The sequence below is a fragment of the Streptomyces sp. NPDC001492 genome, assembly GCF_053597275.1.
Window position 1 is genome coordinate 1 of the sequence record NZ_JBSFHW010000005.1, and the last position, 111,578, is coordinate 111,578.

Consider the following 111,578-nt stretch of genomic DNA (forward strand, 5'->3'; position numbering starts at 1 on the left):
CTGTTCACCGCCCTGCTGCTGTCGCTGCCCGGCTCGCCGATCCTCTACTACGGCGACGAGATCGGCATGGGCGACAACATCTGGCTCGGCGACCGGGACGCCGTACGCACCCCGATGCAGTGGACACCCGACCGGAATTCGGGCTTCTCGTCCTGCGATCCGGGACGGCTGTTCCTGCCGACCATCATGGACCCCGTCTACGGCTACCAGGTCACCAACGTCGAGGCGTCGATGGCCGACCCGTCCTCGCTGCTGCACTGGACCCGCAGGATGATCGAGATCCGCAAGCAGAACCCGGCCTTCGGCCTCGGGTCGTTCACGGAACTCCCGTCCTCCAACCCGGCGGTGCTGGCATTCCTCCGGGAGTACGGCGACGACCTGGTGTTGTGCGTGAACAACTTCTCCCGGTTCGCGCAGCCCACCGAGCTCGATCTGCGGGCCTTCGACGGGCGTCATCCCGTGGAGCTCATCGGCGGGGTGCGCTTCCCGGCCATCGGTGAGCTGCCGTACCTGCTGACCCTCGCCGGCCACGGCTTCTACTGGTTCCGGCTCACCCGAGTCGCATCCCGCATCGGCCGCCGTCCTCTGGCGTGAGGCGAGGAAAGGACGCGTCACCATGGCGAAGACCGCATCGCTCCGCCCCAGACCCAGCGTCGCCGCCGGGCCCATGGCCTCGCTCGCCGGGCTGCTGCGCGAGTGGTTGCCGAGGCAGCGCTGGTTCGCGGGCAAGGACCGGCCCGTCACGGACCTCGGTCTGCTGTCCATGACGGAGCTGTTCCCCGGCTGTCTGCATCTGCTGGTGCACACCGGTCAGAGCGGCCTGCCCGCGCCCAGCGGTGCCGCGCCCGCCGGTGACTGCTACCAGCTGCTGCTCGGCGTGCGCCGACACGCTTCGCCAAGGCTCGGACGGGCCCTGATCGGCAGGGCGGAGGAGGGTCCGCTGGCCGGTCTGACGGTGTACGACGCACTGCAGGATCCCCGTTCGGCGCAACTGCTCCTGGAGCGGCTGCGGCAGCCCGGTGCGGCGGGTCCGCTGCGCTTCGAGGCCGATCCGTCCGTGCATGTGCCGGCCGGGCTGGTGCCGCGGGTGCTGGAGGCCGAGCAGTCCAACTCCTCGCTGGTGTACGGCGACGAGTTCATCCTGAAGGTGTTCCGGCGCGTGCAGCCCGGCGTCAACCCCGACCTGGAGGTGCCGGGCGCCCTGGCCGGTCAGGGCTGCGGCCGGGTGCCGGCGCCGGTGGCATGGTTCCGTACGACGCATCCGCAGGAGGCGACGCTCGGTGTGCTGCAGCCGTTCCTGCCCGATGCCTCCGACGGCTGGGCGCTGGCCCTGCAGGCGCTCGCCGCCGGCGACGAGTTCACCGTGCAGGCCCGCGAGCTGGGCCGGGCGACCGCGGAGGTGCATCTCGCGCTGGCGGCCGCCTTCCCGGCCGGGGCACACGACGAGAGCGTGCGGACGGCGGCGGCCATGACCGAGCGCCTGGACGCCGCGGCCCACTGTGTGCCGGCGCTGCGCCCGTACGTGCCGCGGCTGCGCACCGCCTTCGGCGCCCTCGTCGCCTGCGATCCGGGGCCGCCCGCCCAGCGCATCCACGGCGACCTGCACCTGGGTCAGGTGCTGCGGGCCGGCCGGGACTGGTTCGTCATCGACTTCGAGGGCGAGCCGTCCCGCCCGCTCGCCGAGCGGCGCAGCACCCAGTCCCCGGTGCGGGACATCGCGGGCATGCTGCGCTCCTTCGACTACGCCGCCCGCCAGCGCCGCCCGTGGCGCCCGGAGTGGGCGCGCCGCTGCCGCGAGGCCTACTGCGCGGGCTATGCCGAGCGGGCCGGCTGGGACCCGCGCAAGAAGCACGGACTGCTGCGTGCCTATGAGACCGATCGAGCCGTGTACGAGGTCCTGTACGAAGCCCGGCACCGGCCGGACTGGCTCCCCGTACCGATGGCGGCGATCGAGCGTCTCGCCGTAAGAGGAGGCTGAACCCGTGGCCCTGCGTGACACCTCGCTCCCCGAGCCGTCCGGACCGCTCACCACCGGATGCGCGAGCGCGCCTGCCCTGGATCCCGGCGAACGAGAACGCCTGCTCACCGGCCGGCACCACGACCCGCACGCGCTGCTGGGCGCCCATCCGGTCCCGGGCGGCATCGTCTTCCGGGCGCTGCGGCCCTACGCCCGCGCGGTGAGCGTCGTCGTCGACGGCAAGCGGCGCCCGCTGGCCTCGGAGGGCGACGGCCTGTTCTCCGGAGTGCTGCCCCTCGACGCGATCCCCGAGTACACGCTGGTGGTGCGGTACGCGGACGGTGAGCACGAGACGGCCGACCCCTACCGTTTCCTGCCCGCCCTCGGTGAGCTGGACCTGCATCTCATCCGCGAGGGCCGGCACGAGCAGCTGTGGAAGGCGCTCGGCTCCGAGCCCATGGAACACGAGGGCGTGACGGGCACCCGGTTCACCGTGTGGGCCCCGAACGCCCAGGGCGTCCGGGTCGCCGGGGACTTCACCTGCTGGGACGGAACAGCTCTGCCGATGCGGTCCCTGGGCGCCTCGGGGGTGTGGGAGCTGTTCGTGCCCGGCATCGGCGAGGGCGCGCTGTACAAGTTCGAGATCACCTCCCGCTACGGCGGCCGTTTCCTCAAGGCCGACCCCATGGCGCGCTACGCGCAGGTCCCGCCGGACACGGCGTCGATCGTGCACGCCTCGCACTACGAGTGGGGCGACGACGAGTGGATGGCACACCGCGGTGACCTTCCGGTGCACGAGGCGCCCTTCTCGGTGTACGAGATCCATCTGCCCTCCTGGCGGCACGGGCTGACCTATCGCCAACTCGCCGAGCAGCTGCCGCCGTACGTGAGCGATCTCGGGTTCACCCACGTCGAGTTCATGCCGGTCGCCCAGCACCCCTTCGCCGGTTCCTGGGGCTACCAGGTCACCGGCTTCTATGCGCCGATGTCGCGGCTGGGTACGCCCGACGACTTCAAGTACCTGATCGACGCCCTGCACCGGGCCGGCATCGGCGTGATCATGGACTGGGTGCCCGCCCACTTCCCCAAGGACGACTGGGCCCTGGCGCGGTTCGACGGGGATCCGCTGTACGAACCGGGGGACTCGCGGCGGGCCGAGCACCCGGACTGGGGGACCTACGAGTTCGACTTCGGGCGTATCGAGGTGCGCAACTTCCTGGTGGCGAACGCTGTTTACTGGTGCGAAGAGTTCCACATCGACGGTCTGCGGGTGGACGCCGTGGCCTCCATGCTCTACCTGGACTACTCGCGCGACTCGGGCCAGTGGACGCCGAACGTGCACGGAGGGCGGGAGGACCTGGACGCGATGGCGTTCCTGCAGGAGATGAACGCGACCGTGTACCGGCGAGCACCCGGCGTGGTGACCATCGCGGAGGAGTCCACGGCGTGGGACGGGGTCACCCGCCCCACCGACAGCGGCGGGCTGGGCTTCGGCCTGAAGTGGAACATGGGCTGGATGCACGACTCCCTCGGCTATATGGAGCACGAGCCGGTGCACCGCAAGTACCACCACAACGAGATGACCTTCTCGATGGTGTACGCCTACAGCGAGAACTACATCCTGCCCATCTCGCACGACGAAGTGGTGCACGGCAAGCAGGCGCTGGTGTCGAAGATGCCGGGCGACTGGTGGCAGCGACGCGCCAACCACCGGGCGTACCTGGGGTTCATGTGGGCCCACCCGGGCAAGCAGCTCCTGTTCATGGGGCAGGAGTTCGCCCAGGGTTCCGAATGGTCCCAGGAGCACGGGCCGGACTGGTGGCTGGTGGACCCCGGCTACGGCGCCGAGCCCGACCATCGCGGGGTCCGCGACCTGGTGCGCGACCTCAACGCCGTCTACCGCCGCAGCCCTGCGCTGTGGCAGCAGGACACCCGGCCCTGCGGCTTCCAGTGGGTGATGGGGGACGCCGCCGAGGACAACGTCTTCGCTTTCCTGCGGTTCGCCACCGACGGCAGCCCGCTCCTCGCGGTCTCCCACTTCTCCCCCGTGGTGCGCCACGACTACCGCCTCTGGGCTCCCGACGAGGTGCCCGCCTGGCGGGAGATCCTCAACACCGACGCCATGCGCTACGGCGGCAGCGACGTCACCAACCCCGACGACGTCAAGGTGGAGGAGGGAAGGATCACGCTCACCCTGCCGCCGCTCGCCACGATCTGGCTGACTCCGTTGCTGTGACCGGCCAGGCGGGGTACTCGGTGCTCGTCCCAGCCGCAGCCCGGCCAGAGAAAGGCGGCCTCACGTGCGCACCGTCGGAGTGGAGGAGGAGCTCCTCCTGGTGGACCCGGAGACGGGCGAGCCCAAGGCGTTGTCCGCCGCGGTGCTCGCCCGTGCGGCGCGGGACGACGCCTGCGAGGGCGTGTTCGAGAAAGAGCTGTACAACCAGATGCTGGAGTTCAACACGCATCCCCAGTCCGACATGGCGGACCTGAACGCGGAGATCGTGCGCTGTCGCCGGGAGGCCGCCCGGCACGCCGGGGAGATCGGGTGCACGGTGGCCGCGCTCGCCACCTCGCCCCTGCCCGTCAGCCCCACCGTCACCAGGGGAAGCCGCTACCAGTGGATGGAGGAGCAGTACGGCATCGCCGTACAGCAGCAGCTCGTGCTCGGCTGTCACGTCCATGTCTCCGTCGACTCCGACGAGGAGGGCGTCGCGGTCCTCGACCGCATCCGGCCCTGGCTGTCGGTGATCTCCGCGCTCAGCGCCAACTCCCCGTTCTGGCAGGGCAGGGACACCCGCTACAACAGCTATCGCAGCCGGGTGTGGCAGCGCTGGCCGTCGGCCGGACCCACCGAGGTCTTCGGCTCGGCCGAGCACTACCACGGGCGGGTGGCGGACATGGTCGCGAGCGGGGTGATCCTCGACGAGGGGATGATCTACTTCGACGCACGTCTGTCCCGGCAGTACCCGACGGTCGAGGTCCGGGTCGCGGACGTCTGCCTGCACGCCGGCACGGCCGCCCTCGTCGCCACGCTCACCCGGGGTCTCGTGGAGACCGCCGCCCGGGAGTGGTGGGACGGCCACCCTCCCCTCGACCACAGCGTCAGCCTGCTCCGGCTGGCCGCCTGGCAGGCCGCGCGCTCCGGTCTCACCGACGAGCTGCTGCATCCCGTGACCATGCGGCGGCAGCCCGCCGAGAGCGTGGTGGGGGCGCTGCTGGAACACATCGGCGGGGCGCTCGCCGACAGCGGCGACCTGGAGCGTGCCCGCGAGACCTGCGTCCGGCTGCTCAAGGGCGGCACAGGAGCGCAGGTTCAGCGTGAACTCCTGGCGCGCAAAGGCAATCTGCGGGAGGTCGTCACTGGCTGCGTGCGCCACACCCAGGCCTGATCATCACGGATCCGCAACTTCGCAGGTTCCGGTCACCATCCGCACCCACCTGGGCTAGATTCGAGCACCGTCGACAACGGAACTCGTCGGCATGGTCACCCTCCGTACAGCTCAGGAGCAGCGCATGCGCGACTTCGCCCTCGCTCCCCCCACCGTCTCGCCCCTGACCGGCGGACTGGCCGACACCATTTTCGAGACGGCAGCTCACCACCCCACCCTGCCCATGCTCGCGCGCCGCCCCGCCCCGTCCTCCACCACGTGGGAGGAACTGACCGCCGTGGAGGTGCGGGACGAGGTGGTGGATCTGGCCAAGGGGCTGGTCGCGTCCGGGATTTCGCCGGGCCACCGCATCGCGATCATGGCGCGCACCCGGTACGAGTGGACGGTACTCAGCCACGCCCTGTGGGCGGTCGGTGCCGAGGTCGTGCCGATCTATCCGACCTCCTCGCGCGACCAGGTGGAGTGGGTCCTGCGGGACGCCGGCTGCGTGGCCGTGGTGGTGGAGGACGAACAGGCGGTGATGACGGTCGGCTCCGTGTGCGGGGCGCTGCCGCAGCTGCGCCACGTCTGGCAGTTGGACGCGGGGGCGCTGGGCGACCTGCGGGAGCGCGGCAGGTTCATCCCGCTCGCCACGGTCGACTCGCTGCGCCGCATCGTGCTGCCGGACTCCACGGCCGCCATCTGCTACACCTCCGGCACCACGGGCCGGGCCCTGGGCTGCGCGCTCAGCCACCGCAACCTGGCAAGCGCCTGCGACACGCTGCTGACGGGCTGGGGCCACACCGTGATCCCGCCGGGCGAGCGGCAGGCCTCGGTGCTCGCCTTCCTGCCCTTCTCGCACGTCTACGGCCTTCTGGTGCAAACCCTGTGCATTCGCGGCGGCATGGTGATGGCACACGAGCCCGACATGAGCGAGGAAGCGCTCTCGGCATCCCTGCTCTCCTTCCGCCCCACCTATCTGTGCGCGGTTCCCTCGCTCCTGGAGAAGATCTACAAGAACTTCCTGCGCGTCGCCCAGGAGGCGGGCCGCGGCGCGCTGTTCGAGCGGGCCGCGGACACGGCACGCGACTTCGCCGCGGCACTGGAACGGCAGCGGCTGGGCGGCGGTTCGGGGCCCGGTTTCGATCTGCGGCTGCAACACGCCCTGTTCGAGCGGACGGTGTACCGCAAGCTGCGCGCCGCGGTCGGCGGCCGGGTGATGCGGGCGACGTCCGGCGGCTCGCCCCTCAGCCGCGAACTGACCCTCTTCTACGAGGGCATCGGCATCTATGTGAACGACGGCTACGGCCTGACGGAGGCCGCCGGCGGCGTCACCGCGCAGCCGCTGGGCCGGGAGATGTCGGGCACCGTCGGGCAGGCGCTGCCGGGCAACGAGATCGCCGTGGCCGAGGACGGCGAGATCCTGGTCCGCGGTCCCTCGGTGTTCCAGGGCTACATCAACGCCGAGGCGGCGACGCGGGCCGTCCTGCGCGGCGGCTGGCTGGCCACCGGCGACCTCGGACGGATCGACGCGCAGGGCTATCTGACGATCACCGGCCGCAAGAAGGACATCATCGTCACCAGCAGCGGCAAGAACGTCGCCCCCGCCGCCCTGGAGCAGCGGTTGAGGATGCATCCGCTGATCCACCAGGCGGTCGTCGTCGGCGACAACCGGCCCTGTGTGGGGGCGCTGATCACCCTGGATCCGAAGTTCCTGGCGTACTGGCGCGGTTCCCTGTCGCTGCAGAGCGACATGCCGAGCCGGGAGGCCCGCGAGGAGAACGCGCTGCGGGAGGAGATCGGGCGCGCCGTGGCGGCGGCCAACAGTGCCGTGTCGCGCTCGGAGTCGATCCGGGTCTTCCGGGTGCTGCCGGAGCAGTTCGACATGTCCAACGGGCTGATGACGCCGTCCATGAAACTGCGCCGGGACGCGATCGTGCGGCACTACGCGTTCGAGATCGACGCAATGTACCAGGCACGCACCCGCGCTCCCCGGCAGACCGTGCCGGACGAACTGTCGAGCTGGGACGAGGCCGACAACGTGTTCCGCTGACCGCGCCGAACACAATCTCGCCACTTCCTGTGCAGCACGTGATCCAAAAGGTTCACTCCTGACCGGTGCGTTTCCGCACGCAGACGGGCATGGTGGTGCTCGACGCGTTCGTCTGCCTGCCGCACCCAGCTGGCGGAACGGCTGGGGCCGCGGTGGGATCGATGTGGTGCAAGCAGCGATCCAGGGCATGCGAAGGGCGTTGGATGCAGACCGCCTGGAGCCGCAGAGAGGGATGAACACCGTGACACGACCCAGGATCCTGGTGGTTGGCGCAGGTTTCGCCGGCGTGGAGTGCGTACGCCGGCTGGAGCGGAAACTCGCGCCCGACGAAGCGGACGTCACCCTGGTGACGCCGTTCGCCTACCAGCTCTATCTGCCGCTGCTGCCCCAGGTCGCCTCCGGCGTGCTGACGCCCCAGTCGATCGCCGTCTCGCTGCGGCGCAGCAAGAAGTACCGCACCCGGATCATTCCGGGCGGAGCCATCGGCGTCGACCTGAAGGCCAAGGTCTGCGTCATCCGCACCATCACCGACCGGATCGTCAACGAGCCGTACGACTACATCGTGCTGGCCACCGGCAGCGTCACCCGCACCTTCGACATTCCGGGTCTGACCGAGCACGCCTTCGGTATGAAGACCCTCGCCGAGGCCGCGTACATCCGCGATCACGTCATCGCCCAGCTCGACCTGGCCGACGCCAGCGACGATCCGGCGGAGCGGGCCTCGCGGCTGCAGTTCGTGGTGGTCGGCGGCGGCTACGCCGGCACCGAGACCGCCGCCTGTCTGCAGAAGCTCACGCACGCCGCGGTCAAGCGCTACCCGCGCATCGATCCGGCGCTGATCAAGTGGCATCTGATCGACATCGCCCCGAAGCTGATGCCCGAACTGGGCGACAAGCTCGGCCGCAGCGCCCAGGAGATCCTCAAGCGGCGCGGCATCGACGTCTCGCTGGGTGTCTCCATCGCCAAGGCGGGCCCCGAGGAGGTCACCTTCACCGACGGCCGGGTGATCCCCACCCGCACCCTGATCTGGACCGCCGGTGTCGTCGCGAGCCCGCTCATCGCCACGCTCGACGCGGAGACGGTACGGGGGCGGCTCGCCGTCAACGCCGAGATGAACCTGCCCGGCCACGACGGCGTGTTCGCGCTGGGCGACTCCGGCGCGGTGCCGGACAAGGCCAAGGACGACGAGTCGGCGATCTGCCCGCCGACCGCGCAGCACGCCATGCGGCAGGGCAAGCACGTCGCGGACAACGTCATCGCGACCCTGCGCGGCAAACCCCTGACGCCGTACGTCCACAAGGACCTCGGCCTGGTGGTCGACCTCGGCGGCACGGACGCCGTCTCCAAGCCGCTCGGCATCGAACTGCGCGGCCTGCCCGCCCAGGTGGCCGCCCGCGGCTACCACTGGATGGCTCTGCGCACCAACGTCGCCAAGGTCCGCGTGGCGACGAACTGGACGCTCAACGCCGTGGCCGGAGACGATTTCGTCCGCACCGGCTTCCAGGCCCGCAAACCCGCCACTCTGAAGGACTTCGAGTTCACCAACGCCTATATGACGCCGGAACAGGTGCGGGCCCATGTCGAGGAGACGGTCGGCAAGGAGACATGAGCCGGTGCGCGTGCCCCGGTCACGTCGTGCGATGCTGAGATCCGGATCATGACGTGAAGCGGGAGTGAGTACGGCGGCGTGAGGGCAGCGGAAGGGTCGGTCCGGGCACGGCTGCGCGATCTCGTCGCGGCCTCCGATCCCGGGTTGCTCCGGCTGGCCGCGGGCCTGAGAACGGTGGGCGCCATCGCCCTCACGCTGGCCGTGCTCTCCCTGCTCGGCGCCGACGTGCGCCATCTGGTGGCGGGCGCCATCGCGGCGATGGTCTCCACCTTCGCCATCCGGGAGAAGCAGCGCGGCCCGCAGGCCGTCACCCTCGCGCTGGGCCTTCCGGTCGCGCTGGCCTCCGTGTCACTGGGTGCGGTCCTGCACACCCGGGTGGTGGGCGGTGACCTCTTCTTCGTCGCGCTCATCTTCTGCGCCGTCTATGCCCGCCGCTTCGGCGACCGCGGCACCGCGCTCGGGCTGATCGGCTTCCAGGTCTACTTCATGTCCCTGTTCGTCGGCGCCACCGTGCCGACGCTGCCGCAGCTGTGGGCGGTCATCGCCGTCGCCTTCGCCTCCAGCGCCGTGGTGCGCTTCGCGCTCGTACCGGAGACGCCCGCGGGCATCCTGCAGCGGCTGCGGGAGGCCTTCCGCGCCCGGCTGGCGCAACTGGTCACCGCGCACCTCGCCCTCCTCGACGCCGGGCCGGACGAGATCGGCAAGGCACTTCAGGACGTACGCGACGGCACCGCCCGCCTCAACGAGACGGCCATGATGATCCAGGGGCGGCTGGAGGAGGGCACCGCCGACGAGGCCGTGGCCCGGCTCGTGCAGCGCCGCATCGCCGACGCCGAGATCGCCGCCGAACGCCTCGGACTGCTGCTGCTGACCGCCCGCAGCGCCGAGCGGGCGGACACACTGACCCTGCACCTGCCGGGCGCGCCCGTCCCGCCGGGCGGCCGGCTGCCCGTACAGGACGAGTCGACCGCGATCCTGCGCCGCGACCTGGAGGCGCTGCGCCTGCTGGTGCTGCGGCCCGTCTCCGAGGACCTGGGAACCGGCCTGGCCCAGCTGCGCAACCGGCTCCTCGGCTACCGCGACGAGGAGAACCTGCCGAAGGCCTCCCCCGCCGTCCAGGACGTCTTCCGCGGTGTCGGTGAGGCCGCCCGCGCGGTGCTCGGGCTGCGGATCGCGCTCGGCGACCCGCAGGACGACGCGGACGACACCCCGTCGACGGCCCGCTCGCGCGAGGAACTGGACGCGGAGGACGCGGCGATCGACGCGGGCGAGGAGGCCGCCGAGGAGGCGCCGAGGGGTCTGAAGCGGCCCACCACGCGCGCTGCCGTGCAGGTCGCGGTGGGATCGGCGCTGGCGATCGTCGGCGGTGAGTTCCTCTCCAGCCAGCGCTGGTACTGGGCGGTGCTGACCTGCTGGATCGTGTTCATCAACACCGCCTCGACCGGCGAGATCCTGGTCAAGGGCTACCGGCGGCTGCTGGGCACGGTGCTCGGCGTGGTGGCCGGTCTGCTGCTCGCGGCGCTGGTCGGGCACCACACCTGGACGGCGTTCGCGCTGGTGCTGCTGTGCGTGTTCGCGATGTTCTACACCGCCCCGCTGTCCTACACGCTGATGTCCTTCTTCGTCACCGCGGCGCTGGGCGTGCTGTACACCCTGCTGCACACCTACAGCCTGTCGGTGCTGGTGCTGCGGGTGGAGGAGACGGCGCTCGGGGCGGCCTGCGGGATCATCGCGGCGGCGTTCGTCCTGCCGGTGCACACCGACCGCCGTACCGACGACCTCCTGGTCACCACCCTGGAGCGGCTCGCCGACGTCACCGAGGCCGCCGTCGACCAGCTCAGCGGCGGGGACCCGGCCGAGCTCCTCGACAAGGCGCGCGACCTGGACCAGGCGCTGGCCGACCTGCGCACCGCCACCCAGCCGCTCACCCACCCGGTCACTCCGCTGCGGGCCCGGCGCAACACCGCCCGATACGTGGTGGCCCTGCTGGAGACCTGCGCGTACCACGCGCGTTCGCTGGCCGCGATGGCCGAGCTGTTGCCGACGCACCCCTCGATCGCTGCGGATCCGCGGTTGCGGCGGGCCGGCAAGCGCATCCTCGGCAACATCGGGGCGATCGCCGCCCGAGTCGCGGACGAGCGGGCCGCCGTCGAGGTCGAGACAGGGGCGAGCATCGCCTCCCTCCTGGAGGCCGACCTGCCCGGCGGCTCACGCTACGGCCGCATCACCGACCGGGTGCTACGGCATCTGCAGCGCCTCGACGAGGCGGTGGTGGGCCTCGCCCGGCCGCTGAAGGTGCCAGTGGCTACGCCGAAGCGGTGAGCGCGCCCCGCCCTCAGAAGTCGGTGGACAGACCGCTCACCTCGGCAATGCCGCGCAGCTCCTCGTCCTGGCGGTGCCGTTCCCGGATGTAGTCGGCGATCTCACCCAGCCGCACCGGGTCCGAGGCGGTGTCCGCATCGGTGATCACCCTGATCGGGCCGGTCCCCTCGAGGTCGATCTCGACGACCTCGTTGTCGAGCCGGCCGGTCACGGCGGCGGCGATGACCAGGGCGGCCTCGTCACGGACCTCCTGGGACAGCCCCTCCCCTTGGTCCTCGCCGAGCGCGAAGTCCACGGAAGGCATGCGCTGTTCCTCGAGCGCCCGCAGGACCGGTTCGACCACACCCAGCAGCTGCCGGAAGTCCTCCGTGTCCATCCGGGTGCGCAGGAGACCGAGGTAGAGGTCGACGGGCCGGTGCTCCGGTGGAAACTCGGATTCGTTCATCCGATTCGTGTTCCCCGTGTGGCGCGTGTCAGACCCTCTGCCAGCGAGCCAGCGCGAACGAGAACAGCCCGAACAGGGCGAGACCGGCTGCGACACAGGCGAGCAGCGACGGCCCGAGCGGAGTGTGGGCGAACGAGCGCAGCGTGTCGTCGAGCCCCTTCGCCCGCTTCGGGTCGTAGTCGACCGCGGCGCGCAAAGCGAAGGTTCCCGCGGCGGCGAACACCAGCCCGCGCGCCGCGCCGCCCGCCACGCCGGTGACATCCACCAGCCGTCGCGTCCATGTCGACATCTCACCCAGCTTGAGCTCCTCGCGGTAGTCACGCCGCACGGCCTGGACACCCATCCACACGCCCGCCACGACGACGCCGGCCCCTGCCGCGCCCACGAGCCACTGCCCTCCGGGCAGGTCGAGGACCCTGGCTGTGACGTCGCGGGACTGCACGTCACTCGACCGGCTGCCACCGCCGCCCGGGCCCGCCGCGAACGTCAGCACCGAGTAGGCGACCACCGCGTAGAAAACGCAGCGGGCGACCGCGAGCAGCCGCTTTCGTGGCGTACGGCCGTCCGGGCCGACCGAGCCGAACACGGCCTCCGACAACCGCCACACCGCCATGCCGGCCAGCCCGAGACCCAGCGCCCACAGCAGCACGGTGCCGAACGGCTGCCCGGCCAGGGTGGCGAGGGCGCCACCGCGGTCCGCCTGCCGGCTGCCGTCCCCGAACGCGATCTGCAGCGCCAGGACGCCGACCAGGAGGTAGTTGGCGCCGCGGGCGGCGAGCCCCGCCCGGGCGGCGCCCTCGGTCACCGAGCCGCGCGCCGCCCGCTCGGCCTCGAGCCTGCTCGTCCGCGCCATGGCACTGGAATTCACGGTCGCCTCCCGGACTCCGCAGGGCAGGTGTGCTTCTCGATGACCGGGCCGCCCTCCGCCCGGCCGGCGACCTGGACGTCGCCCCTGCGCGGTGTCACCGGATTCCGATCTCCGGCGCCGCCGATCGCGGCGGGGGTGCGGCCGCGAGCAGCCGGTGTGCCGCTTCCAGGGCCCGTGCCACGTTGCGTGTGCCGGTCGACACGCACAGGGTGTAGGCCAGGTCCTGGGCCCGTGGGCCGGCCCCGCCGCCGCGCTCGGCCTCCTCGGCCAGCGCGGTCTCGTACTCCTCGACAAGCCTGCGCAGGACGGCAGGATGAGGGATCAGCATCGGTCCTCCTCCTCGCTGCGGGCCGCTCAAGCCGCGGCCGCCCGCCCGTTGCCGGCCGCCTGCCCCAGCGCCTCGGCCCGCACCCGGGCGCAGCTGCGGCTGATGAGGCGGGAGACATGCATCTGGGAGATGCCGAACCGGTCGGCGATCCGGCTCTGTGTCATGTCCTCGAAGTAGCGCATGTAGAGGATGGCGCGGTCACGTTCGGGCAGACGCCGCAGGCCTTCCTTGGCGGCTTCGCGGTCGATCACGACGTCGTACGCGGAGTCCGCCGCGCCGAGGGTGTCGGCGAGGCTGTAGCCGTCCTCGTCGCCCGCGAGTTCGGCGTCCAGCGAAAGGGTGCTGAAGCTGTCGAGGGCTTCCAGGCCGGAGTTGACCTCGTCCTCGGTGAGCCCGGTGTGGGCGGCGATGTCGGCGGCGGAGGGTTCGGGAGTGCCCGGGGTCTGGGTCAGCTCACGGCGGGCCACCCGTACCTTGTTGCGGAGTTCCTGGATCCGGCGGGGCACCCTGAGGGCCCACATCCGGTCCCGGAAGTGGCGCTTGACCTCGCCGGTGATGGTGGGCACGGCATAGCTCTCGAACGCGCCCCGCTCGGGGGCATACCGGTCGATCGCCTTGACCAGGCCGAGTGCCGCGACCTGGCGGAGGTCCTCGATGGACTCGCCGCGGTCGCGGAACCGGCCGGCGATGCGGTGGGCCATGGGCAGCCAGGCCGTGACGAGTTCGTCGCGGACCGCCTCCCGCTCGGGGCCGTCCTCCAAGGTGACGAGACGGGCGAAAAGGTCCGCCGTGTCGGGGGCGTCGTCGTGCCGCCGCCGGGTGGGGGCGGTCGTCCGGGCCTGCTTGCCGGAAGTGCTGGTCGACATGTCGATAAGCATGCGGATTCGCTCCTGAACGAGGGGGTTTCAGGGACTTACCGCGGGAAGGCCGACGCCCGGACCGACTGGAGGGTCCAGGGCAGCCATGTCGCTCCCGCTGGCGCGCCTCCGGTCCGAAGCACGAACATCCGTATGCCCGGCGGTCGAGGGAACAAACACGGCCGCGTCCTGGGGGTTTTCAGTGGAAGGGGACCACGGCCGTGATGCACTTGCCGCCGGCCGGCAGTTCCGACACGCGCACGTCGCGGGCCAGCCGGCACACGATGGGCCAGCCGTGGCCGCCGACGCGGTGCCGTCGCCGTGGATCCGTGGGCAGGCTGGTCACCGGCAGCCGGTCGCTGCGGTCACTCACCGAGACGCGCACGCCCGATCCCAGGACGTCGACGCGGAAGTCCGTGACGCCACCGCCGTGCAGGATGGCGTTGGTCGTCAGCTCGGTGGCGACGAGGAGGGCGTCCCCGAGGGCTTCCTCGTCGCAATGGGTGTGGGTGGCCCTGCAGCGTTCCGTGACCGCCCGCTCGACCGCCCTGCGCGCCTCGGCGGGCCTGCACGAACACGGCGGTCCGGTCCGCTGCGCGCCCGGCCGCCCGAGGGCGGATTCGGTCCCGTGCTCCTCGCACATCGCTGGCTCCCCTGATCGGTGAAGAACCGGCCTCCTTGAGCGGGGGAGGGAAGCCGGACCCTGCCTCGCCCGCGGCCGCCGCAGTCCGGGCAAGCGCCTCTCGGACACGGCTCTCCCCCGCCCGTTCGCAGCGATTCCGCCTCCTGCTGCGCGGGCGCCGCAGGTCTCCTTGTTCGGCTCACCTGCGCAGGCCCGGCCAAACCTCCCGGCGGAAAGTACGTGCCCGGGCCATCGGGGGGTACGCGGATGTCATGACCGATGTCGTGGACTCAGACGAACTGCTGCGGCGCATCCGGCGTGCGCGGGCCTGCGCGCAGGAGGAGAAGCGCCGGTGGCGGGAGCGGGACGAAGGCCTGCGGGCGGACGAGCCCGAGGCTGCTCGCGAGGCCGCCGTACGGACGCTGGCCTATGAAGCCGTCCTCAGGGTGCTGGACGAGATCCTGACCCCGGGCAAAGCCGGCGGACAGGGCTGAGGACGGGCCGGGCGTCCGCTTCGACGGCTCGGTGTCCGCCCGGTTGGCGGTGCCCGATGGCGGGAACCCGGGTGCGTATGACAGTCGATCACAGCCGAGCGCCCATTCTGGAAGCCCTGGCGGAATACCACCGCCGCGGGCGGCTGGGGTTCACCCCGCCAGGTCACAAGCAGGCCCGCGGCGCCGATCCCGCCGTACGGGAGGTGCTGGGTGATGCCCCTCGGTGACGTACTGGCATCGGGCGGGCTGGACGACCGGCTCACCCGGGGGCGGGTGCTGGTCCGTGCCGAGGAGCTGATGGCCGATGCCGTGCACGCCGAGCACACGTTCTTCACCACGTGCGGCAGTTCGCTGTCCGTCAAGGCGGCGATGCTGGCCGTGGCGGGACCGCACGAGAAGCTGCTGATCGGCCGGGACGCCCACAAGTCGGTGGTGGCGGGGCTGATCCTCTCGGGCATCGAGCCCGTCTGGGTCGAGCCGCGCTGGGACCCGCTGCGCCACCTCGCTCATCCGCCGTCGGCGCAGAGCTTCGAGGCCGCCTTCGAGAGGCATCCCGATGCGAAGGGTGCACTGGTCACCAGCCCGACGCCGTACGGCAGTTGCGCGGAACTGCAGGCGATCGCCGAGGTCTGCCACCGGCGCTCCGTGCCCCTGGTGGTGGACGAGGCATGGGGCGCCCACCTGCCGTTCCATCCCGACCTGCCGACATGGGCGATGGACGCCGGCGCGGACATCTGTGTGACGAGCATCCACAAGATGGGCAGCGGGCTGGAACAGGGCTCCGTCTTCCACCTCCGCGGCGACCTCGTCCCGCCGGATCTGCTGAAGATGCGGGCCGACCTGTTGGGCAGCACCAGCCCCTCGGTGCTGATCTACGCCGGACTCGACGGCTGGCGCCGCCAGATGGCCCTGCGCGGCAGGGAGCTGATGAGCGGTGCGCTGGACCTCGCGGCCGAGGTCCGTGCCGGGATCGAGGAGATCGACGGGATGCATGTCAACGACCGCGAGGACTTCTGCGGTCCGGACCGGGCCGACGATCTCGACCCGCTGCCCGTGATCATCGACATCGGCGGGCTGGACATCACGGGGTACAAGGCCGCGGACTGGCTGCGGGACCAGCGGGCCCTGGACGCCCATCTGGTGGACCACCGCCGCATCGGCGCACAGATCACCCACGGAGACGACCGGGAGACGACCGGGGAACTGCTCACCGCACTCAAGGACCTGGCCCGCGCCGCGCCGGGACTCGGGCCGGGCCCGCGGGTGGATGTGCCGTCGCCCTCCGAGCTGCAACTGACGCAGGCCGCACTGCCCCGGGACGCCTTCTTCGGCCCCACGGAGAACGTGCCCACCAAGGATGCCGCAGGCCGTATCGCAGCGGAGATGATCACGCCGTACCCGCCCGGAATCCCGGCCGTACTGCCCGGCGAGCGGCTCACCGAGCCCGTTCTGCGCTATCTGCGCACCGGCCTGGAGGCGGGGATGTACCTGCCGGACCCCAGCGACCCGAAACTCGAGACGATCAGGGTCGTGGCGGCCGGTAAGGGGGCCAAGGAGTGAAACCGGTCACGTGACCCGCTTCTGGGCGGGTAAAACACCGGCAGATGGTTTACGGTTCATTCATACGTGGTGACGGAGTCGACCGTACCGTCCTCCGACGCCACCGCTTACGGCCCTGGCTGGCCTCCCCCGTCCAGCCAGGGCTTTTTCATGCCCTGGGGATTTCCGGCGGGAACTGCTGTCCGCCGAGGTGCTCGGGGCGTCGGCAGCGGCTGAAATGGGCGTAGGGAAAGCACCGGAACCGATCCCGGCGAGGAGCCCCGCGTCATGACCAAAGCGATAAAACTGCTGACCGCCCTTCCCCCGCCCCAGCGGCAGAGCCTGATGAGGCTCGCGCGGGAGGTCTCCTTCCCGGAGGACACCCGCATCTTCGAGGCGGGCGGCAGGGCCGACCGCTTCTGGGTCATCCGCTCGGGCGCCGTCTCGCTCGACCAGCGGGTGAACTCGCTGCAGCGGGTGACCGTAGCGAGCCTCGGCGCGGGCGATCTCCTCGGCTGGTCCTGGCTGTTCCCGCCGCACGAGTGGGACTTCGGCGCGGAGGCCTTCAGCCCCGTGCGCGCCTACGAGTTCGACGCGGCGGCGGTGCTGCGGCTGTGCGAGCAGGACACCCAGCTCGGGCTCGCGCTGGTGCGCAGCGTCGCGGAGATCCTCGCCCACCGGCTGGAGGTGACCCGGGGCAAGCTCATGGAACAGCACGCGGGCCGCGGGCGCAGCGTGCTCTAGAGCCCGTCCGGCAGGTCGGTCGGCTGTCGGACGCGCCTTGCGGCGGCGCCCAGCGGAGTGCGGCTGTGACACCGAGCGCCTGCGTCCCCGCCCTCGCGACAGTCGAGGAGCACAGCCAGAGCCCGCGACGCCGAGCTGATCCGCCGGACAGGCCCCGGGGTCAGATGCGGTAGCGGCGCAGCGCCGGGATCGCGGCGGTCAGGGCCAGCATCACGGCGACGACGAGGAGGCCGCCGCCCGCCACGGCCGTGCGCGGGCCGAAGGCCGAGCCGGCGGTGCCGTGCAGGACGTCGGCCAGGCGCGGTCCGCCCGCGACGACGACCGTGAAGACGCCCTGCATACGACCGCGCATCTCGTCGGTGGCGGCGGACAGCAGGATCGCGCCGCGGAAGACCATCGAGACCATGTCGGCGACGCCGGCCAGGGCCAGGAACGCGGCCGCGATCCACAGGTTGCCGCTCAGCCCGAAGCCGGTGATCGCCGCACCCCAGGCGACGACCGCGCCGATCACCATCCAGCCGTGCCGGCGGGCCCGGGAGAACGTGCCCGAGAACAGACCGCCGAGCACCGCACCGATGGGGATCGCCGCGAACAGCAGGCCGAGGGCGAGCCCTTCGCCGTAGGAGCCGTAGGTCTGGGCGGCGAGCTGCGGGAACAGGGCGCGGGGCATGCCGAGGACCATCGCGATGATGTCGGCGAGGAAGGACAGCAGCAGCACCTTGTGCCCGGAGATGTAGCGGAAGCCCTCCGCTATCTCCCGTACGCCCGCGCGTCGCTTCTCCGTGCCCGTCAGCGGCGGCAGGGAGGGCAGCTTGTAGACCGCCCACACCGTGACGCAGAGGGCGAGGGCGTCGATCAGGTACAGCTCGGGCAGGCCGATGACCGGGATCAGGGCGCCCGCGAGCAGCGGTCCGACCACCTGCCCGGTCTGCATGACCGTCGAGCCGAGGGCGTTGGCCGCCGGAAGCTGGCCCTCGGGGACCAGGCGGGCTATGGAGGCGTTGCGGGCGGGGGCGTTCAGACCCCAGAAGGCCTGCTGCACCGCCAGCAGCACCATCAGCGCGGCCACGGACTCGAGGCCCGTGAAGGCCTGGAGCCAGAACAGCAGCGAGGTGACGGCGATGCCGCTGTTGGTGATCAGGAGCAGCTTGCGGCGGTCCATGCTGTCGGCGACCGCGCCGCCCCACAGCGCGAACACGATCAGCGGCAGCAGCCCGGCGAGGCTTGCCGCGCCGACCCACGCGGAGGAGCCGGTGATGTCGTAGATCTGCTTGGGCACGGCGACCGCGGTGAGCTGACTGCCGACGGCCGTGACGATCGTCGAGGACCACAGCCGGCGGTAGGCCGGAATGCGCAGCGGCCGGGTGTCCATGGCCCAGCGGCGCCAGCCGCGCCGCGGCGGGTCGGCCGCGACCGGGTCCGGTGTCTGCGGTTCAGTACTGCTCTCGCTGGTGTCCACGGGCTTCCTGGTTGCTCGATACATCTTTCGGGGCCGGGGGTTCACTATCCCAGCCCCGCCCGAGAGTTCGGACCGCGGATGCCCCAGACGATGGCCGCCCAGGTCGGCCTTACGGCGCCGTCGACGGAGGTGCGGAGCGCTGGTCTGCCGACCAAGACCGAGGCGCACAGCAGGCCCATCGTCGTGATCGTCTTCTTGCCACCGCGTACGACGGCATCGCCGGCGGAATGGCCAGGACGAACGCCAGGAGCGGGATGATCGCCAGACCACCTGCCACTGCGTGGTCCTCGGCGCCGCGCGGCTCGGCTTCTCAGGCCCTGGCGACGAGCAGGCCGCCGAGCGTGATCATCGTCGCGGCGACGAGGCCGTCCAGGATCCGCCAGGCGCCCGGCCTGGCCAGGAAGCGGCCCACAGCGCGGGCGCCGAAACCGAGCGCGGCGAACCAGCACAGGCTGGCGAGGGCGGCGCCGAGGCCGAACGTCCAGCGCAGGGGCCCGCGGTGGGCGGCGATCGAGCCGAGCAGGAACACGGTGTCGAGGTAGACGTGCGGGTTGAGCCACGTCAGCGCCAGACAGGTCAGCACGGCCCGCCTGCGCGAGACCGCCGTCTCCCCCTCGGTCCGCAGGGCGCCGCCCGGCTTCAGCACCCGGCGGGCGGCGAGGGCGCCGTAGCAGAGCAGGAAGGCACCGCCGATCAAGCCGACCACGGTGAGTGCCTGCGGGTACGCCACCACCACCGCACCCACGCCGCCGACACCGAGTGCGATGAGGACGGCGTCGGACAGGGCGCAGATGCCGACGACGGCGAGGACCGCGTCGCGGCGGATCCCCTGGCGCAGGACGAAGGCGTTCTGGGCGCCGATGGCGACGATGAGCGAGAGGCCGGTGCCGAAGCCCGCGGCCGCGGCGGTCAGAGCGTTGGTCATGTCTTTGACGCTACGGAGTCGATCACTGCGCGTACAGCTAAAGATTCTTACGTATCATTAGCCGATGTGAAGACGGAGTTGACGGAGCTGCCCCTCGACCAGGTGCGGACGCTGCTGGCCGTGGTGGACGAGGGCACTTTCGACGCGGCGGCCGCGGCCCTGCATGTGACGCCCTCGGCGGTGAGTCAGCGGGTGAAGGCGCTGGAGCAGCGCACCGGCCGGGTGCTGCTGATGCGCACCAAGCCGGTGCGGCCGACCGAGTCGGGTGAGGTCGTCGTGCGGTTCGCCCGTCAGCTGACGCGGCTGGAGCGTGATGCGCGCGCGGAGCTCGGCATGAGCGGGGCCGGGGAGCCGACCCGGGTGTCGATCGCGGTGAACGCCGATTCGCTGGCGACCTGGCTCCTGCCGGCGTTGACGCGGGTGCGGCACGAGCCCCGGCTCTGTTACGAGCTGCGCCGCGAGGACGAGACGCGTACGGCCTCGCTGCTGCGGGAAGGCCTGGTGATGGCGGCGGTGACCTCGTCCGCCGAGCCCGTCACGGGCTGCAGCGTGCGCGCGCTGGGGCGGATGCGCTATGTGCCGGTGGCCAGTCCTGACTTCGCCCGGGAGCATTTCGACGGGCCGTTGACGGAGGCGCTGGCGGCGGCGCCGACGGTGGCCTTCGACCGCAGCGACGACCTGCAGGACGCCTTCGTGCGCAGGCTGCGGCACGGCAGGAGCGGAGCGAGTCCGGTCCGGCACTTCGTGCCCACGTCGGAGGGGTACGCCGAGTCCGTCGCGGCGGGCCTGGGCTGGGGCCTGGTGCCCGAGGTGCAGGCCGAGCCGTTGCTGCGGGCCGGGCGTCTGGTGCACCTCGATGCGGACCAGGCCCTCGACGTCCCGCTGTACTGGCAGCAGTGGAAGCTGGACTCCCCGGCGCTCGCGGCGGTCGCCGAGGCGGTGCTGGAGGCGGCTGCCCGGGCGCTGCGCGGCGGAGCCGTCCCGCGCCACTGACTTGCGTGATGCAATCGACGTACGATGGGGACGTGCTTCCTCGTACATACGAAGGTCAGGTCTGCTCGATCGCCCGGTCGCTGGAAGTGGTGGGTGAGCGCTGGACGTTGCTGATCGTGCGTGACGCACTGCGCGGCACGCGGAGGTTCGAGGACTTCCGCGCCGGCCTCGGCATCGCGCACAACGTGCTGTCCGACCGGCTGGGCAAGCTCTGCGAGGCCGGGATTCTCGAGCGCCGGCTCTATCAGACCCGCCCGGAGCGGTATGAGTACGTGGTGACGCCGGCGGGCTTGGACCTGTGGCCGGTGATCATGTCCTTGCTGCTGTGGGGGGACGGGCACCGGGCGCCGGAGGGGCCGCCGCTGGTGGTCCTGCACCGCGGTTGCGGCGGCCGGCTCCGGCCCGGGCTCACCTGCTCGGCCTGCGGGAAGCCGCTGGGTCCGTACGACTGCGAGATGCGGCCCGGGCCCGGTGCTCAGCCGGCGGGTGCCACGGTCAGTCCCGCGAGCCCCGCGTAGTAGGCGAACCTGAACGGGCTGAACAGCTGGTGCCGTTCGACGAGAGCGCGCAGGATCCGTCCGCGCAGCTCGGCGAGCGGCGCGTCGTCCGGGTGGCTGAGCAGGGCGCAGTCGACGATCCTGAGCGCCACGGCCGTCTCCCCGCGCGTCAGCAGTTCCTCGCCCGCCGCGGCGAACGCCTCGGCGCGGCCGCCGGCCAGCAGGTCCAGCGCCGCGGCCCACTGTCCCCGGCCGAAGGGGTCCACGCCTTCTCCGTCCGCCTTCCAGTAGCCGGTCCGCTGGTCGTGGACGCGCTGGATGAAGCCCTCGCGCATGACCAGGTACGGGAGGATCGCCGACGGATGCCCGCGCAGGAGCTCGGGAAGGTGGTCGCGGTCGAGCACGTCGGTCAGTGACCGGCCCGCGACGATGTCGGCCGCGACGACGGCGTGCAGATCCCGCAGCGCGGCGAGCAGACCGGGCAGCGCCTCGACGGTGAAGTTCTCGGTCAGCGGCGGGTGGCCGTGGATCAGCAGCCGGGGGCGCAGGTCCAGGACCGTCCGCAGTGCGTCGAACAGCCCCTCGGCCGAGCCTTCGGCGAAGAACGGCGCGCCGAGGTATGGCATGCACATGTCGCCGGTGAACACCACGCCCTCGTCGGGGAGTTGGACCAGGAGACGGTCGCGTGTCTCGCCTCCGGCGATGGGGATGAGGGTGAACCTCCGCCCGCCGACGGTCAGCGTCTCGGGCTGCTCGACGAGCCGGTCCGGCACGACGTGCGGACGGCGCTCCTGGCTGTCCGGCAGCAGGGCCGGGAAGGGCGGCGGGCTCACGGCCTGCAGCGCGAGTTCGTCGGGGAAGGCGGCCTGGGCGACGACCTGTGTCCCGGGGCCGGCGAGGGCTTCCAGGCCTCCGATGTGGTCGAAGTGTGCGTGGGTGAGGATCACATGAGTGATGGGCGCGGGGGTGACGGCCCGCAGATCGCGCAGGGCCGCTTCGACGTGCCGGGGGTGGCTCGCGGAGTCGATCGCCACGATGCCGTCGTCCGTGACGACGAACGCGAAGTCGGCGAAGTCATAGCCCTGGGCGACGTGCACGCCCGGCGCCATTTCCACCAGCCGTGGCGCGGTCATGCGCAGGCCGTCCTCGGTGCTGACCAGGTAGTCCGTGACGAGTGCCAGGTCGGGGGCGTGTCCGAGGCGCTCGCGCGCGGCCCGGGCCTCCTCGGTACGGCCCTGGCAGGCGTAGGCGCGGGCCAGGGCGGCGTGCACGGAGTGCAGGAACCCGGCCGGGAACTGGTCCCGTACGGCGAGCACGAACTCCAGGTCGGCGATCACCGTGTCGGCCCGGCCCGCGCACTCCGGGAGGTTCGCGAGGGCGGTGCCCCTGAAGTACTGCGGCAGCCCGAGACCGCGTTCCGCGGCCGCGTCGAGCCGGGCGATCGCCTTCTCGTCCGGTCCGTCGAGGCGGGTCTGGAAGACTCCCGCCAGGCTTTCGGGCAGGGCCGATTCGGGGCGTTCGGCGCTGAGCGCGGTGAAGTATGCGTACCCTTCGCGGAATTGGCGGGCTGCGAGCATCTGCTGGGCGAGCACGGCGGTCACACGGTCGGGAACGCCGGGCCAGCGCACGGCACGGCGCAGGGCGTCGGTCTCCTTCATGGCCTCTCCTTCAGCGACGTCATGGTGCTTCGTTCAGGGGCGCGGGCCGAGGCCGGGCAGCCTTCTCGGGTTCCGGTCGCGGCGCCCGGACACGGCCCAGGGCGAGTGAGACGAGGGCGGCGAGCCAGCCGGCGCCGGTGATCATGAGCCAGGCGTGGCGGAAGCCGCCGAGGGCCTCGGGTCCGGGCGTGCCGAGGAGGGCGACCAGGGCCGCGACACCGACGACGGCGCCCAGTTGCCGCAGGGCGGACGTCATGCCGATGCCGGTGGCGAGGCTCGACGGCGGCAGTTCCAGGACGGCGGCGCCGCCGAGGGCGGGCAGGGACAGGCCGACTCCGACGCCGGTGATGGTCGCCGCCGGGAACAGGACCGGCCAGTAGTGCGGTTGGGCCGTGGCGGTCAGGGCCGGCAGGAGCGGGCCGGTGCCGAAGAGGAGGGTGCCCGGCACGGCGGCGACGCGCGGCCCGTACCGGTCCGTGAGCCGGCCGGCCAAGGGGGCCATGAGGGCGGCCATCAGGGGCCCCGGTGTGACCGCGGCTCCGGCGCGCAGGACCGGCCAGTGCCACACAGTGGTCAAAAACAGCACGTTGCACAGCAGCGAGGCGAAGAACCCGGCGCCGAAGACGAACGTGCCGAGGGTGGCGACGGTGAAGGAGCGCAGGCGGAACAGGCCGAGGTCGGCCACCGGTGTGGCGTGGGCGGCGGACCGCAGGACGAACAGCGGCAGCAGTACCGCGGCGGTCCCGAAGGCGGTGAGCACCGCTCCCGAACTCCAGCCCCAGTCCGCGCCCTTGACGATGCCCAGTGCGAGGCCGCCCACGGCGCCCACCAGCAGCAGCGCGCCGAGAGCGTCGGGAACGCCCTCGGCCCGCTCGTCGCGGCTCTCGCGCAGCAGCCGTGCGGCCGCCATGAACGCGGGCAGGCCGATGACGAGGTTGACGAAGAACACCGCACGCCAGCCCTGCCAGTCCACCAGCAGTCCGCCGAGCGAAGGCCCCACTCCGGCGGCCACCGCTCCCGCCGCCGTCGACAGGGCGATCGCCGTGCCGCGCCGCTCGGGCGGGAACTCCGGCAGGGTCAGGCTCAGCGAGGTCGGCAACACGGTCGCGGCACCGAGTGCCTGCACGACGCGGGCCGCGACCAGGACCGGCACCGACGCGGCCAGGCCGCTCGCCACGGACCCGGCAAGGAACAGCAGCAGCCCGGCGAGGAAGAGCCGTCGTCGTCCGTACCGGTCGGCCAGGCGTCCTGCCGGTACGAGGGCGGCGGCGAACACCACGCTGTATCCGTTCAGCACCCACGACAGGTCGGCGAGGGAGTCGCGCGGGAACGACCGCCCGAGGTCGGTGAACGCGATGTTCACGATGGTGACGTCCAGCAGGGCCATGAAGACCACGGCCGAGGTGACGACGAGGACCTTCCAGCGACGCTCCATGTTCCGCCTCCGGCACCGAGCAGTCGATTGTTTGATGCAATCGACTCCACCGACTATAGAGACGTCACTTGCATCAAGCAATCGAGTGGCCGGATGACGTCAGGAACCCAGTGCCGCCAGCTGCGCCGCGGCGCTGTCCAGCAGCATCTCCAGTGCCGTCGGATACGCGCTGTCGACCATGCGGGCCGCCAGCAGGGGTGCCGCCTCGGCGATGCGCGGGTGGGTGGTGCGGGGCAGCCGGGCGTACGTCGAGCGCCACATCTCCTCGTCGGCGCGCAGCGCGGCGCTGGGCAGGGCGAGGGAGGCGGCATCGAGGGCGGCGAAGGCCAGGGTCTGGTCGATGAAGGCGTGGTAGATGCGCACCGTGTCCGGCAGCGGGAATCCGGCGGTGCGCAGCACGTCCAGCACGGCCTCGTCGGCGGCCAGTTCGTTGGCCCGGCCGGTGACCCGGCTGGTGGTCAGCACCGCGGCCTGCGGATGAGCCACATAGGCGCCGTGGATGCGCAGGCCGACCGAGCGCAGGTCGGCCCGCCACTCCCCCGTCGGACGCCAGCCGTCGAGGGCCTGCCCGATGAGCGCGTCGCCGATGGCGAGGGTGAGCTCGTCCATGCCGCGGAAGTAGCGGTAGAGGGTGCTGGGGTCGGCGTCCAGGGCGAGTCCCAGGCGGCGTGCGGTGAGGCCGGCGCTGCCGTGTTCGCGCAGCATCCGCAGCGCGGTCTCGACGATCAGCCGCTCGGACAGCACCGTGCCGCTCTTCGTGGGCCTGCGCCTGCGGCGCTTCTCCTCGGGCACCACCGGTTTGGGCATGACAACCTCCCGAGGCCCTTATGCCAACGCCATTGACCTTACGTGAACCGGCGGCGTTGTATCTCCGGCGGGGCCCCTCGTCATCAACCCTTAGGACAGGGAGATCTGTCATGCGTGTCCTGCTCGTGGGCGCCGGCGGTGTCGGCACCGCCATCACCCGGATCGCCGCCCGCCGTTCGTTCTTCGAGGCGCTGGTGGTGGCCGACTACGACCCGGCACGGGCCGAGGCGGCGGTCGCGGCCCTCGACGACGGCCGCTTCTTCGCCGCCCGTGTCGACGCGAGCGACGAGTCGGCCGTGGTGGAGTTGCTGCGCCGGCACGGCTGCGACGTGCTCCTCAACGCGACCGACCCGCGCTTCGTGATGCCGCTGTTCCGCGCGGCGCGCTCCGCCGGCGCCACCTACCTCGACATGGCGATGTCCCTGTCGCACCCGCACCCCGAGCGGCCCTACGCGGAATGCGGGGTCAAGCTCGGCGACGACCAGTTCGCGCAGGCCGAGGAGTGGACCGAAGCGGGCGCGCTGGCCCTGGTCGGCATGGGCGTGGAGCCCGGTCTGTCGGACGTCTTCGCCCGGTACGCCGCCGACGAGCTCTTCGACGAGATCGAGGAGATCGGCGTCCGGGACGGCGCGAACCTCACCGTCGACGGCTACGACTTCGCCCCGTCCTTCAGCATCTGGACCACCATCGAGGAGTGCCTCAACCCGCCGGTGGTCTACGAGGCCGGGCGCGGCTGGTTCACCACCGAGCCGTTCAGCGAGCCGGAGGTCTTCGACTTCCCCGAGGGCATCGGCCCCGTGGAGTGCGTGAACGTGGAGCACGAGGAGGTGCTGCTCGTCCCGCGTTGGGTGGACGCGCGCCGGGTCACCTTCAAGTACGGGCTGGGCCGGGAGTTCATCGAGACGCTGAAGACACTGCACCTGCTGGGCCTGGACCGCACCGAGACGGTGACCGTGCCGAGCGCGGCCGGGCCGGTCGCCGTCTCACCCCGGGACGTCGTCGCCGCGTGTCTGCCGGACCCGGCGACGCTGGGTGAGCGGATGCACGGCAAGACCTGTGCGGGCACCTGGGTTCGGGGCGTCAAGGACGGTGCGCCGCGCGAGGTGTACCTGTACCACGTGGTCGACAACCAGTGGTCCATGGCGGAGTACGGAAGCCAGGCGGTGGTGTGGCAGACCGCCGTCAATCCGGTCGTCGCCCTCGAACTCCTCGCCACCGGCGCCTGGTCCGGCACAGGCGTGCTCGGCCCGGAGGCGTTCCCCGCCCGCCCGTTCCTGGATCTGCTGACCGCCTACGGCTCCCCGTGGGGCATGCGCGAGCAATGAGCACCGTATCTGCGCGATTTCCGTCGTTTCACTCCCGCATCGACAGGTGACTCGAAACCGAGTAAGCCATTCGCGAGGGCACGTACGACTTCGATCGCAGGTGACATTTCATGGACGACTGGCGAGACCAGGCCGCGTGCCGAAACGAGGACCCCGAGCTGTTCTTCCCGATCGGCACCTCAGGCCCCGCGTTGTTGCAGACGGAGAAGGCGAAGGCGGTGTGCGCCCGCTGCCCGGTCCGGGAGCAGTGCCTTGAATGGGCGCTGGGCCACGGGGAGATCCTGGGCGTGTGGGGCGGCACCGGTGAAACGGAACGGCACGCCATGCAGCGCAGGCGCCGCCGGCGCGCGGGCGCCCGCAACGGTTAGGCCTGTACGGCGGCTCAGCCCTTCGGGGCCGGGCCGCCCGGCAGCCGTAGAGTGAACACCGCGCCGGCACCCGGTTCGCACTCGGCAACCGCCGTTCCGCCGTGGGCGGCGACCAGGTGACGGACGATCGGCAGGCCGAGCCCGCTGCCGCCGGTGCGGCGGCTGCGGGACTTCTCGGCACGCCAGAACCGGTCGAAGACGTGCGGCAGGTCCTTCGGCGCGATGCCCGTGCCGGTGTCGGTCACCGTGAAGACGACCTCGTCGCCGTCGCGGCGGGCGGCCAGGGTGACGGTGCCGTCGGCGGGCGTGTGCCGCAGCGCGTTGGAGACGAGGTTGCCCAGCGCCTGCCGCATCCGCACCGGATCAGCGTCGAGCCACGGGCTGCCGTCCTGTTCGGTGCGTACGGTGACACCGGCCGCGTCGGCGGCGACCCGGTGCGCGGCGGCGACCTGGTCCAGCAGTTCGTCGGCGCGCACCGGTTCGCGGTGCAGGCGCAGGGTGCCCGCGTCGGCGGCCGCGAGGTCCTGGAGGTCGTCGATGATGCGCTGCAGTACCAGCGCCTCCTCGTGCAGGGAGCCGAGCAGCGCGGGATCCGGGTCGACGACGCCGTCCCGGGTGACTTCCAGCCAGCCGCGGATGTTGGTCAGCGGGCTGCGCAGTTCGTGCGCGATGTCGCTGACCATGGCCTTGCGCTGGGCCTCCAGGCGGGCGCGCCGCTCGGTGAGGTCGTTGAAGGCCTCGGCGAGGATGCCCGTCTCGTCCCGTGTGGTCACCGGCACCCGTACATGCATGTCCGGCGGTTGCTGCGCCGCCTCGGTCAGCGCCCGCAGGGGCCGTACGAGCCGGGTGGCGACGACGGCCGTGACGGCGAGGGTGACGGCGAGGACGAGACCGGCCGCACCGACGATCTTGGCCTTGTTGGCCGGGGACATGTCGAAGCGGGGCGGGGTGGTGTCGTCGCCGCCGAGGTACAGCTCGGCCACGGGGGCGACATACGGGTCGAGTTGCGCGCGCAGGGCGTCGTCGCCGCAGGTCTGCGCCGTCTTCATCGCCTTGGCGTCGCCTTCCTTGGCGAACTTGGCGATGGCGTACCGGCTCACGGGGGCCTTGCCGGGGGGACTGAGCATGAGGTACAGCGGCCTGCCGAGGTTCAGGCCGTGTTGCTGCAGACAGGCGCGGGCGCCCCGGGTCAGCTCGTCGAGCGCCTTCTTCTCGGTGCCTGTGGGGTCGCTGAACAGCCCGTAGCCGCAGTCCGCGGTCGGATAGTCGGGGGCCGCGGTGCCGTCGGAGTTGACGATCATGGGGCGGCCGCTCGGGCTGTGCTCGACCTTGGTCTCGACACCGAACCGGCGGTAGCACGTCCGCTGTTTCTCCGCGAGCGCGTCCAGTTGGGCGCGCTCTTTCGCCGTGAGCCGGTAGGGGCCCACGGCCCGGGGATCGATCCCGCTGAGCTGCGCGCCGGTCTCGGTGTAGGTGTCGGTGTGCAGGGGGTCCACGGTGGCGGCCGCGCCGAGGGGCAGGGAGGTGCCCTTGCGTGCCGAGTCGGCGATGAGGGTGCGGTCGGCGGTGGTCAGGGCGATACGCCGGCCCATGGTGGCGGCCAGGGAGCGGACGGTGGCCCCGACCCCCTTCCAGTCGGGGTGGGTTGCCGCGTAGCCGCTGAGCTCCGCGAGGATCCGCATGTCGTCGGCGAGGTCCTGCCCCTGCTCCTCACGCAGGGCGCGCGTGGTGGTCTCCACCGCCAGCCAGGCCGTCGCCGCCACCGAGCACACCGCGATCAGCACCGACGCGATCAGCAGCCGCACCAGCATCCGCTTGCGCAGCGGGATGCGGCGCTTCACGGGCGGCCGCCGCTGAGCTTGTAGCCGACCCCGAACACGGTCAGCAGCCGCACCGGGCGGCGCGGGTCGGCCTCGATCTTCCTGCGCAGGTTCATGATGTGGACGTCGACGGCCCGCTCGGTGGAGGCCCGGTCGAAACCGCGGGTGCACTGCAGCAACTGCCGTCGGGTGAAGACCCGTTCGGGCTCCGCCACCATGGCGAGCAGGATCTGGAACTCGGCCGGTGTGCACTCCACGGGTGCGCCGTCGCAGCGCACCTCGTGCCGTTCCGGATCGACGGCGAGCCCGGCCGCGCGGACCACGGGATCCTCCCGCACGCCGGCCGCCCGGCCACTGCGCCGCAGCACGGTACGGATGCGGGCCATCAGCTCGCGCGGGCTGTACGGCTTGGTCATGTAGTCGTCGGCGCCCAGTTCCAGGCCGAGCAGCACGTCGTCCTCCTCGGACCGTGCGGTCAGCATGAGCACCGGTATGTCCTCCTCGCCCCCGCGCAGCACCCGGCACACCCCGAAGCCGTCGACCACGGGCAGCATCAGGTCGAGGACCACGAGGTCGGGTCTGAGCCGGCGGGCGGCGTCCAGGGCGGCCGCGCCGTCATGGACCACCGTGGCCGTGTGGCCCTCCGACAGCAGGGAGCGGCGTATGAGTTCGGCCTGCATCTCGTCGTCCTCGGCGACCAGCACATGTGCGCACACGCGGCGGATCCTAGGCGCTCAGCGGGCGAGGGACTTCGCGTCGCCCATGACGACGACGGGGTGGAGGGCGGGGTCGAGCGCGCGCAGCAGGTCCTTCATGTGCTGCTCCGAGACGCTGACGCAGCCGTGGGTGGGGCCGCCGTGGTCGACGTGGAACCATATGCCGCCGCCGCGGCCCGCGCCGAGGGGGCGGGTCCAGTCGAGGGGCGAGGTGCCGGGCTCGCGGTTGTAGTTGATGGCGATCACATAGTCGAAGGAGCCTGCGAGGGGTTCGCCTTCGAAGCCCGTGCCCGGTGAGGTGAAGGCACCGGAGCGGTGGTAGGGCAGCCGGGTGCCGGGATCGCCGAGCAGCCCGCCGGCGTCGGTGAGGCCGTACACGCCGACGGGTGAGCGCAGGTCGCCGCCCGTGTGGTGGTCGGACCAGCCCTTGAACGCGTTGTGCGCGGGCCAGCTCGCGCCGGCCCGCCAGCCGGCCGCGGTGCGCTCGTACAGCACGACCGTGGACTGCGGGGAGTTCCTGTCGCGTCCGGTGACGACGACTGCCTGACGGGCGTCACCGGGGATCGCGGCCGAGGTCTTCGGTCCCAGGCCGGGCAGGTGCAGCGGGGCGGCCTGGACGGACATCTGCGGCGAGGGCGGGGCGAGGGTGGCCACGTCCGGTGTGCTCGTCGTGGCCGTGGGGGCGCCGGACGGCTGTCCCGGCGAGGCCACTGCCCCGCCGCCGCATCCCGTGAGGAACAGGGATACGGCGAGCAGGGCGAGACGGGGTCTATTCATGATCACGGGTCGACTGTGACCGACACATGTGAGGAACTCGTCAGGTTCTAGGCTTGGTTCGGCTTCCCCGGACTGTACAGCCACGTGGTGAACAGATGGTCGAGGTCCTTGCCGGACTTGCGTTCCGCGAGGCGGACGAACTGCGCGGTCGTCCCGTTCCCGTCGTGGTGTTCGGCCGCCCAGGCCCGCAGGATGCCGAAGAAGGTGCGGTCGCCGACGGCGGTGCGCAGTTCGTGCAGGGCCATCGCGCCACGGGCGTAGACGGGCGTGCCGAAGATGTTCTTGCCGCTGCCGGGGTCGCCGGGCGGGAACGCCCACAGGTGGTCGCCGGCCGGGCGGGCGTAGAGGCTGTCGAAGGTCTCCTGGGCGCTGTCGCCGCCGTGCTGCTCGCTGTAGAGCCACTCGGCGTAGGTCGCGAAGCCCTCGTTGAGCCAGATGTCCTTCCAGGAGGTCAGCGACACGGAGTCGCCGAACCACTGGTGGGCGTTCTCGTGGACGAGGGTGCTCAGGTCCGGCGCCGAGTCGTACAGGGCGCGGGACTGGGTCTCCAGCGCGTACCCGACGTCCGGGGCGTGGTCCACGATCGACCCGGCGTTGCGGAACGGGTAGGGCCCGAAGAGCTTGCTCTCCCATGCCAGGACGGACGGCAGCTTCTTCAGGACGGGTGCGGACTCGGACGCCTCGCGCGGGTCGACGGCGTTGTAGACGCGGATGCCCTCGCGGGTGGTGTACTGCTCGACCTTGAACTTCCCGATCGTCGCGGTGGCGAGGTAGGCGGCCATGGGTTCGCACTGGCGCCAGTGGAAGGTGGTGTGCCCGTGCGCGGTCCGCTGCCGGACCAGCGCGCCGTTCGAGACGGCGGTGCGGTTCTCGGGGACGGTGACCGTGATGTCGTACGAGGACTTGTCCTTGGGGTGGTTGTTCGCCGGGAACCAGGTCATGGCGCCCTGCGGCTCCCCGGCGACGAACGCGCCGTCGTCGGTCGTTATCCAGCCGTCGGCCGAGCCGTCGGGGTCGGTGACCTGCTGGGGGATGCCTCTGTAGGTGACGGTGACGCGGAACGTCTCGCCCTTGTGCAGGGGGCGGTGCGGGGTGACGACGAGTTCCTGGCCGTCGCGGCGGTACTGCGCCCGGTCGTGGTCGACGGTCAGGCCGGTGACCTTCAGCCCCTTGAAGTCGAGGTCGAAACGGGTCAGGTCCTGGGTGGCGCGGGCGGTGAGGACGGCGGTGCCGTCGAGGTGACGGCTCGTCGGGTCGTAACGGAGGTTCAGGTCGTAGTGCTCGACGTGGTAGCCGCCGTTGCCGGCGAGCGGGAAGTACGGGTCGCCGGCGCCGGATGCGCCGCCGGTGCCGGCGGTCGCGGGCCCGGCGGCGGCGAGCAGTGCCGCGAGGGCGACCGGAACGGTCGCGGTCAGGGCCTCGCGGCGGAGGACGGTGGCGGGTCTGACGGGGCGTCGGCTGGGCTGCCTCACGTGCACTCCTGGGGGGTGGCCGATGATCATACGAATCCAGGTTATGGGCAGCCCGGCCTGCTTTCCTCCTCAATTGGGTCAAGTGATACGGCGTCATCCGCCGCCTCCGCACTACGCTCGACGCCACCCGCCACCCAGAAAGGCCCGATCGTGAGCGTTCGCGTGCGTCGCGTCTACGAACCGCCCGAGCCGGACGACGGGGTACGCGTCCTGGTCGACCGGCTGTGGCCGCGCGGCCTGTCCAAGGACGCCGCGCACGTGGACGAGTGGCCCAAGGCGCTCACCCCGTCGACCGAACTGCGCCGCTGGTATCACGCGGGTGAGGGGTCGTACGAGGAGTTCGCCGAGCGTTACGAGGCGGAGCTGGACGCCCCGGAGGCGTCCGAACTGCTTGAGCACGTCCGGGAGTTGGCGGCCAAGGGGCCCGTGACGCTGCTGACCGCGTCCAAGGAGCCCGAGCGGAGTCATGCCGAGGTGCTGGTCCGGCTGCTGGGTTCGCCTTCGAGGTAGGTCTCGGTGACGGCCAGCGCGGCCGCCATGATGCTCAGTTGCGGGTTCACCTCCGGGCAGCCCGGCAGCACGGAGGCGTCGGTGACGAGGACGCCGTCGACGCCGCGCAGCCGGCCCTCGGCGTCGGCCGGTGCCCGCTCGGGGTCGCCGCCCGCGGCTACCGTGCCGGCCGGGTGGAAGGCCGACAGGTGCAGGTCGCGTGGGGTGATCCCGGTGAGCAGCGCGTCGAGTTCCGGGAGGGTGCGGGCGCGCGGCGCCCGTGGGATGCCGGTGAGCACCTCCACGGCCCCGGCGGCGAAGAGGATACGGCCCATGGCTCGTACGGCCGTCATGAGCCGGGCGCCGTCGCGGGGGTCCAGGCGGTAGCGGACGAGGGTGCGGCCCCGGCCCAGGACCCGGCCCGAGGGCCGGTCGGCGATCATGGCGCCGAGGATCGCCAGCCGGTCGGCCTCCTCCAGTTCACGGCGCAGCGAGCGCCCGAGGCCGGGGAGGACGAAGCTGCTCATGCCGGGCGGGCTCGCGGTCGCCTCGATCAGGATCCCGCGGTCGTGCAACTCCTCGACGCCGGTGCTCTGCAGGACGCCTTCCCAGGACGTGACCGGTTCCGCGAAGCGGCCGGCGACGCTGGTGGCCGGGTGCACGCTGAGGTTGCGGCCCAGGCGGGGGTGACCGCCCAGGCCGCTGCGGCGCAGCAGCGGCGGGGTCTGCAGGGCGCCCGCGGCCGTGACGACGAGGGGGCTGAGGATCTCCAGTTCGCTGCCGTCCGCACGGCGGGCCAGGACGCCGGCCGCCCGTGGCGGGCCGGGGCGGTCGTGGTCGAGCAGGATCCGCAGCGCGCGTGCGCCGGTGACGATGCGGGCTCCATGGGCGCAGGCGTCGGGCAGCACGGACAGCTGCACGCTCTGCTTCGCGCCGGTGGGACAGCCCACCACGCACTGGCAGGAGCCCTTGCAGCCCGGTGCGTTGCGGCGCAGCGGACCGGCCCGCCAGCCGAGTCGTTCCGCGCCGGCCAAAGCGAGCAGGCCGTTGGCGCCGAGGACGTCGAGGGGCTGGGTGGCGACGCGCAGGGTGCGTTCGATCTCGTCCAGCCGTGCGGGAAAGCCGTCGGCGAGACGGAAGCCGTGACGGCTGGCCCAGCGCGCGAGGACACGATCCGGAGTCCGGTAGCAGGTTCCGGAGTTGACGACGGTGGTGCCGCCGACGGCCCGTCCGACCGGCAGCAGGAGCGGCGGATCACCCAGCGCCGCGGTCGCCCCGCCGTCCCGGTACAGGTCGGTGAAACGGTCCAGCGGTGCACGATGGCCGAAGGAGGCCGTGCTGTGGTGCTCGCCCTCCTCCAGCACGACGACGGCGAGCCCGGCGCGCGCGAGAGTACGGGCGGCGACGGCTCCTCCGGCGCCCGATCCCACGACGACGGCGTCCGCGGTGGCACGCGCGGGCCACTCCTCGGCCGGGGTGCAGTCCAGGGGCGGGTCCTCGGGCGCCGGCGGCGCCGACGGAACGGGCGTGCGCTCGGTGGCCGCGGCGAGCAGCACGGGGATCTTGAGGAGATCCAGCGCCGGTACGAGCCCGGGGCGCGCGGCAAGGGAGCCGAGCACCGTCTCGCGCTCGTCGGGAGCAAGGTCGGCCAGGCGGCGCCCGCTGTGCAGGACCGCGTACGCGTCGACCCCGGCGCAGGCGGCCCGCACTGCGCCCCGTACCGGAACGGGCAGCGCGCCCAGGAACGCGTCGAGCCTGCCGGGCACTCGCGCGAGCCACCCTGCGTCCCCCGCGTCCGCGAGCAGCGCGGCGACCGACCCCCGCCCGGTCACCGGTCCCCCACCTCGGCGTGCGCGATGCCCCGCAGCGTCCATGAGGCTTCGGAAGTGAGACGGGCCAAGAGGCGCCCGATGTGCACGAAAGCGTAGGCGTCGACAGCGGTGACGGCGGCCCGAACAAGAGCGGGCAGCGCGGACAGGAACACGTCGAGCCTGCCGGGCACTCGCCCGAGCCACCCTGCGTCCCCCGCGTCCGCGAGCAGCGCGGCGACCGACCCCCGCCCGGTCACCGGTCCCCCACCTCGGCGTGCGCGATGCCCCGCAGCGTCCATGAGGCTTCGGAAGTGAGACGGGCCAAGAGGCGCCCGATGTGCACGAAAGCGTAGGCGTCGACAGCGGTGACGGCGGCCCGAACAAGAGCGGGCAGCGCGGACAGGAACACGTCGAGCCTGCCGGGCACTCGCCCGAGCCACCCTGCGTCCCCCGCGTCGGCGAGCAGCGCGGCGACCGCCCCCCGCCCGGTCACCGGTCCCCCACCTCGGCGTGCGCGATGCCCCGCAGCGTCCACGAGGCTTCGGGAGTGAGGGCGGTCTGGTGGTCGCCCGATGTGCAGGGCCGCGTACGCGTCGACAGCGGTGGCCGCAGCGTGTTCTGCGGCGCGGGCAGCGCGGCCAGGAACGCGTCGCCTGCCGGGCACCCGCGCGAGCCACTCCGCGTCCCCGACATCGAAAAGCAGCGCGGCGACCAACCCCCGCCCGGTCACCGGTCCCCCATCTCGGCGTGCGCGGTGCCCCGCAGCGTCCATGAGGCTTCGGTGCGCCAGTGGCCCCACCAGCGCTCCAGAAGGATCTTCGCGTCGGCGCTCTCGCTGTTGCGGCAGACCGCGGGGGAGCCGTCCGGGTCGCGGTAGTCCAGGGCGAGGGTGCGCTCGGCCGGCTGGGTGACCTCGACGCGGATGCGGCGCAGCAGCGTGCGGCCGGTCACCGTCCAGTCGGGCAGCCCGAGGTGGGCACGGAACCGTCCGATGCCGAACAGGCCCACGGCGGATCGCTCCGCCCGGCGCGGCCAGGTGCGGCCGCGGTGCCGCAGGCGCAGGAAGACGAGCGGAGGCAGCCGCCGCAGTACGGGCCGCGTGGACACCGCTGCGATCACCTCGAGTACATCGCCGTCGCCCAGTTCCGCGTGGAGCCAGGCCCAGCGGCGGGCGTTGCCGTGGCCGTGGATGCGGGCGGAGGCGCCGGGGGCGCCGTGCAGGGTCAGCGTCTGCTTTCCGTCGCTGAAGGTTCCGTCGTACGTGGCCCGGGCGGCCGGAAGCATATGAGCGGCGGGGAGCAGCGGGTGCCACCAGGACCAGCGGGGAAAGGTGAACAGCGGCTCGGCCAGGGGCTGTTCGGCGAGGTCCCAGTGGAAGTCGCCGACGTTTCCGGTCAGTTGGCCCGGAGTGGCGGAGACACCCGGGGTTGTGAATCCGTGCGTGGGGTTCTTCCAGGGAGCGGGTCCGAAGCGGACGTGGCGGACTTCCCCGTCGGGTGGGAAGGCGGCGGCCCAGCCGTGTGCGTGCGGCGCGGATCCGTCGGCGGGCGAGACCAGTTCGTGGTGGAGCCAGATGCCGGTGCCGGTGGTGGGGTCGGTCAGCGTGGTGTACCAGACCTCGGTGCGGCCGGGGCTGCCGTCCCAGCGCGGTGCGAGGTACTGGGCGGGGTCCTCCTGCCGGGGAAAGCGGAAGCTCAGGAGGAAGGGCGCCAGGCCCGTGGTGACGGGGAAACGGAGCGTGCCCTGGCCGATCCGCGCGCTGTCCTCGTACAGCGTGAAGGGCAGTACGGTCATCGACTTCACCGGATGACGGGGCGTTACGGACTTCCAGCCGTCCAGGGTGAACGCGCGGCCGCCGGCGGTGAACGTCAGCCGGTAACGGATGCGGCGGCGGGCGAGGGGCGAGATTTCCACGTCGCCTGTGGCGTCCGGGTCGTCGGCCAGTCCGCTGACGCGGATACGGCCGCCGAGCCGGGCCCGGGTGGTGCGGTGCGGGCGCAGGACCTCGTCGGCCTCGGCCCGCAGGTCGAGGCGGATGCGGCGGACGGGGTCGCGGCCGTCGAGCCGGACCGTGCCGAGCATGGTCTCCCTGAACGAGGTGCCCCTCACGCCAGTCCCTCCAGCATGATGCGTTCGGTGTCGCGCAGATAGGCGTCGGCGGCCGTGTGGGCCCGGCCGCCGTCGCCGGACGTCACCGCCTCGACCACCGGGGCGAGTCGCCGGTGTGCGGTTTCGGCGTCGGTGAACGGCCCGCGCAGGGCGGCGCGGACGGGGAGGTAGGCGTTGAAGAGGGTGTTGGTCAACAGGACGTAGACCCGGTTGCCGGTCGCCCGGGCGAGGGCGCGGTGCACCTCGACATCGGCCAGCTGCACGGAGTCCGCGCCGTCCGCCTCCCGTACGGCCTCCAGGAGGCGCCGCAGTTCGGCGTGGTGCGCCCGGGTGGCCCGGGCCGCGGCCCGCTCGGCGATCAACGCGCCCACGGACCGCCGTACTTCGAAGATCTCGCGGACCCACTTCACATCGTGCCGCACGAGCATCGGCAGGAGGTCCGCGCCGCCGAGCCGGGCGTAGTCGCGGACCTTGGTGCCGACGCCGTGCCGGGTCTCCAGCAGGCCGGCCTGGACGAGGCGGCCGAAGGCGTGTTTGAGGGTGGTGCGGGTGACGCCGTACCCGTCGGCCAGCCGGCGCTCCGGGGGCAGGTAGCTGCCCGCCGGATGGCGTCCGGCCAGGATGTCCTCGCGCAGTCGGGCCTCGAGGACGTCCACGATCGTCTCGCGGGGCAGGGCCTCCACGGATGCCTCCTCGCACGGAAGGAGTGGATGAGTGGCTCAGCCACTGAAGCAGCGGAGGTGTCTGCGGGTCAATCCCCTTGCGCGTCAATCCGCTTGCAAGGGCGGACTGTTCACGTGAGGACGCGGCGGGGCGGCCGGGGAACGACCCCGGCCGCCCCGCCGCGCGTCCGTCGCTCAGGCGGTCTGCTTCGCCGCCGCCCGTCCGGCTGCTCGCCCGGAGAAGAGGCAGCCGCCGAGGAAGGTGCCCTCCAGGGCGTTGTAGCCGTGCACGCCTCCGCCGCCGAAGCCCGCGACCTCACCGGCCGCGTAGAGACCGTCGATCGGGTTGCCGTCGGCGCCCAGGGCGCGGGAGTCCAGGTCGGTCTGGATGCCGCCGAGGGTCTTGCGGGTGAGGACGTGGAGTTTGACCGCGATGAGCGGGCCGGCCGCCGGGTCGAGGATGCGGTGCGGGGTGGCGACACGGCCGAGGCGGTCGCCGATGTAGCGGCGGGCGTTGCGGATGCCCTGGATCTGGGAGTCCTTGCTGTAGGGGTTGGCGATCTGCAGGTCGCGGGCCTCGATCTGGCGGCGCAGGACGTCCGCGTCGAGCAGTGGCTTGTCCGTCAGCTCGTTCATCCTGGTGACGAGTTGCTCCAGGGTGGGTGCGGTGACGAAGTCGGCGCCCTTGCGCAGGAACGCGTCGACCGGGGCCGGGGCGCCCTTGCCCAGGCGGTTCTTGAGGACCGCACCCTTGTCCTTGGCGGTGATGTCGGGGTTCTGCTCGGAGCCCGACAGCGCGAACTCCTTCTCGATGATCTTCTGGGTGAGGATGAACCAGGAGTGGTCGTACTCCGCGATGTCCGGGGTGGTGCGCAGGTATTTCAGGGTGCCGAGGGTGTCGTAGCCGGGCAGGCAGGGGTCGGGCAGCCGGCGGCCCAGCGCGTCGAACCAGAGGGAGGACGGGCCGGGCAGGATGCGGATGCCGTGGCCGGGCCAGATCGGGTCCCAGTTCTGCAGGCCCTCGGTGTAGTGCCACATGCGGTCGCGGTTGACCAGGCGGACGCCGGCCTCGGCGCTGATGTCGAGCATGCGGCCGTCGACGTACGCGGGTACGCCGGTGACCATGCCGGTGGGCGGGGTGCCGAGGCGCTCGGGCCAGTAGCGGCGGACGATGTCGTGGTTGGCGCCGATGCCGCCGGTGGTGACGACGACGGCCCGGGCGGTGAGTTCGAAGTCGCCGGTGCGGTCGCGGTTGGAGGCGGCGCCCCGGGGCGAGCGGTCCTCGGCGAGCACCGTGCCGCGCACTCCACGGGCGGCGCCTTCCTCGATCACCAGCTCGTCGACCTGGTGGCGGTGGTAGAAGGTCAGCAGTCCGTCGCGGGCGGCCTGCTTGGCGTGGTCGACGAACGGCTCCACCACGCCGGTGCCGGTGCCCCAGGTGACATGGAAGCGGGGCACGGAGTTGCCGTGCCCGTCGGCCCGCAGGTCGCCCCGTTCGGCCCAGCCGACCGTCGGCAGAAGCTTGATGCCGTGCCCGTCCAGCCAGGACCGCTTCTCGCCCGCCGCCCACTCGACGTAGGCGCGCGCCCAGCGCACCGCCCAGGAGTCCTCGTCGTCGACCCGGTCGAACCCTGCGCTGCCCTGCCAGTCGTTCCAGGCCAGGTCGAAGGAGTCCTTGATGCCGAGGCGGCGCTGCTCCGGGGAGTCGACGAGGAACAGCCCGCCGAAGGACCAGAACGCCTGGCCTCCCAGGTTGGCGGCGTTCTCCTGGTCGACCAGCGCGACCCTGCGGCCCCGGCTGGTGAGCTCGTGCGCGGCGACCAGGCCCGCGAGGCCCGCTCCGACGACGATGACGTCCGCATCCATGGCGAGGGTTCCTTTGCTCGTTGGGTGGTCGGGTTGAGGGGGCTCGTTCGGAGATCTCATCGGGAGGTGTTGCTGCCGTCGGTCAGCAGCGCGGTGAGCAGTTGCTTGAGCCAGCCGCGGGCGCCGTCGACGTCCTTGTCCAGGAGCAGTTGGGTGGTGACACCGTCGTACGCGGCGACCACGGCGTGTGCCGCGCCGTCGATGTCGCCGAGCACGGCGGGCAGTTGGGCGAGTCCCTGCGCGCGGGCGAGCCGGTCGGCGACCGCCTGCCGCAGCCGCGCCCGGTGTTCCAGCAGGGTCTCGGCGACCTGCGGAGCGCGGGCGGCGTGCACCAGGAAGTCCGTCTTCACCAGCAGCCAGTCCAGGTCGAGGAGCAGTACTTCGGTGACGCGGTCGACGGCGGCGGGCACGTCCAGGTCCGGTCCGTCCAGGGCGAGGGCACCGGAGACCTGGTCCGCGATGAGGTCGGCGCGCTGCCGATAGAGAGCGAAGAACAGCTCGTCCAGGCTGTCGAAGTTGGAGTAGAAGGCTCCCCTGCTGTAGCCGGCGGCCTCGCAGACCTCCTCGATGGAGACCCGGCCGAAGCCCTTGGCGGCGAACACCGAGAACGCGGCGTCGAGGAGGTTGGCGCGGGTGCGGACCCGGCGCCTGGTCACGCGTGGGGCCGTTTCCTCCGTCGTCATCTCCGACCTCCGTTCGATACAGGAATGTATCCGATACATCGATGTATCGGAAGGCGGCCGACGTCATCCCACCCGAAGGAGATAGGAACAGATTTTCGAATATAGGAGTACGCTGGATCTGTGACCAGGCACCTCCAGGGCTCGCTCTTCGACCAGACCGACGAGCTGCGTCTCGGCTCCCTCGACGGGATCCGGCGGACGCACCTCGGCATGGGCGCCTGGATCGACGTCCTGCCCGGATGGCTCGGCGGCTCGGACACCCTGTTCGAACAGCTGGCCGCCGAGGTGCCCTGGCGTGCGGAGCGCCGCATGATGTACGACCAGGTCGTGGACGTACCCCGGCTCCTCGCGTTCTACGGTGCGCACGAGGCACTCCCCCACCCGGTGCTGGACGAGGCGCGCGAGGCCCTGTCCGCGCACTATGCCGACGAGTTGGGCGAGCCGTTCACCACGGCCGGGCTCTGCCACTACCGCGACGGGCGGGACAGTGTCGCCTGGCACGGCGACCGGATCGGGCGGGGCGCCCGCGAGGACACCATGGTCGCCATCCTCTCCGTGGGCGCACCCCGCGATCTGCTCCTGCGTCCGGTGCGGGGCGGCGAGAGCGTGCGGCGCCCGCTGGGGCACGGCGATCTCATCGTGATGGGCGGCTCCTGCCAGCGGACCTGGGAGCACTCCATCCCGAAGACCACACGCGCCTCGGGGCCGCGCATCAGCATCCAGTTCCGCCCGCACGGCGTGCAGTGAGGCGGAGAGGCGGCCGCTTCGGCTGCACGCAGAGGGCTGCCTCCGGCGGACGGTGCCGGAGGCAGCTCTCAATCCCTGGACTCGCAGATTGGCGGGGACCTGCCGCTTCCGGCGCAGGCGGGTTCTGCTTTGCTGGTGCTGTCGGGCAGGGATCTCACCACGCGGGGCAATCATGCAGGCAGACGTGCGGCACATCGCCGACGGCATTCACCTGGTACACGGCAGCAACACCAACTGGGTGATCCTCACCGAGGGCGACGAGATCACCCTGGTGGACACCGGCTACCTCGGCGACCGTGAGCAGCTGCTCGCGTCTCTGGCGGCGGTGGGCGGTGCACCGGAGGCGGTCGCCGCGGTGCTGATCACCCACGCGCACAACGACCATCTGGGCTCCGCCGAGTATCTGCGCAGCACCTACGGCACGCCCGTGTATCTCCACGAGGCCGAAGTGCCGCACGCACGCCGGGAGTTCCTGCAGCAGGTGACCGTCGGGCAGATCGTGATGAACAGCTGGCGGCCCGGTGTGCTGCCCTGGTCGGTGCACGCCCTTCGCTCCGGCGGCAGGGCCCATGTGCCGGTCGCCGCCCCGGAGCCGTTCCCGGCGGCGGGCCCGCTGGACCTGCCGGGCCGCCCCGTGCCGGTGCACACGCCCGGCCACACCGACGGGCACGCGGCCTTCCACCTGCCGGACGCCGGGGTGCTGATCTCGGGCGACGCCCTGGCCAGCGGCCACCCCACCTCGCGGATCCAGGGGCCGCAGCTGCTGCCCGACATGTTCCACCACGAGCGGGCCCGTGCCGTGGCCTCACTGGACGTCCTGGCCGCACTCGACGGCGAGCTGCTGCTGCCCGGGCACGGCCCCGTGCACCGCGGTCCACTGCGTGAAGCGGCACTTCAGGCCAAGGAGCGTGCCCTCTAAGGTGAGGTGACGATCACCCGCGAGGCAAGGACACGCACGCCATGGCACTGCAGATCAGCGCGACGAACCCGGAGCACCCCGCGCTCCTGCTGGCCCTGCCCTGGCATCTGCCCCTGGAGGAGTGGCCCGACGACTACCTCGTCCCGCTGCCGCGCGGCATATCCCGCCACGTCGTGCGCTACGCCCGCGCCGGCGACGAGGTGATCGCCGTCAAGGAACTCGCCGAACGGCCCGCCCTGCGCGAGTACGAGCTGCTGCGCGACCTGGACCGGCTCGGCATCCCCGCGGTGGACCCGCTGGCCGTGGTCACCGGGCGCTCCGACCAGGCGGGCGACCCGCTGGAACCGGTGCTGATCACCCGGCATCTGCGCGGCTCACAGCCGTACCGCTCGATGTTCGAGACCACGATGCGCCCGGCCACCATGCACCGCCTCATGGACGCGCTGGCCGTGCTGCTGGTGCGGCTGCACCTCGCCGGCTTCGCCTGGGGCGACTGCTCGCTGTCCAACACCCTCTTCCGGCGCGACGCGGGCGCCTACGCCGCCTACCTCGTGGACGCCGAGACCGGCGATCTGCACCCCCAGCTCAGCGACGGGCAGCGCGAGTACGACCTCGACCTCGCCCGCGTGAACATCAGCGGCGAGCTGCTGGACCTGGAGGCCTCGGGGGCGCTGCACCCGTCCGTCGACCCGGTCGAGTTCGGCATGGAGATCTGTGCCCGCTACGGGGACCTGTGGGAGGAGCTCACCCGCACGTCCGTGTACCCGGCGGGCAAGTACCACTACATCGAGCGCCGCATCCGCCGCCTCAACGAACTCGGTTTCGACGTGGCCGAGATGCAGATCCAGCACTCCTCCAACGGGGACACGGTCACCTTCGTCCCCAAGGTCGTCGACGCCGGCCACCACCAGCGCCAACTGCTGCGTCTGACCGGCCTGGACGCGGAGGAGAACCAGGCGCGGCGGCTGCTGAACGACCTGGAGAGCTGGATGGCCACCCAGGACGACTACGCGCCCGGCGACCCCCTGGCGGCCCGCCCCGAGGTGCTGGCGCACCGGTGGGTACGAGACGTCTTCCGGCCCACCGTGCGGGCCGTGCCCCTCGAACTGCGCGGCTCGATGGACCCGGCGGAGATCTACCACGAGCTGCTCGAACACCGCTGGTACCTGTCCGAGCGGGCGCAGCACGACATAGGGCTGGACACGGCGGTCGAGGACTACATCGAGAACGTGCTGCCCAAGGCGCGCGAGACCCTGGAGCCGGTCACCCCCGAGTGACTCAGGCGTGCGGGACCACGGCGACCGGACAGTCGGCGTGGTGCAGGACGCCGTGCGCCACCGAGCCGATGCGCGCGCCGACGGCCGTGCGGTGCGCGCGCCGCCCGACGACCATCAGCTGGGCCCGCGCGGCCACCGACAGCAGCACCTGGCCCGCGCTGCCCATCTCCAGGTGCTCGATCACGGGCACGTCGGGGAAGCGCTCCCGCCAGGGCTGCAGCGCGGCGGTCAGTGCCTTCGACTCGAACGGTTCCAGGCCGCCGGCCTCGTCGAGGAGGTGCGCCGAGCCTGGGCTGTACGCGAACACCGGCGGCAGCGTCCAGGCCCGCACCGCCCGCACGGTGGCGCCGCGGGCGGCCGCCGTCTCGAAGGCGAACCGCAGGGTGTCGGCGCTGTCCTCCGGTTGGCCCTGCTGGCCGACGACGACCTCCCGTCCGGCGGCCTCGGCCGTCGGCTGGTCGCCCGCGCGCACGAGCACCACCGGCCGCGTCGCTCCGGCGATCACCTGCTGCCCGACGGAGCCGAGCAGGAAGCCGACGACGGGCCCGTGCCCGCGTGAGCCGAGCACCAGCATCTCGGCCCCAGCGGCCGCGTCGAGCAGCGTGTCGACCGTCTCCCCCGCCACGACGTCCGTGGCGACGTCGAGGTCCGGATGGCGCGCGGTGACACTCCGGACGGCCTCGGCCAGGGCGTCCCGCACCCAGCCGGCCTGCGTGTCCGGGTCCGCCGCGTCGATCGCCTCGTACGGCTGGAAGCGCCAGGCCCGCAGCACGCGCAGCGCCAGCCCCCGGCGGACCGCCTCCCGGGCCGCCCAGTGCAGTGCCGCGATGCTCTCCTCTGTTCCGTCGACGCCTGCGGTGATCGGGCGGGTCATGCGGCTGCCTCCGAGTCTCGTGATCAGGTCACTCGGACCCAGTCTTCACTACGCTCCTGCCATGGCCTTGGAATGGGAGCAGGTGAACGTCGACGCGGCCGACGCCGTCGCGCTGGGACGGTGGTGGGCCGAGGCGCTCGGCTGGGTCGTGGTCAACGACGCGGCCGACGAGTTCGAGATCCGGCCCGAGAAGGACCGACTGCCGGGACTGATCTTCGCCCCGGTGCCGGAGGGCAAGACCGTCAAGAACCGCCTCCACCTGGACTTCCGTCCTGACGACCAGGACGCCGAGGTCGCACGGCTGCTCGCCCTCGGCGCACGGCGCGCGGACGTCGGACAGGGTGAGCAGTCGTGGGTGGTGCTGGCGGATCCCGAGGGGAACGAGTTCTGCGTGCTCTCGTCGAGACACCGCTGAGCGGCGGCCCCGCCGTATACCGGAGCGAAGCAGGACGATCGAACATACGATGGGCGGGAGCCGGCGTGGTGACCGCCCTGGCGACAGGGCTCGCCGGCCGCCGGTCCGACCACTCGGGGTGGGAGACGTATGGCACAGGCGTCCGACGCAGCGCGGACCGTCATCATGACCGTGGACGACGATCCGGGGGTCTCCCGGGCCGTCGCCCGTGATCTGCGGCGGCGCTACGGCGAGTCGTACCGGATCGTGCGCGCGGAGTCCGGCGAGTCCGCGCTGGACGCGCTGCGGGAGCTGAAGCTGCGCGGCGACCTGGTCGCGGTGATCCTGGCCGACTACCGCATGCCGCAGATGAACGGCATCGAGTTCCTGGAGCAGGCCCTGGACGTGTATCCGGGTGCCCGGCGGGTGCTGCTGACCGCGTACGCGGACACCAGCGCGGCCATCGACGCGATCAACGTCGTCGACCTGGACCACTATCTGCTCAAGCCGTGGGACCCGCCCGAGGAGAAGCTCTACCCCGTCCTGGACGACCTGCTGGAGGCCTGGCGGTGCAGCGACTTCCGGCCGGTGCCCAGCACCAAGGTGGTCGGGCACCGCTGGTCGGCGCGTTCCTCGGACGTACGGGAGTTCCTGGCCCGCAACCAGGTGCCCTACCGCTGGTACTCGGCGGACGAGCCCGAGGGCAGGCGGCTGCTGGCGGCGGCCGGGCAGGACGGGCAGCGGCTGCCGCTCGTGATCACCCCGGACGGGACTCCCCTGGTCGAGCCGGAGGCACCCGAGCTGGCCGCGCGGGTGGGGCTGGCGACCACGCCGGCGGCGGACTTCTACGACCTCGTCGTCATCGGCGGCGGGCCCGCCGGACTCGGGGCCGCGGTGTACGGCGCCTCCGAAGGCCTGCGGACCGTGCTGGTGGAGCGGTCGGCGACCGGCGGGCAGGCGGGGCAGAGCTCGCGGATCGAGAACTACCTGGGCTTCCCCGACGGCGTGTCCGGGGCACAGCTGACCGACCGGGCGCGCCGGCAGGCGGCGAAGTTCGGCGCCGAGATCCTCACCGCACGCCAGGTGACGGGACTCGAGGTCAACGGGGCCGCGCGGACCGTGCGGTTCTCCGACGGCTCGGCGGTCGCCGCGCACAGCGTGATCCTGGCGACCGGCGTGTCGTACCGGCAGCTCGACGCGCCGGGCTGCAGCGACCTGACCGGCTGCGGGGTGTTCTACGGCTCGGCACTGACCGAGGCGGCCTCCTGCCAGGGCCACGACGTGTACATCGTCGGCGGCGCCAACTCGGCCGGGCAGGCGGCGATGTACCTGTCGCGGGGCGCCAAGTCGGTGACACTGCTCGTGCGCGGGCCGGACCTGTCCGCGTCGATGTCGTACTACCTGATCCAGCAGATCAACGAGGCGCCCAACATCTCGGTGCGTGCCCGCACGGTCGTCGAGTCCGCGCACGGCTCCGGCCGGCTGGAGCGGCTCACCCTGCGCGACACGGAGACCGGCGAGACCGAACTCGTCGACGCGCAGTGGATGTTCGTGTTCATCGGCGCGGCGCCGCTGACCGACTGGCTCGACGGGACGGTGCTGCGCGACGAGCACGGCTTCATCCTGGCCGGGCCCGACCTGACCCCGGACGGGCGGCCGCCGGCGGACTGGGAGCTGGACCGGCCGCCGTACCACCTGGAGACCAACATTCCCGGCGTGTTCGTGGCGGGCGACGCCCGCGCCGAGTCCGCGAAACGGGTCGCGTCCGCCGTCGGAGAGGGAGCCATGGCCGTGATGCTCGTCCACCGGTATCTGGAGCAGTCGTGAGCGGGCAGGTCATGCCCTGCAGCCCGCAGGAGATCGGTTCGCTGTTCCTGTTCGAGAAGCTCACCCCCCAGCAGCTCGGGCGGCTGTGCAGCGAGGGGCGGGTGGAGCAGTTCGAGGCGGGGCCCGTCTACACCGAGGGCGAGCCCGCCACCTGCTTCTTCGTGATGATCGAGGGCACGGTCGTGCTGTCCCGGCGGGTCGGCGGCGACGATGTCGAGGTGACGCGCACCTCGCAGCCCGGCGTGTACTCCGGCGCCATGCAGGCGTATCTCGGGGACCGGGTGCGGCAGCTGTACAACAACTCCATGCGCGTGACGGAGCCGACGCGGTTCTTCGTGCTGCCCGCGGACACGTTCGCGGCCGTCATGCAGGAGTGGTTCCCGATGGCGGTGCATCTGCTGGAGGGGCTGTTCTTCGGTTCCAAGAGCACCCAGCGGGCCATCGGGCAGCGGGAACGGCTGCTGGCGCTGGGCTCGTTGTCCGCCGGACTCACCCATGAGCTCAACAATCCGGCGGCGGCGGCCGTGCGGGCCACCGCGACGCTGCGCGAGCGGGTCGCGAAGATGCGGCACAAGCTGGGTGTCATCTCCGCGGGCCCGTATCCGCGCGAGGCGCTGGCGAACCTCATCGAGGTCCAGGAGCGCACCGCCGAACTCGTCGCCAAGGCACCCACGTTGAGCCCGCTGGAGGCCGCGGACCGGGAGGACGCCCTCACCGACTGGTTCGACGACCACGGCATCCCCGACGGCTGGCGGCTCGCGCCCACGTTCGTGCAGGCCGGTCTGGACATCGACTGGCTGGACCAGGTCGCGGCGGACGTGGACCCGGAGATCCTGCCCGGGGCGATCGGGTGGCTCAACTACACGGTCGAGACCGAGCTGCTGATGGACGAGATCGAGGACTCCACGACGCGTATCTCGCACCTGGTCGACGCGGCCAAGCAGTACTCGCAGCTCGACCGGGCCCCGTACCAGAACGCCGACGTCCATGAACTCCTCGACAGCACGCTGCTGATGCTGTCGGGCAAGATCGGCTCGCGGATCGAGGTCGTCAAGGACTACGACCGCAGCCTGCCGAAGATCCCGGCCTACCCGGCGGAGCTGAACCAGGTGTGGACCAACCTGATCGACAACGCGGTCCACGCCATCAACAGCGCGGGCGGGGAAGGCACGCTGACGGTGCGGACGGCTCTCGACCACGACCGGCTGCTGGTCGAGTTCCGCGACACCGGGCCCGGCGTGCCGCAGGAGATCCGCGGCCGCATCTTCGACCCGTTCTTCACCACCAAGCCGGTGGGCGAGGGCACCGGGCTGGGTCTGGACATCTCCTGGCGGATCGTCGTCAACAAGCACCACGGCACCCTCCAGGTGGAGTCCGAACCCGGCGACACCCGCTTCCAGGTCCTGCTGCCCCTGACCGCGACGGACGACGACACACCGGAGGAGCCCGCATGACCAGTGCCGACGGAATCGACCCCGCCGTCCCGCCGAGCGGCAGCGGGTGCGTCGAGTGCGACGCGGCCGGCGGCTGGTGGTTCCATCTGCGGCGCTGCGCACAGTGCGGGCACATCGGCTGTTGTGACGACTCGCCCGCGAAGCACGCCAGCGCCCACTACCGGGAAACCGGCCACCCCGTGATCCGCAGTTTCGAGCCGGGTGAGGGCTGGTTCTGGGACTTCGACACCAACGAGCTGTACGAGTCGGGGCCCGACCTTGCTCCCCCGGTGAGCCATCCCGCGGACCAGCCGGCGCCGGGCCCTGCCGGGCGGGTACCGGCGAACTGGGCGGAGACGCTGCGCTGAGCGCTCCGCTGGGTAGGGCCGCGATGGCCCGTCGTTCGTCTGCAGATGCGTCGTGGCCGGTCGCGCAGTTCCCCGCACCCCTTTGGGGCGCGGACTTCAGCGAGGCAGTCTGGGCCCTGACCTCCCCTGTTTGCAGGTCTCGTTGTCAGTGCCGCGTGCCAGGATGGATCCGTGCCGCAGACCATGTTCACCACGCCGCTGATCGGCCGGGACGAGGAGATCGCCCGGCTCACCGGGATGCTGGAGCGTGCCCGGGGCGGGGAGGCCCGGGCCGTGCTGCTCGCCGGGGACGCCGGCGTGGGCAAGACCCGGGTGCTGGACGAGGTCGCGGGGCGGGCCGCCCGGGCCGGGATGACGGTCCTCACCGGTCACTGCGTCGACCTCGGTGACGTCGGGCTGCCCTATCTGCCGTTCACCGAGATCCTGGGCGCGCTGGCGGCCGACGAGCGGTTCGCGGACGCGCTGGCCCGGCATCCGGTGGTGGACCGGCTGCGCGGCGCGGGCGCGGAGGCGGGGCGGGACGAAGGGGACACCCCCACGCGCTCGGACAGTGGCGGAGGGCGGCTGCGGCTGTTCGAAGGCATGGCGGGGCTGCTGGCCGACCTGTCGGAGATCGCTCCGCTGCTGCTGGTCCTGGAGGACCTGCACTGGGCCGACCAGTCCTCCCGGGACCTGCTGCGCTTCCTGCTCAGCCGCGGCATCCTGCAGCGGCCGGCCGGTGGTGCGCCCACGCACCGGCTGGCGGTGTTCGCCTCGTACCGGGCGGACGACCTGCACCGCCGCCACCCCCTGCGCCCGCTCCTGGCCGAGCTGGTACGGCTGCCCGCCGTGGAGCGGCTGGAGCTGCGCCCCATGGCGGACGCCGAGGTGACCCGGCTGGTGCGCGCACTTCAGGAGGGCCCGCTGCCGGAGGCAACGGTCCGCGGCATCGTCGAGCGCGCCGAGGGCAACGCCTTCTACGCGGAGGAACTGCTCGCGGCCACGGACACGGAGGCGGGCGGCGTGCCCAGCGGCCTGGCCGACGTCCTCCTCATCCGTATCGAGCAGCTGTCCGACACCGCACAGCAGGTGCTGCGCACCGCCGCGGTCGCCGGGCGGCGTGTGGAGCACGACCTGCTGCGCGAGGCGGTCGGGCTGCCCGAGGACGAGCTGGAGGCGGCGCTGCGCGAGGCCGTCGGCCGCCAGCTCCTGGTCCCCGGTGACGCCGACACCTACGCCTTCCGGCACGCACTGGCTAGGGAGGCGGTCTACTCCGATCTGCTGCCCGGCGAACGGGCCCGGCTGCACGGCGCGTTCGCCCGGCTGCTCGCCGGCCGCGGGCACCCCGCCGAGAGCGCCGCAGAGCGCGCCCACCACTACCGCGAGAGCCATGACCTGGCCGAGGCACTCGCCGCCTCCCTGGAGGCGGCCGAGCACGCCGGCCGGGTGGGCGCGCCCGCCGAGGAACTGCGGCACCTGGAGACCGCCCTCGACCTGTGGGCGTCGGTGGACCCGGCGGCCCGGCCCACGGGCGACGGCATCGACCAAGTGACGCTCACACTGCGCGCCTCGGCGGCGGCCGCCCACGCCGGTGAGTCGCACCGCGCGGTGTCCCTCACCCGGGCCGCCCTCGCCGGCACCGGCCAGGACACGGACTCCGAACTCGCCGCCCGGGTCCGGTACACCCTGGCCGGCAATCTGATGAGCGTCGACAGTCTGACGGCCGCGTTCGCCTACAGCAGCGAGGCGCTCGCCATGATCCCCGCCGAACCGCCGACCCGGACCTGGGTGTGGGCGGCGGCCACGCATGTCATGGCGGCCCGCCACATCGGGGACGACGAGACGGCGCTGCGGGTCGCCCACGAGGCCCTGCACATCGCCGAGCAGCTGGGTGTCGCGGACGCGCAGGCCGACCTGCTCATTTCACTGGCGGTCCTGGAGGGCGGCGGCCGGCGCACCGTCGAGGGCCGTGAGCGGCTGGAGGAGGCCCGGGAGCTGGCCCGGCGGGCGGGGAACGCGCCGGTGGAGATGCGCGCCCTGTTCAACCTGGCCGTCGGCTGCTTCGAGGCGGGTGACCTCGAGGGCTGTCTGCCGTGGGTGACCGAAGGCCTGGAGCGCGCCCGCCGGGCCGGACTGCTGTCGTCGCCGTATCCGCTGGAGATGCGCTATCTGCATCTGCTGGTGCTGTACACGCTGGGCCGCTGGGACGAGTGCGTGCGGAGTGCGGCGGCCGACGCGGCCGTGCTGCCCTCGGCGGGCGGCTATGCGATGGGGCCGGCCCTGTATGTGGCGCTGGCTCGCGGGGACATGGGCGCCGTCGAGCGGGCGCGGGCCCTGCTGGAGGGGCCCTTCGACTGGATGGCCACGCTGGTCGCGGGCATCGCGCTGACCGAGGCGGCCGTGCTGCGCGGCGAGCCGGAGGCGGCGGTGGAGCGGACCCGGGCGACGGTCGCAGCGCTGACCGACGAGGCGGGACACCTCCCCTACGCCTCGGTGCGGTTCGCGGCGCTCGCCCTGACGGCGGTCGCCGACGCGGCCATGGAACTGCGCTCGTCCGGCGGCGAGTGGCACCGCTGGAAGGACACGGCGGACGAACTGGTCGAGCTGGCGCGGCAGTCGGCCCTGCACGGCGAGGACGGCACCCCGCAGGGGCCCGAGGGGATGGCCTGGCTGGCCCGCGCCGAGGCGGAGTGGCTGCGGACGGTGTCCGGGCCCGACGCGGCGGCCTGGGAGAAGGCGGTGACCGCGTTCGGCTTCGGGGACGTGTACGAGCGGGTCCGCTGCCAGATGCGGTTCGCCGAGGCGCTGTTGGTGGCCGAGCGGCGCGAGGAGGCGGCCGAGCAGGCCCGCGAGGCGCGAGCGGTGGCCGAGCAGCTCGGCGCGACGCCCCTGCTGGAGCGGATCGACGCTCTGATACGCCGCGGCCGTCTGGCCACCGCCGCGTCGGACGGGGAGCGCCCCTCGCCGCTGACCGCCCGGGAGCAGGACGTGCTGCGGCTGCTCGCCCGCGGCCGCAGCAACCGGCAGATCGGCGAAGAGCTGTTCATCACCGGCAAGACGGCCAGCGTCCACGTCTCCAACATCCTGGCCAAGCTGGGTGCTTCGAGTCGTACGGAGGCGGTGGCGATCGCCTATCGGCAGGGGCTGATCGCACCGGAGCCGACGGCATCGGGCTGACCTCAGCCGCCGGGGTGCCGGGCGGTGCAGTCGAGGCTCCTCAGGTCGACGGCGTCGGCCAGGGCCCGCATGCCCTGGTCATTGGGGTGCAGATGGTCGCCGCCGTCGAGGGCGGGACGGATGCGCTCGGGGTCGTACGGGTTGCGCAGGACATGATCGAAGTCGGTGACGGCGTCGAACTCGCCGCTGCCGCGGATGAACCGGTTCACTTCCCGGCGTACCTTCTCGCCCGCCGGATCCCATTCCGGCCAGCCCTTGTAGGGGGCGACGGTCGCGGCGACGACACACTTCCCGGCCGCGTGTACCCGCTGGACCATCTCGCGGTAGCCGGCGATCAGGTCCTGGGCGGTGACTTGGGTGTGGGCCTTGATGTCGTTGACGCCTTCGAAGAGGAAGACGGTGCGGACACCCGGCTGGGAGAGGACGTCGCGCTGCAGACGCTTCAGGGCGCTCTGGCCGCCGCCGTCCGCGAGGACCTGGTTGCCGGAGATCCCTTCGTTCGCCACGCCTTTGAGGTGGCTGCCGGAGGAGCGCAGCCGGCGGGCGAGGTAGTCGGGCCAGCGGCGGTCGAGGCCGGTGGTGGACTGCCAGCCGTCGGTGATGGAGTCGCCGAGGGCCACGACCGCTCGGGTGCCGGCGGGCGGGCGTACGGAGACGGCGTCCAGGTAGAACCAGGAGCCGGTCGTCTGCGTCCAGTGGTCGGCACCCTCCTCGGCGGTGTGGTCGCCCTCGCTCGTGTAGGACGTCTGCAGGGCCAGCCAGTGACCGGTCGCGGGTCCGGCCGCATCCGGTGAGTGGATGCTGACCGCGAGGTCGGTCGCGGCGGGAAGCCTGCCGGGCAGGGGGTCGCTGAGGGCGGCGGCGCCCGCGGGGACGGTGACCGAGCGGGCGCCGCCGAAGGTCAGCCGGTGGTTGCTGCCGGGGACCAGCCGGGCGCCCTCCTGCCGCCTACCGGCGTAGACGCTGTCGAAGGTCACGGGCCGGTTCCCGAAGGCGTTGGAGAGACGGATCCGCAGGTCGCTTCCGGCCGTACTGGTGTGGACGACGAGCCGGTAGCCGCGGCCGGCGACCGCGTCGTCCATGCGTTCGGCGCTCGCACCCCAGGTGACGACCTCACGGTGGTCCGCGGGAGCTCCCACCACGGTGAACGGGGGCTGCTCGTCGGTCGCGTGCACGGGGGTGGCCTGGATGGCACCGGCCAGCAGCAGGAGGCCGCCGAGTCGGCCGGCCCGGACGAAGCGGGCCGTCAGCGGGCGATGTGCTCCGGCGTGACGGAACCGCTCGGCGAGGTGGTCGGGGGACATCCACTCCTCCAGCCGGACGGGCTTTCGGGCTCACCTGCGGGAGATACAGCTGTCTGGGGGACCGGAAACGGTGGCCGGGCTTGCATTGTCGCACTTGAGTTCGGCCGCCGCAGGGCGGTGATGACCGGGCCCCTCACAAGAGGGTAGATGGGCCGGATCCGGGCGCCCCACCTGACAGGGGCGCCCGGACCGGTGTCACCGCCTCGCGGGTCAGCGGTGTGCGGCCGGGGTGTTGGCCGAGGTGACGTTGACGGCGGCCCAGGCCTGGTCCACCGTGTTGTACTCCGTGCTGTTGGCACCGTAGAGGTCCTTGGCCGCCTTCAGCGTCGCGTTGCGCGCGTCGTGGAAGTCGGTCGTGGAGACCATGTAGCGGGTCAGGGCCCGGTAGAAGATGGCCGTGGCCTTGGTGCGGCCGATGCCCTTGACCGTCGAGCCGTCGTAGGTCGGGGAGTCGTACTTGACGCCGCCGATCGTCTTCTGGCCGCTGCCCTCGGCGAGCAGGTAGTACGCGTGCGAGGAGACGCCGGAGCCGGCGTGCACCTCGGCGTCGTACGCCTCGGGCGCCCAGTAGTCGATGGTGCCCTCGAGCAGGTCCAGCGACGGGTGGTCGAGGCGGCGCAGGAACTTCTGGGCCAGGCCCATCTTCTCGCCGATGAGGTAGTCCGGCTTGTCCGACGCGTTGTTCGCGAAGAACTCGACGTTGGAGCCGAAGATGTCGGCGAGGGACTCGTTCAGCGCGCCCGGCTCGCCGTACTGGTTGCCCTCCGCGTCGACGCGGGTGGGCTCCAGCTTGGCGGTGGCGTCGACGACGCCGTGGGTCAGCTCGTGGCCGCTCACGTCCAGGGCGACCAGCGGCTTCTTGAACTGGTCGCCGTCGCCGTCGCCGTAGAGCATGCAGTCACAGACCGAGTCCCAGAACGCGTTGGCCACCTTGTTGCCGAAGTGGACCATGGCGCGGGCGCCCTTGCCGTTGTTCTCGATGCCCTTGCGACCGAAGGTCTTCTTGTAGAAGTCCAGGGTCTTGGTGATGCCGTACTGGGCGTCGGCGGCGGCGGTGTTGCGACTGGTGACCTTGCCGTTGCCGAAGACGTCGTTGCTGGTGGTGATCTTCTTGCCGCGGGCGAAGCTCTCCAGTTCCTGGCCCTTGGCGTCCCGGGTCTCGGTGCCCCAGCGGGTCGGGTCCTTGAGGAGGTAGGTGGTGCGGGCCGTGCGGGTGGTGGTCAGCGGGACCGTGCCGACGAAGAGGGACTTGCCGGTGCCGTGGGCCGTCGACGGGTAGCGGGTGGCAGCGGCCGCGGACGAGGTCGAGGCGGCCGCGAGTCCGGCCGTCTGCGCACCGGCGCCCGTGGCGGGGTCCAGCTTCTCGCCGCGCTCGCGCAGGGTGTCGAGCAGTGCGGGCGAGAGGAACTCGTCGCTGTCGGGCGTGTTGCTGCGCACCTTGCCGGTGACGGCGTCGATGACGACCGTCCGGGAGCCGCTGCCCTCGGCGGTGCCGCTGTCGCTGACCCGCACCTGGTAGGCGAGGGCGGACGCGCCGTCACGGGCGTCCACGACGAGTTCGGCGGTGCCGGCGTCACCCTTGGCGGCCGTGGCCGCCTTCTGCTGCGCCTCGGCGGCCGACAGCTTGGCCGCGGTGGCGGCAGCGGGCTTGACGGTGTGTCCGGCGGCCCGGGTGACGCCCGCGTACGCCAGCTGCCTGGTGAGGTGGACGACGAGGTCGCCGCCGAGCACCTGCATGCCCTGGTGTGCCCGGGTGAACCGGACGTGCCGGGCACCCTCCGGGTCGATCATGACGTCCTCGGCGTGCAGTTCGTCGCCCTGGGAGACGCCGGTCGAGGCGGAGTGGGCGAAGGCGGCGGCGCGGGCGGCGGCCACCACGGAGGTGGCCGAGGTGCCGGCGGTGGCAGCGGTGTGAGCCGTCCCCGTGGTGGTGCCGAAGGCGGTGCCGGCCAGGCCCGTGGCGGCCGTCGTCACGGCGACGGCAACCGCCACGCTGCGTATGTGCGGTCTACGCACTGATGAGGGTTCCTTCCTTGCAAGGCGGCCGGGATCACCAACCGCCTTGACGCATGGCGCCGTTGAGCGCCATGGGGGCTGGTCGGGCCCCGGAAAGAAACCCTTTCGGACGAGTCATGTCCATGTAAAGACTAAAATATCGCTTTCCGTGCGATATATGGCAATACTTTGCAAATCCACATCGCTCAGTGATCAGCGGGTGACCAACTGTGTGTCGACTGTGGAGATGTGACGACACGGAAGAAAGTTGCCTCACGTGAATGTGACTCATCTCGCATCCAAGGGCACGGTCCTGGGAACGGTCGTGCTCTCCCTGCTCGTGGTCCCCTCGCACGCCACGCCCGCCGTGCCGCTGCCCAAGCCCGACCTCGCCGGTCTTCAAGGACGCCTCGTCACCGCGCTGAAACAGGGTGCACCGGGCGCGGTCGCCCGGATCGACGACCACGGCAGCGTCGAAGGGGCCGCCATGGGCATCGCCGACCGCACGAGCAGACGGACGATCAGCACCGCGGACCGGTTCCGCATCGGCAGTGTCACCAAGACCTTCACGACCGTCGTGCTGCTGCAACTGGCCGACGAGGGCAAGCTGAGACTCGACGCCCCGGTCGACCGCTATCTGCCGGGGCTACTGCCGGACCGCACGATCACAGTGCGCGAGATCCTGGGCCACCGAAGCGGCCTGTACGACTACACGAACACCATGTTCGCGAAGACCGTCCCCGGCTTCGAGGAGGTCCGCGGCAAGGTCTTCACCTACCGTGAGCTGGTGAAGCGCTCGCTGTGGCACCCGCGCACCAGCGCGCCGGGCTCGTTCTCGTACTCCAACACCAACTTCGTCGTCGCCGGCATGCTCATCGAGAAGCTGACCGGCCACCCCGTACGCACGGAGTACGAGAACCGCATCTTCAAGCCACTGAAACTGCGCGACACCTTCTACGTCCACCCCAGCGCGCAGATTCCCGGCCGCCACGCCCGGGGCTATCTCACCCCGGACGAGAAGGACGCACCCCTGATCGACGCGACGGACCAGACGATGTCCTGGGCGCAGAGCTCAGGCGCGATCATCTCCACCACGCGGGACCTGAACACCTTCCTCTCCGCCCTGCTCGGCGGCCGGCTGACATCACCGGCGCAACTGCGGCAGATGGAGCGCATGGTGCCGGTCGGCAGCACTCAGGGGTACGGCCTCGGACTGGGGCGCCGCGACCTGTCCTGCGGTGTCTCGGTGTACGGGCACACGGGCGTCGTCCAGGGCTACTACACGTACGCGTTCGCCACGAAGGACGGCCGGCGCAGCTTCACGGCCGTGGCCACCACGTCCAACAATGTCGCCGTGCTCAACACGATGCTGAGCACCATGGAGTCCGCGTTCTGCGGCAAGCAGTCGAAGGCAGGGCGCGCCGCCCCGCCCGTGGAGCGCCGCGAGGACATCGCTCCCGGCATTGCCCGGGACTGAGCCGGCGGGAACCGCGCCGCCCCGGTGGACGTTGTCCGGTGGAGCCCTTGGGGGCGTGAGCGACGACACCGGGGCGGCGGGATGAGCGAGTTGGTGCCCGGGGGCAACATGCCCCTTCCGGACGGTGCCGTGACCGTCCGCGTACCCGGCCCCTTCGATGTGTCCGCGCTGATCGCGGACGACGGGGGCAGGGTCCGCGGCGACGCCGACTTCGTGTTCTACAACCAGCCCTCCGCGCCGGGCGCCCGACTCGACGGCGACACCCTCACCGTCGACCCGCCCAGGCTGCGCCCGGGAGCCACCCGGGTCACGGTGGCCGTCAGCCCGGCCGAACCCGGCACTGCGCTGGGCCTCCTGCCCGCGCCCACGCTCCATGTCTCGGCCCCGGACGGCCGTCCACTCGCCCGCTTCGCCCCGCCACGCCCCGGCGAGGAGACGGTGCTGCTGCTCGCGGAGATCTACCGGCGCGGCGGCGGCTGGAAGCTGCGGGCCCTGGGACAGGGATACGCCGACGGGCTGGCCGGGCTTGCGCGGGACTTCGGCGTGGACGTCCTCGACGAAGGCACTGGAACGGCGGCGACACACGGGGTGCAGCCCCGGTCCGCGGCACGAGGGGCACCCGGGGGCCGCGCCTCGGCCGCGAGACCGGGATCCCCGCCCACAGCGCCTGCCTCGCCGTCCCGACCCACTGCCCCGGCCTCGCCACGCGCCGGAGCCTGGCCGGCGTCCCCGACACCGCCCCTCCCCCGGGCCCGCCCCCACGCCGCCGCCCCGGCCGCGCTGAACTCCCCTGACCCCGAGGGCTTTCTCGGCCTGGTCAACTCCGCCCGTGCCGAAGCCGGTTCACCCCCCGTGGCCCTCGACGCCCGTCTGACGTCGGCGGCCCGCGCCCATGCCGGGGCCATGGCCTCGGCAGGCCGCCTCGGTGTCGAGGGCCGGGACGGCCTGTCCGTGTACCAGCGGGTCACGGCCGCCGGGTACACGTATCTCACCGTCGGCGAGCACCTGGTCTCCGGTCCGCGTACGCCCGCCGAGTTCGTCGAGTACTGCCTGAGCGAGGAGCAGTCCCGTCGCACCGTGTGCGACCCGGCCTTTGCGCATGCCGGCCTGGCGTACACCGGCGACGGCCGGTCGGGCGACATCTACTGGACCGCGCTGTGGGCCAGGCCGCTCACCCCGGGCGATCTGGCGCGGACGGCGGCCGAGGTCGTCGCCCTCACCAACCGGGAGCGCTCCGGCGCCGGTCTGCCTCCGCTGGCCACCGACCCCCTGCTGACCACCGCGGCGCAGGCGCACAGCGCGGACATGGTGGCCCGCGCCTTCTACGCGCACACATCACCAGAGGGAAGCCGGCCCTGGGACCGGGCCGCCGCCGCGGGGGCACGGCGGCGCTCGATCGGCGAGAACATAGCCTGCGGCCAGCGCTCCCCCGCCGAGGTCGTGGACAGCTGGATGAACAGCCCCGGCCACCGCGCCAACATCCTCAAGCCCGATTTCACCCACATCGGGGTCGGTTTCGCGGGCGGCGGCCCGGCGGGCATGTACTGGACCCAGCTGTTCGGCGCCTGACCACCGGAAACCGACCCTCCCCGTGATCTTGGCGGAACGGAATCCTCCGGGACAGGATGCCCGTATGAAGGGTTCCCTCTTTTCCAGCGAGCACATGGTCCAGCCGGCCACCGCGCCCGGCATGACGGTCGAGAACGCCAAGTGCATCAAATACGCGGTGAACGGCGACATGCTCGCCCGCCAGGGCGCGATGATCGCCTACCGCGGCAACCTCCAGTTCGAGCGCAAGGGCCAGGGCGTGGGCGGCATGCTCAAGCGCGCGGTCACCGGGGAGGGGCTGCCGCTGATGACGGTGCGCGGGCAGGGCGAGGCCTGGTTCGCGCACGAGGCGCAGAACTGTTTCATCGTCGAGGTCGACCCCGGCGACGAGTTCACGGTCAACGGGCGCAACGTCCTGTGTTTCGACGCCTCGTTGTCGTACCGGATCGCCACGGTGAAGGGCGCGGGCATCGCGGGCGGCGGCCTGTTCAACAGTGTCTTCACCGGACAGGGCCGACTGGGTCTGGTGTGCGAGGGCAATCCGCTGGTCATCCCGGTCTCGGCACAGTTCCCGGTGTACGTCGACACGGACGCGGTGGTTGGCTGGACGGCCGGTCTGCAGACCTCGCTGCACCGTTCGCAGTCCATCGGATCGATGCTGCGCGGCGGCAGCGGGGAGGCCGTGCAGTTGATGCTGCAGGGCGACGGCTACGTGGTCGTACGGCCGAGCGAGGCGACCCCGCAGAAGGCCCAGCAGCACTGACCCTCACCGAGTGATCGGCGCCTCAGGAGCAGGCTCTCCGGCGCCGACGACGTCTTGATCCCCAACAGGTGACGCCCTGGCCCCATGGGCCAGGGCCCATTTTCGGCAAGGCGTTCGCCCCGGAATACCAGTGCGCCCTGAACGCCCTCTCCGTGAACTCCTCGCTCACCGACGTACGGGCCGCCGGCGCGCGGGCGCACATCGCCGCGGTGGAGGCCGCTCTCGCCGGCCTGGCCCTGCCGGCACGGCCGGTGGAGGAGCTGCGGTCCATGCTGGAGTATCTGGTGCTGCGGGACCTGTGAGGCGGTGGCGGCGCCCGCTCGCGGGGCGCCGTCGCCCTTCGCCGGCCACGAGCGGCCAAAGCGTTTGACCCACGCCCTCTCCGACGGCAGGGTGCGAGACGGTGCGGGCCCTCGTCTCCCCCGTGCCGGGAGAGGTGACTGTCTTGATCGGGATCTCCGAGGTCGAAGCCGCGGCCGAGCGCATCGCCGGGCACGTCGTGCGTACGCCGACGCTGCCGAGCCCAGGACTGGCCGCGCTGCTCGGAGCCCCGGTCACCGTCAAACTGGAACTGCTGCAGCGCACCGGTTCGTTCAAAGCGCGCGGCGCGACGGCGAAGCTGCTGTCGCTGAGTGCCGGCGAGCGGGCCGCCGGAGTCGTGGCGGTCAGCGGCGGCAACCACGGGATCGCCCTCGCGGTCATGGCCGCCGCCCTCGATGTGAAGGCCACGGTGGTCATGCCGCGCTCGGCACCCGCCCGCGCGATCGAGATCGCCGAGTCCGCGGGAGCGTCGGTGCGGCTGACGGACACCATGGGTGAGGCGTTCGCGCTGATGGAACGGCTGCAGGAGGAGGGGCTGACGCTGGTCCATCCCTTCGACGATCCGGTGGTCGTCGCCGGACAGGGCACCGTCGGGCTGGAGTTCGCCGCCGACGCGGGTGAGGTCACCGACGTGCTCGTCAGCATCGGGGGCGGTGGACTGATCTCCGGCGTCGCGGCAGCGCTGCGGGACCAGCGGCCGGACGTGCGGATCTGGGGTGTGGAGACCGAGGGTGCGCAGGCCATGTCGCAGGCGCTGACGGCGGGCGGGCCGGTGCCTGTCGCCCTGTCGTCGATCGTGAGCACGCTCAGCGCACCGTCCGTCTCGCAGCTGACCTACGACCATGTGTCCGCGCTGGTCCACGAGGTGCTCGTGGTGCCGGACCGGGAGGCGGTGCGGGGCACGCTCGACCTCGCCGACCACGCCAAGGTGTGGGCCGAACCCGCGGCGGGCTGTCTGCTGCCCGCGGCCCGTCAGGTCCTGGAGCGGGCCGGTGAGGACGCACGGCTCGGACTGGTCGTGTGCGGGGGAAACGCGACGACCGGCGATGTCATGGGGTGGGCGAAAGGCTTCGGGCTGCGCTGAGTTTCCGGCCCCTTGGGCGCCGATGATTTGTGGATCCTTTGAACACACCCCGTCGCGCTCCCCGTACCTCTGTGAAAGGTGAGAACCAGGGGTACGACGAGGGATGGCCATGGTCAAGGCGCATGTCTTCACGCACGAGTTGGTCGCCGGAAGGTACCGGCTCGTCGATGTCGTCCACCAGGAGACGAACCGCATCTGCTGGTACGGCAAGGACGTCAATGTCGGACGCGCCTATCTCCTCACCCAGATCGCCCTCCCGGACGACCCGGACTCAGAGGCCGCCCCCCGGGCGACCGCCCGTGTCATCCGCATGTCCGAGACCATGGGGCTGATGTGTCCCGGCGCGGTCGCGACGGTCGTCGACGCCGTTGAGCAGGACGGCACGCTGTGGACCGTGACCGAGTGGATCGACGGGACACCCCTGAGCGAACTCGTCGCCCAGCAGGGCACGTTCAACTATGTGCGGGCGGCACGCATCGGGCTGGAGCTGCTCGATGTGCTGGAGGCGGCGCACGGCGAGGGCATCACCCACGGCGAACTCAGCCCCGGTCAGGTCTATGTGCACGAGCGGGGTGGCATCGTGGTCACCGGCTTCGGCCTGGCCGGCGCGACCCTGGCACCGAGGCTCTCCGCGCCGTCGTACGCCTCCCCCGAGCAGGCCCGTGACGAGCGCATCGGGCCGGCGGCCGACCTGTGGGCGCTGGGCGCGATCCTCTACACGATGGTCGAGGGACGCCCTCCGTTCCGGGACCGGGACCGGCCCGAGGCCACCTTGAAGGGCGTGGACCGACTTCCGCTGCGCACCCCGGTGCACGCCGGGCCCCTCACCCCCACCGTGCAGGGGCTGCTCCGCAAGAACTCCAGGGAACGGCTGACCCGTTCGGTGGTCCGCGAGGCCCTCACCCGCGTCCTGACCGAGGACCCCGACACGCTCTCGGCCACCGTGGCACGGCCCCGGTTGCGCGGGATGTACACCGCCGCCTGCCATGCCGCCCCCGGCTGGAGCAGACGCACCATGGCCATCGGCACCGCGCTCGCCGTGCTGACCGTGACGGCCGCCGTGCTGGCCGCCACCGATCACCTGCCGGGCACCGGCACATCCGCGACCGACACCGCGCCGCAGCCGTCGGTGTCCGCCACCGCGTCCGCCACGCCGACGGAGAGCCGCACCGAGGGCAAGAGCTCCAGCCCGTCCGCGTCACCCAGCCCCACGGCATCGCGGACGGCTTCCGCGCCCTCGCCCTCGTCCTCCCCGTCGGCCGGCGCGCTGCCGCCGGGCTTCCACCGCTACACCGCGCCCGAAGGCTTCTCCGTCGCCCTCCCCAAGGACTGGAAACGCGTGCACACCTCGCGCGTGGGCGACCTTTCGACCCGCGTGACCTTCGGCGCGGACGGCGATCCCCGCACCCTCGCGGTCACCTACAGCACCGTCGTGGGCCCCGACCCGGTGGCCGTCTGGCGCGACGACGTCGAGCCGCAGCTGGAGAAGGACGACGGTTTCCAGCGGATCGGTGAGATCAAGGCCACGACGTACCAGGGCCACAAGGCCGCCGACATGGAATGGCTCTCCGAGGCCGGCGGCACGCGGGTGCGCACCTTCGGGCGCGGTTTCCTGCTCGGCGGCGGCCGCGGGTTCTCACTGCGCTGGACGACTCCGGCCGCCGACTGGAACGACGCCGCCAACCGGCAGGCGCTGGACACCTTCCTGCGGACCTTCCGGGTGACGTCAGGCTGAGGTCCGGGGCGCGCGCAGGGCGCGCAGCGGGGGGCTGTGCAGCGGAGTGGTGTGCCATCGCGCTGTGAAGGTGCGCTCCGGCAGCGAACACGTCACGGTCAGCCGGTGCGGTGTCTCCAGGAACACGACGTCCACGGCGAGGGTGTCCGCGTCGGTCCATCCCCCGCTCACCGCGGTCGGCAGCGGATCGTCGGTGACCGTCCAGCCGTCCTCCCCCACCCGCAGGCCGAGTTCGTGCCCGTCCTCGGTCAGGCGCAGTGCCCAGCCGTCCGCGCCCCTTCTCACCCCGGCCGCGGTCAGCTTCGGCTGGTCCGCGCAGACGCCGCCGTACGGCGTGAACTCGGCGCCCGCCCAGTCCTGCGCCCGCTCCGGCGGTGCGGGCTTTCCCTCGGCCGGGGGCAGCGCGAGCCGCGTCAGCCGCTCCCGCAGGGCCGTGTCCTCGTGCTCGCGGCCGGGCAGCGGTTCGGGGCCGAAGGCCGGCAGAAGGTGCTGCCAGACAAGGTCGAGCACCTGCTGCATCTGCTCGGTCGCCGCCGTCGTCGCGATCACGGCGTCGTGCTCGGGCAGCACCAGGCAGAACTGCCCGTACGCACCGTCACCGCGGTAGCCGTGCCGGGAGGTCCAGAACTGGAAGCCGTAGCCCTGCTGCCAGTCCGACAGCGCACCCGCAGCCGTACCGTCGCCGTTGCCGATGTGCGGGCGCGTGGCCTCGGCCACCCATCCCGCGGGCAGCAGGCGCCGGCCCTCCCACACCCCGTCCTGCAGATACAGCCGACCGAGCCTTGCGATCGCGTCGGTGGTGGCGTGCAGCCCGCTGAAGCCCAGTTCGCGGCCGGCCCGGTCGCGCAGCCAGGCCGTCTCGCCCACCCCGAGCGGGTCCAGCACCCGCGGGCGCAGGTACTCGGTCAGCGACTGACCCGTGACGCGCTGCACGATCGCGGCGAGGGTGTAGGTGGTGGGCTGGTTGTAGGCGAAGACGGTCCCCGGTTCCCGCTCGGGCGGCAGCAGCAGGAAGCCGCGCACCAGGTCCGCGCGGTCGGTGGCGAGCGCCCGGTCGAGGGTCTCGGCCTCGTGCCCGCTGGCCATGGACGCCACGTGCCGTACCAGCATCGCGCGGCTGCGCGGGTCGGTGATGTCGGCGTCGAACTCGGGAAAGTACGAGATCACCGGGTCGTCGAAGCGCAGCAGCCCCTCACCGGCGGCGATCCCGGCGGCCGTCGCGGTGAAGCTCTTGCTGAGGGAGTACAGCAGGTGCGGTCGTTCACAGGTGTACGGCGCCCACCAGCCGGAGGCCACGAGCCGGCCGTGCCTCATGATCATCAGGCTGTGCGGCTCGATGTCCGGAGCGGCTTCGACGGCGTCGAGGAAGGCATGGACGCGGTGGCGTCGACGCCTTGGGCGGCGGGGCTGCCGACGGGCAGCGGGCGGGCGCTCATGAGGGCATCCTCCCCGCTGACCGGCGCTCGATCGAGGGCTGTTTTCCGCCGCCTGTACAGGGGACTCGGCGGCTATGGTGCAAATCGGATACACGATGATGACCGAGCAGGCCGGCCCCCGTGACCTCGTCGACCATCTGGTGCGGGCCGAGGGCGCCGGTTACGACTTCTCCGTGACCTCGGACCACTACTTCCCCTGGCTCCGCTCGCAGGGTCACTCGCCGTATGCGTGGAGCGTGCTGGGCGCGGCGGCCCAGGCGACCTCCAGCATTCCGCTCATGACTTACGTGACCTGTCCGACCGTCCGCTACCACCCGGCGGTGGTGGCGCAGAAGGCGGCGACGATGCAGTTGCTGTCCGAGGGCCGCTTCCGGCTGGGACTCGGCTCCGGGGAGAACCTCAACGAGCATGTGGTGGGCGGCGGTTGGCCGTCCGTCGACGTGCGCCACGAGATGCTGGAGGAGGCGGTGGAGATCATCCGGGCGCTCTTCAAGGGCGGCCATGTCAACCACCGCGGCACGCACTTCGACGTGGAGTCGGCCCGGCTGTGGGACCTGCCGGACGAAGCGCCACCCATCGGCATCGCCGTCTCCGGTGAGCAGTCCTGTGCCCTCGCGGGCAGGCTCGCCGACCTGGTCATCGCCACCGAGCCCAAGGCGGGCCTGCTGACCGCGTTCGACGAGCACGGCGGTGCGGGCAAGCCGCGCGTGGGCCAGCTGCCCGTGTGCTACGACCCCGACCGGGACACGGCGGTGAAGCGCGCGCACGCGCAGTTCCGCTGGTTCGGCAACGGCTGGAAGGTCAACTCCGAGTTGCCGCACCCGGATGCCTTCGAGTCGGCGACGCAGTTCGTCACCCATGACGACGTCGCCTCGTCGATCCCGTGCGGCGACAACCCGGACGACTTCGTGGAGGCCGTACGCCCGTACGCCGAGGCCGGCTTCGGGGAGGTCGCACTGGTGCAGATCGGCGGCGAGTCCCAGCCGGCGTATCTGGACTGGGCGGAGAAGACACTGCTGCCGGCGCTGCGGGACGCCTTCGGCTGATCGCGAAAGTCCGGCGGACGGGTCCGGATAGGCTGCCGGTCTGCACTTTTGCAGTCCGACCAGCTTTGCACAGGAGAGTCGTCCGTGACCCTAGCGATCGTCCCGTCCGAGTCGTCCCCCGCCCCGCTGTCCGACCTCGTCGCGCGGGACGCACGCGAGTTCGGCGTGTACGCGCGGACCGGAGGGTGGGCCTTCGGCCTGATGGTGGCACGCAGCGTACGGCCCGGCGGGCAGGGCGCACAGGAGACGCCGAAGGTGTCCGCGAAGGAGTTCGCGGAGCTGGCCGGGTGCTCCCCGGAGCGCGTCATGCGCTACTACAAGGCCTGGGACCGGGCCGCCGACGACGGCATGGTTCCGCACTTCGAGGCGCTGGCGCCGGGCCAGGAGGTGGAGCTGCCGGACGCGGACGTGTGGCTGAGCTACTACGTGTCCCGCAACAGCGCGACCTCCGAGCGCGGCACCGCCATCGCGGAGGCCGCCGAGGCGGAGGGCATCCGGCCGACGAAGGCGCTGGAGGTCGCCGAGAACCCCACCGCCCTGCGCGCCGCGATCCTCGCCGACCCCTCCACCGCCCGGGCGGCCCGCCAGGCGCTCCTCGACCGGGTCCGCGAGGACCCGGAACTGCAGGCCGAGTTGGCGCGGGACGTCGTCCGCACCGACGACCTGAAGAAGGCCGTCGCCACCGAGAGCCGAGCCGCCGACCGGATCGGCTACGTGCGGCAGATCGCCGAGTCGGGGCAGGTCAAGACCCCGGCGGGGCAGACCATCGACGCGCCGGTCGACCTGCGCCAGGAGGCCGAGCGACACCTGTCGCTCATCGACGAGCTCGAGGGCGACGAGGACACCGGCGAGTGGGCCAGCGAGGCCTACGACACGATGAAGTCGCTCGTCGCCGAGGCCGTGGAGGCCGATCCCGAACTGCGCGTGCAGGAGCGGCGGACGAAGTTCTACAGCAGTCTGCAGAAGGCGACGAAGGCGTTCGAGGAGCTGACCTTCGACGATGTGCAGGACTTCGTCGAGGACGACATGGTCCAGCGTCTGGAGGAGCTCCAGCAGGCCATCGTGATGTGCCTGAGCGCGCTGCGCGGCGACAAGGGCTGAGGAACACGGCCCGGGCGGGGCTGAGTAGCCGTACTCATGCCCTCGCCCACCCCCTCGGCCAGCATGGGGGCTTCCACGAGGAGGAGCCCCCATGACTGCTGTCCTGCACTCCGCCGTCCCGCGACGGCGGCTGCCCGCCCTGCTGGCCGTCGCCGTGGCACTGGGCCTGGCCGCCTCGGCCTGGGGTGCGCGCGATCGCACCACCTGGTTCCTGGAGACGGTGTGGGTGCTGGCCGGGCTGCCGCTGGTGGTGCTGACCTGGCGTCGCTTCCCGCTGACGAACCTGCTGTGCTGCCTGCTGGCCGCCCATGCGCTGGTCCTGGCGGTGGGCGGCCACTACACCTACGCGCAGGTACCGCTGGGCGACTGGGTGCGGGACACCTTCGGCCTGTCCCGCAACCCGTACGACCGTTTCGGCCACCTGATGCAGGGCTTCGTACCGGCCGTTCTGGTACGGGAGTTGCTCAGCCGTACCTCGCCGCTGCGCGGCAGCCGCTGGCTGGCGCCGCTGACCGTGTGCGCGTGCCTCGCCTTCAGTGCCGTCTTCGAGATGCTGGAGTGGCTGGCCGCGGTGACCGGCGGGCATTCCGCGGACGCCTTCCTGGCCACGCAGGGCGACGTGTGGGACACGCAGTGGGACATGTTCTGCGCGCTGATCGGCGCCACGGTCTCGGTGCTGGTGCTGTCCCGCCTGCACGACCGGCAGCTCGACGCTCTGGGTGTCACTCCGTATGGCGGTGGCGGGTCCACAGCGGCACCCCGTACCAGCACAGCACGTACCACGCGACCACTCCCGTGACGATCCAGGGCACGGCCCCGTTGTGGGTGGCGACCCGCAGGATCAGCAGCAGGGAGGAGGTCATGGTGGCGAGCAGGAGCGCCAGGCCGACGAAGGTCATCCGGGAGGCCCATTCGACGGCCTGCGGCTTGACCCGCCGCCCGGAGACCAGGCGGTGCAGGGAAACGGGCCCGATCAGCGCTCCGGTCGCGGCGGCGCCCAGCACCACGGTCACGATGTAGATGGTCTTGTCGGTGTCCTCCAGCGAGTCGTACTTCTGCTGGAACACCACGGTGAGCAGGAAACCGAACAGGATCTGCACCCCGGTCTGGGCGACCCTGACCTCCTGGATCAGCTCGCCCCACTTCCGGTCGGCCCTCTCCTCCTCGGTCTCGTGCCGCCCCCACTCGTTCAGGTCTGCTCTGCTGTTTGTGGCCGGCAAGGTTCCTCCCGGCTCGATCGCCCCGGATGTCTACCTGACCCGGGTTCCCTGTTCGCGCGGGATTGACCGGGCCGTGCGCAATCGGACCCGGTTTGGGCGATCAACAGGGGGTTACACGGAGCGCATGGCGCACGACGACCACCCTAGGAGTCCGACGACCATGTCCGGCAGCGAGCTCACGGTCACCGTCAGCGGCGGCACCGCCGCGGACGCACGCGCGGTCGTGCGGGTCCTGGAGCCCGCCTTCGGGATGCCGAAGGAGGAGCTTCCCGCCGACGACGAGGTCACCGTCCACACGGCGAGGTTCGAGCACGATCCGGCGGGCCGGCCGGCCGAGACCGCTCCCGTCGGCCATCTGTCCGGGGCGGTCACGCTGACCGTGCAGGGCTCCCCCGTGGCGGTGGCGCGGGCGCGCGAGACGCTCACCCACGCCTTCACGGCCCAGGACCAGGGCTCGGTCTCCGGCGACCAGGAGCAGGAATGGCAGCTGCTCCTGGAACCGTGAGCCGGCCGCCCGGGTCTACCAGCGGGCTTCCACCTGGTCCTTGATCCGGCGGTCGTAGAGGTCGCGGATCGCGGTGAGTGTCTCGTCCGTGAGCGGCGGGAGCTTGGCGGCGGCCGCGTTGGCGCGGGCCTGCTCGGGTGAGCGGGCGCCGGGAATCACGGTGGTCACGCCGGGCTGCTGCACGATCCAGCGCAGCGCGAGCTGGGCCGGGGTGTACCCCTCGGGCGCGAGCGCGGAGAACTCGGCGGCCGCCTCGACGCCCGTCGTGTAGTCGACGCCGGAGAAGGTCTCGCCGACGTCGAAGGACTCGCCGTGCCGGTTGTAGGTGCGGTGGTCGTTGGCGGGGAAGACGGTGTCCTTGGTGTACTTGCCCGACAGCAGACCGGAGGCGAGGGGGACACGGGCGATGATGCCGACGCCGGCCTCCTGCGCGGCCGGCAGGACCTCGCGCAGCGGCTTCATGCGGAAGGCGTTGAGGATGATCTGGACGCTCGCCACGTTCGGCCGGGCGATCGCGGTCAGCGCCTCGGCGCAGGTCTCCACGCTGACCCCGTAGGCCGCGATGCGCTCCTCCTCGACCAGGGTGTCCAGGGCGTCGAACACCTCGTCCGTGGAGTACACGGGCGTGGGCGGGCAGTGCAGCTGTACGAGGTCGATGCGGTCGACGCCGAGGTTGCGCCGTGAACGGTCGTTCCAGGCGCGGAAGTTGTCGAGGACGTAGTTCTCGGGGATCTGCTCGACGCGGCGGCCCATCTTCGTGGCGACCAGCACATGCAGGTCCGGCCTGCCGCTGAGGAACGCGGCGATGGTCTGCTCGCTGCGCCCGTCGCCGTACACGTCGGCGGTGTCGAAGAAGGTCACCCCCGACTCGGCCGCCGCCTCCAGCACCGCCAGGGCTTCCTTGTCGTCGACGTCTCCCCAGTCGGCTCCCAGCTGCCATGTGCCCAGACCGACGACGGATGCGTGCTGACCCGACCTACCGAATGTGCGCTCTTCCATGGGGGCAGTCTGTCATCCGTCACGCCTGTGCACGGAACCGACCGCTCCGGAGCGCCACCTGTGAAACATTCACTCGGACGAGTGATGGTATTGGACAGGAATCCTGTACGTGTCAACGGGCCCCTAGCGTGAAGCCGTGACTGATTGTTCAGCGAGCAACTTATCGTCCCGGTCGTCGGAGAACTCGTCGTTGAGCCGTCGCGGCTTCCTTGCCGGCGCGGCCGCGCTGGCCGCCGCCCCCGTGCTGATCGCGGCCGATCCGGCGGTCGCCGCGCAGGAGCTGCCGGACTTCCCGGCGGATGTCGCCCTGTACCGCTCGGCGTACCGCAACTGGGTCGGCGAGATCACCGCGGACGGGCTGTGGGCCTGTGCTCCGGCCGCCGCGGATCAGGTGGCCGAGGTCGTCAACTGGGCCTGGCGGCACGGCTGGAGGGTGCGTGCCCGGGGTTCCGCGCACGGCTGGTCGCCGCTGACGATCACCGAGGGCACCGGGTCGGACGCACCTGTGCTCCTTGTGGACACCGCCCGTCATCTCACCGGCCTCGCCCTGGAGTCGGCGACCGCGGTGCGCGCCGGCACCGGCGTCACGATGGAGGCCCTGCTCACCTACCTGGAGGAGCACGGCCTGGGGGTCGCCGCCGCGCCCGCTCCCGGTGATCTCACCCTGGGCGGCGCGCTCGCCGTCGACGCGCACGGCACCGCCGTACCGGCGCGAGGCGAGCAGCGGCTGCCCGGGCACACATACGGCTCGCTCAGCAATCTGGTGCTGTCGCTGACGGCGATCGTGTGGGACGAGGGCTCCGGTGCGTATGTACCGCGCACGTACGGGCGCGGCGAGGCGGACTGTGCCGCGCTGCTCACCCACCTGGGCCGCGCGCTGGTGACGGAGGTCGTGCTGCGGGTCGGCGCGAATGTCGATCTGCGGTGTGTGAGCCGTACGGACATCCCGGCCGCGGAACTCTTCGCGGCGCCCGGCGCCGAGGGGCGCACCCTCGCGAGTTACCTCGACACGTCGGGGCGGGTGGAGGCGATCTGGTTCGCCTTCACCGAGTTCCCCTGGTTCAAGGTGTGGAGCGTGGCGCCGACGCGGCCGCTCACCTCGCGGCATGTGACATCGCCGTACAACTACCCGTTCTCCGACAACGTCCCGACCGTGGTGGCGGACCTGGTCGGGCGGATGACCTCGGACGCGGCCTGGTATCTGGCTCCGGTGCTGGGCAACGCGCAGTACGACGTGGCCTCGCTCGGTCTGGTGGCGACGCTGTCCGCCGACATCTGGGGGCCGTCGAAGAACACTCTGCTCTACATCAGGCCGACGACGCTGCGGGTGACCGCGAACGGCTACGCCGTGCTCACCGCACGGGCCCAAGTACAGCGCGTGGTCGCCGAGTTCACGTCCTTCTACCGGGAGCGGCTCGCCGCGTACGCGGCGCTGGGCCGTTTCCCGGTGAACGGTTCGGTGGAGATCCGGGTGACCGGCCTCGACGACCCGGCCGATGCCGAACTGGACGGCGCCCGCGCCCCGTTGCTGTCGGCGCTGCGACAGAGCGACACGCACCCGGAGTGGGACACCGCGGTGTGGCTGGACGTCCTCACCCTGCCGGGCACCCCGTACGCGGAGGCCTTCCTGCGCGAGCTGGAACAGTTCCTGCTGCGCACGTTCGACGGGGAGCACGCGCTCACCCGGGTCGAGTGGTCCAAGGGCTGGGCCTACACGGACGAGGCCGCCTGGAGCGACGGGGAGGTGCTGTCCACGAAGGTGCCCGCGTCACTGGGCGAGGCGGCTTGGGGGCAGGCGGCCGGCACCCTGGACCGCCTCGACCCGCACCGCGTCCTCGGCAACGGGTTCCTGGACCGGTTGCTGAAGTGAGCGGTGCCGTTCTCGTGGTGCGGCCGGGGGCCGGTCATGTCCCGTGGGCCGACGACCCCGAGCGGTTCGTCGCTACGGCCGCGGGGTTGCTCCGCCCGGTGTGAGGTGCGCCTGCACCGCGGGTGCGTAGCGGGCCACGGTCTCCTCCAGCGCGGCGCCCCGCACATGAGCACCGCGCGCGATGCCGTACATCACCCCCAGGCCCAGCAGGTTCGCGACGGCCAGCTCGGCGCGCAGGCCCGCTTCGGGGCCGTCGAGGCGTTCGGTCAGTCGGTCGGTGACCTGGGTGCGGAAGTTGGTGCGCAGGATGTCGCCCTGTGCGCCGTGCAGGGGCGCGAAGACGATCCGCAGGAGCGGGTCGGCACCCTGCTGCGACTGGCTGACCAGCACATGACGCACCATGTGCCGGCCGAGTTCGTCCAGCGGCGCGTCCAGCAGGGCGTCGGCGTCGGTCTCGAAGGACATGACGCGGGCGAAGAGGGTGTCCTTGTTGCCGAAGTACTTCAGGATCAGCGGCGGGCTGACACCGGCCCGTTCGGCGACCGCCTTGAGCGTGATGTCGGCGTGGGCGTGCCGGGCCAGCAGATGGCGGGCCGCCTTGAGGATGGCCGCCTTGGTCGCCTCGGCGTCCCGCCGGGCGGGCGCGGAGGTGGTGGGGGGAGTGCTCACGGCTCTCATGCTCCCTCCAGCGCCTCGTCGTGGGGATCCCGGGTCCGCCCGCCGGCTCGGGGTGTCGCGCCCGTCGTCGCGTCACCGGGGATGGTCAGCGCCGCGGCACTGGCCGCCAGGGCGACCGCGCCGGCCATGCCGAAGGCGAGCAGATAGCCGTGCAGGGTGGGCACGGGAGCTCGGCCGACCAGGCTGGTGTGATGGACCAGCACGGCGGCGACGGCGGCGCTGGAGACGGCCTGGCCGATGGTGCGCATCAGGACGTTGACGCCGTTGGCGGAGGCCGTCTGCTCGGCGGGGACGGCACGCAGGATCAGGGTGGGCAGGGCAGAGTAGGCGAGGGTGGTGCCGGTGGACACGACCGTCGCCCCCAGGATGATCATCCAGAGGTCGCGGCTGTCGGCGATGCGCGCCGCATAGCCGCAGGCGATGACGGCGGCCCCGAGGGCGAGGGTGATGCGGGGGCCGCGGGCCGCGGAGATGCGGGCCGAGAGGGGTGAGAACAGCAGCATGGTGACACCGCCGGGCAGCAGACACAGGCCGGTCTGCACGATCGACAGCCCGAGCCCGTACCCGGTGGCCTCGGGCGCCTGCACGAGCTGGGCGGTCACCAGGGAGTTGGCGTAGAAGGCGAACCCGGTGAGCAGCGCCGCCACATGCGACAGGCCCACGCGCGGCCTGGAGACCAGCCGCAGGTCGACCAGCGGGCGTTCGGTGCGCAACTGCTGCCACCACCACAGGGCCAGTACGACGACGGCTCCGAGGAAGAGGCCGACGATGCGCGCGCTGCCCCACCCCCACTGCCCGCCCTGCGAGACGCCCAGCAGCAGACACACCAGCCCTGCGGCCAGACCCAGCGTGCCCGGTATGTCGAAGCGGCCGGGCTGCCGTACGGGCGATTCCTTGACCGCCCACCACACCGCCGTCACGCCGAGCGCGCCGAGGGCGCTGGTCAGCCAGAACATGGTGTGCCAGTCGGCGTACTGCACGACCAGCGCGGCGAGTGGCAGGCCCAGGGCGGCGCCGATGCCCACGGTGGAGCTCATCAGCGCCACCGCGGAGCCCCGGCGCTCCGGCGGCAGCTCGTCGCGCAGGATGCTGATCGACAACGGCACCACGGAGGCGGCGGCGCCCTGCAGGGCGCGGGCCGCGATGAGCACGACGATGTCGGACGACAGGGCGCACATCACCGAGCCGACGGTCATCAGGACGAGGGCCGACGTCAGCACCTTGCGCTTGCCGTACATGTCGCCGGCCCGGCCGAGCACGGGGGTGAGCACGGCGCCGGACAGCAGGGTCGCCGTGACCATCCAGGAGACCGCGCCCGCGGAGGCGCCCGTCAGCCGCGGCAGATCGGGCAGGAGCGGTACGACCACGGTCTGCATGACGGCCATGAGGATGCCGCCGAACGCCAGCACCGGAATCGTGAGCCGGTCACGGACCATCGGCACTCCAAGTGGTGGGGACCGGAAACAAGAGGTGAATGACGATTCACCATAACGGGTGAATGGCCATTCACCCAAGAGGAATCCTGCGCACGGCCGGCCTGCACCCCTTGATCACCGGTACGGATCACGTCAGTTCTGCGAGGTGAGACAGGCCACTTGCGGCGCAGGCGCCCGCGAAGGATCACCTCGAACAGGGGGCACTCGGGAAGAAATTCCCCGTTCCGGGGGCCGGTGCGCCCCCGTCTCGGCAAGATCCACTTCGTTCAATCTTGCATGACATGTACACAATTGTCCTGATCGTAGCCAACCACTCCCGGGGGATTTCTCCCGTGCGCCGTGGGGCCGATAGGCATTCCGGGTCGTCAACCGAACGAACCCAGGAGACCCCGTATGCCGGCCCTGACCCGACGCCGTGCGCTCACCGCTGCGGCCGCCCTCACCGCGGCCGCCGCCGCCCACACCGCCGCCGCGCCTGCCGCGAGCGCCGCGGACCACCAGCACCCCGGCTCGCCCGAGCCGTTCGACGAGGTCTACAAGGGCCGCCGGATACAGGGCGGGCCGGCCTCCGGTGGCGGCCACCACCACGGCACCGGCTACGCCGTCCTCGTCGACGGGGTCGAACTGCACGTCATGCAGAACGCCGACGGCACCTGGATCAGCGTCGTCAGCCACTACGCCCCGGTGCCCACGCCGCGCGCGGCCGCACGCGCCGCCGTCGACGAGCTGCAGGGCGCCCGGCTCCTGCCCTTCCCCGCCAACTGACCCGTCCCGCAAGCCCCTTGGGAGCACCCGCACCATGACCGTCCGCAAGAACCAGGCGAGCCTGACCGCCGAGGAGAAGCGGCGCTTCGTCGCCGCCGTCGTCGAACTCAAGCGCAGCGGCCGCTACGACGCCTTCGTCACCACCCACAACGCCTTCATCCTCGGCGACACCGACACCGGCGAACGCACCGGCCACCGTTCACCGTCCTTCCTGCCCTGGCACCGAAGATTCCTGCTGGAGTTCGAGAGCGCACTGCAGTCGGTGGACGCCTCGGTGGCGCTGCCCTACTGGGACTGGAGCACCGACCGCTCGCCGCGTTCCTCGCTGTGGGCACCGGACTTCCTCGGCGGCAGCGGGCGCGCCCGTGACGGCCAGGTGATGGACGGCCCCTTCGCCGCGTCCGCCGGCAACTGGCCGATCAACGTGCGGGTCGACGGGCGTACGTTCCTGCGTCGCCAACTGGGTGCGAACGTGAGGGAGTTGCCGACCCGGGCCGAGGTCGAGTCGGTGCTGTCCACGGCGATATACGACATGCCGCCGTGGAACAGCGCCTCGGACGGCTTCCGCAACCACCTGGAGGGCTGGCGCGGCGTGAACCTGCACAACCGGGTCCATGTCTGGGTCGGCGGACAGATGGCCACCGGGGTCTCCCCCAACGACCCCGTGTTCTGGCTCCACCACGCCTACATCGACAAGCTGTGGGCCCAGTGGCAGCGGCGCCACCCCGGCTCCGGCTATCTGCCGACGGCCGGAACGCCGGACGTGGTCGACCTCGACGAGACGATGAAGCCGTGGAACGACGTACGGCCCGCCGATCTTCTGGACCACACCGCCCACTACACCTTCGACACCGACTGACGGCCACAACCCGACGGTTTGCTCCGCAGGTCAGGGGTACCCGCGCCGGACGCAACCGATGTGACAGCGAAGGAGGGGTTCACCCGTGTCGCAGGTCGAGGAATCCATCGAGGTCGGCGTCCCGGTGCACACCGCTTACAACCAGTGGACTCAGTTCGAGACGTTCCCCGAGTTCATGAACGGCGTGGACCGCATCGAACAGCGCACCGACACGCTCACGCACTGGGTGACCAGCGTCAACGGCGTGCACCGCGAGTTCGACGCGGAGATCACCGAGCAGATCCCGGACGAGCGGGTCGCCTGGACGACCGTCGCGGGTCAGGCCCGGCAGGCCGGGGCGGTGACCTTCCACCGCCTCGACGACAACCACACCAAGGTCATGCTGCAGATGGACTTCCATCCGGACAGCATCACCGAACAGGTCGGCGACAAGCTGGGCTTCGTGAAGCGGCAGACCAAGGGCGACCTGGAGCGCTTCAAGAAGTTCATCGAGTCGCGTGGCCAGGAGACCGGCGAGTGGCGCGGCGTGGTCACCTGACCCGCGCCCGGTCCTGAACGGTGCGCCGTACGGCCCCGGCCCTAACCGGCCTGAGCCGTACGGCACTCCGGGTGTCCCCAGCCCTGCCCGTTCTTGGCGATGGGCTCACCGGCCGCGTAGGAACGGCCGCACAGGCAGCGGCCCGGGAACTTCGCCTTGATGGTGCGGGACGACGAGCCCGCACCCTGCCGGGACGCGGCCGGCTTGCGGCGCGGGGCGCTCGACTTCGGGGTGTCCGGGGAGGGCGGCGGCGCCGGTGAACCGAGGTCGCTGCCCGCGGGCTCCTGGACCTTGGCGGCCTGACTGGCGGCGCGGTCGGCGAAGTCGTTGAGCGGGTCGCCGTCGACCTGGTGGGCGGGCACGTAGCGGAATTCGACCGTGCGCCCGTCGAGCAGTGCGTCGATGCGGACGACCAGTTCCTGGTTGGCGACCGGTTTGCCGGCGGAGGTCTTCCAGCCGTTGCGCTTCCAGCCGGGCAGCCAGGTGGTGACCGCCTTCATGGCGTACTGGGAGTCCATGCGGACCTCGAGCGGGACACCCGGATCGGTCGCCGCCAACAGACGTTCCAGGGCGGTGAGTTCGGCGACGTTGTTGGTTGCCGTGCCCAGCGGCCCCGCCTCCCAGCGGGCCGGGGTCGTGGAGTCGTCGGAGACCACCCATGCCCAGCCCGCCGGTCCCGGATTTCCCTTCGATGCCCCGTCGCACGCGGCCACCACACGTTCACGCATGGCCTCGATCATGCCACGGGCGGGAGGGGACCTCGACCATCGTCCGAGAGGGGCCCTCGTGCCGTCCTAGACGTCCTTCGTCTTCGGCAGTTCTCCCTCGGTCCTCGTGATGTCGATCACCGAGAAGTTCGCGCCCTGCGGGTCGCTGATCGCCGCGAACCGGCCGTAGGGGCTGTCCATCGGCCCGAAGCGCAGCACACCGCCCAGCTTGGTGGCCTTGGCGACCGCGTCGTCGCAGTCCGGGACGACGAAGTAGAGATTGATGTAGGACGGCACCTCGGGCGGGAACTCGTCGCCCATCTTCATCCGGCCGAGGACCGTGGTGTCGCCGAGGTTGAACATGCGGAAGTCGACGTTGTCGTCGACGATCTGCTGCGCCGTGTACGGGAAGACGGCGCTGAAGAACGCGTCCGCCTTCTCGGGTTCACGGGTGAAGACCTCGGCCCAGCCGTAGGCGCCCGGCTCGGCGGTCGCCTCGAAGCCCTCGTGGGTGCCGCCCTGCCACACGCCGAAGACGGCGCCGCTGGGCTCGCGGGCGATGCACATGGTGCCGAACTCGCCGACCTGCATGGGCTCCATCACCACCTCGCCGCCGTTCTCCCTGATTTTGGCGGCGGTGGCGGCGGCGTCCGGTGAGGCGAAGTAGAGGCACCACTGCGACGGGGCGTCCTGGCCCGGCATCGGCGGGACGACGGCGGCGACCGCCTTGCCGTCCGCATAGGCCTGGGTGTAGTTGCCGTACTCCGACGACGCCTCGCCGAAGGTCCAGCCGAGGACGTCGCCGTAGAAGTTCTTCGCTCCCTCGACGTCGCCGAACATCGCGTCGGCCCAACAGGGGGTTCCCTCAGGTTGTACGGCCATGGCTGCGACCCTTTCCCGAATCGGCGGATGGTCCGTTTCCTCACGCTAGCCATGCATGCGGTGAAGCGCGCGCCGAATGCCCGGGTCCGTTTCAGACTGGACGGGCAGGCCCTCGGCACACTTTCGACGCGGCGGACGGGGTGCGGAATGGCGGACGGGACGATGCGCGCGTGGTCGGTGGTGACACCGGGGCCCGTCGAGGAGAACGGGCTGCGGCTTGTGCAGAAGCCGGTACCGGTGGCGGGCGACGACGAACTCCTCGTGCGCGTGCGCGCCTGCGGGGTGTGCCGCACCGACCTGCACGTCACCGAGGGGGATCTGCCGGTGCACCGGGCGGGCGTGACACCCGGGCACGAGGTCGTCGGCGTGGTGGCCGGGGCCGGGGCGGGGGTGTCCGGCTTCGCGACCGGGGACCGGGTGGGGGTGGCGTGGCTGCGGCGCACGGACGGCACCTGCGGGTACTGCTCGCGCGGGGCCGAGAACCTGTGCCCGTCCTCGCGGTACACGGGCTGGGACGCGGACGGCGGCTACGCCGAGTACACGACCGTGCCTGCCGCGTTCGCCCACCGCCTGCCGGATGCCGTCGACGACGTGGCGCTCGCGCCGCTGCTGTGCGCCGGGATCATCGGCTACCGCGCGCTGCGACGGGCCGCGCTGCCACCGGGCGGACGGCTCGGTCTGTACGGTTTCGGGGGAAGCGCCCACCTGTGTGCGCAGCTGGCGCTGGCCGAGGGCGCCACCGTGCACGTCATGACCCGCGGGGCGGCGGCGCGGCAGCTCGCGCTCGGCCTGGGCGCCGCCTCCGCGCAGGACGCGTACGCCACGCCGCCCGAGCCGCTGGACAGCGCGATCCTGTTCGCGCCGGTCGGCGACCTCGTGCCGGTCGCGCTGCGGGCCCTCGACCGCGGCGGCACCCTCTCGATCGCCGGCATCCACCTCAGCGACACACCGCCCCTGCACTACGAGAGCGACCTGTTCTACGAGAAACAGCTGCGCAGCGTCACCTCCAACACTCGCGAGGACGCACGCGAGTTCCTTGCGCTGGCCGCCCGGCACGGCGTCCACGCCACCACCCACACCTATCCCCTGACGCGAGCCGACGAGGCACTGCGGGACCTCAAGGCCGGGCGCTTCGACGGGGCGGCCGTGCTGGTGAACGACCTCTGGCGAGAGGTGTGACGGCGGGGGCGCACGGGGTGGGGCTGGGGGCGCGGGAGTGCGGAGGCTCCAGCACACTGCCTCGTTCGCCGGGTTTGCGTTACCACGAGGCGAAACCGCCCCCTTCGCGCCGTACCGGGGCATCCGCGGGGCTGTTTGCCTTGTACATGCGACGCCGGGCTGTCATCCATCGCGGCGTCGCCTTCATCTCCGACCACTCCGCTCACTCCTGTACGTCGCCAGGTACGTCCCCAAGGAGGGAATGTGTCCGCCCCCCAAAGCGCCACCGGACCCGACACCGACGAACCAGCCCCCGCACCCGACGGCGAGGGGCAGCTGACCAGTCTCAGCACCCAGGCGGCGCGCCAGCTCGCCACGACGACCAAGTCCGAACCGCAGATGCAGGCCATCAGCTCGCGCTGGCTGCTGCGGTCGCTGCCGTGGGTGGACGTCAAGGGCGGCACCTACCGGGTCAACCGGCGTCTGCAGCTGCGGATCGGCCGCGGGCGGGTGCAGTTCGAGCAGAACGGCGCCGACGACATCAAGGTCATCCCCGAGACCCTCACCGAGCTGCCGGTGCTGCGCGGCTACTCCGACACCGAGGTCCTCAAGGAGGTCGCCACCCGCTTCCGGGTCCGGCACGTGCGGGCGGGACAGGTGCTGTTCGAGGCCGGGCAGCGGGTCACAGAGGCCTATCTCGTCGTGCACGGCAGGTTCACCCGCTACACCGCGGGCAAGTACGGCGAGGAGGAGATCATCGGGGTCGTCACGGACGGCGACCAGATGGGCGACGAGGCCATCGGGCAGTCCAGCCCGCTGTGGCTGAGCTCGGTGCGGGCGGAGACGGCCGGCGTGCTGCTGGTGCTGCCCTGGGACGTGGTCACGGAGCTCACGGACCGGGTGCCGTCCCTCGCAGCGCATCTGGAGGCGTTCGCGGCGCGGCAGAAGCTGCCGATGAACCGCAAGGGCGAGGCGGACGTTCCCGTACAGGCCGGCCATGTCGGTGAGCCGACGCTGACCGGCGGCTTCGTGAACTACGATCTGGCGCCGCGCGAGTACGAACTGTCGCTCACCCAGACCGTGCTGCGCGTCCACACCCGGGTCGCCGACCTCTACAACAACCCGATGAACCAGACCGAGCAGCAGCTGCGTCTGACGGTCGAGGAGATCCGCGAGCGCCAGGAGTGGGAGCTGGTCAACAACCGGGAGTTCGGGCTGCTGCACAACGTCGACTACGGCCAGCGCGTCAGCACCTTCACCGGGCCGCCGACCCCGGACGACATGGACGAGCTGCTGGCCATGCGGCGCAAGACGAAGGTGTTCCTCGCCCATCCGAAGGCGATCGCGGCCTTTTTCCGGCAGTGCAACCGGCGCGGTCTGGTGCCGGGCACGGCGAGCGTGGAGGGGCACGAGATTCCCGCCTGGCGAGGCGTCCCGATCTTCCCCTGCAACAAGATCCCGATCAGTCGCGATCACACCAGCAGCATCATCGCGCTGCGCACCGGGGAGTCCGACCAGGGGGTGATCGGGCTCTACCAGACCGGTATCCCCGACGAGTTCCAGCCGGGCCTGAACGTGCGGTTCATGGGCATCGACACGGCCGCGATCATCCGCTATCTGGTGACCGCCTACTACTCGCTGGCCATCCTGGTGCCGGACGCGGCCGGGATCCTGGAGAACGTCCAGATCGGCCGGACGGCCGACTGAGGGTGGAGTACGCGATGAGCACGCCTGCCGCCTCGTCCCCGCTGCCGGGGCCGCCCAATCTGGCCCGCTCCGTGCGCACCCGGCGCGACGGGGCGATCCCCGGGCTCAAGTACCGGCAGGTCGCCCCCGCCGATCCGGCGAAGGTGGAGGAGGTCGACCGCAGGCTGGAGGCCTGGGCCCACGGCCTCGACCTGTTCCCGAAGGCGTGGGCCGGGGACTTCTCGGGCTTCCAGTTCGGCCGGGCCGTGGTGCTCCAGCATCCGGCGGCGGCCGATCTGGATCGCCTCACCGCCGCCGGTAAGTTCCTCCTGGCGGAGAACCTCGTCGACAGCTGCTACTGCGAGGAGGACGAGGGCAGGGGCGGCGCCCGCCGCGGTCTCGGCGGCCGGCTGATCCTGGCCCAGTCGGCGCTCGACCCCTTCCACAGCACACCCGCGCTGCAGGAGCAGTGGGCGCACGGAGTGCAGGCCGACGGACCGCTGCGCTCGTACCACTGGGCGATGAAGGACTACGCCGCCGTCGCCACCCCCAGCCAGACCAACCGGTTCGTGCACGACATGGCACGGCTGCACCTCGGTTATCTCGGCGAGGCCGCATGGGCGGAGATCCGGCACATGCCGCAGGTGTGGGAGTACCTGGTGATGCGGCAGTTCAACAACTTCCGCCCCTGTCTGTCGATCATCGACGCGGTGGACGGCTACGAGCTGCCGGAGGCCGTCTACGCCCGCCCGGAGATCCAGCGCATCACGGCACTCGCCTGCAACGCCACCACCATCGTCAACGACCTCTACTCCTTCACCAAGGAACTGGCGAGCGACCCCACCCACCTCAACCTGCCGCAGGTCCTCGCCGCCAACGAGCGGTGCGGGCTGAAGGCCGCCTATCTCAAGGCAGTCGAGATCCACAACGAGATCATGACCGCCTTCGAGGACGAGTCCGCCCTCCTGTCCGCCACCTCGCCCCTCGTAGAGCGCTACGCCCGGGGCCTGTCCGACTGGGTGGCCGGCAACCACGAGTGGCACGCCACCAACACCCACCGCTACCACCTGCCCAACTACTGGTAACGCCCGCAGTGCTGGCATCCCGTCAGACGCACCACGAGGAGTCCTAGTTGACCATCGCCCCCCACGCCGACACCAAGGCGGCACCGGTGCCGACCCAGTCCACGTACCAGAACCGCGTCGCGGACTACTGGAACGCCGAGGAGAACCCGGTCAACCTCGAACTGGGCAAGATCGACGACCTCTATCACCACCACTACGGCGTCGGCGACGTCGACTGGACCGTGCTCGACGAGCCCGACCCCGACCTGCGGCGGGCACGGATCACCACCGAACTGCACCGCCTGGAACACGCCCAGGCGGAGCTTCTCGCCGGTCACCTCGGCCCGCTGTCCGCCGCCGACCGCGTCTTCGACGCCGGCTGCGGGCGGGGTGGCGGCAGTGTCGTGGCGCATCTGCGCTACGGCTGCCACGCGGACGGCGTGACGATCTCCGCCAAGCAGGCCGCGTTCGCCAATGAGCAGGCCCGCAAGCGTGACATCGACTCCCAGGTGCGCTACCACCACCGCAACATGCTCGACACCGGCTTCGCCACCGGCGCGTACGCGGCGTCCTGGAACAACGAGTCGACCATGTACGTCGAGCTGGAGCTGCTGTTCGCCGAGCACTCCCGGCTGCTGCGCCGCGGCGGGCGCTACGTGGTGATCACCGGCTGCTACAACGACACCTACGGCCGGGCGTCCCGCGAGGTGTCCCAGATCAACGCCCACTACATCTGCGACATCCACCCGCGCTCGGAGTACTTCCGGGCGATGGCCCGCCACCGCCTCGTCCCCGTCCACGTCCAGGACCTCACGGCCGACGCCATCCCCTACTGGGAGCTGCGCCGGCAGGCGGACCACCTGGTCACGGGCATCGAGGACACATTCCTGACCGCGTACAAGAACGGCAGTTTCCAGTACCTGCTGATCGCCGCCGACCGGGTGTGATGCCCTCGCTCACGGCGTAGGGGCTCACCGTCGCCGGGGCGCACGTTCCGGCACGGGCCCGCGCGATCCATGCGGCATCCCCGCATCGCACGAGCCCGTGCCGGAACCCCCCGAGCGACCAAACCGCTGCCGCTTACTGACCTCCTGGACCTGCTGGAGCGCGCGGACGGCGCCTGAACTCACCCCGGTGTCTTCCGCCTTGGGCCCGCCTGTGCTTGCCTGGGGAGCCGTTTTCGGTTGCCGGGGCTGGAGTTGCCGTATGCGGAAGCCGTGGATCGTGGGGATGCTGCTGACCGGAGTGCTGCTGCTCGGCGCGTGCGGCGACCCCTCGTCCGGACCGGAGGAGGCACCGCCCTCCCCCGCCGTACCGGGAGCCTCCGCATCGACGACGCATCAGCAGGCCCCGGCCTCCCCGAACGCCCCTGCCGTGGCCCCGCGCGTGCTCTACCTCGGGGATTCCCTCGCGATGGAGGCCCAGAACGTGCTCGGGCAGGAGCTGCGCCGCGACCTGAGGGCGAAGTACACGAGCGCTCCCTACTCGGGCACCACCCTGTGCGACTACCTGGCGGGCACCGGGGCGAAGTCGCTGGTCCCGGACGCGGACAAGGCAGCCGCACTGGTCCGTGCGCAGCATCCGGACTACGTGGTCATGCAGTTCTGGGGCAACGCGTGGGGCTTCACGTGGTGCATGGACGGCATCACCTACAACGCCTCGCAGCACAGGTACTTCACCCGCTACAAGGCCGACCTGCAACGGCTCACCGAGCAGATCGCCGCCGCGGGCGGCAGCAGACGTCCGCGGATCGTGTGGGTCCTGCAGGGCCCGGACCCGATCACGCCCGACCGGGTCCGGCGTGTGAACCGGATGTACGAGCAGCAGGCCGCCGCCTCGGGCGACCTCGTCGCCGACGCGGGCGCGACGGTGAGCCCCGCCGGGGCCCGCTACACCTGGTCCCAGTACCTGCCCTGCACGGCCTACGAACACGCACACCGCGACTACTGCACCCAGCCGGACCGCGACCGCACCGCCCTCCACCTCGACAAGGACTATCTGCACTTCTGCCTGGCGCCGACGACGTCCACGCCGAAGCCGTGCCCGGTGCGCTCCCCGGGCATCCTGCGGATCACCCGCGAGATCACGCGGGTGATCGGGGAACAGGCCCGCACGCGGTGAGCCGGTTGCTGCCGACCTGTTCCTCACCCCACGGGAGCGGCCCTCACTCGCCCGCGTAGGCCCGCTCCAGGGCGGCGATGTCGAACTTGCTCATCGCCATGAACGCCTTGGTCGTGCGAGACGCCTTCTCCTGGTCCGCGTCGCTGATCATGTCGATGAGCTTGTCGGGGACGACCTGCCAGGACAGGCCGTACTTGTCCTTGAGCCAGCCGCAGGGGCCGGGCTCGCCGCCGCCCTCGGTGAGCTTGGCCCAGTAGTAGTCGATCTCCTCCTGGTCCTTGCAGAAGATCTGGAAGGAGATCGACTCGTTGAACTTGAACTGCGGGCCGCCGTTGAGCGCGACGAACTTCTGGCCGTTGGCCGTGAACTCCACCGCCAGCACCGAGCCGGCGGGGCCCGCGCCTCCCTCGACGTTGCGGCCGACCCGGCCGATGCTGGAGTTCTTGAAGATCGACACGTAGTAGTGCGCGGCCTCCTCCGCCTGGCCGTCGAACCAGAGACACGTGGTGAATCCGTCGGTGGTCATGAGCACCTCCTGGGGCGTGGAACGCGGTCACCTGTATCGACTGATCCTCACCGCGGAACTCATCGGTCGGACGGCCGATTGACCCGGGTGGCCGCATGCCCGTACCGAACTAGGCTCGCGGCCATGACGTCTTCGCCCGCAGAGACCGCGGACAGCGGCATCCGGCCCTTCCGCATCGACATCCCGCAGAGCGACCTCGACGACCTCCACGAACGCCTGGACCGCACCCGCTGGCCGGACGAGCTGCCCGGCACCGGGTGGGCCTACGGCGTGCCGGCCGACTACCTGCGCGAGCTCCACCACTACTGGCGCACCTCCTACGACTGGCGGGCCGCCGAGGCGCAGCTCAACGAGTGGCCGCAGTTCACCACCACGATCGACGGCTCGAACGTCCACTTCGCCCACGTCCGCTCCCCCGAGCCGAACGCCACACCGCTGATCATCACGCACGGCTGGCCGGGGTCGATCGTCGAGTTCCTGGACGTCGTCGGGCCGCTCGCCGACCCCCGCGCGCACGGCGGCGACCCGGCCGACGCGTTCCACGTCGTCGTACCGAGCATCCCGGGGTTCGGGCTGTCCGGTCCTGCCGCCGACACGGGCTGGGAGGCGGGCCGGGTCGCCGACGCCTGGGCCGAGCTGATGCGACGGCTCGGCTACGAGCGGTTCGGCGCGCAGGGCGGCGACTGGGGCGCCGCCATCTCCCGCGAGCTGGGTCGCGCGCACCCGGACCGGGTGATCGGCGTGCATCTCAACCTGCTCCCGGGCGCGCAGCAGGCCACCGAGCCCACGCAGGAGGAGCTGGACGGGCTCGGCACCGAGGAGCAGGAGCGGGCACTGCTGTCCTGGCGCCGGTGGAGCGAGTGGTCCCGGGAGGGCACGGGCTACGCCGTCCTGCACGCCACCCGGCCGCAGACCGTGGCGTACGCGCTCAGCGACTCACCCGTGGGGCAACTCGCCTGGATCGTGGAGAAGTTCCGGGAGTGGACGGACTCGGCGCTGCTGCCCGAGGAGGCCGTGGACCGGGACCGGATGCTCACCAACGTGATGCTGTACTGGCTGACCGGGACCGCCGGTTCCGCCGCCCGCATCTACTACGAGCGCGCCCATGCCACGGGCCGTGTCGCCCGGCCGGCCGAGCCGTCGACCGCACCCACCGCACTCGCCCTCTTCCCCGCCGAGCTCCAGATCCCGCTGCGCCACAAGGCGGAGCGCACGGAGAACATCGTGCGCTGGACGCAACTCGACCGCGGCGGGCACTTCGCCGCCATGGAGGAGCCCGACCTGCTGGTCGAGGACGTGCGGGCGTTCTTCCGGCAGCTGCGCGAGAAGGGCTGAGAGCCGGCTCTGCCCGTGGCGAATCTGCCACGGGCAGAGAAACCGCATGCGGGGCGAGGGCAGGGCCAAGAGTGGAGTCGACGGCATCACCGCTCGACGGGAGAGACCATGACTCCACTCACCACGCTCGCGCCCCGCGCCGAGGAGGGCGACACCCCGCCCAGCCGGCTCGACGACCATCTCGCGGCCCAACTCCTCGGCCAGCGCATCGTGTTCCTCGGCACCCAGGTCGACGAGGTCTCCGCGAACCGGGTCTGCGCACAGCTGCTCCTGCTGTCCGCGGAGGACCCGCGCACCGACATCAGCCTGTACATCAACAGCCCGGGCGGCTCCGTGCACGCGGGCCTCGCGATCTACGACACGATGCGTCTGATCCCCAACGACGTCTCGACGCTCGCCATGGGCTTCGCGGCCAGCATGGGCCAGTTCCTGCTGTGCGGCGGCACACCCGGCAAGCGGTACGCGCTGCCGAACGCGCGGATCATGATGCACCAGGGGTCGGCGGGCATCGGCGGCACCACCGCCGACATCGAGATCCAGGCGGAGAACCTGGAGCACACCAAGCGGACCATGGAGCGGATCATCGCCGAGAACACGGGCCAGAGCCCGGAGACCATCGCCCGGGACGGCGACCGCGACCGCTGGTTCACGGCCGAGGAGGCCAGGGAGTACGGCATGGTGGACCGGGTCCTGGAGTCCCTCGCGGACGTCCGCCCGGCCGCCTCGAAGCGACGGATGGGGCTGTGACATGGGGAACTACACGATTCCGTACGTCGTCGAGCGCACCGCGCACGGCGAGCGCTCCTCCGACGTGTTCAGCCGGCTGCTGTCCGAGCGGATCATCTTCCTCGGCACCGAGATCGACGACGGGGTGGCCAACGTCGTCATCGCGCAACTGCTCCATCTGGAGTCGTCGGCGCCGGAGAACGAGATCTCGGTCTACATCAACTCGCCCGGCGGCTCGTTCACTTCGCTGATGGCGATCTACGACACGATGACCTTCGTGCAGGCACCGATCTCGACGGTCTGCGTCGGCCAGGCGGCCTCGACGGCGGCCGTGCTGCTGGCCGCCGGGGACCCGGGGCGGCGGATCGTGCTGGAGCACGCGCGCGTGCTGCTCGGACAGCCCGCCGCCGGCGGCAGCCGGGGCATGATCTCCGACCTCACACTCCAGGCCAAGGAGATGGTCCGGATCCGCTCCCAGGTCGAGCAGGTGCTGGCCCGGCACACCGGGCACGACATCGCGACGCTGCGCGCGGACATGGACCGCGACAAGGTGTTCACCGCCGAGGAGGCGGTGGCCTACGGGCTGGCAGACGAGGTGCTGAGCCGGCGCCTCGCCACGGTCTGAGGCACCGGCCGCAGGCGTCCCTCAGGCGGCCAGGCAGAGTCCGTCGTACTGCGAAGCGGACGTCCGGCGGCTCCTGTGGGACTGCCGGCCGGCGATCCGCACGAGCTCTCCCTGCGCCCGTGACAGCAGGTCGCCGAGGCCCAGCCCGAGGGCGTGGGCGGCGGCCGCGAGGACCTCGGAGGAGGCCTCCTTGCGGCCGCGCTCCACCTCGGAGAGATACGGCATGGAGATCCGGGCCTCGTCGGCCACGTCCTTCAGGGTGCGCTCCTGGGCGAGGCGTTCCCGCCGCAGGACGTCGCCGACGAGGTCCCGCCACAGGGGTTCCCTGGGCGGCGAAGGCGCGGCGGCAGGTCGCTCGCCCTGCGGGCGGCGCAGCGGAATGACATCGGCTTCGTTCGGCGCTCGGCTGCTCACTGTCTTAGATTCCCCCGCCCCGATGGGAAGAGATCGGCATTCCGCTCTGGGTGGAATCAGCGGCGGGGTCCACGGCGACGGTGGGACCCGTTCCGGTCGCGTGCATGCCCCGGCGCAGAACGGGTACGCGCATACAGCGGAGCACAACGCAGGCAGGACCAGGACGCAGACAGACGTCGAACCTTGACTTGGTGGGAGAGGAAATGGACACCGCCGTGGAACGGTCGGAGGCTGAGGTCGTCGAGAAGACCGCCGGGACCTGCACGGGTGATGGACCACTGCCGGGGATCGCGGAGCCACGCACCGTGGCTCCGCGTGACGCACGGGAACTTTCCCGTCAGTTCTTCCAGCGCCTCTCGGAGCTCGAGGAGGGCACGCCCGAGTACCAGTACGCACGCAACACCCTCATCGAGATGAACATCTCGCTGGTGCGGTTCGCGGCCGGGCGGTTCCGGGGACGCGGCGACGACATGGAGGACATCGTCCAGACCGGGATGATCGGCCTGATCAAGGCGATCGACCGGTTCGAGCTGTCCCGTGAGGTCGAGTTCACCTCGTTCGCGCTGCCGTACATCGTCGGCGAGATCAAGCGTTTCTTCCGTGACACCACCTGGGCGGTGCACGTGCCGCGCAGGCTGCAGGAGCTGCGTGTCGAGCTGGCCAAGGCCCGCGAGGAACTCGCCAGCCGGCTGGACCGGGAGCCGACGGTTCCCGAGCTCGCCACCCTGATGAACATCCCCGAGGGCGAGGTGATCGAGGCGCAGATAGCGTCCAACGGCTACAACTCCTCGTCCCTCGACGCGGCGCTGACCGGCGACGGGCCGGAGGGCGGCGAGGCGGTGCTCGCCGACTTCATCGGTGTGGAGGAGGACGGACTGCGGCTCGTCGAGGACTTCCAGTCGCTGGCCCCGCTGATGGCGGAACTCGGCGAGCGCGACCGCCAGATCATCCACATGCGGTTCGTGGAGGAGGCCACGCAGGCGGAGATCGGCGAACGGCTCGGCTGCTCGCAGATGCATGTGTCCCGGCTGATCAAGCGGATCATCGCGCAACTGCGCAAGGGAATGCTGGGCGAACTCGGCTGCGCATGAGGGGCAGCCGGTCGCATCCGTGACCGCCCGCGGCCGCCGGTACGGCGGCCGCGGCTTCATGCGCGGGTCAGGCTCACCACGGCGGACACCCGCTTGCCGACGGGGACCCGCTCCACGACGACCTGCCTCGCCAGGACATGGACTATCTCCAGGCCGTGCCGGCCGACGCGCTCGGGGTCGCGAGGGAAGCGGCGGGGCAGGGCCGCGCTGCTGTCGTAGACGGACACCGTCACCGCGGTGTCCGTGCCCTCGAGCTCCAGGATGTACGGCCCATTGCTGTGCCGGTCCGCGTTGGTGACCAGCTCGCTCACGACGAGCAGCACCTCGTCCTCGGCGCGGTCGTCGATCCTGGCGCACCATTCGGTGCGGAGCCGGCCCACGAAGTGCGCGGCGAAGGACCGGGCCTCGGCGATGCATCCCGGTTCGCCGGTGTAGTGCGCCGCCCGCCGTATCGGTTCCACGGGCACGTCGAAACCAGTCGGTATCACTGCCCCGCCCACGTGCTCGATCATGCATGTCTCTCTCGGAAGCCGGCCTGGCCGGACGCTGCTGCATCAGTGCTGCTACCCCGAGCCGCGCCCGGCAGTCCCCCGTCCGGGCCGATGTGTCCGCTAACACGCGGAACGCCGGTCATGTGGTGCTCGGCTCCGGAGCACTGTACGTCCCGGTGTCGCCGGGTGACTCCGGTTCGGTCGTTCCGGGTTCGCTGGAGGGTGACTCGGAACTCGGCGTTGGGGTGGAGGGGGAGGTCGACGTCGGCGGGCAGGGGGTGCCGGCGACCACGCCGGGCGAGGATGCGCAGGTGGAGGAGGACGACGACGAGGGTGCCGTCGGCGTGGACACGCTCACCGAGGGGGAGGGCTTGACCGGCGGCTCGACCCGGTGGTCGTGGCGGCCGGTGTCGCCCCGGTGCCGGGAGATCCACTCGGCGCGGTCGGGGTCGTAGAGGACGAAGACGTTGATGATCTGCGGTGCGGGGGTGACCACGACGACGTTCGAGGGCCGGTACGACGGCCAGCTGTCACCGGTTTCCTTCGGGGTGGTCTGCTGGGCGACGGGCGGCGTCAGCGGGTTGCCGCAGGCGCAGCGCACGCGCGGGACGCCGTGGCCGTCGACGAGGACGGCGGTGCCCGCCTGCAGAACGGCCTGGTAGCTGGTGGCGGCGCCGTCGCGGTAGCCGTGGTTGGTGACGCGGGTGTCCATGCGCAGTTGCACGGGGGTGAGCGCGCGGAGGTAGGCCGGGACCCCGGAGGGTGCGACGCCGGCGACCGAGGCGAACGCCGTGTTCTTCGGCGGGGCCGCCTGGAGGGCCTTGATCTGCCGCTCCACGTCGCAGCTGGAGACGTTGCGGGTGCCGCCGTACAGTCCGGGCGCCCCGCCGCCCACCGCCCGTACCGCGTTCGCGGGCGCCGATCCGGTGGCCGGAGAGGCGGGGACGGCCGGGGCGGAGCTGTGCGTGGCCGTCGACTGGGTGAAAGGGTCGGGGCCGGTCTTGCCCGCGGCCTGCAGGAAGACTTCCCCGCCCTTGCCGGAGCCGCCCCCGGCCCGGCTGAAGACGACGGCCAGGACCACGGCGGCGACCACCACGGTGGTCAGTACGGCGACACGCGGTGCGGACCTCCACCAGGGCCGGCGGGGCGGCGGCGTAGGGGTGCCGCCGCCGCTGCCCGGTGGCTGCGAGGGTGGGCCCGAGGGCGGTTGGGAGGGGCCCGAGAGCGGGCCGGAAGGGGGGCCTGTGGGGCGTCCGGAGGACGGCGGTTCGAGGCTCACGAGCACTTCTTCCCGATGCGGTTTCCTGCGACCTGCCCCGAGTTGGGCCGCTTTCTTACCTGCCGCCACCATTGTGTGCTCCGGTGCGGTGCCGCTCGCAAGCCGACGCGGACGGCCCTCCCGGCGGGCGGGGCACGCGGGCGCTGCTTAGCGTGGCGAGGGTGAGCCCGCGAACCCCCTCCGCCCCGGCCCTCGCCCGCCACGGCTGGGTGCAGGCCCTGGCCGGGGTGCTGGCCGCGCTGGTCGTCATGGGTGTCGTCGCCGGCCTGGGGTTGTGGGCGGCCGGGGCTGCGGATCTCCCGGACGGCGCCTTCCCCCGGGTGGTCGCGGCGACGGTGGTGACGGCCGTCGGCGGCACGATCGAGCTGTCGGGTAACGCAGGCGCGCTGGCCCGGTCCGCGGCCGGCATGACGGTGATCCCGCTGTCGGTGACGCTGGCCGGGGCGCTCGTCCTCGCGGCGGGTTTCCTGCGCCCGTTGCGCTACCGGGCGGTCGCCGGCGCCCCGGAGCTGGCCGGGTGGGCCGCCCGGGTGGCCGTGGTGTGGCTGCTGGCGCTGCTCGGCCTGTCCCTGGGCGCCCGCCAGACCTTCGCGGTCGACATCGGCAACGGGACCCTCGGCGACATCGGCGACCTGTTCGGCGTCGCGCCGAAGGTCGGCTTCAAGGCGGATGTGCCGCTGACCCTGTTCTTCGGGGTGCTGTGGCTGGTGGGGGTGCTGCTGCTGGCGCTGCTGGTCTCGCGCGGGGCGCCGCTGCCGGGGCGGCTGCTGCGCTTCCAGGAGTCGGTGCGGCCGGCCGCGTACGCCATGGTCGTGCTGCTGCTCGCGTGCGTCGTCCTGGGCCTCGTCGTGGCACTGGTCGTCGCGGTGACCCGCGGCCACTCCGCGGAGACGCTGGCGGTGATCCTGCTGGGTCTGCCGAACCTGGTCTGGCTGGCGCTCACGCTCGGTCTCGGCGCCACCTGGACGGGGCGGGTGCGGGGACCGTTCGGACTGCCCATGCCGCATGTGCTCGACGAGGTGCTGCGCACGAAGGAGGTCTCCACGCTCAACCTCCGCACGCTCGCCGGGTACGACGGGCGGGTGTGGTGGCTGGTGGCCGTCGACGCGGTGCTGCTGCTGGCCGCCGCGTTCGTGCTGGCCGCGCGCTCCCCGGCCCGGATGCGGGCCTGGCAGCACGCCCTGCACATGGCCGTCGCCCTCGCGCTGACGGTGCTCATGATCTGCCTGGTGTGCCGGATCGACGCCCACTACGGGCTGTCCCTGCTCGGCGTCGGAAACCTGGGCGGGGGCCTGTCCGGGGACCTGTTCCTCAGGCCGAAGGTGTGGACCGCGCTGGGCTTGGCCGTGCTGTGGGGGCTGGTGACCGGTTTCCTCGGTGCGCTGCTGGCCCGGCCGGTGCGGCGTCGGGGGAAGACCGAAAGGGAGTGGGAGTCATGACGGCTTCCGTGGCAGTGTCCGATCAGTCGAGGTGCCCAAGGGAAGGGAACGCCATGGCGCTGGCTCTCGAAGACCGGCTGGCCGTCACCGAGTTGATCGCCCTGCACGGCCATCTGTTCGACAACGGGGAACTGGAGCGCTGTGACGAGGTGTTCACCTCGGACGTCGTCTACGACCTGTCGGACTTCGGCCAGGGCGAGGTCACCGGGCTCACCGCCGTCAAGCAGGCCGCGCTGGCGCTCGGCGCGAAGAACCCGGTGGCGCACCACGTGACCAACGTGGTGATCGAGGAGGTGGCCGACGGCCGGGTTCGCGCCCGGTCCAAGGGGTTGGGGATCATGACGGACGGCTCGTGCGGGTCCGTGACGTACGAGGACGTCGTGGTGCGCGTCGACACGGGCTGGCGCATCTGCCGGCGCAGGATCGTGGCCCGCCGTGTACCGCTGGGCGGGCTCGGTCAGGAGCCCTGAGCGGGTCTGTCGAAATCCCCGACGGCACATGACCGCACAGCCCGCGAAGCGCTCAGCTCCGGCCCCGGAAGACCGGCTCGGCCCAGCGCGGTGGGGGCTCGGGGCGGTCCTGCTCCGCGCGTACGGCCCGCAGGTCCACCTCCGTCGGCGGGTGGCCGGTAGCCGGGCCGGCGCCGGTCACGGCGCCGCGCAGGGCGGCGACGAACGCGAGGCAGGAGGCGTGACGCTCGTCCGGGCCCTTGGCCAGGGCCTTGGCGAACGCGGTGTCGACGGCCGGGGCGAGGTCGGGGCGGAAATCCGTCAGCGGCGGCGGCTGGTCGTACTGGTGGGCCCACAGCAGGGCCATGTCGTCATCGCGGCGGAAGGGAGGCCGGCCCGCCAGGCACTCGAACACCACGCAGGCGAACCCGTAGACGTCGCAGCGTCCGTCGACGGGCCGGCCGGAGATCTGCTCCGGGGCCACGTAGTCGAGGGTGCCGACGAACTGGCCGACGGTCGTGAATCCGGTCAGGGACAGGGACTTCTTCGTCAGGCCGAAGTCGGTGAGGTAGGCGTGCTCGGGGTGGTCGCTGTCGGTGCCGCGGGCGACCAGGATGTTTCCGGGTTTCACATCCCGGTGCACCAGCCCGTGGTCGTGGGCGGCATCCAGCGCGGAGGCGATCTGCGCCGCGATGCGCACTGCGGCCACGGGCGCGAGCGGGCCCCGCCGGTCGAGGAGATGACGCAGGTCGCTGCCTTCCACGTAGCGCATGGCGATGTACAGGACACCGTCCGTCTCGCCGGCCTCGTAGACCGGCACGATGTGCGGGTGGTCGATCGCGGCGGCGGCCCGGGACTCGTGGGTGAAGCGCAGGCGGAAGGTGTCGTTGCGGGCGAGTTCGGGGGCGAGCAGCTTGAGCGCGACCGTGCGGTCCAGGCGCAGGTCGCGGGCGCGGTAGACGACGGCCATGCCGCCGCGGCCGATCTCGCGCTCGATGCGGTAGCCGGCGACCTGCCGGCCGATCAGTTCGGAGGGCCGGCCCGAGAACAGGCTCGTGTCACGGGCCATCGGGGGTCACGACCTGCGTGGGGGCATGGCCGGAGCCGGCCGCTGCGGCACGGGGTCCGTCGTCGGTGGCGTATGTGCTCAGGTGCTTCCCGTCGCCGTACACCCAACGCCCCTGCTCGGTGTCGTACAGCCACACGGACTCGCCGTCGACGACGATCCCGATGCGCAGTCCCTGCGTACGGCCGCGGAAGGCCTCGCCGTCGAGGCCGCCGCGGGCCAATTCCTCGACCGCGCTGCGGTAGCGGGCCAGGGTCTGTTCGGTGCGGGCGAGCAGGGGGCGCGGGTCGGCGGTGCGGCCCTGGGGGCCGCCGGTGGCGGGCGGGTCCTGGGGTACGGCGACCAGGCAGCGGCCGTCGACCCAGGCGGCCCAGCCGTTGGCACACAGCACGTGCGCCCAGTCGCCGCGCCGCTCGACGAGCTGGACCGGCAGCAGCGGGTCGAGGGGGACGGTGGGGCGGGCCGGGTCGGGGTCCTCCCAGGCGGGCATGCCGTGCTGGGGGACGACGTGGGTGGGCCGGAAGCCGGGCGTGGCCATCACGACTTCCGCATCACGGCGGGTTCGTGGCGGCGCAGCAGCCGGGAGACGGCGAAGCAGAAGACCGCCGAGAGCACCACCAGCATGGCGATGTTCAGCAGCCATACCCCGGCCGAGTGCTTGAACAGCGGATCGCCGGTGAGGTCGCCGGGCACGATCCGTGCCAGGCCGACGGTGCCGGCCATCGCGCCGAGCGCCCACCGGGAGGGCACGAGCCAGGACAGCTGTTCCAGGCCCGGCACTCCGTGCAGCTTCAGGAGGGCGCCGCAGAAGACGACCTGGACGATGGCGAGCAGCACCAGCAGCGGCATCGTCACCTCCTCCTTGCGCACCAGTGCCGACACCAGCAGCCCGAGCGTCATCGCCGTGAACGCCAGCAGGGCGACGGCGACGGTGATTTCGACAAGGGGCGGCATCAACACGCCTTCTCCGCCAGGCGCATTGAGGTCGACGCCCAGGAGGGCCACCAGGGTGAGCACCACGGCCTGCAGGACGGTGATGGTGCCCAGGACGACGACCTTCGACATCAGGTACGCCGATCTGGACAGACCCACGGCCCGTTCGCGCCGGTAGATGGTGCGTTCCTTGACGAGTTCGCGCACGGCGTTGGCAGCGCCGGTGAGGACTCCGCCGACGCACAGGATGAGCAGCGCGTTCATCGCGGTCTCCTGTGTGAGCTTGCTGCCGGCCAGAGCGCGGGCCATGGCGCCCATCACGAACGGCAGGGCGATCATGATGGCGAGGAAGGTGCGGTCGGCGCCGAGGGCGGCGGCGTAGCGGCGCACCAGCGTGCCGAGCTGGGCGCCGCGGCTGCGGGGCCGGGCGGGCGGGGTGATCACGACCGGTCCCGAGCGGGGGACCCGGGGCTGGGCGGTGGCTTCGGTGATGTAGTGCCGGTGGAAGGGCGAGAAGCGGTAGTCGCCGGCCCAGTCGCGGTCGTCGTGCTCGAAGGCCTCGAAGGCCTCCGGCCACTGCTCGAAGCCGAAGAAGGCGAGGGCGTCCTCGGGCTGGCCGTAGTAGGCGATCCTGCCGCCGGGTGCGAGCACCAGGAGGCGGTCGCACACGTCGAGGCTGAGCACGCTGTGGGTGACGACGATGACGGTGCGGCCGTCGTCGGCGAGGCCGCGCAGCATGTGCATCACCGAGCGGTCCATGCCGGGGTCGAGGCCGGAGGTGGGTTCGTCGAGGAAGAGCAGTGACGGCTTGGTCAGTAGTTCCAGAGCCACGCTGACCCGCTTGCGCTGTCCACCGGACAGGCTGTGCACCGGCTGGTCGGCGCGCTGCTCGAGGCCCAGTTCGCGGATGACCTCGTCGACCCGGGCCCGGCGCTCGGCCTTCGCGGTGTCCTGCGGGAAGCGCAGCTCGGCGGCGTAGGACAGGGCGCTGCGGACGGTCAGCTGGGCGTGCAGGATGTCGTCCTGCGGGACCAGTCCGATGCGCTGGCGCAGCTCGGCGTAGTCGCGGTAGAGGTCGCGGCCGTCGTAGAGCACGGTGCCGTGGTCGGCGGGCCGCTGCCCGGTGAGGGCGTTCAGGAGCGTGGACTTGCCGGCGCCGCTCGGGCCGACGACCGCGAGCAGGCACTTCTCCCCCACCGGGAACGACACATGGTCGAGCAGGGTCTTGCGGCCCTGGTCGACGGCGACGGTGAGGTCCTGCACGTCGAGGGAGATCTCGCCGGTGTCGACGTACTCCTGCAACTGGTCGCCGACCAGGCAGAACGCGGAGTGGCCGATGCCGACGATGTCGCCGGGGCCGATCGGGGCGGCGGTGACGGGCGAGCCGTTGAGGTAGGTGCCGTTGTGGCTGCCGAGGTCGGCGATCTCGTAGCTGCCGTCGGGCAGGGCGCGCAGTTCGGCGTGGTGCCGGGAGATCACGAGGTCGTCGATGACCAGGTCGTTGTCCGCGGCACGGCCGATGCGGACGGTGCGGGTGGGCAGCGGCCGTACGGTGGTGGGACGGCGGAAGGTGCCGGTCAGGCCGGGCATCGACACCGCGGAGGGGCGCTCGGGGACCGGTGTGGGAGGGCTGACGAGGACGGCGCAGGGGCCGTCGGAGGGGTTGCCGAAGCGGATGACGCTGCCGGGGCCCACGCCCCGCTCGTGGATGCGGCGGCCGTCGGCGAAGGTGCCGTTGGTGCTGTTCTCGTCCTCGATGGTCCAGTGGTCGTCCTCGGGGCGCAGCACCGCGTGGTGCCAGGAGACCCGTGCGTCGTCGAAGACGACGTCGCTGAGCGGGTCGCGTCCGACGTGGTAGTCGCGACCCGGGCTCATCACCGTGGAGCCCGCCTCGGTCTCCAGGACGAGTTCGGGCGCAGTCGGCGCCATCGGCCGCTCTGCCATGAAGAGAATTCTACCGATTCGCCCACATCTGCGCCCGGCGTGGCGGCCGCCGCAGCCGCTCAGCCGACGGGCAGGACGAGCGCCGGGATGGTCCGCTGCATGCGCAGGGCGTCGACGGACTCGGCCAGCAGCTCGTACTCGGTCGTCTCGTCACTGGTCGCGATCCGCACCAGGCGGCCCGCGGCCAACTCGTTGGCGACCAGCTCCTGTTGGGCGAGGTTTCCGCACCACGAGCGCAGTACGGCCGGCACGTCGGGCACGGTGTCGGCGACGGGGACGAGCGAGCTCGGCGGGAAGTGCTCCGCCTCCGGCCGGGGGTCGAGTCGGTCGGCGATCCAGTTCGCGCGATCGCGCAGCCACCACAGAGCGAGGGCGAGCGTGGGAGCCCGGTAAGTGCCTAAAGGCACACCGATACGCTCGCCTCCGCAGGTCCCGTAAGCCGTGAGATGGCATAAGAACTCGTCGTGCACGTTCGCTCCCCCGCTGCTCGCCTGCCGGCCGGCCTCGCTTTCGGTGCGGCTCATGTGCTGTGCGTGATGGCGTCTTCGCTCGCCGTGAAGTCCCTTGACTGTTGAGTATGTTCACTACTGAACCACTGTCACCATGACTTTCCAGCCAGTCTCCTGGCATATTCACAGGGGCAGTTGGCCGAAACCCTGCGAATGCTGCATTACCCCAGGGGTAATCGACGGTCCCGCACGCACCGGGCATGGTGGCTGTACCGGGTCGCCGCAACCGCGAATCCGGGTTCTGACCAGCAGCTACGACCTCGATGGAGGCTGATTTCCCATGTCCGCGAACACCGACCGTCACGAGAACGCCGTCGCCCGCTACTTCGAGGCCTGGAACGCGGGCGAACCGGAGGCACTGGCGAAGGCGGTCGCCGCCGCCTGGGCGACGGACGGCACGTACACCGACCCCCTCGCCGCCGTCGGCGGCCACGACGAGATCGCAGCCCTGATCACCGCGGCGCACGCACAGTTCCCTGGTTTCGCCTTCCGGCTGACCGGCGCCGTGGACGGCCACCACGACACGGCGCGTTTCTCCTGGGAGCTGGTGAGCGAGGCCGACGGCTCGGCGCCCGTGGCCGGCTTCGACGTGATCACGCTGGACGCGGACGGCCGTATCCGCTCGGTGCTCGGTTTCCTGGACCGGGTGCCCGCCGGGGCGTGAGCCGCACGATGAGTTTCCGCGCTCGCGGCGGTCTCTTTCGGTGCATGACCACCGCGAGCGGAGGAGCAATCATGACCACGACCACCGAGCTGGACGAGGAGTTCACCGCCGTCCTGCGCAAGAGTCCGAGCGACGGCGGCTGGACCTGTCTCGTCTGGCCGAGGAGCGTCGAGTTCTTCGGCACCCGCGGGCTCGTCAAGGTCCGCGGCACGATCGACGGACACCCCTTCCGCAGCTCGTTCATGGCCCTGGGCGACGGCACCCACAAACTGCCGGTGAAGGCCGACCTCCGCAAGGCCATCGGGAAGGGCGAGGGCGACCGGGTGACCGTGCACCTGGAGGAGCGGCTCAGCTCCTGACGGCCTCCCGGCGCCGGGCCGAGCAGCCAACGCGCTGCCCGAGCCGCGGCGGCCGACGCATGGCCGCGTCGTACGGCAGCGGGCCGTCCTCCCGGAGGCGGCGGCCCGCCTCCGGGAGGACGGCGAGCGTCCTACGGCTTGATGATCGCGTCGATGCGCGCCAGTTCCTCGGCGTCGAAGTCCAGGTTGCCGGTGGCCGCGACGCTGTCCTCGATCTGCTGCGCGCTGCTCGCACCGACCAGCGCGGACGTCACCCGGCCGCCACGCAGCACCCAGGCCAGGGCCAGCTGGGCGAGGGTCTGGCCGCGGCCCTTGGCGATCTCGTCGAGCGCGCGCAGCCTGCCGACCAGTTCCTCGGTGACCGCGTCCGACTGCAGGAAGGGGCTGTCGCCGGCCGCCCGCGAGTCCTCCGGGATGCCATCGAGGTAGCGGGAGGAGAGGAGGCCCTGCTCCAGCGGGGAGAAGACGATGGAGCCGACCTGGAGCTCGTCGAGGGCGTCCAGCAGGCCCTCCTGCTCGGGCCGGCGGTCCAGCATCGAGTAGCGCGGCTGGTGGATCAGCAGCGGAGTGCCCAGCTCACCGAGGATGCGGGCGGCCTCGCGGGTCTGCTCCGCCGAGTAGTTGGAGATGCCGACGTACAGCGCCTTGCCCTGCTGGACCGCCGAGTGCAGGGCGCCCATCGTCTCCTCCAGGGGAGTCTCCGGGTCGGGGCGGTGCGAATAGAAGATGTCGACGTAGTCCAGGCCCATCCGCGCCAGGCTCTGGTCCAGCGAGGACAGCAGGTACTTGCGGGAGCCCCACTCGCCGTACGGGCCGGGCCACATCAGGTAGCCGGCCTTGGTGGAGATGACCAGTTCGTCGCGGTACGCGGCGAAGTCCGCCTTCAGGAACTCACCGAGCGCGGACTCGGCCGCGCCGGGCGGCGGGCCGTAGTTGTTGGCCAGGTCGAAATGGGTGACGCCGAGGTCGAAGGCGCGGCGCAGGATGGCCCGCTGGGTCTCGACCGGACGGTCGGGACCGAAGTTGTGCCACAGGCCGAGCGAGATCGCGGGGAGCTTCAGGCCGCTGCGTCCGGTGCGCCGGTAGGGCAGGTCCGCGTAACGGTCGGGGTGTGCGGTGTACAACGCGACTCCAGAGGGGTTGGCACACGGTTTCCCGGTTCCCGGAACATGACAGGAAGCCGGCACCCCATATCTTTCGCGACCTGCGAGCAGTGGTCCAACAGGAGAATGCGATGGGATTGAGCGGATAGGCTTCTCAATTATGGAACTGCGCCATCTCCAGCACTTTGTCGCGGTCGCCGAGGACCAGCATTTCACCCGGGCGGCGGAACGGCTGATGGTGTCCCAGTCGGGGCTGTCGGCCTCGATCCGGGCGCTGGAGCGGGAGTTGCAGACCCCGCTGTTCGTACGGACGACCCGCAGGGTCACGCTCACGGAGGCGGGGCGGGCGCTGCTCGGCGAGGCGGAGCGGATCCTGGCGCAGGTGCGGTCCGCGCACGAGGCGGTCGCCGCCGTACAGGGCGTGCTGCGCGGCACGCTCGCGCTGGGCACCGAACAGTGCATCGCGGGCGTGCATGTGGCAGGGCTGCTCGCCGCGTTCCGGCGCCGGCATCCGGATGTGGAGATACGGCTGCGGCAGGCCGGCTCGGGCGCGCTGGCGGAGGAGGTCGCGGCCGGGCGCCTGGACCTGGCGTTCGCCTACCGGACGCAGGCGGACACCGACCAGCTGCGCTCGGTGTCGCTGACCGGCGAGCCGATGACGGTGCTGTGCCATCCCACCCACCGTCTGGCGACGGGCGGTGCGGCGGTGACGCCGGAGGAGCTGGGCGGGGAGGTGTTCGTGGACTTCCACCCGGACTGGGGGCCGCGCCGCACCACCGACAGCGCCTTCGCTGAGGCGGGCGTACGGCGCACCGTGGCACTGGAGGTGAACGACGTGCACAGCCTGCTGGACCTGGTGGACGAGAACCTCGGCATCGCGGTCGTGCCCCGGCACTTCCGGCACAAGCGGGAGGCGCTCACCGCCCTGCCGGTGAAGGGCACCGGCGAGGCGGTCTACGAGACGGTGGCGCTGCTCCCGCCGCCGCAGGCGACGAGCCCTGCGGCCCGGGCGCTGATGACGCTTCTGGAACAGGGCACGCACGACGGGCCGTAATGCGCGATGGTGGATGCATGCATGCCAAGGACATCCTCATCGACGGGTTCAACCGCATCCAGGAAGAAGTCCACGCAGCCGTCGAGGGCCTCGGCCCCGACGACCTCAACGCCCGCCCCTTTGAGGCGGGCAACTCCATCACCTGGCTCGTCTGGCACCTCACCCGGGTCCAGGACGACCACATGGCCGACGCCTTCGGGCTCGACCAGGTGTGGCTCGCCCAGGACTGGGAGAAGCGCTTCGGGCTTGACCTCCCGCGCCGCGACACCGGCTACGGACACAGCTCCGCCAGGGTGGCCAAGGTTCGGGTCGACTCCGGCGACCTGCTGACCGGCTACTACGACGCCGTGCACGAGCAGTCCCTCGGCGCCCTGCGCGAGCTGGCCGCCAAGGATCTCGAGCGCATCGTCGACGAGAACTGGGATCCGCCGGTCACCCTGGGCGTGCGGCTGGTGAGCGTCCTGTCCGACGATCTTCAGCACGTCGGACAGGCGGCCTATGTACGGGGGCTGCTTCAGAGCGCGGCGTCGTAGCCCGGCAGGACGACGTCCTCGATGAGGGCGTTGCGCTCGTCGAAGGGGATGAACGCGCTCTTGAGGGCGTTGACGGTGACAGTGCGCAGGTCCTGGAGCGTCCAGCCCGCCTGTTCCACCAGCAGCGCCATCTCGCGGGTCATCGTGGTGCCCGACACCAGGCGGTTGTCGGTGTTCAGCGTGACGCGGAAGCCGAGGTCCTTCAGGGCCGTGATGGGGTGCTCGGCGATGGAGGTGGCGCAGCCGGTCTGCAGGTTGGAGGTGGGGCACATCTCCAGCGCGATCCGGCGATCGCGCACCCAGCCCGCCAGCCGGCCCAGCTTGCCGTCGACGATGTCCTCGGTCAGGCGCACGCCGTGGCCGATGCGCTGGGCGCCGCACACCTGCAACGCCTGGTGGATGCTGGGCAGGCCGTGCGCCTCGCCGGCGTGGATGGTGAACGGCACGCTCGCGCGGCGCAGGTGTTCGAAGGCGGCCAGGTGGTCGGCGGGCGGGAAGCCGTCCTCGGCGCCGGCGATGTCGAAGCCGACCACGCCCGCGTCCCGGAAGGCCACCGCGAGGTCGGCGGCCTCGCGGACCCGGTCGAACATCCGCATCCCGCACAGCAGGGTGCCCACGCGGACCGGGGTGCCCGCGGCGGCCGCCTTGGCCATGCCGGAGGCGAGGCCTTCCTGGACGGTCTCGACGACCTCGGCCATGGCCAGCCCGCCGGTGGTGTTCAGCTCGGGGGCGTAGCGCACCTCGCCGTAGACGACGCCGTCCGCGGCCAGGTCGAGGACGTACTCCTCGGCGGCGCGCAGCAGGCCCTCGCGGGTCTGCAGCACGGCCAGGGTGTGCTCGAAGGTGGCGATGTAGCGCACCAGGTCACCGGAGTTGGCGGCCTCGACGTACCAGGCGGCCAGCTCGCCGGGGTCGGTGGTGGGCAGGGTGTGCCCGACCTCGGCCGCGAGTTCCACCAGGGTGGCGGGGCGCAGGCCGCCGTCGAGGTGGTCGTGCAGGACGGCCTTGGGCAGGCGGCGGATCACATCGGCGTCTATGCGCGTAGCAGACATGGCGGGGTCTTTCCTTGGGCGGTGGTTCGAAGCGGCGGGGAGGAGATCGTCAGTCGGCGGGCTGGAGCAGGTCCCAGCGATTTCCGTACAGGTCCTGGAAGACGGCGACCGAGCCGTAGGGCTCGTGGCGCGGCTCCTCCAGGAACGTCACGCCCGCGGCGAGCATGCGGGCGTGGTCGCGGGCGAAGTCGTCGGTGTGCAGGAAGAAGCCGACGCGTCCGCCGGCCTGGTCCCCGACCCTGGCGCGCTGCGCCTCGTCCTTGGCGCGGGCCAGCAGCAGGGCGCTGCCCGCGGCCTCGGCGCCGGGCTGGACGACGACCCAGCGGGAGCCGTCGGGGCGGGGCGTGTCCTCGACGAGCCGGAAGCCGAGGGCCTCGGTGTAGAAGCGGATCGCCTCGTCATAGTCGTCGACGACGAGGGTGACCAGGGCGATGCGTCTCATCGGGGCCTTTCGCGAGGTCGGAGGGTGGTTGACGGGTGAGGTTATACGTAAAACCTCGGGTACGCCAGTCGGCCCCTGTCACTGCCTTCGTCTACAGTTCAGTAGACCGTCTACATGTCTGTAGTCACTCGGCGGCGGCATGCCGTCGCGCCCGCACCGGCCACAAGAAAGGGGCAGCCCACCATGACCACAGGGCCCCGTGCACACCCCCACGCGAGCACCCCGGTGGGCCGCTTCGCGATACCGGCGCTCCTTCTCCGCCCCAGCCCCACGACGGAAGAGCCCCGCCATGAACCCCCGACCTGTGAGGACCACCGCCGATCAGCAGCCGCGACCGCCCCGGCGACCTGGCACCTTCGCCCTGCTCCGGCGCCGTCTGGGCGCGGCGATCGTCCTGGCCTACGCGGCCGCGGCGCTGCTGCCCGCTCCCGGCCTGTGGCTGCGCCACCCGCACTCGATCGGCATCCCACATCTCGCTGAACTCTCCCTGAGGACGCCGCAGTTACTCCTCGCGCTCGTGCTGTTCAGCGCCGGCCTCCAGGTGCCGCTGTGTGAGCTGCGGCTGCTGCTGAGGCGCCCGGCCGCGCTGGTCGCCGGGCTCGTGCTGCACGTGGTGGCGCCGTTGTTGATCGTCCCCGGCGTCGCTTTCGTGCTGCGGCACTCCCCCGACCAGGACGGCGGCAGCGGCATGGTCGCCGCCATGATCCTGATCGTGGCGATGCCGGTGGCGGCCGGGGCGACGGTGTGGACCGCCAAGGGGGACGGCGACCAGCCGACGGCTGTCGGACTGGTCCTGGCCTCCACGCTGGTCAGCCCGCTGACGGTGCCGTTGACCCTGGCGGTGCTGTGCCCGCTGCTGCGCGGCGAGTACGCGGGCCGGCTGGCCGACGCGGCGCAGACCGCCGGGCACGCCTTCGCGCTGACCTCGGTCGTACTGCCCTGCGGCGCGGGCCTGCTGTGCCGGCTGCTCCTGCCCCGGCGGGCGTCGGAGGGGCTCGTCGGCGCCGCCGTCGCCATGGCTCTCCCGGCCTCGCTGCTGCTGACGTATGTGAACGCCAGTGGCGTGCTGGGGCCGTTCCTGCGTCATCCGCGCCCTGCGCTGCTGGCCGGCGCGCTGGCCGTCGCGGCGACGGTGTGCGGGCTGTCCTTCGCGCTGGGGCGGACCGCCGCCCATGCCCTGCGGCTGGATGCGAGAGCCGGCGCGTCCGTGACGCTGGCCTGCGGAATGAACAACAGCAGCGCCAGTGCCGTGCTCATCACCACGACGCTGCCCGACCGTCCGCACATCCTGCTGCCGGTGCTGGCCTACGGGCTGCTGCAGAAGGTGGCGGCGGGGCGGGTGGTGCGCGGCTTCGGCCCCCGGAGAGGAGGAGGCCCACGGACTTAGGACCGCGGCCCGAGGTGCGATCCGGGGCGCGCCGGTAGCGTCCCGGGCATGAAGATCACCGAGCCGCCCCGCAGCGCCGAGCAGCGCAAGCAGGACGTACTGGCCCGACTGGCGCGGGAGTCGGACATCTGGGTCGCCACCGCCGACGAGGGCGGGCTGCCGTGCCTGGTGGCACTGTGGTTCGCCTGGGACGGGGAGTCGGTCTGGATGTCCACGCGGATCACCAACCCCACGGGACGCAATCTGCGCGACGGCGGGCGCACCCGGCTGGCCTTCGGCGACACGCGGGACGTGGTGCTCGTCGACGGGGACGTGGAGACGTTCACCGGGCAGGACGTGCCGGCCGCGGCGGCGGACGCGTTCGTGGCGAAGACGGGGTGGGATCCGCGCAGGGGCAGCGCGTCGTACGCCTTCTTCCGGGTGCGGCCGCGTGGCGTGCAGGCCTGGCGTGGAGAGCATGAGCTGCCCGGGCGGCATCTGATGCGGGACGGCGTGTGGGCGGTCTGAGGCGGCTCGGCACAGCGGCTGAGGGGCCCGCCCAGGGGCCCCTCGGCCTCAGTCGGCCTTGCTGTGCAGGGCGTTGAGCCGCTCCAGCTCGTCGGCGGTCAGGCGAAGCGCTCCGGATGCCACGTTCTCGGCCAGGTGGTCGGGGTTGCCGGTGCCGGGGATGGCCAGGACGTGCGGTCCCTGGTGCAGCGTCCAGGCGATGCGGACCTGGCTGGGGCTCGCGTCGTGGGCGCGGGCGACGGCGAGCACTTCCTCGTCGTAGGTGGTGCTCGCGCCCTTCGCCCCGCCCTCGCCCGCGACGGCGAAGAACGGTACGAAGGCGATGCCCTGCTCGCCGCAGAGACGCAGGACTTCGTCGGTGGCGGGGTCGCGGCGCTCGAGCCCGTACCGGTTCTGCACGCACACCACCGGCGCGATGGCCTGCGCCTCGGCGAGGTGGCGGGGTTCCACGCCGGAGATGCCCAGATGCCGGATCAGCCCCGCCTCGCGCAGTTCGGCCAGCGCGCCGAAGTGCTCGGCGATCGAGTCCTGCTCGGTGCGGCGGAGGTTGACGACGTCGAGGTGGTCGCGGCCGAGCTGGCGCAGGTTCTCCTCCACGTGACCGCGCAGCTGGTCGGGACGGGCCGGACTGTCCCACTCCCCCCGGTAGTTGCGGTAGGGGCCGACCTTCGTGGTGATGACGAGTTCGTCGGGGTACGGGGCCAGTGCCCTGTTGATGATCTCGTTGGCGGACCGCAGCTGGGAGAAGTAGAACGCCGCGGTGTCGATGTGGTTCACGCCGAGCTCGATGGCCCGGTGCAGCACGGCGATCGAACGCCCGCGGTCGCTGGGTATCCCGTGATGGAAGGCGGCGCTGCCCGTCAGCCGCATCGCTCCGAAGCCGACGCGGTTGACGGTCAGGTCGCCCAGTTTCCACGTACCCGCGGCGTCCGCGAAGATCGTTGGGGAGGTCATCGGGGGAGTTTCACACAGGCGCGCCGCCCCGACGCGGGGTCTTTGCGGATACGTGTACGAAGTCGAGGGCAACGGTCGACAGGAGAGGCGGTCAGCTCGCGCCCCCTTCGCCCGGGTCGCCGCCCTCGCCCGCTCCCGTGTAGGCCGCCGTGGTCCGGTCCGCGGCCTCACGTGCCGTTTTCTCGTCCTCGCCGCCGGCGACGTTCGCCGTGTACCAGGCTTCGCTGCTGGACGTCATGAAGCGACGGCCCTCGTCCGAGCCCATCCAGGCCATGAACTTCTTCGGGTCGACGGCCGCGCCACCGCTCCCGAGGTGCAGGGAGAGCCCCCGGACCATCAGGTCCCATCCCACGCCGACCGCGCCCGGGCCGAACTCCGCCCACTTCGTGTCGTCGACATGGGCGATGTGCTCCAGCTGGAAGCGTGTGCCGCCCTCCTCGGAAGTCAGGTGGAGCTCGATCCAGCTGACCTCACCGCCGTACTCCCAGGTCGCGGAGAAGCTCTTGGGCGGGTCGCAGCGCTCGATCACACCGCCCGCATTGCCCTCGAGCTGATAGCGGCCCCCCAGCCGCAGCTCTCCCGTCACGGGCAGGAGCCAGCGGGGGATGCGCTCGGGATTCGTACAGGCGTCCCAGACATCGTCGAGCGAGGCGTCGTAGGTGCGGGTCACGGTCACCACACGTGCTTCGCCCGCCTTGAAGGTGCGACGGCCGACCTGCCGGCGCACGTCACTGATGTCATGGGTCACGTCGGTCATGGGTGCTCCTCGGGGTTCTCGTCGGCATCCCGGAGCCGGCGCGCGCGTTTGCCGCGCGCCAGCTCGGTGGCCAGGGCGTCCAGATGCGGGGTCCAGAAGCGGCGGAAGCGGTCGAGCCAGGCGTCTATGTCCTGCAAGGGCTCGGCATTGACCGCGTACAGCCGCCGGGTTCCTTCGGGGCGGACGGTCGCGAAACCGTTCTCCCGCAGCACCTTCAGATGCTGTGACACTCCGGGCTGCGAGATCCCGAACTCCTCCCCGATGACCTCGCAGAGCGCTCCCGAGGTCATCTCCCCACCGGCCAGCAGCTCCAGGATCCGCCGGCGCACCGGGTCCCCGAGCACATCAAAGGCGCGCATCCCGACACTATATCAGCCACTACTTATATAAGCAGCAAACGATACTGTGCCCGCGGAAAAACGCCCGGCCGCGTCGCACGGCCGGGCGTCCTCCGCGCCGGATTCAGCTGAGCGGCTTCTGCAGCACCGCCTTGCGGTGGCTGAACGTCTCGATCGAGTAGCGGCCGTGGTAGCTGCCCATGCCGCTCTCGCCCACTCCGCCGAACGGCAGGTCGGAGACGGTGAGATGGGCCAGCGGCAGACCGTGGCCAAGGCCTCCGGAGGACGTCTCGGCGGCGATCCGGCCTCGGGTCTCCTCGGACTCGGAGAAGACGTACAGCGCGAGAGGCTTGTCGCGGTCGTTGATGAATTCGATCGCCGCGTCCAGGTCCGGCACGGTGACGATCGGCAGGATCGGCCCGAAGATCTCCTCCTGCATGACGGGCGACTTGGGGTCGACGTCGGCCAGGACGGTCGGCGCGATGTACTTCGTCGTACGGTCGCTGCCGCCGCCGACCACGACGCGGCCCGAGTCGAGCAGGCCGGCGAGCCGGTCGAAGTGCCGTTCGTTGACGATCCGGCCGTATTCGGCGGAGGCCGAGGGGTCGCTGCCGTACAGCGCCTCGACGGCGCGGGTGAACGCGGATTCCAGGGCGGCTGCGGTGGCCGGGTCGGTCAGGACGTAGTCGGGGGCGACGCAGGTCTGCCCGGCGTTGAGGAACTTGCCGCGGGCCAGCCGGTCGGCGACGACGTCGAGGTCGGTGTCGCGGGCGACGAACGCCGGGGACTTGCCGCCGAGTTCGAGGGTGACCGGAGTGAGGTGCTCGGCGGCGGCGCGCATGACGATGCGGCCGACGGCGCCGTTGCCGGTGTAGAAGATGTGATCGAAACGCTCGGCCAGCAGAGCCGTGGTCTCCGGGATGCCGCCCTCGACGACGGCGACCGCGTCGGTGTCGAGGTAGGCGGGCAGCAGACGGGCGAGCGCGGCGGAGGTGGCGGGAGCCAGTTCGCTCGGCTTGGCGACCACCGCGTTGCCCGCGGCGAGGGCGCCGACCAGCGGGGCGAGCAGGAGCTGGGCAGGGTAGTTCCAGGGGGCGATGACGAGGACGACGCCGAGCGGGTCGTACTGCGTCCAGGCGCTCGCGTCCGCGCCGAGGTGGGCCGGGACCGGGGCGGCTTCCGGGCGCAGCCAGTCGGCGAGGTGGTCGAGGGTGTGGTCGATCTCGCGGATCGTGAAGTCGATCTCGGTGCGGTGGGCCTCGGTGGAGCTCTTGCCGAGATCGGCGTGGAGGGCGGCGGCCAGGTCGGGTCCGTTCTCGCTGAGCATCTCGCGCAGGCGGCTCAGCTGCGCGGTGCGCCACTCGACGGGCTTGGTGCGGCCGGTACGGAAGGTGGCGCGCAACCGGGCCACGACGTCGGCGGGCTGCTCGGGGGTGGAGTGGTTCACGATGCCTCGCTGCTGGAACGGTCAGGGTCAGGTGTATATGGCAACCTTTCATACACCAAAATAAATCCCGCCGCCGGAGGACTACTTTGCGCGGCGGGCCCGTCACACACGGTCGAGCCCGTCATGCGCCGCCGAGTTCCTGCCGCCGCCGTTCCAGATAGACGCGTTCCGCCTCGCTCTGCGCGTGCGCGATGGCCGCCTCGTACTCCCCTGCCGCCTCGGTGTCGCGCCCCAGGCGGCGCAGCAGGTCGGCACGGACGGCATGGAAGACGTGATAGCCGTCGAGGTCCAGCGCGTCGACGACCTCCAGGGCTTGACGGGGCCCCTCGGTCTCGGCCAGGGCGACCGCCCGGTTCAGGGCCACGACGGGGCTCGGCGCGAGGGCCAGAAGCTGGTCGTACAGCTGGCGGATCTGGCCCCAGTCGGTGGCGTCGGCGGTGGGCGCGTCGCTGTGGACGGCCTGGATGGCGGCCTGGATCTGGTACGGCCCCGGCTGGTTGCGGCGCAGACAGCGGCGCACCAGTGACTGTCCTTCGGCGATCAGCTCCCGGTCCCAGCGTCCGCGGTCCTGCTCCGGCAGCGGTACCAGCGCGCCGTCCGCGTCCAGCCGGGCGGGGCGGCGGGAGTCGACGAGGAGCATCAGCGCGAGCAGGCCGGTCACCTCGGGCTCGTCCGGCATCAGCTCGGACAGGAGGCGGCCGAGGCGTACGGCCTCCGCGCACAGGTCGGGACTGCCGCCATAGCCCTCGTTGAAGATCAGGTAGACCACGGTCAGGACGCCCTTCAGGCGGTCCGGGAGATCGGCGTCGCGGGGCACGCGGTAGGGGATGCGGGCGTTGCGGATCTTGGCTTTGGCGCGGACGAGGCGTTGGGCCATCGTCGGCTCCGGCACCAGGAAGGCGCGTGCGATCTGCGGCGTGGTGAGGCCACCGAGCAGGCGCAGGGTCAGGGCGACCTGCGCCTGGGGGGCGAGCGCCGGGTGGCAGCAGGTGAAGATCAGGCGGAGCCGGTCGTCGCGCACGGGGCCCTCCTCGGCCGGGGCGTCGGGGGTGTGCAGCAGGGCCGCCTCGGCGTGGCGGGCCTCGCGGGAGGACTCGCGGCGCAGCCGGTCGATCGCACGGTTGCGCGCGGTGGTGATGATCCAGCCGGCCGGGCTCGGCGGCACACCGGTCTCCGGCCAGCGCCGCACGGCCGTCGTGAAGGCGTCCTGCACCGCTTCCTCTGCGAGGTCGATGTCGCCGAGGAAGCGGACGAGGACGGCGACGGCGCGGCCGTACTCCGCGCGGAAGACGGCCTCGACGTCGACGGGAGCAGACATCACTCCTCGGCCTGGTGCATGAAGGGCCGCACCTCGATGGGCAGGGTGGTCGCCCAGGTGGCCTTCCTGCCCCATTCGAGGGCCGCGTCCAGGTCGGGAGCCTTGATCAGACAGATGCCTCCCAGGTACTCCTTGCCCTCGGCGTACGGCCCGTCGGTGATCAGGACGTCGCCGTCACTGGGCCGCAGCACGGTGGCCGTCTCGGGGCCGTGCAGCCCGCCGGCGAAGACCCACGCGCCGGCCTCGCGCAGTTCCGCGTGGAAGGTGTCCAGCTTGCGGACGATCTCCGCCATGGCCTCGGGCCCGGGCGGCGTTCCGTCGGTCGGGGTGATCACGCTGAGCAGGTAGTACTGCATGACGTCCTCCTTGGCGTCGTGTCGTTCTCTCACCTCCTACACGAACGGCACACCCCCGGATCGACACCGCGCACGACGACCTCGGGAGAATCTTCCGCATGACCGCCGCACCGCACCCCCTCGTTGCCACCGCCCGCGCCCTCGCCGACGACCTGCTCGCTCCGAACGCGGCGCATGTCGACCAGGAGGGGGTGCCCGCGAGCCATATCGAGGCCGTCCGACGGTCCGGGCTGCTGGGGGTGAGCGCACCGCCGCAGTTCGGCGGCGCGGGCGCTCCCGACTCGGTGGCGCGGGAGGTCCAGGAGATCCTGGCCGGGGCGTGCTGCTCGACCTGGTTCGTGCAGACCCAGCACCACACACCGGTGCGACTGCTGGCGAGGTCCGAACTCCCGGTGCGGGAGCGGCTGTTGCGGCCCCTTGCGTCCGGCGAACTGCTGGCCGGGATCGCCTACGCCCATGTCCGCGCCTTCCCCCGGGTGCCCGTGCGGGCCACAGCGGAGCGGGACGGCTGGCGGTTCGAGGGCACCGTCCCCTGGTACACCGGCTGGGGCCTGAACGATGTGATGCTGCTCGCGGGCGTGACCGACTCGGCAGAGATCGTGTTCGCGTTCGCCGACGCCCGCGAACAGCCGGGGCTGCGCGCCTCGGAGCCGATGCGGTTGGCGGCGCTCACCGCCGCCCGCACGGTCTCCCTGGAGCTGGACGGCCTGCGGTTGCCCGAGGACAGCGTGGTGCTGCGCACCCCCCGGGAGAAGTTCGCCCTCGTCGACCTGCCCCGCAGCACGAACACGTCTCCGGCCGTCTTCGGGGTGGCGTACGCCGCGCTGCGCGTGCTGGAGGACGCCGGCGAGACGGAGGCCGCCCAGGGGTTGCGCGGCCGCCTCGACGAGGTGCGGCGGCAGGCGTACGAGCTGGCGGACCACCCCGTCCCGCACGAGCACGTCGCACAACGGCTGGCGCTCAAGACGCGCTCCTACGACCTCATGCGTGCGGCCACGACCGCGGCGGTCGTGGCCGGGGGCGGCCGCACCATGGACGTACGCCATCCTGCCCAGCGGCTGGCCCGCGAGGGGATGTTCCTGCTGGTGCAGGGGCAGACGTCGGTGGTGCGGGAAGCGCACCTCGCCGCATTGGCGTCGGCTCGGTAGAGCCGCTCTAACTCGCGAACGGCACCGGCGCCGACGGCACCGCCTCCCTCTCGAACGGATGCCGCCACAGCCCCTGCGCGGCCAGGCGCGGCAGCACGCCCTCGCCGAACCAGTACGCCTCTTCCAGGTGCGGGTAACCGGAGAGCACGAACTCGTCGATGCCGAGGGCGTGGTACTCCTTGATCCGCTCGGCGACCTCCTCGTGGCTGCCGACCAGGGCGGTGCCCGCGCCGCCCCGCACCAGGCCGATGCCGGCCCACAGGTTGGGGTGGATCTCCAGGCCGTCGCGGTTGCCGCCGCCGTGCAGGGCGAGCATCCGCTGCTGGCCCTCGGACTCGCTGCGGGCGAGGCCCGCCTGGACGGACTGCACGGTCTGCGGGTCGAAGCCGTCCAGGAGCCGGTTCGCCTCCGCCCACGCCTGCTCGGAGGTGTCGCGGGTGATGACGTGCAGCCGGATGCCGAAGCGCAGGGTGCGGCCCTCCTTGGCGGCGAGCCCCCGGATCCAGGCGATCTTCTCGGCGACCTGGGCGGGCGGCTCGCCCCAGGTGAGGTAGGCGTCGACGTACTTGGCGGCGATCTCTCCGGCGATGGGCGAGGACCCGCCGAAGTAGACCTCGGGGACCGGGTCGGGCACCCGGGCCAGCTTCGCGTCCGCGACCTGGAGGTGCTCGCCGTGCAGGTCGACGGTCTTGCCCTCCCACAGCCCCCGTACGATCTCCAGGAATTCGCCGGTACGGCGGTAGCGGTCGTCCTTGTCGAGGAAGTCGCCGTAGGCCCGCTGCTCGTGGCTCTCGCCACCGGTGACGACGTTGAGCAGGAGCCGTCCGCCGGACTGCCGCTGGAAGGTGGACGCCATCTGAGCGGCCAGCGTCGGTGAGACGAAGCCGGGGCGGAAGGCGACCAGGAACTTCAGGCGCTCGGTGTTCTGGCTGACCATCGCGGTGGTCAGCCACGCGTCCTCGCACCAGGCGCCGGTCGGGGTGAGTGCCCCCACGAAGCCCAGGTCCTCGGCGGCACGGGCGATCTGGCTCAGATAGGCCACCGTCGGTGGCCGGTCCCCGCCGGAGGAGGTGGCGGGGGTGCCGTGGCCGCCGCCGACGACGTGCCGGCTGTCGCCGTTGGTGGGCAGGAACCAGTGGAAGGTGAGGGACACGTGGGGTCTCCGATCAGAGGTGTCGCTGGTGTCGCTAGAGGAGGCCGTGGCGGGGCGGCCGCGTGCCGTTGAGGACGTAACGGCCGATGTGCTGGATCTTCCAGCGGGTGGGGTCGTGCAGGGTGTGGGTGCGGGCGTCGCGCCAGTGGCGGTGCAGGTTGAGGGAGTTGAGGGCGGAGCGGGTGCCGGAGACCTCGAACAGGGCGCTCGCCGTCTCCACGGCCGTCTGCGCGGCCTGCACCTTGGCCGCGGCGACCGCGATGGACGCCTCGGCCGCCGTGTCGTCGGTGAGATCGGCGTGTGCCGCGTCCACCGTGCGGGCGGCCTCCCGCAGGAGCGCCTCGGACGCCCGTACCTGCAGGGCGAGTTCGCCGAAGCGTTGGATCAGCAGCGGGTCCTCGGCGGCCGTGTCGACGCCGCTCTCGAACCAGGGCCGGCTCTTCGTCCGTACGAACTCGGCGGCCTCGGCGAGCGCGCCCGCGGCGATGCCCGCGTCGATCGCTGCGTGCAGCAACTGGGCGACCGCGCCGTGGAGTTGCGGGCCCTCGAAGGTGAGGTGGTGCGGCAGCACGCGGTCCCCCGGGACCGGGACGCGTTCGAGGCGGACGGTGCCGCTGGCGGTCGTCCGCTGGCCCAGGCCGTCCCAGTCGTCGACGACCGTGACGCCGGGAGCGTCGCGCGGGACGTACGCGACATGGAGCTTGTCCTCCTCGGCCCGGGCCAGCACCGGGATCCAGTCGGCGAAGAGGGCGCCGGTGGAGTAGTGCTTGACGCCGGTGAGGACGTAGGAGCCGTCCGGCTGCGGTGCCAGCCGGGTGCGGATGTCCTGGACGTGCTTGGTGCCCGCCTCGGACTGGGCGTTGCCGAAGCGGCGGCCGGCGAGGAGCTCGGCGAAGAAGAACTTCCGCTGCTCCTCACTGCCCTGACGGCGGATCACATTGACGTAGGCGAAGTGGCTCTGCGGGATCTGGGCGAGGCTGCCGTCGGCCGAGGCGAGCAGCCGGAAGATCTCGGCGAGGGTCGCTGCGGTGACGTCCGCGCCGCCGTGCTCGGCGGGGACGGTGACCGCGAGCAGCCCGGAGGCGGACAGCCGGTCCAGCTCCTCGCGCGGGAGCCGGCGTTCGGTGTCCCGGGCGGAGGCGCCGGCGCGGAACTCCTCGGACAGGGCGGCCGCCACGGCGAGGGCCTCCGCGTCGTCGGCGATGACATGGGCGGACATGGCGCTCAGCTCGCCGCGGCCAGGAGCGGGACGCGGCCCAGGGCCGTGGAGAACTGGTCGACGACCTGGGCGAGGGCCTCGGTGGCGGACGGGGCGACGCTCAGCGAACCGTCCTCGTGCACGGTGATGTCCTTGTCGAGGGTGAACCAGCCCTGCACGATGTGGCCGGCGCCCATGGAGGACAGGACCGGGCGCAGCGCGTAGTCGATGGCCAGGACGTGGGCGGTCGAGCCGCCGGTGGCCAGCGGCAGCACGGTCTTGCCGGTCAGTGCGTACTGCGGGAGAAGGTCGAGGAGTGCCTTGAGGACCCCGGAGTACGACGCCTTGTAGACGGGGGTGCCGACGACGACACCGTCGGCCCGCACGAACAGTTCGGTGGCCGCGACGATGGCGGGGTGCTTGAAGTCCGCGCCGAGCAGGGCCTCGGCGGGGATGGTGCGCACGTCGAGCGGGATCACTTCGTGGCCCTGTGCGATCAACCTCTTGTCCAGGTGACGCAGCAGGCGGTTGGTGCGGGAGGAGGCGGAGGGGCTGCCGGAGACGGACAGGACGGTGGCCATGGGTCCTCTTTCGGGGATGCGCCGGGATGCGCTGGGAAGGCGTCCTCAGGCGAGGAGGGGGGCGCCCGCACGGCGGCGGGCGCCCTGGGGAAGCGGTCAGGAGTACCAGGTGGGTTCGGGCAGTTCGCCTTCGAGGACCCAGCGGCCGACCTCGCGCCGCTTGTAGGCGACGGGGTCGTGCAGGGTGTGGGTGCGGACGTTGCGCCAGAACCGGTCGAGGCCCTCGGAGGTGGCGGTGGAGCGGGCGCCGGTGACCTCGAAGATGCGGTTCGAGATCTCCAGGGCGACGTCGGTGGCGCGTGCCTTGACTGCGGCCACCCGCACCTCGAAGTCGCCACGAGTCCGCTCCGTGACGGCGTCCGGGTCGTCGTGCAGCTTCTGTCCCTCGGCGGCGACGGTGTCGGCGAGGGCCTCGGCGGCCCACAGCTTCGCGGTGAGGTCGCCGTAGGTGTCGATGACGTACGGTTCGTCGACCGCGCGCTCGTGGCCGCCGTGCAGCCAGGACCGGGACTTGGTGCGGGTGTAGGTGGCGGCCGTCTCCAGCGCGCCGCCCGCGATGCCCAGGTAGAAGTTGACGAAGACCAGCTGGATGGTGGGGACGTTGAGCGTGTTGTAGGTGCGCGGCTGGAACTGCTTGTCGACGTAGCCGGCCGCGGAGGACCAGGGGGTGCGCACCCCGTCGAGGGTGACGCCGCCGCTCTCGGTGAGCCGCTGGCCGATGTTGTCCCAGTCGTCGTGGAAGGTCAGGCCCTCGCTGTCGGAGGGCACGATGGCGAACACATGGTTGTCCGTGCCCTCCAGGACGCCTTCGAGGACGGTGACGTCGGAGACCTTGCTGCCGGTGGAGAAGGACTTGCGGCCGGTGAAGACGAGGTCGTCGCCGTCCTCGGTGACGATGACGTCCTTGTCGCGCGGGTTGACGGCTCCCCCGAAGAACCAGCGGCCGCGGCTGGCCTCGGCCTCCACCTGCTCCCACTGTTCGCGGGTGCCGACCAGACGGGCGGCCCAGAACCACAGGTAGTGGTAGCCGAGGAGCTGGCCGATGGAGCCGTCGGCCTTGGCGACCTCGCGGACGACGCGGTAGGCGGTGGGCCAGTCCTGGCCTGCGCCGCCGTGCTCGGTGGGGCCGAGCAGGGTGACGAGGCCGGCGTCCTTCAGGAGCTGGACCTCGGCGTACGGGGTGGCACCGGCGCGGTCGCGCTCTGCGGCGTCGGTGGCGAGGACGGCGGCGACCTCGGCGGCGCGGGAGATCCAGTCCTGGGCGGTCCGGGGGGCGGGGAGTGTGGTCCAGTCGGTGGGCGTGGCGATGCTCATGCTGATGACCTCTTCTCGCGGTGGCGGCCGGTCAGGCGTGGACGGGGACGGACTCGAGGTCCGCGTCGGGCAGTTGGGCCTCCAGTTCACGCACGAGCGGCAGCACACGCTTCCCGAAGTACTCGACCTCCTCGTGGTAGTGCAGGAAGCCGAGCAGCAGGAGGTCCACGCCGAGCTGCTTGTAGGCGACGATGCGCTCCGCGATCTGCTCGGGAGTGCCGATGAGCCCCGTACGGAAGCCGTCGTTGTACTGCACCAGGTCCTCGAAGGAGGAGTCCTGCCACATGCCCTTCTTGTCGGCGGTGGACTGTCCCGCCTGCTTCACCGCGGCGCCGAAGCCCTCGACGGCCTCGGTGTCCGCCTTGGCGACGATCTCGCGGAGCGTGTCACGGGCCTCGGCCTCCGTGTCACGGGCGATGAGGAAGCCGTTGAGGCCGAACTTCGGTGCCTTGCGGCCGACTTCGGCAGCCGCCTTGCGTACGTCGTTGATCTGCTCGGTGACTCCGTCGAAGTCCTTGCCGTTGGAGAAGTACCAGTCGGAGACCCGGCCCGCCATCGCGCGGGCCGCGGTGGAGTTGCCGCCCTGGAAGATCTCCGGGTGCGGCCGCTCGGCGGTGGTCAGGGGCTTGGGCTTGAGGGAGAAGTCGCGCAGCCGGTAGAAGTCACCGGCGAGTTCGGTGTGGTCCTCGGTCCAGATCTGACGCAGGGCGCGGAT

The 111,578-nt window shown here is 71.7% G+C and carries 105 protein-coding genes and 3 pseudogenes (1 of these 108 running past the window's edge); 55 read left to right on the forward strand and 53 right to left on the reverse strand.

Features of this window, described 5'->3' with window-relative positions; genetic code table 11:
• The 7 genes from ACWC1K_RS07730 to ACWC1K_RS07760 all read left to right on the forward strand — a co-directional run.
• The coding region (locus ACWC1K_RS07730) for an alpha-glucosidase C-terminal domain-containing protein (RefSeq protein ID WP_450829349.1) at window positions 1-594 on the forward strand (594 nt) is incomplete at its 5' end.
• Window positions 595-616: 22 nt separating this feature from the next.
• Window positions 617-1,978, forward strand: coding sequence for a maltokinase N-terminal cap-like domain-containing protein (locus ACWC1K_RS07735; RefSeq protein WP_450829350.1), 1,362 nt, complete (start codon window positions 617-619; stop codon window positions 1,976-1,978).
• Between the two features lie 4 nt (window positions 1,979-1,982).
• On the forward strand, window positions 1,983-4,193 hold the full coding sequence (gene glgB, locus ACWC1K_RS07740; RefSeq protein WP_450829351.1) for a 1,4-alpha-glucan branching enzyme: 2,211 nt from the start codon (window positions 1,983-1,985) through the stop codon (window positions 4,191-4,193).
• A gap of 64 nt (window positions 4,194-4,257) precedes the next feature.
• Window positions 4,258-5,346, forward strand: a complete 1,089-nt coding sequence (locus ACWC1K_RS07745) for a glutamate--cysteine ligase 2 (RefSeq protein ID WP_450829352.1) — start codon at window positions 4,258-4,260, stop codon at window positions 5,344-5,346.
• A gap of 124 nt (window positions 5,347-5,470) precedes the next feature.
• Entirely contained in the window at window positions 5,471-7,378 is a 1,908-nt protein-coding gene (locus ACWC1K_RS07750; RefSeq protein WP_450829353.1) for an AMP-dependent synthetase/ligase, read from the forward strand.
• Between the two features lie 232 nt (window positions 7,379-7,610).
• The gene (locus ACWC1K_RS07755) at window positions 7,611-8,987 is read left to right on the forward strand and encodes an NAD(P)/FAD-dependent oxidoreductase (RefSeq protein ID WP_450829354.1); all 1,377 of its coding nucleotides are present in this window, start codon (window positions 7,611-7,613) and stop codon (window positions 8,985-8,987) included.
• Between the two features lie 78 nt (window positions 8,988-9,065).
• Window positions 9,066-11,309: an FUSC family protein gene (locus tag ACWC1K_RS07760; RefSeq protein ID WP_450829355.1), complete on the forward strand. Its 2,244-nt coding sequence runs from the start codon at window positions 9,066-9,068 to the stop codon at window positions 11,307-11,309.
• Between the two features lie 13 nt (window positions 11,310-11,322).
• On the opposite strand, the gene ACWC1K_RS07765 is transcribed toward ACWC1K_RS07760, so the two are convergent.
• From ACWC1K_RS07765 to ACWC1K_RS07785, 5 genes are all read right to left on the reverse strand, one after another.
• Window positions 11,323-11,754, reverse strand: a complete 432-nt coding sequence (locus ACWC1K_RS07765) for a hypothetical protein (protein ID WP_450829356.1) — start codon at window positions 11,752-11,754, stop codon at window positions 11,323-11,325.
• A 28-nt stretch (window positions 11,755-11,782) separates the two neighbouring features.
• On the reverse strand, window positions 11,783-12,622 hold the full coding sequence (locus ACWC1K_RS07770; RefSeq protein ID WP_450829357.1) for a DUF1206 domain-containing protein: 840 nt from the start codon (window positions 12,620-12,622) through the stop codon (window positions 11,783-11,785).
• 94 nt (window positions 12,623-12,716) lie between these two features.
• Window positions 12,717-12,950 (reverse strand): DUF5133 domain-containing protein, encoded by a 234-nt coding sequence (locus ACWC1K_RS07775; protein WP_450829358.1) that lies wholly within the window; start codon window positions 12,948-12,950, stop codon window positions 12,717-12,719.
• Window positions 12,951-12,976: 26 nt separating this feature from the next.
• Window positions 12,977-13,828 carry a SigB/SigF/SigG family RNA polymerase sigma factor gene (locus tag ACWC1K_RS07780; protein ID WP_450829359.1) on the reverse strand — a complete coding sequence of 284 codons (852 nt, stop codon included), beginning with the start codon at window positions 13,826-13,828 and terminating at the stop codon, window positions 12,977-12,979.
• A gap of 178 nt (window positions 13,829-14,006) precedes the next feature.
• On the reverse strand, window positions 14,007-14,450 hold the full coding sequence (locus ACWC1K_RS07785) for an ATP-binding protein (RefSeq protein WP_450829360.1): 444 nt from the start codon (window positions 14,448-14,450) through the stop codon (window positions 14,007-14,009).
• Window positions 14,451-14,701: 251 nt separating this feature from the next.
• On the opposite strand from ACWC1K_RS07785, the gene ACWC1K_RS07790 reads away from it, so the two are divergent.
• The 3 genes and pseudogenes from ACWC1K_RS07790 (at window position 14,702) to ACWC1K_RS07800 (ending at window position 17,206) form a co-directional block, all read left to right on the forward strand.
• Window positions 14,702-14,923: a hypothetical protein gene (locus tag ACWC1K_RS07790; protein ID WP_450829361.1), complete on the forward strand. Its 222-nt coding sequence runs from the start codon at window positions 14,702-14,704 to the stop codon at window positions 14,921-14,923.
• Window positions 14,924-15,000: 77 nt separating this feature from the next.
• Window positions 15,001-16,483: pseudogene (locus tag ACWC1K_RS07795) on the forward strand (aminotransferase class I/II-fold pyridoxal phosphate-dependent enzyme).
• A gap of 267 nt (window positions 16,484-16,750) precedes the next feature.
• On the forward strand, window positions 16,751-17,206 hold the full coding sequence (locus tag ACWC1K_RS07800) for a cyclic nucleotide-binding domain-containing protein (protein WP_450829362.1): 456 nt from the start codon (window positions 16,751-16,753) through the stop codon (window positions 17,204-17,206).
• Between the two features lie 160 nt (window positions 17,207-17,366).
• On the opposite strand, the gene ACWC1K_RS07805 is transcribed toward ACWC1K_RS07800, so the two are convergent.
• Both ACWC1K_RS07805 and ACWC1K_RS07810 read right to left on the reverse strand, forming a co-directional pair.
• Window positions 17,367-18,665, reverse strand: coding sequence for an MFS transporter (locus ACWC1K_RS07805; protein WP_450829363.1), 1,299 nt, complete (start codon window positions 18,663-18,665; stop codon window positions 17,367-17,369).
• 310 nt (window positions 18,666-18,975) lie between these two features.
• Window positions 18,976-19,590 carry a LysE/ArgO family amino acid transporter gene (locus ACWC1K_RS07810; RefSeq protein WP_450829364.1) on the reverse strand — a complete coding sequence of 205 codons (615 nt, stop codon included), beginning with the start codon at window positions 19,588-19,590 and terminating at the stop codon, window positions 18,976-18,978.
• Between the two features lie 66 nt (window positions 19,591-19,656).
• Here ACWC1K_RS07810 and ACWC1K_RS07815 point away from each other — a divergent pair, with 66 nt between their 5' ends.
• Window positions 19,657-20,583: a LysR family transcriptional regulator ArgP gene (locus ACWC1K_RS07815; protein ID WP_450829365.1), complete on the forward strand. Its 927-nt coding sequence runs from the start codon at window positions 19,657-19,659 to the stop codon at window positions 20,581-20,583.
• A gap of 32 nt (window positions 20,584-20,615) precedes the next feature.
• Window positions 20,616-21,101 carry a winged helix-turn-helix transcriptional regulator gene (locus ACWC1K_RS07820; protein WP_450829366.1) on the forward strand — a complete coding sequence of 162 codons (486 nt, stop codon included), beginning with the start codon at window positions 20,616-20,618 and terminating at the stop codon, window positions 21,099-21,101.
• Here the strand turns inward: ACWC1K_RS07820 and ACWC1K_RS07825 are convergent.
• From ACWC1K_RS07825 to ACWC1K_RS07835, 3 genes are all read right to left on the reverse strand, one after another.
• Window positions 21,059-22,738, reverse strand: coding sequence for an MBL fold metallo-hydrolase (locus ACWC1K_RS07825; protein ID WP_450829367.1), 1,680 nt, complete (start codon window positions 22,736-22,738; stop codon window positions 21,059-21,061). The two genes, ACWC1K_RS07820 and ACWC1K_RS07825, sit on opposite strands and share 43 nt — an antisense overlap.
• A 19-nt stretch (window positions 22,739-22,757) precedes the next feature.
• Complete coding sequence (locus tag ACWC1K_RS07830; protein WP_450829368.1) at window positions 22,758-24,173, reverse strand: DHA2 family efflux MFS transporter permease subunit; 1,416 nt, start codon at window positions 24,171-24,173, stop codon at window positions 22,758-22,760.
• Between the two features lie 99 nt (window positions 24,174-24,272).
• Window positions 24,273-24,980: a TetR/AcrR family transcriptional regulator gene (locus tag ACWC1K_RS07835; RefSeq protein WP_450829369.1), complete on the reverse strand. Its 708-nt coding sequence runs from the start codon at window positions 24,978-24,980 to the stop codon at window positions 24,273-24,275.
• A 110-nt stretch (window positions 24,981-25,090) separates the two neighbouring features.
• On the opposite strand from ACWC1K_RS07835, the gene ACWC1K_RS07840 reads away from it, so the two are divergent.
• Together ACWC1K_RS07840 and ACWC1K_RS07845 are read left to right on the forward strand one after the other, a co-directional pair.
• On the forward strand, window positions 25,091-26,305 hold the full coding sequence (locus tag ACWC1K_RS07840) for a saccharopine dehydrogenase family protein (RefSeq protein ID WP_450829370.1): 1,215 nt from the start codon (window positions 25,091-25,093) through the stop codon (window positions 26,303-26,305).
• Window positions 26,306-26,415: 110 nt separating this feature from the next.
• On the forward strand, window positions 26,416-26,673 hold the full coding sequence (locus ACWC1K_RS07845) for a WhiB family transcriptional regulator (RefSeq protein WP_450829371.1): 258 nt from the start codon (window positions 26,416-26,418) through the stop codon (window positions 26,671-26,673).
• Between the two features lie 14 nt (window positions 26,674-26,687).
• Here ACWC1K_RS07845 and ACWC1K_RS07850 read toward each other — a convergent pair whose 3' ends face one another.
• From ACWC1K_RS07850 to ACWC1K_RS07865, 4 genes are read right to left on the reverse strand one after another with little or no spacing between them, the layout of a single operon-like run.
• On the reverse strand, window positions 26,688-28,514 hold the full coding sequence (locus ACWC1K_RS07850; protein ID WP_450829372.1) for a sensor histidine kinase: 1,827 nt from the start codon (window positions 28,512-28,514) through the stop codon (window positions 26,688-26,690).
• A complete protein-coding gene (locus ACWC1K_RS07855; RefSeq protein ID WP_450829373.1) occupies window positions 28,511-29,209 on the reverse strand; it encodes a response regulator transcription factor in 699 nt (232 codons plus the stop codon). Before ACWC1K_RS07855 ends, ACWC1K_RS07850 begins: the two co-directional genes overlap by 4 nt.
• 18 nt (window positions 29,210-29,227) lie before the next feature.
• On the reverse strand, window positions 29,228-29,992 hold the full coding sequence (locus tag ACWC1K_RS07860) for a L,D-transpeptidase family protein (protein WP_450829374.1): 765 nt from the start codon (window positions 29,990-29,992) through the stop codon (window positions 29,228-29,230).
• 41 nt (window positions 29,993-30,033) lie between these two features.
• Window positions 30,034-31,488, reverse strand: a complete 1,455-nt coding sequence (locus ACWC1K_RS07865) for a M1 family metallopeptidase (RefSeq protein WP_450829375.1) — start codon at window positions 31,486-31,488, stop codon at window positions 30,034-30,036.
• A gap of 120 nt (window positions 31,489-31,608) precedes the next feature.
• Here ACWC1K_RS07865 and ACWC1K_RS07870 point away from each other — a divergent pair, with 120 nt between their 5' ends.
• A complete protein-coding gene (locus ACWC1K_RS07870; protein WP_450829376.1) occupies window positions 31,609-31,968 on the forward strand; it encodes a DUF488 domain-containing protein in 360 nt (119 codons plus the stop codon).
• Here ACWC1K_RS07870 and ACWC1K_RS07875 read toward each other — a convergent pair.
• The 7 genes from ACWC1K_RS07875 to ACWC1K_RS07905 form a co-directional block, all read right to left on the reverse strand.
• Window positions 31,923-33,779, reverse strand: coding sequence for a GMC family oxidoreductase N-terminal domain-containing protein (locus ACWC1K_RS07875; RefSeq protein ID WP_450829377.1), 1,857 nt, complete (start codon window positions 33,777-33,779; stop codon window positions 31,923-31,925). The two genes, ACWC1K_RS07870 and ACWC1K_RS07875, sit on opposite strands and share 46 nt — an antisense overlap.
• Complete coding sequence (locus tag ACWC1K_RS07880) at window positions 33,776-34,015, reverse strand: hypothetical protein (protein WP_450829378.1); 240 nt, start codon at window positions 34,013-34,015, stop codon at window positions 33,776-33,778. Before ACWC1K_RS07880 ends, ACWC1K_RS07875 begins: the two co-directional genes overlap by 4 nt.
• Window positions 34,012-34,251 carry a hypothetical protein gene (locus ACWC1K_RS07885; protein ID WP_450829379.1) on the reverse strand — a complete coding sequence of 80 codons (240 nt, stop codon included), beginning with the start codon at window positions 34,249-34,251 and terminating at the stop codon, window positions 34,012-34,014. Before ACWC1K_RS07885 ends, ACWC1K_RS07880 begins: the two co-directional genes overlap by 4 nt.
• 233 nt (window positions 34,252-34,484) lie before the next feature.
• The gene (locus tag ACWC1K_RS07890) at window positions 34,485-35,867 is read right to left on the reverse strand and encodes a hypothetical protein (RefSeq protein WP_450829380.1); all 1,383 of its coding nucleotides are present in this window, start codon (window positions 35,865-35,867) and stop codon (window positions 34,485-34,487) included.
• Window positions 35,864-36,550, reverse strand: coding sequence for a FadR/GntR family transcriptional regulator (locus ACWC1K_RS07895; RefSeq protein WP_450829381.1), 687 nt, complete (start codon window positions 36,548-36,550; stop codon window positions 35,864-35,866). Before ACWC1K_RS07895 ends, ACWC1K_RS07890 begins: the two co-directional genes overlap by 4 nt.
• Before the next feature lie 174 nt (window positions 36,551-36,724).
• Window positions 36,725-38,395 (reverse strand): FAD-binding dehydrogenase, encoded by a 1,671-nt coding sequence (locus ACWC1K_RS07900; RefSeq protein WP_450829382.1) that lies wholly within the window; start codon window positions 38,393-38,395, stop codon window positions 36,725-36,727.
• A gap of 56 nt (window positions 38,396-38,451) precedes the next feature.
• Complete coding sequence (locus ACWC1K_RS07905; protein WP_450829383.1) at window positions 38,452-39,078, reverse strand: TetR/AcrR family transcriptional regulator; 627 nt, start codon at window positions 39,076-39,078, stop codon at window positions 38,452-38,454.
• A gap of 120 nt (window positions 39,079-39,198) precedes the next feature.
• On the opposite strand from ACWC1K_RS07905, the gene ACWC1K_RS07910 reads away from it, so the two are divergent.
• The 3 genes from ACWC1K_RS07910 to ACWC1K_RS07920 all read left to right on the forward strand — a co-directional run bounded on the left by ACWC1K_RS07910 (window position 39,199) and on the right by ACWC1K_RS07920 (window position 42,021).
• Window positions 39,199-39,825 (forward strand): alpha-ketoglutarate-dependent dioxygenase AlkB, encoded by a 627-nt coding sequence (locus tag ACWC1K_RS07910; protein ID WP_450829384.1) that lies wholly within the window; start codon window positions 39,199-39,201, stop codon window positions 39,823-39,825.
• Between the two features lie 172 nt (window positions 39,826-39,997).
• Window positions 39,998-40,744 carry an MBL fold metallo-hydrolase gene (locus ACWC1K_RS07915; protein ID WP_450829386.1) on the forward strand — a complete coding sequence of 249 codons (747 nt, stop codon included), beginning with the start codon at window positions 39,998-40,000 and terminating at the stop codon, window positions 40,742-40,744.
• A gap of 41 nt (window positions 40,745-40,785) precedes the next feature.
• Window positions 40,786-42,021, forward strand: a complete 1,236-nt coding sequence (locus ACWC1K_RS07920) for a DUF4032 domain-containing protein (RefSeq protein ID WP_450829387.1) — start codon at window positions 40,786-40,788, stop codon at window positions 42,019-42,021.
• 1 nt (window position 42,022) lies between these two features.
• Here the strand turns inward: ACWC1K_RS07920 and ACWC1K_RS07925 are convergent, their stop codons facing one another.
• Window positions 42,023-42,895 carry a universal stress protein gene (locus tag ACWC1K_RS07925; protein ID WP_450829389.1) on the reverse strand — a complete coding sequence of 291 codons (873 nt, stop codon included), beginning with the start codon at window positions 42,893-42,895 and terminating at the stop codon, window positions 42,023-42,025.
• Between the two features lie 61 nt (window positions 42,896-42,956).
• Here ACWC1K_RS07925 and ACWC1K_RS07930 point away from each other — a divergent pair, with 61 nt between their 5' ends.
• From ACWC1K_RS07930 to ACWC1K_RS07950, 5 genes are all read left to right on the forward strand, one after another.
• Window positions 42,957-43,310: a VOC family protein gene (locus ACWC1K_RS07930; protein ID WP_450829390.1), complete on the forward strand. Its 354-nt coding sequence runs from the start codon at window positions 42,957-42,959 to the stop codon at window positions 43,308-43,310.
• Window positions 43,311-43,439: 129 nt separating this feature from the next.
• On the forward strand, window positions 43,440-45,116 hold the full coding sequence (locus tag ACWC1K_RS07935; RefSeq protein WP_450829392.1) for an FAD-dependent oxidoreductase: 1,677 nt from the start codon (window positions 43,440-43,442) through the stop codon (window positions 45,114-45,116).
• Entirely contained in the window at window positions 45,113-46,570 is a 1,458-nt protein-coding gene (locus tag ACWC1K_RS07940; RefSeq protein ID WP_450829394.1) for an ATP-binding protein, read from the forward strand. Before ACWC1K_RS07935 ends, ACWC1K_RS07940 begins: the two co-directional genes overlap by 4 nt.
• Window positions 46,567-46,917 (forward strand): UBP-type zinc finger domain-containing protein, encoded by a 351-nt coding sequence (locus tag ACWC1K_RS07945; RefSeq protein ID WP_450829396.1) that lies wholly within the window; start codon window positions 46,567-46,569, stop codon window positions 46,915-46,917. Before ACWC1K_RS07940 ends, ACWC1K_RS07945 begins: the two co-directional genes overlap by 4 nt.
• A 183-nt stretch (window positions 46,918-47,100) precedes the next feature.
• Window positions 47,101-50,073, forward strand: a complete 2,973-nt coding sequence (locus tag ACWC1K_RS07950) for a helix-turn-helix transcriptional regulator (protein WP_450829823.1) — start codon at window positions 47,101-47,103, stop codon at window positions 50,071-50,073.
• Between the two features lie 2 nt (window positions 50,074-50,075).
• Here ACWC1K_RS07950 and ACWC1K_RS07955 read toward each other — a convergent pair whose 3' ends face one another.
• Both ACWC1K_RS07955 and ACWC1K_RS07960 read right to left on the reverse strand, forming a co-directional pair.
• Complete coding sequence (locus tag ACWC1K_RS07955; RefSeq protein ID WP_450829824.1) at window positions 50,076-51,323, reverse strand: SGNH/GDSL hydrolase family protein; 1,248 nt, start codon at window positions 51,321-51,323, stop codon at window positions 50,076-50,078.
• A gap of 264 nt (window positions 51,324-51,587) precedes the next feature.
• Window positions 51,588-53,393: a M4 family metallopeptidase gene (locus ACWC1K_RS07960; RefSeq protein WP_450829398.1), complete on the reverse strand. Its 1,806-nt coding sequence runs from the start codon at window positions 53,391-53,393 to the stop codon at window positions 51,588-51,590.
• Window positions 53,394-53,640: 247 nt separating this feature from the next.
• Here ACWC1K_RS07960 and ACWC1K_RS07965 point away from each other — a divergent pair, with 247 nt between their 5' ends.
• The 6 genes and pseudogenes from ACWC1K_RS07965 (at window position 53,641) to ACWC1K_RS07990 (ending at window position 60,300) form a co-directional block, all read left to right on the forward strand.
• A complete protein-coding gene (locus ACWC1K_RS07965; RefSeq protein ID WP_450829399.1) occupies window positions 53,641-54,849 on the forward strand; it encodes a serine hydrolase domain-containing protein in 1,209 nt (402 codons plus the stop codon).
• A gap of 81 nt (window positions 54,850-54,930) precedes the next feature.
• A complete protein-coding gene (locus ACWC1K_RS07970) occupies window positions 54,931-56,418 on the forward strand; it encodes a CAP domain-containing protein (protein WP_450829401.1) in 1,488 nt (495 codons plus the stop codon).
• Window positions 56,419-56,482: 64 nt separating this feature from the next.
• The gene (locus tag ACWC1K_RS07975) at window positions 56,483-57,160 is read left to right on the forward strand and encodes an AIM24 family protein (RefSeq protein WP_450829402.1); all 678 of its coding nucleotides are present in this window, start codon (window positions 56,483-56,485) and stop codon (window positions 57,158-57,160) included.
• 98 nt (window positions 57,161-57,258) lie between these two features.
• Window positions 57,259-57,399 (forward strand): annotated as a pseudogene (locus tag ACWC1K_RS07980) (tetratricopeptide repeat protein); the annotation flags it as partial.
• Between the two features lie 206 nt (window positions 57,400-57,605).
• Window positions 57,606-58,565: a threonine/serine dehydratase gene (locus ACWC1K_RS07985; RefSeq protein WP_450829826.1), complete on the forward strand. Its 960-nt coding sequence runs from the start codon at window positions 57,606-57,608 to the stop codon at window positions 58,563-58,565.
• A 103-nt stretch (window positions 58,566-58,668) separates the two neighbouring features.
• A complete protein-coding gene (locus ACWC1K_RS07990; RefSeq protein ID WP_450829404.1) occupies window positions 58,669-60,300 on the forward strand; it encodes a serine/threonine protein kinase in 1,632 nt (543 codons plus the stop codon).
• Here the strand turns inward: ACWC1K_RS07990 and ACWC1K_RS07995 are convergent.
• Window positions 60,292-61,736: pseudogene (locus ACWC1K_RS07995) on the reverse strand (serine hydrolase domain-containing protein). The gene ACWC1K_RS07990 and the pseudogene ACWC1K_RS07995 overlap by 9 nt on opposite strands.
• Before the next feature lie 74 nt (window positions 61,737-61,810).
• Between ACWC1K_RS07995 and ACWC1K_RS08000 the strand changes: the two are divergent.
• The 3 genes from ACWC1K_RS08000 (at window position 61,811) to ACWC1K_RS08010 (ending at window position 64,682) form a co-directional block, all read left to right on the forward strand.
• On the forward strand, window positions 61,811-62,782 hold the full coding sequence (locus ACWC1K_RS08000) for an LLM class F420-dependent oxidoreductase (protein WP_450829405.1): 972 nt from the start codon (window positions 61,811-61,813) through the stop codon (window positions 62,780-62,782).
• A gap of 84 nt (window positions 62,783-62,866) precedes the next feature.
• On the forward strand, window positions 62,867-63,883 hold the full coding sequence (locus ACWC1K_RS08005; RefSeq protein ID WP_450829407.1) for a hypothetical protein: 1,017 nt from the start codon (window positions 62,867-62,869) through the stop codon (window positions 63,881-63,883).
• Window positions 63,884-63,974: 91 nt separating this feature from the next.
• The gene (locus ACWC1K_RS08010; protein WP_450829409.1) at window positions 63,975-64,682 is read left to right on the forward strand and encodes a DUF2238 domain-containing protein; all 708 of its coding nucleotides are present in this window, start codon (window positions 63,975-63,977) and stop codon (window positions 64,680-64,682) included.
• On the opposite strand, the gene ACWC1K_RS08015 is transcribed toward ACWC1K_RS08010, so the two are convergent.
• The gene (locus ACWC1K_RS08015; protein WP_450829411.1) at window positions 64,606-65,103 is read right to left on the reverse strand and encodes a DUF6328 family protein; all 498 of its coding nucleotides are present in this window, start codon (window positions 65,101-65,103) and stop codon (window positions 64,606-64,608) included. The two genes, ACWC1K_RS08010 and ACWC1K_RS08015, sit on opposite strands and share 77 nt — an antisense overlap.
• Before the next feature lie 160 nt (window positions 65,104-65,263).
• On the opposite strand from ACWC1K_RS08015, the gene ACWC1K_RS08020 reads away from it, so the two are divergent.
• Window positions 65,264-65,608, forward strand: a complete 345-nt coding sequence (locus tag ACWC1K_RS08020) for a hypothetical protein (RefSeq protein WP_450829412.1) — start codon at window positions 65,264-65,266, stop codon at window positions 65,606-65,608.
• Window positions 65,609-65,623: 15 nt separating this feature from the next.
• Here ACWC1K_RS08020 and ACWC1K_RS08025 read toward each other — a convergent pair whose 3' ends face one another.
• Entirely contained in the window at window positions 65,624-66,607 is a 984-nt protein-coding gene (locus tag ACWC1K_RS08025) for an aldo/keto reductase (protein WP_351482255.1), read from the reverse strand.
• A 190-nt stretch (window positions 66,608-66,797) separates the two neighbouring features.
• Here ACWC1K_RS08025 and ACWC1K_RS08030 point away from each other — a divergent pair, with 190 nt between their 5' ends.
• Window positions 66,798-68,477: a cholesterol oxidase substrate-binding domain-containing protein gene (locus ACWC1K_RS08030; protein ID WP_450829413.1), complete on the forward strand. Its 1,680-nt coding sequence runs from the start codon at window positions 66,798-66,800 to the stop codon at window positions 68,475-68,477.
• Between the two features lie 72 nt (window positions 68,478-68,549).
• Here the strand turns inward: ACWC1K_RS08030 and ACWC1K_RS08035 are convergent, their stop codons facing one another.
• Together ACWC1K_RS08035 and ACWC1K_RS08040 are read right to left on the reverse strand one after the other, a co-directional pair.
• Window positions 68,550-69,155 (reverse strand): TetR/AcrR family transcriptional regulator, encoded by a 606-nt coding sequence (locus ACWC1K_RS08035; RefSeq protein WP_450829415.1) that lies wholly within the window; start codon window positions 69,153-69,155, stop codon window positions 68,550-68,552.
• Window positions 69,152-70,591, reverse strand: a complete 1,440-nt coding sequence (locus tag ACWC1K_RS08040; RefSeq protein ID WP_450829416.1) for an MDR family MFS transporter — start codon at window positions 70,589-70,591, stop codon at window positions 69,152-69,154. The genes ACWC1K_RS08035 and ACWC1K_RS08040 overlap by 4 nt, the downstream gene beginning before the upstream one ends.
• Window positions 70,592-70,984: 393 nt before the next feature.
• On the opposite strand from ACWC1K_RS08040, the gene melC1 reads away from it, so the two are divergent.
• From melC1 to ACWC1K_RS08055, 3 genes are all read left to right on the forward strand, one after another.
• On the forward strand, window positions 70,985-71,356 hold the full coding sequence (gene melC1, locus ACWC1K_RS08045; protein ID WP_450829417.1) for an apotyrosinase chaperone MelC1: 372 nt from the start codon (window positions 70,985-70,987) through the stop codon (window positions 71,354-71,356).
• A 34-nt stretch (window positions 71,357-71,390) separates the two neighbouring features.
• Window positions 71,391-72,215 (forward strand): tyrosinase MelC2, encoded by an 825-nt coding sequence (melC2, locus tag ACWC1K_RS08050; RefSeq protein WP_450829419.1) that lies wholly within the window; start codon window positions 71,391-71,393, stop codon window positions 72,213-72,215.
• Window positions 72,216-72,300: 85 nt separating this feature from the next.
• Window positions 72,301-72,753, forward strand: a complete 453-nt coding sequence (locus ACWC1K_RS08055; protein WP_344398215.1) for an SRPBCC family protein — start codon at window positions 72,301-72,303, stop codon at window positions 72,751-72,753.
• Window positions 72,754-72,794: 41 nt separating this feature from the next.
• Here ACWC1K_RS08055 and ACWC1K_RS08060 read toward each other — a convergent pair whose 3' ends face one another.
• Window positions 72,795-73,493, reverse strand: coding sequence for a ribonuclease H family protein (locus ACWC1K_RS08060; RefSeq protein ID WP_450829421.1), 699 nt, complete (start codon window positions 73,491-73,493; stop codon window positions 72,795-72,797).
• A 54-nt stretch (window positions 73,494-73,547) separates the two neighbouring features.
• A complete protein-coding gene (locus ACWC1K_RS08065) occupies window positions 73,548-74,342 on the reverse strand; it encodes a VOC family protein (RefSeq protein ID WP_450829423.1) in 795 nt (264 codons plus the stop codon).
• Between the two features lie 162 nt (window positions 74,343-74,504).
• Here ACWC1K_RS08065 and ACWC1K_RS08070 point away from each other — a divergent pair, with 162 nt between their 5' ends.
• The 5 genes from ACWC1K_RS08070 (at window position 74,505) to ACWC1K_RS08090 (ending at window position 80,371) form a co-directional block, all read left to right on the forward strand.
• Window positions 74,505-75,521 carry a zinc-binding alcohol dehydrogenase family protein gene (locus ACWC1K_RS08070; protein WP_450829828.1) on the forward strand — a complete coding sequence of 339 codons (1,017 nt, stop codon included), beginning with the start codon at window positions 74,505-74,507 and terminating at the stop codon, window positions 75,519-75,521.
• A 243-nt stretch (window positions 75,522-75,764) separates the two neighbouring features.
• Window positions 75,765-77,207: a family 2B encapsulin nanocompartment shell protein gene (locus ACWC1K_RS08075; RefSeq protein ID WP_450829424.1), complete on the forward strand. Its 1,443-nt coding sequence runs from the start codon at window positions 75,765-75,767 to the stop codon at window positions 77,205-77,207.
• 14 nt (window positions 77,208-77,221) lie between these two features.
• Complete coding sequence (locus tag ACWC1K_RS08080) at window positions 77,222-78,271, forward strand: family 2 encapsulin nanocompartment cargo protein terpene cyclase (protein WP_450829425.1); 1,050 nt, start codon at window positions 77,222-77,224, stop codon at window positions 78,269-78,271.
• A 47-nt stretch (window positions 78,272-78,318) separates the two neighbouring features.
• Window positions 78,319-79,197 carry a geranyl diphosphate 2-C-methyltransferase gene (locus ACWC1K_RS08085; protein ID WP_450829427.1) on the forward strand — a complete coding sequence of 293 codons (879 nt, stop codon included), beginning with the start codon at window positions 78,319-78,321 and terminating at the stop codon, window positions 79,195-79,197.
• A gap of 259 nt (window positions 79,198-79,456) precedes the next feature.
• Window positions 79,457-80,371, forward strand: coding sequence for an SGNH/GDSL hydrolase family protein (locus ACWC1K_RS08090; RefSeq protein ID WP_450829428.1), 915 nt, complete (start codon window positions 79,457-79,459; stop codon window positions 80,369-80,371).
• A 43-nt stretch (window positions 80,372-80,414) separates the two neighbouring features.
• Here ACWC1K_RS08090 and ACWC1K_RS08095 read toward each other — a convergent pair whose 3' ends face one another.
• Complete coding sequence (locus tag ACWC1K_RS08095; RefSeq protein WP_351482297.1) at window positions 80,415-80,897, reverse strand: VOC family protein; 483 nt, start codon at window positions 80,895-80,897, stop codon at window positions 80,415-80,417.
• Window positions 80,898-81,020: 123 nt separating this feature from the next.
• On the opposite strand from ACWC1K_RS08095, the gene ACWC1K_RS08100 reads away from it, so the two are divergent.
• From ACWC1K_RS08100 to ACWC1K_RS08110, 3 genes are all read left to right on the forward strand, one after another.
• Window positions 81,021-82,232: an epoxide hydrolase family protein gene (locus ACWC1K_RS08100; RefSeq protein WP_450829430.1), complete on the forward strand. Its 1,212-nt coding sequence runs from the start codon at window positions 81,021-81,023 to the stop codon at window positions 82,230-82,232.
• Window positions 82,233-82,340: 108 nt separating this feature from the next.
• Entirely contained in the window at window positions 82,341-82,979 is a 639-nt protein-coding gene (locus ACWC1K_RS08105) for a ClpP family protease (RefSeq protein WP_365846402.1), read from the forward strand.
• 1 nt (window position 82,980) lies between these two features.
• Complete coding sequence (locus ACWC1K_RS08110; protein ID WP_450829431.1) at window positions 82,981-83,583, forward strand: ClpP family protease; 603 nt, start codon at window positions 82,981-82,983, stop codon at window positions 83,581-83,583.
• Window positions 83,584-83,604: 21 nt separating this feature from the next.
• Here ACWC1K_RS08110 and ACWC1K_RS08115 read toward each other — a convergent pair whose 3' ends face one another.
• Window positions 83,605-83,997, reverse strand: coding sequence for a helix-turn-helix domain-containing protein (locus tag ACWC1K_RS08115; protein ID WP_450829433.1), 393 nt, complete (start codon window positions 83,995-83,997; stop codon window positions 83,605-83,607).
• 203 nt (window positions 83,998-84,200) lie between these two features.
• Between ACWC1K_RS08115 and ACWC1K_RS08120 the strand changes: the two genes are divergently transcribed.
• Window positions 84,201-85,088, forward strand: coding sequence for an RNA polymerase sigma factor SigF (locus ACWC1K_RS08120; RefSeq protein ID WP_450829434.1), 888 nt, complete (start codon window positions 84,201-84,203; stop codon window positions 85,086-85,088).
• Window positions 85,089-85,144: 56 nt separating this feature from the next.
• Here the strand turns inward: ACWC1K_RS08120 and ACWC1K_RS08125 are convergent, their stop codons facing one another.
• Together ACWC1K_RS08125 and ACWC1K_RS08130 are read right to left on the reverse strand one after the other, a co-directional pair.
• The gene (locus tag ACWC1K_RS08125) at window positions 85,145-85,600 is read right to left on the reverse strand and encodes an ATP-binding protein (protein ID WP_450829435.1); all 456 of its coding nucleotides are present in this window, start codon (window positions 85,598-85,600) and stop codon (window positions 85,145-85,147) included.
• A 118-nt stretch (window positions 85,601-85,718) separates the two neighbouring features.
• Complete coding sequence (locus ACWC1K_RS08130) at window positions 85,719-86,858, reverse strand: DUF6777 domain-containing protein (protein WP_450829437.1); 1,140 nt, start codon at window positions 86,856-86,858, stop codon at window positions 85,719-85,721.
• A gap of 161 nt (window positions 86,859-87,019) precedes the next feature.
• Here ACWC1K_RS08130 and ACWC1K_RS08135 point away from each other — a divergent pair, with 161 nt between their 5' ends.
• Both ACWC1K_RS08135 and ACWC1K_RS08140 read left to right on the forward strand, forming a co-directional pair.
• A complete protein-coding gene (locus tag ACWC1K_RS08135; protein ID WP_450829439.1) occupies window positions 87,020-88,297 on the forward strand; it encodes a streptophobe family protein in 1,278 nt (425 codons plus the stop codon).
• A gap of 53 nt (window positions 88,298-88,350) precedes the next feature.
• Complete coding sequence (locus ACWC1K_RS08140) at window positions 88,351-88,767, forward strand: nuclear transport factor 2 family protein (RefSeq protein WP_450829440.1); 417 nt, start codon at window positions 88,351-88,353, stop codon at window positions 88,765-88,767.
• A gap of 52 nt (window positions 88,768-88,819) precedes the next feature.
• Here the strand turns inward: ACWC1K_RS08140 and ACWC1K_RS08145 are convergent, their stop codons facing one another.
• From ACWC1K_RS08145 to ACWC1K_RS08160, 4 genes are read right to left on the reverse strand one after another with little or no spacing between them, the layout of a single operon-like run.
• Window positions 88,820-89,815 (reverse strand): serine/threonine-protein kinase, encoded by a 996-nt coding sequence (locus ACWC1K_RS08145; protein WP_450829442.1) that lies wholly within the window; start codon window positions 89,813-89,815, stop codon window positions 88,820-88,822.
• Window positions 89,805-90,350, reverse strand: a complete 546-nt coding sequence (locus ACWC1K_RS08150) for a hypothetical protein (RefSeq protein ID WP_450829444.1) — start codon at window positions 90,348-90,350, stop codon at window positions 89,805-89,807. The genes ACWC1K_RS08145 and ACWC1K_RS08150 overlap by 11 nt, the downstream gene beginning before the upstream one ends.
• A complete protein-coding gene (locus tag ACWC1K_RS08155; protein WP_450829445.1) occupies window positions 90,350-92,689 on the reverse strand; it encodes an FHA domain-containing protein in 2,340 nt (779 codons plus the stop codon). Before ACWC1K_RS08155 ends, ACWC1K_RS08150 begins: the two co-directional genes overlap by 1 nt.
• 59 nt (window positions 92,690-92,748) lie before the next feature.
• Window positions 92,749-93,159, reverse strand: a complete 411-nt coding sequence (locus tag ACWC1K_RS08160) for a hypothetical protein (protein WP_450829829.1) — start codon at window positions 93,157-93,159, stop codon at window positions 92,749-92,751.
• A 319-nt stretch (window positions 93,160-93,478) separates the two neighbouring features.
• Here ACWC1K_RS08160 and ACWC1K_RS08165 point away from each other — a divergent pair, with 319 nt between their 5' ends.
• Both ACWC1K_RS08165 and ACWC1K_RS08170 read left to right on the forward strand, forming a co-directional pair.
• Window positions 93,479-93,862, forward strand: a complete 384-nt coding sequence (locus ACWC1K_RS08165; RefSeq protein WP_450829446.1) for a nuclear transport factor 2 family protein — start codon at window positions 93,479-93,481, stop codon at window positions 93,860-93,862.
• Between the two features lie 71 nt (window positions 93,863-93,933).
• Entirely contained in the window at window positions 93,934-94,221 is a 288-nt protein-coding gene (locus tag ACWC1K_RS08170; RefSeq protein WP_450829448.1) for a DUF1905 domain-containing protein, read from the forward strand.
• Window positions 94,222-94,352: 131 nt separating this feature from the next.
• Here ACWC1K_RS08170 and mgrA read toward each other — a convergent pair whose 3' ends face one another.
• The gene (mgrA, locus tag ACWC1K_RS08175; protein ID WP_450829449.1) at window positions 94,353-95,345 is read right to left on the reverse strand and encodes an L-glyceraldehyde 3-phosphate reductase; all 993 of its coding nucleotides are present in this window, start codon (window positions 95,343-95,345) and stop codon (window positions 94,353-94,355) included.
• Between the two features lie 139 nt (window positions 95,346-95,484).
• Between mgrA and ACWC1K_RS08180 the strand changes: the two genes are divergently transcribed.
• Window positions 95,485-96,378 carry a LysR substrate-binding domain-containing protein gene (locus tag ACWC1K_RS08180; protein WP_450829451.1) on the forward strand — a complete coding sequence of 298 codons (894 nt, stop codon included), beginning with the start codon at window positions 95,485-95,487 and terminating at the stop codon, window positions 96,376-96,378.
• Between the two features lie 17 nt (window positions 96,379-96,395).
• Window positions 96,396-96,911 carry a mycothiol transferase gene (locus ACWC1K_RS08185; protein ID WP_450829453.1) on the forward strand — a complete coding sequence of 172 codons (516 nt, stop codon included), beginning with the start codon at window positions 96,396-96,398 and terminating at the stop codon, window positions 96,909-96,911.
• Here ACWC1K_RS08185 and ACWC1K_RS08190 read toward each other — a convergent pair.
• Window positions 96,893-97,963 (reverse strand): adenosine deaminase, encoded by a 1,071-nt coding sequence (locus tag ACWC1K_RS08190; RefSeq protein WP_450829455.1) that lies wholly within the window; start codon window positions 97,961-97,963, stop codon window positions 96,893-96,895. The two genes, ACWC1K_RS08185 and ACWC1K_RS08190, sit on opposite strands and share 19 nt — an antisense overlap.
• Window positions 97,964-98,012: 49 nt before the next feature.
• Window positions 98,013-98,405 (reverse strand): VOC family protein, encoded by a 393-nt coding sequence (locus ACWC1K_RS08195; protein WP_450748925.1) that lies wholly within the window; start codon window positions 98,403-98,405, stop codon window positions 98,013-98,015.
• A gap of 289 nt (window positions 98,406-98,694) precedes the next feature.
• On the opposite strand from ACWC1K_RS08195, the gene ACWC1K_RS08200 reads away from it, so the two are divergent.
• Both ACWC1K_RS08200 and ACWC1K_RS08205 read left to right on the forward strand, forming a co-directional pair.
• Entirely contained in the window at window positions 98,695-99,792 is a 1,098-nt protein-coding gene (locus ACWC1K_RS08200; protein WP_450829456.1) for a sodium-dependent transporter, read from the forward strand.
• 48 nt (window positions 99,793-99,840) lie between these two features.
• Window positions 99,841-100,299 carry a pyridoxamine 5'-phosphate oxidase family protein gene (locus ACWC1K_RS08205; protein WP_450829457.1) on the forward strand — a complete coding sequence of 153 codons (459 nt, stop codon included), beginning with the start codon at window positions 99,841-99,843 and terminating at the stop codon, window positions 100,297-100,299.
• Window positions 100,300-100,347: 48 nt separating this feature from the next.
• Here the strand turns inward: ACWC1K_RS08205 and ACWC1K_RS08210 are convergent, their stop codons facing one another.
• From ACWC1K_RS08210 to ACWC1K_RS08235, 6 genes are all read right to left on the reverse strand, one after another.
• Window positions 100,348-101,253, reverse strand: a complete 906-nt coding sequence (locus ACWC1K_RS08210) for an aldo/keto reductase (protein ID WP_450829459.1) — start codon at window positions 101,251-101,253, stop codon at window positions 100,348-100,350.
• 91 nt (window positions 101,254-101,344) lie between these two features.
• Window positions 101,345-102,010 carry an SRPBCC family protein gene (locus tag ACWC1K_RS08215; protein ID WP_450829460.1) on the reverse strand — a complete coding sequence of 222 codons (666 nt, stop codon included), beginning with the start codon at window positions 102,008-102,010 and terminating at the stop codon, window positions 101,345-101,347.
• Window positions 102,007-102,369, reverse strand: coding sequence for an ArsR/SmtB family transcription factor (locus ACWC1K_RS08220; RefSeq protein ID WP_450829462.1), 363 nt, complete (start codon window positions 102,367-102,369; stop codon window positions 102,007-102,009). The genes ACWC1K_RS08215 and ACWC1K_RS08220 overlap by 4 nt, the downstream gene beginning before the upstream one ends.
• 103 nt (window positions 102,370-102,472) lie before the next feature.
• Window positions 102,473-103,795, reverse strand: a complete 1,323-nt coding sequence (locus tag ACWC1K_RS08225; RefSeq protein ID WP_450829463.1) for an aldehyde dehydrogenase family protein — start codon at window positions 103,793-103,795, stop codon at window positions 102,473-102,475.
• 121 nt (window positions 103,796-103,916) lie between these two features.
• Window positions 103,917-105,113, reverse strand: a complete 1,197-nt coding sequence (locus tag ACWC1K_RS08230) for an RNA polymerase sigma factor (protein ID WP_450829464.1) — start codon at window positions 105,111-105,113, stop codon at window positions 103,917-103,919.
• The gene (locus ACWC1K_RS08235; protein ID WP_450829831.1) at window positions 105,113-105,469 is read right to left on the reverse strand and encodes a YciI family protein; all 357 of its coding nucleotides are present in this window, start codon (window positions 105,467-105,469) and stop codon (window positions 105,113-105,115) included. Before ACWC1K_RS08235 ends, ACWC1K_RS08230 begins: the two co-directional genes overlap by 1 nt.
• Before the next feature lie 98 nt (window positions 105,470-105,567).
• On the opposite strand from ACWC1K_RS08235, the gene ACWC1K_RS08240 reads away from it, so the two are divergent.
• The gene (locus ACWC1K_RS08240; RefSeq protein WP_450829465.1) at window positions 105,568-106,617 is read left to right on the forward strand and encodes an acyl-CoA dehydrogenase family protein; all 1,050 of its coding nucleotides are present in this window, start codon (window positions 105,568-105,570) and stop codon (window positions 106,615-106,617) included.
• A gap of 7 nt (window positions 106,618-106,624) precedes the next feature.
• Here the strand turns inward: ACWC1K_RS08240 and ACWC1K_RS08245 are convergent, their stop codons facing one another.
• The 5 genes from ACWC1K_RS08245 to sfnG all read right to left on the reverse strand — a co-directional run.
• Window positions 106,625-107,770 (reverse strand): LLM class flavin-dependent oxidoreductase, encoded by a 1,146-nt coding sequence (locus tag ACWC1K_RS08245; RefSeq protein ID WP_450829467.1) that lies wholly within the window; start codon window positions 107,768-107,770, stop codon window positions 106,625-106,627.
• A gap of 34 nt (window positions 107,771-107,804) precedes the next feature.
• Window positions 107,805-108,989, reverse strand: coding sequence for an SfnB family sulfur acquisition oxidoreductase (locus ACWC1K_RS08250; protein ID WP_450829469.1), 1,185 nt, complete (start codon window positions 108,987-108,989; stop codon window positions 107,805-107,807).
• A gap of 5 nt (window positions 108,990-108,994) precedes the next feature.
• Window positions 108,995-109,549 carry an NADPH-dependent FMN reductase gene (gene ssuE, locus ACWC1K_RS08255; RefSeq protein ID WP_450829471.1) on the reverse strand — a complete coding sequence of 185 codons (555 nt, stop codon included), beginning with the start codon at window positions 109,547-109,549 and terminating at the stop codon, window positions 108,995-108,997.
• A 96-nt stretch (window positions 109,550-109,645) separates the two neighbouring features.
• Window positions 109,646-110,863, reverse strand: coding sequence for an acyl-CoA dehydrogenase family protein (locus tag ACWC1K_RS08260; RefSeq protein WP_450829473.1), 1,218 nt, complete (start codon window positions 110,861-110,863; stop codon window positions 109,646-109,648).
• A gap of 31 nt (window positions 110,864-110,894) precedes the next feature.
• Window positions 110,895-111,578, reverse strand: partial view of a dimethylsulfone monooxygenase SfnG gene (gene sfnG / locus ACWC1K_RS08265; protein ID WP_450829475.1) — the 3' portion only. The gene runs 438 nt beyond the window's last position; the window shows 684 of its 1,122 coding nt (coding positions 439-1,122); the start codon falls outside the window, past its right edge — the gene reads right to left on this strand; its stop codon occupies window positions 110,895-110,897.

Coding starts and splice junctions, on each gene's coding strand:
- ACWC1K_RS07735 (WP_450829350.1), top strand. CDS start 617: ATGGCGAAGACCGCATCGCTCCGCCCCAGACCCAGCGTCGCCGCCGGG.
- ACWC1K_RS07750 (WP_450829353.1), top strand. CDS start 5,471: ATGCGCGACTTCGCCCTCGCTCCCCCCACCGTCTCGCCCCTGACCGGC.
- ACWC1K_RS07755 (WP_450829354.1), top strand. CDS start 7,611: ATGAACACCGTGACACGACCCAGGATCCTGGTGGTTGGCGCAGGTTTC.
- ACWC1K_RS07765 (WP_450829356.1), bottom strand. CDS start 11,754: ATGAACGAATCCGAGTTTCCACCGGAGCACCGGCCCGTCGACCTCTAC.
- ACWC1K_RS07775 (WP_450829358.1), bottom strand. CDS start 12,950: ATGCTGATCCCTCATCCTGCCGTCCTGCGCAGGCTTGTCGAGGAGTAC.
- ACWC1K_RS07780 (WP_450829359.1), bottom strand. CDS start 13,828: ATGCTTATCGACATGTCGACCAGCACTTCCGGCAAGCAGGCCCGGACG.
- ACWC1K_RS07785 (WP_450829360.1), bottom strand. CDS start 14,450: ATGTGCGAGGAGCACGGGACCGAATCCGCCCTCGGGCGGCCGGGCGCG.
- ACWC1K_RS07790 (WP_450829361.1), top strand. CDS start 14,702: ATGACCGATGTCGTGGACTCAGACGAACTGCTGCGGCGCATCCGGCGT.
- ACWC1K_RS07800 (WP_450829362.1), top strand. CDS start 16,751: ATGACCAAAGCGATAAAACTGCTGACCGCCCTTCCCCCGCCCCAGCGG.
- ACWC1K_RS07810 (WP_450829364.1), bottom strand. CDS start 19,590: ATGACCAACGCTCTGACCGCCGCGGCCGCGGGCTTCGGCACCGGCCTC.
- ACWC1K_RS07825 (WP_450829367.1), bottom strand. CDS start 22,738: ATGAAGGAGACCGACGCCCTGCGCCGTGCCGTGCGCTGGCCCGGCGTT.
- ACWC1K_RS07830 (WP_450829368.1), bottom strand. CDS start 24,173: ATGGAGCGTCGCTGGAAGGTCCTCGTCGTCACCTCGGCCGTGGTCTTC.
- ACWC1K_RS07835 (WP_450829369.1), bottom strand. CDS start 24,980: ATGCCCAAACCGGTGGTGCCCGAGGAGAAGCGCCGCAGGCGCAGGCCC.
- ACWC1K_RS07840 (WP_450829370.1), top strand. CDS start 25,091: ATGCGTGTCCTGCTCGTGGGCGCCGGCGGTGTCGGCACCGCCATCACC.
- ACWC1K_RS07845 (WP_450829371.1), top strand. CDS start 26,416: ATGGACGACTGGCGAGACCAGGCCGCGTGCCGAAACGAGGACCCCGAG.
- ACWC1K_RS07865 (WP_450829375.1), bottom strand. CDS start 31,488: ATGATCATCGGCCACCCCCCAGGAGTGCACGTGAGGCAGCCCAGCCGA.
- ACWC1K_RS07900 (WP_450829382.1), bottom strand. CDS start 38,395: ATGGATGCGGACGTCATCGTCGTCGGAGCGGGCCTCGCGGGCCTGGTC.
- ACWC1K_RS07905 (WP_450829383.1), bottom strand. CDS start 39,078: ATGACGACGGAGGAAACGGCCCCACGCGTGACCAGGCGCCGGGTCCGC.
- ACWC1K_RS07915 (WP_450829386.1), top strand. CDS start 39,998: ATGCAGGCAGACGTGCGGCACATCGCCGACGGCATTCACCTGGTACAC.
- ACWC1K_RS07920 (WP_450829387.1), top strand. CDS start 40,786: ATGGCACTGCAGATCAGCGCGACGAACCCGGAGCACCCCGCGCTCCTG.
- ACWC1K_RS07925 (WP_450829389.1), bottom strand. CDS start 42,895: ATGACCCGCCCGATCACCGCAGGCGTCGACGGAACAGAGGAGAGCATC.
- ACWC1K_RS07930 (WP_450829390.1), top strand. CDS start 42,957: ATGGCCTTGGAATGGGAGCAGGTGAACGTCGACGCGGCCGACGCCGTC.
- ACWC1K_RS07935 (WP_450829392.1), top strand. CDS start 43,440: ATGGCACAGGCGTCCGACGCAGCGCGGACCGTCATCATGACCGTGGAC.
- ACWC1K_RS07945 (WP_450829396.1), top strand. CDS start 46,567: ATGACCAGTGCCGACGGAATCGACCCCGCCGTCCCGCCGAGCGGCAGC.
- ACWC1K_RS07950 (WP_450829823.1), top strand. CDS start 47,101: ATGTTCACCACGCCGCTGATCGGCCGGGACGAGGAGATCGCCCGGCTC.
- ACWC1K_RS07970 (WP_450829401.1), top strand. CDS start 54,931: ATGAGCGAGTTGGTGCCCGGGGGCAACATGCCCCTTCCGGACGGTGCC.
- ACWC1K_RS07975 (WP_450829402.1), top strand. CDS start 56,483: ATGAAGGGTTCCCTCTTTTCCAGCGAGCACATGGTCCAGCCGGCCACC.
- ACWC1K_RS07990 (WP_450829404.1), top strand. CDS start 58,669: ATGGCCATGGTCAAGGCGCATGTCTTCACGCACGAGTTGGTCGCCGGA.
- ACWC1K_RS08000 (WP_450829405.1), top strand. CDS start 61,811: ATGGTGCAAATCGGATACACGATGATGACCGAGCAGGCCGGCCCCCGT.
- ACWC1K_RS08010 (WP_450829409.1), top strand. CDS start 63,975: ATGACTGCTGTCCTGCACTCCGCCGTCCCGCGACGGCGGCTGCCCGCC.
- ACWC1K_RS08020 (WP_450829412.1), top strand. CDS start 65,264: ATGTCCGGCAGCGAGCTCACGGTCACCGTCAGCGGCGGCACCGCCGCG.
- ACWC1K_RS08025 (WP_351482255.1), bottom strand. CDS start 66,607: ATGGAAGAGCGCACATTCGGTAGGTCGGGTCAGCACGCATCCGTCGTC.
- ACWC1K_RS08035 (WP_450829415.1), bottom strand. CDS start 69,155: ATGAGAGCCGTGAGCACTCCCCCCACCACCTCCGCGCCCGCCCGGCGG.
- ACWC1K_RS08040 (WP_450829416.1), bottom strand. CDS start 70,591: ATGGTCCGTGACCGGCTCACGATTCCGGTGCTGGCGTTCGGCGGCATC.
- melC1 (WP_450829417.1), top strand. CDS start 70,985: ATGCCGGCCCTGACCCGACGCCGTGCGCTCACCGCTGCGGCCGCCCTC.
- melC2 (WP_450829419.1), top strand. CDS start 71,391: ATGACCGTCCGCAAGAACCAGGCGAGCCTGACCGCCGAGGAGAAGCGG.
- ACWC1K_RS08060 (WP_450829421.1), bottom strand. CDS start 73,493: ATGATCGAGGCCATGCGTGAACGTGTGGTGGCCGCGTGCGACGGGGCA.
- ACWC1K_RS08065 (WP_450829423.1), bottom strand. CDS start 74,342: ATGGCCGTACAACCTGAGGGAACCCCCTGTTGGGCCGACGCGATGTTC.
- ACWC1K_RS08070 (WP_450829828.1), top strand. CDS start 74,505: ATGCGCGCGTGGTCGGTGGTGACACCGGGGCCCGTCGAGGAGAACGGG.
- ACWC1K_RS08080 (WP_450829425.1), top strand. CDS start 77,222: ATGAGCACGCCTGCCGCCTCGTCCCCGCTGCCGGGGCCGCCCAATCTG.
- ACWC1K_RS08090 (WP_450829428.1), top strand. CDS start 79,457: ATGCGGAAGCCGTGGATCGTGGGGATGCTGCTGACCGGAGTGCTGCTG.
- ACWC1K_RS08095 (WP_351482297.1), bottom strand. CDS start 80,897: ATGACCACCGACGGATTCACCACGTGTCTCTGGTTCGACGGCCAGGCG.
- ACWC1K_RS08100 (WP_450829430.1), top strand. CDS start 81,021: ATGACGTCTTCGCCCGCAGAGACCGCGGACAGCGGCATCCGGCCCTTC.
- ACWC1K_RS08105 (WP_365846402.1), top strand. CDS start 82,341: ATGACTCCACTCACCACGCTCGCGCCCCGCGCCGAGGAGGGCGACACC.
- ACWC1K_RS08110 (WP_450829431.1), top strand. CDS start 82,981: ATGGGGAACTACACGATTCCGTACGTCGTCGAGCGCACCGCGCACGGC.
- ACWC1K_RS08120 (WP_450829434.1), top strand. CDS start 84,201: ATGGACACCGCCGTGGAACGGTCGGAGGCTGAGGTCGTCGAGAAGACC.
- ACWC1K_RS08125 (WP_450829435.1), bottom strand. CDS start 85,600: ATGATCGAGCACGTGGGCGGGGCAGTGATACCGACTGGTTTCGACGTG.
- ACWC1K_RS08140 (WP_450829440.1), top strand. CDS start 88,351: ATGGCGCTGGCTCTCGAAGACCGGCTGGCCGTCACCGAGTTGATCGCC.
- ACWC1K_RS08145 (WP_450829442.1), bottom strand. CDS start 89,815: ATGGCCCGTGACACGAGCCTGTTCTCGGGCCGGCCCTCCGAACTGATC.
- ACWC1K_RS08150 (WP_450829444.1), bottom strand. CDS start 90,350: ATGGCCACGCCCGGCTTCCGGCCCACCCACGTCGTCCCCCAGCACGGC.
- ACWC1K_RS08155 (WP_450829445.1), bottom strand. CDS start 92,689: ATGGCAGAGCGGCCGATGGCGCCGACTGCGCCCGAACTCGTCCTGGAG.
- ACWC1K_RS08165 (WP_450829446.1), top strand. CDS start 93,479: ATGTCCGCGAACACCGACCGTCACGAGAACGCCGTCGCCCGCTACTTC.
- ACWC1K_RS08170 (WP_450829448.1), top strand. CDS start 93,934: ATGACCACGACCACCGAGCTGGACGAGGAGTTCACCGCCGTCCTGCGC.
- ACWC1K_RS08180 (WP_450829451.1), top strand. CDS start 95,485: ATGGAACTGCGCCATCTCCAGCACTTTGTCGCGGTCGCCGAGGACCAG.
- ACWC1K_RS08185 (WP_450829453.1), top strand. CDS start 96,396: ATGCATGCCAAGGACATCCTCATCGACGGGTTCAACCGCATCCAGGAA.
- ACWC1K_RS08190 (WP_450829455.1), bottom strand. CDS start 97,963: ATGTCTGCTACGCGCATAGACGCCGATGTGATCCGCCGCCTGCCCAAG.
- ACWC1K_RS08195 (WP_450748925.1), bottom strand. CDS start 98,405: ATGAGACGCATCGCCCTGGTCACCCTCGTCGTCGACGACTATGACGAG.
- ACWC1K_RS08200 (WP_450829456.1), top strand. CDS start 98,695: ATGAACCCCCGACCTGTGAGGACCACCGCCGATCAGCAGCCGCGACCG.
- ACWC1K_RS08205 (WP_450829457.1), top strand. CDS start 99,841: ATGAAGATCACCGAGCCGCCCCGCAGCGCCGAGCAGCGCAAGCAGGAC.
- ACWC1K_RS08210 (WP_450829459.1), bottom strand. CDS start 101,253: ATGACCTCCCCAACGATCTTCGCGGACGCCGCGGGTACGTGGAAACTG.
- ACWC1K_RS08215 (WP_450829460.1), bottom strand. CDS start 102,010: ATGACCGACGTGACCCATGACATCAGTGACGTGCGCCGGCAGGTCGGC.
- ACWC1K_RS08220 (WP_450829462.1), bottom strand. CDS start 102,369: ATGCGCGCCTTTGATGTGCTCGGGGACCCGGTGCGCCGGCGGATCCTG.
- ACWC1K_RS08230 (WP_450829464.1), bottom strand. CDS start 105,113: ATGTCTGCTCCCGTCGACGTCGAGGCCGTCTTCCGCGCGGAGTACGGC.
- ACWC1K_RS08235 (WP_450829831.1), bottom strand. CDS start 105,469: ATGCAGTACTACCTGCTCAGCGTGATCACCCCGACCGACGGAACGCCG.
- ACWC1K_RS08240 (WP_450829465.1), top strand. CDS start 105,568: ATGACCGCCGCACCGCACCCCCTCGTTGCCACCGCCCGCGCCCTCGCC.
- ACWC1K_RS08250 (WP_450829469.1), bottom strand. CDS start 108,989: ATGTCCGCCCATGTCATCGCCGACGACGCGGAGGCCCTCGCCGTGGCG.
- ssuE (WP_450829471.1), bottom strand. CDS start 109,549: ATGGCCACCGTCCTGTCCGTCTCCGGCAGCCCCTCCGCCTCCTCCCGC.
- ACWC1K_RS08260 (WP_450829473.1), bottom strand. CDS start 110,863: ATGAGCATCGCCACGCCCACCGACTGGACCACACTCCCCGCCCCCCGG.